At 71.8% G+C, this 113845-nt stretch carries 97 protein-coding genes and 1 pseudogene (1 of these 98 only partly in view); 58 read left to right on the top strand and 40 right to left on the bottom strand.

Going from position 1 to position 113845, the window contains the following annotated elements; genetic code table 11:
• Both paaB and paaA read right to left on the bottom strand, forming a co-directional pair.
• On the bottom strand, positions 1-242 hold the 5' portion of the coding sequence (gene paaB, locus AQJ84_RS16645) for a 1,2-phenylacetyl-CoA epoxidase subunit PaaB (RefSeq protein ID WP_030042179.1). Its footprint begins 46 nt before the window's first position; the window shows 242 of its 288 coding nt (coding positions 1-242); the start codon lies at positions 240-242; its stop codon lies off the left edge, out of view.
• Positions 239-1258, bottom strand: coding sequence for a 1,2-phenylacetyl-CoA epoxidase subunit PaaA (gene paaA, locus AQJ84_RS16640; RefSeq protein ID WP_030042178.1), 1020 nt, complete (start codon positions 1256-1258; stop codon positions 239-241). Before paaA ends, paaB begins: the two co-directional genes overlap by 4 nt.
• 300 nt (positions 1259-1558) lie before the next feature.
• Here paaA and AQJ84_RS16635 point away from each other — a divergent pair, with 300 nt between their 5' ends.
• From AQJ84_RS16635 to AQJ84_RS16625, 3 genes are read left to right on the top strand one after another with little or no spacing between them, the layout of a single operon-like run.
• Positions 1559-2524, top strand: a complete 966-nt coding sequence (locus AQJ84_RS16635; RefSeq protein ID WP_053191464.1) for a DUF5819 family protein — start codon at positions 1559-1561, stop codon at positions 2522-2524.
• Entirely contained in the window at positions 2521-3867 is a 1347-nt protein-coding gene (locus AQJ84_RS16630; RefSeq protein WP_225877319.1) for an HTTM domain-containing protein, read from the top strand. Before AQJ84_RS16635 ends, AQJ84_RS16630 begins: the two co-directional genes overlap by 4 nt.
• The gene (locus AQJ84_RS16625; RefSeq protein WP_030042175.1) at positions 3864-4622 is read left to right on the top strand and encodes a TrmH family RNA methyltransferase; all 759 of its coding nucleotides are present in this window, start codon (positions 3864-3866) and stop codon (positions 4620-4622) included. The genes AQJ84_RS16630 and AQJ84_RS16625 overlap by 4 nt, the downstream gene beginning before the upstream one ends.
• 10 nt (positions 4623-4632) lie before the next feature.
• On the opposite strand, the gene paaN is transcribed toward AQJ84_RS16625, so the two are convergent.
• The gene (paaN, locus tag AQJ84_RS16620) at positions 4633-6324 is read right to left on the bottom strand and encodes a phenylacetic acid degradation protein PaaN (RefSeq protein ID WP_030042174.1); all 1692 of its coding nucleotides are present in this window, start codon (positions 6322-6324) and stop codon (positions 4633-4635) included.
• 213 nt (positions 6325-6537) lie between these two features.
• Here paaN and AQJ84_RS16615 point away from each other — a divergent pair, with 213 nt between their 5' ends.
• Positions 6538-8055, top strand: coding sequence for a 3-hydroxyacyl-CoA dehydrogenase (locus AQJ84_RS16615; RefSeq protein WP_030042173.1), 1518 nt, complete (start codon positions 6538-6540; stop codon positions 8053-8055).
• On the top strand, positions 8052-8642 hold the full coding sequence (locus AQJ84_RS16610; RefSeq protein WP_030042172.1) for a TetR/AcrR family transcriptional regulator: 591 nt from the start codon (positions 8052-8054) through the stop codon (positions 8640-8642). Before AQJ84_RS16615 ends, AQJ84_RS16610 begins: the two co-directional genes overlap by 4 nt.
• A gap of 1 nt (position 8643) precedes the next feature.
• Here AQJ84_RS16610 and AQJ84_RS16605 read toward each other — a convergent pair whose 3' ends face one another.
• Complete coding sequence (locus AQJ84_RS16605; protein WP_053191462.1) at positions 8644-9129, bottom strand: Lrp/AsnC family transcriptional regulator; 486 nt, start codon at positions 9127-9129, stop codon at positions 8644-8646.
• A 189-nt stretch (positions 9130-9318) separates the two neighbouring features.
• Between AQJ84_RS16605 and pdhA (AQJ84_RS16600) the strand changes: the two genes are divergently transcribed.
• From pdhA (AQJ84_RS16600) to AQJ84_RS16575, 6 genes are all read left to right on the top strand, one after another.
• Positions 9319-10452 (top strand): pyruvate dehydrogenase (acetyl-transferring) E1 component subunit alpha, encoded by a 1134-nt coding sequence (gene pdhA, locus AQJ84_RS16600; RefSeq protein ID WP_030042170.1) that lies wholly within the window; start codon positions 9319-9321, stop codon positions 10450-10452.
• Positions 10452-11456, top strand: a complete 1005-nt coding sequence (locus AQJ84_RS16595; RefSeq protein WP_030042169.1) for an alpha-ketoacid dehydrogenase subunit beta — start codon at positions 10452-10454, stop codon at positions 11454-11456. Before pdhA (AQJ84_RS16600) ends, AQJ84_RS16595 begins: the two co-directional genes overlap by 1 nt.
• Entirely contained in the window at positions 11456-12856 is a 1401-nt protein-coding gene (locus tag AQJ84_RS16590) for a dihydrolipoamide acetyltransferase family protein (RefSeq protein WP_030042168.1), read from the top strand. The genes AQJ84_RS16595 and AQJ84_RS16590 overlap by 1 nt, the downstream gene beginning before the upstream one ends.
• Before the next feature lie 65 nt (positions 12857-12921).
• Complete coding sequence (locus tag AQJ84_RS16585; RefSeq protein WP_030042167.1) at positions 12922-13836, top strand: NTP transferase domain-containing protein; 915 nt, start codon at positions 12922-12924, stop codon at positions 13834-13836.
• Entirely contained in the window at positions 13833-15209 is a 1377-nt protein-coding gene (locus AQJ84_RS16580; RefSeq protein WP_030042166.1) for a molybdopterin molybdotransferase MoeA, read from the top strand. The genes AQJ84_RS16585 and AQJ84_RS16580 overlap by 4 nt, the downstream gene beginning before the upstream one ends.
• Positions 15206-16303, top strand: coding sequence for a potassium channel family protein (locus AQJ84_RS16575; protein WP_030042165.1), 1098 nt, complete (start codon positions 15206-15208; stop codon positions 16301-16303). The genes AQJ84_RS16580 and AQJ84_RS16575 overlap by 4 nt, the downstream gene beginning before the upstream one ends.
• Positions 16304-16331: 28 nt before the next feature.
• On the opposite strand, the gene AQJ84_RS16570 is transcribed toward AQJ84_RS16575, so the two are convergent.
• Together AQJ84_RS16570 and AQJ84_RS16565 are read right to left on the bottom strand one after the other, a co-directional pair.
• Positions 16332-17180, bottom strand: coding sequence for an ABC transporter permease (locus AQJ84_RS16570; RefSeq protein ID WP_030042164.1), 849 nt, complete (start codon positions 17178-17180; stop codon positions 16332-16334).
• Positions 17177-18205, bottom strand: a complete 1029-nt coding sequence (locus AQJ84_RS16565; RefSeq protein ID WP_030042163.1) for an ATP-binding cassette domain-containing protein — start codon at positions 18203-18205, stop codon at positions 17177-17179. The genes AQJ84_RS16570 and AQJ84_RS16565 overlap by 4 nt, the downstream gene beginning before the upstream one ends.
• Before the next feature lie 146 nt (positions 18206-18351).
• Here AQJ84_RS16565 and AQJ84_RS16560 point away from each other — a divergent pair, with 146 nt between their 5' ends.
• Positions 18352-19332, top strand: a complete 981-nt coding sequence (locus tag AQJ84_RS16560) for an NAD(P)H-quinone oxidoreductase (protein ID WP_030042162.1) — start codon at positions 18352-18354, stop codon at positions 19330-19332.
• 36 nt (positions 19333-19368) lie between these two features.
• Here AQJ84_RS16560 and AQJ84_RS16555 read toward each other — a convergent pair whose 3' ends face one another.
• Positions 19369-20028 (bottom strand): hypothetical protein, encoded by a 660-nt coding sequence (locus AQJ84_RS16555; protein WP_157874957.1) that lies wholly within the window; start codon positions 20026-20028, stop codon positions 19369-19371.
• 168 nt (positions 20029-20196) lie between these two features.
• On the opposite strand from AQJ84_RS16555, the gene AQJ84_RS16550 reads away from it, so the two are divergent.
• Complete coding sequence (locus AQJ84_RS16550; protein ID WP_030042160.1) at positions 20197-20739, top strand: bacterial proteasome activator family protein; 543 nt, start codon at positions 20197-20199, stop codon at positions 20737-20739.
• 81 nt (positions 20740-20820) lie between these two features.
• On the opposite strand, the gene AQJ84_RS16545 is transcribed toward AQJ84_RS16550, so the two are convergent.
• Positions 20821-22461, bottom strand: a complete 1641-nt coding sequence (locus AQJ84_RS16545) for a protein kinase domain-containing protein (RefSeq protein ID WP_030042159.1) — start codon at positions 22459-22461, stop codon at positions 20821-20823.
• 334 nt (positions 22462-22795) lie between these two features.
• On the opposite strand from AQJ84_RS16545, the gene AQJ84_RS16540 reads away from it, so the two are divergent.
• Positions 22796-24364 carry a protein kinase domain-containing protein gene (locus tag AQJ84_RS16540; RefSeq protein ID WP_053191458.1) on the top strand — a complete coding sequence of 523 codons (1569 nt, stop codon included), beginning with the start codon at positions 22796-22798 and terminating at the stop codon, positions 24362-24364.
• Positions 24365-24464: 100 nt separating this feature from the next.
• Here the strand turns inward: AQJ84_RS16540 and AQJ84_RS16535 are convergent, their stop codons facing one another.
• Positions 24465-25496, bottom strand: a complete 1032-nt coding sequence (locus tag AQJ84_RS16535) for a phosphotransferase (RefSeq protein WP_079022668.1) — start codon at positions 25494-25496, stop codon at positions 24465-24467.
• A 463-nt stretch (positions 25497-25959) separates the two neighbouring features.
• On the opposite strand from AQJ84_RS16535, the gene pdhA (AQJ84_RS16530) reads away from it, so the two are divergent.
• The 3 genes from pdhA (AQJ84_RS16530) to AQJ84_RS16520 are packed head-to-tail and all read left to right on the top strand — an operon-like array spanning position 25960 to position 29576.
• Complete coding sequence (gene pdhA, locus AQJ84_RS16530; protein ID WP_030042155.1) at positions 25960-27159, top strand: pyruvate dehydrogenase (acetyl-transferring) E1 component subunit alpha; 1200 nt, start codon at positions 25960-25962, stop codon at positions 27157-27159.
• A gap of 1 nt (position 27160) precedes the next feature.
• Positions 27161-28153: an alpha-ketoacid dehydrogenase subunit beta gene (locus AQJ84_RS16525; protein WP_030042154.1), complete on the top strand. Its 993-nt coding sequence runs from the start codon at positions 27161-27163 to the stop codon at positions 28151-28153.
• Positions 28154-28163: 10 nt separating this feature from the next.
• Positions 28164-29576: a dihydrolipoamide acetyltransferase family protein gene (locus AQJ84_RS16520; RefSeq protein ID WP_053191454.1), complete on the top strand. Its 1413-nt coding sequence runs from the start codon at positions 28164-28166 to the stop codon at positions 29574-29576.
• Between the two features lie 65 nt (positions 29577-29641).
• On the opposite strand, the gene AQJ84_RS16515 is transcribed toward AQJ84_RS16520, so the two are convergent.
• Both AQJ84_RS16515 and AQJ84_RS16510 read right to left on the bottom strand, forming a co-directional pair.
• Positions 29642-30175 (bottom strand): GNAT family N-acetyltransferase, encoded by a 534-nt coding sequence (locus AQJ84_RS16515; protein WP_225877318.1) that lies wholly within the window; start codon positions 30173-30175, stop codon positions 29642-29644.
• 74 nt (positions 30176-30249) lie between these two features.
• Positions 30250-31152, bottom strand: a complete 903-nt coding sequence (locus AQJ84_RS16510) for a D-alanyl-D-alanine carboxypeptidase family protein (protein WP_037803523.1) — start codon at positions 31150-31152, stop codon at positions 30250-30252.
• 222 nt (positions 31153-31374) lie between these two features.
• Here AQJ84_RS16510 and AQJ84_RS16505 point away from each other — a divergent pair, with 222 nt between their 5' ends.
• Together AQJ84_RS16505 and AQJ84_RS16500 are read left to right on the top strand one after the other, a co-directional pair.
• On the top strand, positions 31375-32025 hold the full coding sequence (locus AQJ84_RS16505) for a GntR family transcriptional regulator (protein ID WP_030042149.1): 651 nt from the start codon (positions 31375-31377) through the stop codon (positions 32023-32025).
• Positions 32022-33317, top strand: coding sequence for an MFS transporter (locus AQJ84_RS16500; protein ID WP_053191452.1), 1296 nt, complete (start codon positions 32022-32024; stop codon positions 33315-33317). Before AQJ84_RS16505 ends, AQJ84_RS16500 begins: the two co-directional genes overlap by 4 nt.
• An 89-nt stretch (positions 33318-33406) precedes the next feature.
• On the opposite strand, the gene AQJ84_RS16495 is transcribed toward AQJ84_RS16500, so the two are convergent.
• Positions 33407-34231 (bottom strand): maleylpyruvate isomerase family mycothiol-dependent enzyme, encoded by an 825-nt coding sequence (locus tag AQJ84_RS16495; protein ID WP_030042146.1) that lies wholly within the window; start codon positions 34229-34231, stop codon positions 33407-33409.
• A 181-nt stretch (positions 34232-34412) separates the two neighbouring features.
• Between AQJ84_RS16495 and AQJ84_RS16490 the strand changes: the two genes are divergently transcribed.
• Entirely contained in the window at positions 34413-35207 is a 795-nt protein-coding gene (locus AQJ84_RS16490; protein ID WP_030042145.1) for a carbon-nitrogen family hydrolase, read from the top strand.
• A 6-nt stretch (positions 35208-35213) separates the two neighbouring features.
• Here the strand turns inward: AQJ84_RS16490 and AQJ84_RS16485 are convergent, their stop codons facing one another.
• On the bottom strand, positions 35214-35708 hold the full coding sequence (locus AQJ84_RS16485) for an LURP-one-related/scramblase family protein (protein ID WP_030042144.1): 495 nt from the start codon (positions 35706-35708) through the stop codon (positions 35214-35216).
• Positions 35705-36706 carry a GlxA family transcriptional regulator gene (locus tag AQJ84_RS16480; protein ID WP_053191450.1) on the bottom strand — a complete coding sequence of 334 codons (1002 nt, stop codon included), beginning with the start codon at positions 36704-36706 and terminating at the stop codon, positions 35705-35707. Before AQJ84_RS16480 ends, AQJ84_RS16485 begins: the two co-directional genes overlap by 4 nt.
• A 51-nt stretch (positions 36707-36757) precedes the next feature.
• Between AQJ84_RS16480 and AQJ84_RS16475 the strand changes: the two genes are divergently transcribed.
• Positions 36758-37144, top strand: coding sequence for a cupin domain-containing protein (locus tag AQJ84_RS16475; protein WP_030042143.1), 387 nt, complete (start codon positions 36758-36760; stop codon positions 37142-37144).
• Positions 37145-37314: 170 nt separating this feature from the next.
• Here the strand turns inward: AQJ84_RS16475 and AQJ84_RS43485 are convergent, their stop codons facing one another.
• The 6 genes from AQJ84_RS43485 to AQJ84_RS16450 form a co-directional block, all read right to left on the bottom strand.
• Entirely contained in the window at positions 37315-37479 is a 165-nt protein-coding gene (locus AQJ84_RS43485; RefSeq protein ID WP_164873116.1) for a hypothetical protein, read from the bottom strand.
• Between the two features lie 46 nt (positions 37480-37525).
• Positions 37526-38635: a glycosyltransferase gene (locus AQJ84_RS16470; RefSeq protein WP_225889105.1), complete on the bottom strand. Its 1110-nt coding sequence runs from the start codon at positions 38633-38635 to the stop codon at positions 37526-37528.
• A 275-nt stretch (positions 38636-38910) separates the two neighbouring features.
• On the bottom strand, positions 38911-39150 hold the full coding sequence (locus AQJ84_RS16465) for a DUF6458 family protein (protein ID WP_030042142.1): 240 nt from the start codon (positions 39148-39150) through the stop codon (positions 38911-38913).
• A gap of 99 nt (positions 39151-39249) precedes the next feature.
• Positions 39250-40566, bottom strand: a complete 1317-nt coding sequence (locus AQJ84_RS16460) for a M18 family aminopeptidase (protein ID WP_030042141.1) — start codon at positions 40564-40566, stop codon at positions 39250-39252.
• A gap of 111 nt (positions 40567-40677) precedes the next feature.
• Entirely contained in the window at positions 40678-42504 is a 1827-nt protein-coding gene (locus tag AQJ84_RS16455) for an acyl-CoA dehydrogenase (RefSeq protein WP_030042140.1), read from the bottom strand.
• A gap of 155 nt (positions 42505-42659) precedes the next feature.
• On the bottom strand, positions 42660-43514 hold the full coding sequence (locus AQJ84_RS16450) for an intradiol ring-cleavage dioxygenase (RefSeq protein ID WP_053191449.1): 855 nt from the start codon (positions 43512-43514) through the stop codon (positions 42660-42662).
• 179 nt (positions 43515-43693) lie between these two features.
• Between AQJ84_RS16450 and AQJ84_RS16445 the strand changes: the two genes are divergently transcribed.
• Positions 43694-44167 (top strand): SseB family protein, encoded by a 474-nt coding sequence (locus AQJ84_RS16445; protein WP_053191447.1) that lies wholly within the window; start codon positions 43694-43696, stop codon positions 44165-44167.
• 41 nt (positions 44168-44208) lie between these two features.
• Here the strand turns inward: AQJ84_RS16445 and AQJ84_RS16440 are convergent, their stop codons facing one another.
• Positions 44209-44943: a TetR/AcrR family transcriptional regulator C-terminal domain-containing protein gene (locus AQJ84_RS16440; protein WP_053191445.1), complete on the bottom strand. Its 735-nt coding sequence runs from the start codon at positions 44941-44943 to the stop codon at positions 44209-44211.
• A 160-nt stretch (positions 44944-45103) separates the two neighbouring features.
• On the opposite strand from AQJ84_RS16440, the gene AQJ84_RS16435 reads away from it, so the two are divergent.
• Complete coding sequence (locus AQJ84_RS16435; protein ID WP_053191443.1) at positions 45104-46636, top strand: MFS transporter; 1533 nt, start codon at positions 45104-45106, stop codon at positions 46634-46636.
• Positions 46637-46785: 149 nt separating this feature from the next.
• Complete coding sequence (locus AQJ84_RS16430) at positions 46786-47757, top strand: pirin family protein (protein WP_030042134.1); 972 nt, start codon at positions 46786-46788, stop codon at positions 47755-47757.
• A gap of 83 nt (positions 47758-47840) precedes the next feature.
• Here AQJ84_RS16430 and AQJ84_RS16425 read toward each other — a convergent pair.
• Both AQJ84_RS16425 and AQJ84_RS16420 read right to left on the bottom strand, forming a co-directional pair.
• A pseudogene (locus AQJ84_RS16425) lies at positions 47841-48795 on the bottom strand (BRO-N domain-containing protein).
• 66 nt (positions 48796-48861) lie between these two features.
• Positions 48862-51000, bottom strand: coding sequence for an ATP-binding SpoIIE family protein phosphatase (locus AQJ84_RS16420; protein WP_030042133.1), 2139 nt, complete (start codon positions 50998-51000; stop codon positions 48862-48864).
• A 150-nt stretch (positions 51001-51150) separates the two neighbouring features.
• On the opposite strand from AQJ84_RS16420, the gene aspS reads away from it, so the two are divergent.
• From aspS to AQJ84_RS16405, 3 genes are all read left to right on the top strand, one after another.
• Positions 51151-52914, top strand: coding sequence for an aspartate--tRNA ligase (gene aspS / locus AQJ84_RS16415; protein ID WP_030042132.1), 1764 nt, complete (start codon positions 51151-51153; stop codon positions 52912-52914).
• Positions 52915-53348: 434 nt separating this feature from the next.
• Positions 53349-54692: an MFS transporter gene (locus tag AQJ84_RS16410; protein ID WP_030042131.1), complete on the top strand. Its 1344-nt coding sequence runs from the start codon at positions 53349-53351 to the stop codon at positions 54690-54692.
• 174 nt (positions 54693-54866) lie between these two features.
• Positions 54867-55274: a hypothetical protein gene (locus AQJ84_RS16405; protein ID WP_225889100.1), complete on the top strand. Its 408-nt coding sequence runs from the start codon at positions 54867-54869 to the stop codon at positions 55272-55274.
• A 35-nt stretch (positions 55275-55309) separates the two neighbouring features.
• On the opposite strand, the gene AQJ84_RS16400 is transcribed toward AQJ84_RS16405, so the two are convergent.
• Positions 55310-58519: an FG-GAP-like repeat-containing protein gene (locus AQJ84_RS16400; protein WP_053191441.1), complete on the bottom strand. Its 3210-nt coding sequence runs from the start codon at positions 58517-58519 to the stop codon at positions 55310-55312.
• 124 nt (positions 58520-58643) lie between these two features.
• Here AQJ84_RS16400 and AQJ84_RS16395 point away from each other — a divergent pair, with 124 nt between their 5' ends.
• From AQJ84_RS16395 to AQJ84_RS16375, 5 genes are all read left to right on the top strand, one after another.
• Positions 58644-59270 carry a DUF4956 domain-containing protein gene (locus AQJ84_RS16395; RefSeq protein ID WP_030042128.1) on the top strand — a complete coding sequence of 209 codons (627 nt, stop codon included), beginning with the start codon at positions 58644-58646 and terminating at the stop codon, positions 59268-59270.
• Entirely contained in the window at positions 59267-60058 is a 792-nt protein-coding gene (locus AQJ84_RS16390; RefSeq protein WP_030042127.1) for a polyphosphate polymerase domain-containing protein, read from the top strand. Before AQJ84_RS16395 ends, AQJ84_RS16390 begins: the two co-directional genes overlap by 4 nt.
• Complete coding sequence (locus AQJ84_RS16385) at positions 60055-61869, top strand: carbohydrate-binding domain-containing protein (protein WP_053191439.1); 1815 nt, start codon at positions 60055-60057, stop codon at positions 61867-61869. The genes AQJ84_RS16390 and AQJ84_RS16385 overlap by 4 nt, the downstream gene beginning before the upstream one ends.
• A gap of 120 nt (positions 61870-61989) precedes the next feature.
• Entirely contained in the window at positions 61990-62355 is a 366-nt protein-coding gene (locus AQJ84_RS16380) for a cupin domain-containing protein (RefSeq protein ID WP_030042125.1), read from the top strand.
• Between the two features lie 168 nt (positions 62356-62523).
• Positions 62524-63867, top strand: coding sequence for a pectate lyase family protein (locus tag AQJ84_RS16375; protein ID WP_030042124.1), 1344 nt, complete (start codon positions 62524-62526; stop codon positions 63865-63867).
• Between the two features lie 63 nt (positions 63868-63930).
• On the opposite strand, the gene AQJ84_RS16370 is transcribed toward AQJ84_RS16375, so the two are convergent.
• The 3 genes from AQJ84_RS16370 to AQJ84_RS16360 form a co-directional block, all read right to left on the bottom strand.
• The gene (locus tag AQJ84_RS16370; RefSeq protein ID WP_030042123.1) at positions 63931-64296 is read right to left on the bottom strand and encodes a PH domain-containing protein; all 366 of its coding nucleotides are present in this window, start codon (positions 64294-64296) and stop codon (positions 63931-63933) included.
• Between the two features lie 48 nt (positions 64297-64344).
• On the bottom strand, positions 64345-65961 hold the full coding sequence (gene metG, locus AQJ84_RS16365) for a methionine--tRNA ligase (RefSeq protein WP_030042122.1): 1617 nt from the start codon (positions 65959-65961) through the stop codon (positions 64345-64347).
• A 185-nt stretch (positions 65962-66146) separates the two neighbouring features.
• Positions 66147-67763 (bottom strand): VWA domain-containing protein, encoded by a 1617-nt coding sequence (locus tag AQJ84_RS16360; protein ID WP_030042121.1) that lies wholly within the window; start codon positions 67761-67763, stop codon positions 66147-66149.
• A 282-nt stretch (positions 67764-68045) separates the two neighbouring features.
• Between AQJ84_RS16360 and AQJ84_RS16355 the strand changes: the two genes are divergently transcribed.
• Positions 68046-70118 (top strand): PhoX family protein, encoded by a 2073-nt coding sequence (locus AQJ84_RS16355; RefSeq protein WP_030042120.1) that lies wholly within the window; start codon positions 68046-68048, stop codon positions 70116-70118.
• A 40-nt stretch (positions 70119-70158) separates the two neighbouring features.
• Here AQJ84_RS16355 and AQJ84_RS16350 read toward each other — a convergent pair whose 3' ends face one another.
• On the bottom strand, positions 70159-71124 hold the full coding sequence (locus AQJ84_RS16350; protein WP_030042119.1) for an endonuclease/exonuclease/phosphatase family protein: 966 nt from the start codon (positions 71122-71124) through the stop codon (positions 70159-70161).
• Between the two features lie 10 nt (positions 71125-71134).
• Positions 71135-71920, bottom strand: a complete 786-nt coding sequence (locus AQJ84_RS16345; RefSeq protein WP_030042118.1) for an alpha/beta fold hydrolase — start codon at positions 71918-71920, stop codon at positions 71135-71137.
• 75 nt (positions 71921-71995) lie between these two features.
• Between AQJ84_RS16345 and AQJ84_RS16340 the strand changes: the two genes are divergently transcribed.
• On the top strand, positions 71996-73333 hold the full coding sequence (locus tag AQJ84_RS16340) for an aminotransferase-like domain-containing protein (protein ID WP_053191438.1): 1338 nt from the start codon (positions 71996-71998) through the stop codon (positions 73331-73333).
• Here the strand turns inward: AQJ84_RS16340 and AQJ84_RS16335 are convergent.
• Positions 73233-74135, bottom strand: a complete 903-nt coding sequence (locus AQJ84_RS16335) for a hypothetical protein (RefSeq protein WP_037803494.1) — start codon at positions 74133-74135, stop codon at positions 73233-73235. The genes AQJ84_RS16340 and AQJ84_RS16335 overlap by 101 nt on opposite strands.
• A gap of 190 nt (positions 74136-74325) precedes the next feature.
• Between AQJ84_RS16335 and AQJ84_RS16330 the strand changes: the two genes are divergently transcribed.
• Complete coding sequence (locus AQJ84_RS16330; RefSeq protein ID WP_053191436.1) at positions 74326-74895, top strand: SH3 domain-containing protein; 570 nt, start codon at positions 74326-74328, stop codon at positions 74893-74895.
• 73 nt (positions 74896-74968) lie between these two features.
• Here the strand turns inward: AQJ84_RS16330 and AQJ84_RS16325 are convergent, their stop codons facing one another.
• Entirely contained in the window at positions 74969-75436 is a 468-nt protein-coding gene (locus AQJ84_RS16325) for a hypothetical protein (protein WP_030042114.1), read from the bottom strand.
• Positions 75437-76174: 738 nt separating this feature from the next.
• On the opposite strand from AQJ84_RS16325, the gene AQJ84_RS16320 reads away from it, so the two are divergent.
• The 5 genes from AQJ84_RS16320 to AQJ84_RS16300 all read left to right on the top strand — a co-directional run bounded on the left by AQJ84_RS16320 (position 76175) and on the right by AQJ84_RS16300 (position 83424).
• Positions 76175-77494, top strand: coding sequence for a hypothetical protein (locus tag AQJ84_RS16320; RefSeq protein WP_030042113.1), 1320 nt, complete (start codon positions 76175-76177; stop codon positions 77492-77494).
• Positions 77495-77570: 76 nt separating this feature from the next.
• Complete coding sequence (locus AQJ84_RS16315) at positions 77571-77915, top strand: effector-associated constant component EACC1 (protein WP_225889099.1); 345 nt, start codon at positions 77571-77573, stop codon at positions 77913-77915.
• Between the two features lie 4 nt (positions 77916-77919).
• Entirely contained in the window at positions 77920-80673 is a 2754-nt protein-coding gene (locus tag AQJ84_RS16310) for a substrate-binding domain-containing protein (protein ID WP_059198831.1), read from the top strand.
• Complete coding sequence (locus AQJ84_RS16305) at positions 80673-82049, top strand: extracellular solute-binding protein (RefSeq protein ID WP_053190234.1); 1377 nt, start codon at positions 80673-80675, stop codon at positions 82047-82049. Before AQJ84_RS16310 ends, AQJ84_RS16305 begins: the two co-directional genes overlap by 1 nt.
• Before the next feature lie 298 nt (positions 82050-82347).
• Entirely contained in the window at positions 82348-83424 is a 1077-nt protein-coding gene (locus AQJ84_RS16300) for a hypothetical protein (protein ID WP_030042110.1), read from the top strand.
• A gap of 85 nt (positions 83425-83509) precedes the next feature.
• Here the strand turns inward: AQJ84_RS16300 and AQJ84_RS16295 are convergent, their stop codons facing one another.
• A complete protein-coding gene (locus AQJ84_RS16295) occupies positions 83510-83998 on the bottom strand; it encodes a MarR family winged helix-turn-helix transcriptional regulator (protein WP_030042109.1) in 489 nt (162 codons plus the stop codon).
• A 136-nt stretch (positions 83999-84134) separates the two neighbouring features.
• Here AQJ84_RS16295 and AQJ84_RS16290 point away from each other — a divergent pair, with 136 nt between their 5' ends.
• The 9 genes from AQJ84_RS16290 (at position 84135) to AQJ84_RS16250 (ending at position 94808) form a co-directional block, all read left to right on the top strand.
• Positions 84135-84761: a nitroreductase family protein gene (locus AQJ84_RS16290; protein ID WP_225877317.1), complete on the top strand. Its 627-nt coding sequence runs from the start codon at positions 84135-84137 to the stop codon at positions 84759-84761.
• Between the two features lie 67 nt (positions 84762-84828).
• Positions 84829-85512 (top strand): phosphoribosylanthranilate isomerase, encoded by a 684-nt coding sequence (locus AQJ84_RS16285; RefSeq protein WP_030042107.1) that lies wholly within the window; start codon positions 84829-84831, stop codon positions 85510-85512.
• A 143-nt stretch (positions 85513-85655) separates the two neighbouring features.
• Positions 85656-86321: a uracil phosphoribosyltransferase gene (gene upp / locus AQJ84_RS16280; RefSeq protein WP_030042106.1), complete on the top strand. Its 666-nt coding sequence runs from the start codon at positions 85656-85658 to the stop codon at positions 86319-86321.
• Positions 86318-87265, top strand: coding sequence for an EamA family transporter (locus tag AQJ84_RS16275; RefSeq protein ID WP_053190233.1), 948 nt, complete (start codon positions 86318-86320; stop codon positions 87263-87265). Before upp ends, AQJ84_RS16275 begins: the two co-directional genes overlap by 4 nt.
• A 341-nt stretch (positions 87266-87606) precedes the next feature.
• Positions 87607-91470: a non-ribosomal peptide synthetase family protein gene (locus AQJ84_RS16270; protein WP_053190232.1), complete on the top strand. Its 3864-nt coding sequence runs from the start codon at positions 87607-87609 to the stop codon at positions 91468-91470.
• Positions 91471-91550: 80 nt separating this feature from the next.
• On the top strand, positions 91551-91805 hold the full coding sequence (locus tag AQJ84_RS16265) for a tautomerase family protein (protein WP_030042102.1): 255 nt from the start codon (positions 91551-91553) through the stop codon (positions 91803-91805).
• Positions 91802-92740 (top strand): pseudouridine-5'-phosphate glycosidase, encoded by a 939-nt coding sequence (locus AQJ84_RS16260; RefSeq protein WP_030042101.1) that lies wholly within the window; start codon positions 91802-91804, stop codon positions 92738-92740. The genes AQJ84_RS16265 and AQJ84_RS16260 overlap by 4 nt, the downstream gene beginning before the upstream one ends.
• A 29-nt stretch (positions 92741-92769) precedes the next feature.
• Positions 92770-93840: an alkene reductase gene (locus tag AQJ84_RS16255; RefSeq protein ID WP_053190231.1), complete on the top strand. Its 1071-nt coding sequence runs from the start codon at positions 92770-92772 to the stop codon at positions 93838-93840.
• A complete protein-coding gene (locus AQJ84_RS16250) occupies positions 93837-94808 on the top strand; it encodes a ribose-phosphate diphosphokinase (RefSeq protein WP_030042098.1) in 972 nt (323 codons plus the stop codon). The genes AQJ84_RS16255 and AQJ84_RS16250 overlap by 4 nt, the downstream gene beginning before the upstream one ends.
• A 43-nt stretch (positions 94809-94851) precedes the next feature.
• Here the strand turns inward: AQJ84_RS16250 and AQJ84_RS43480 are convergent, their stop codons facing one another.
• Positions 94852-95025 carry a hypothetical protein gene (locus tag AQJ84_RS43480; RefSeq protein ID WP_164873115.1) on the bottom strand — a complete coding sequence of 58 codons (174 nt, stop codon included), beginning with the start codon at positions 95023-95025 and terminating at the stop codon, positions 94852-94854.
• A gap of 136 nt (positions 95026-95161) precedes the next feature.
• Between AQJ84_RS43480 and AQJ84_RS16245 the strand changes: the two genes are divergently transcribed.
• The 3 genes from AQJ84_RS16245 (at position 95162) to AQJ84_RS44975 (ending at position 98974) form a co-directional block, all read left to right on the top strand.
• Positions 95162-96511, top strand: a complete 1350-nt coding sequence (locus AQJ84_RS16245) for a helix-turn-helix domain-containing protein (protein ID WP_030042097.1) — start codon at positions 95162-95164, stop codon at positions 96509-96511.
• 67 nt (positions 96512-96578) lie between these two features.
• Entirely contained in the window at positions 96579-96893 is a 315-nt protein-coding gene (locus AQJ84_RS16240; protein WP_030042096.1) for a hypothetical protein, read from the top strand.
• Between the two features lie 662 nt (positions 96894-97555).
• Complete coding sequence (locus tag AQJ84_RS44975) at positions 97556-98974, top strand: GAF domain-containing protein (protein WP_310591797.1); 1419 nt, start codon at positions 97556-97558, stop codon at positions 98972-98974.
• Positions 98975-98998: 24 nt separating this feature from the next.
• On the opposite strand, the gene AQJ84_RS16230 is transcribed toward AQJ84_RS44975, so the two are convergent.
• Positions 98999-99784, bottom strand: a complete 786-nt coding sequence (locus AQJ84_RS16230; protein WP_030045908.1) for a hypothetical protein — start codon at positions 99782-99784, stop codon at positions 98999-99001.
• Positions 99785-100108: 324 nt separating this feature from the next.
• On the opposite strand from AQJ84_RS16230, the gene thrS reads away from it, so the two are divergent.
• Together thrS and AQJ84_RS16220 are read left to right on the top strand one after the other, a co-directional pair.
• Complete coding sequence (thrS, locus tag AQJ84_RS16225) at positions 100109-101329, top strand: threonine--tRNA ligase (protein WP_053192899.1); 1221 nt, start codon at positions 100109-100111, stop codon at positions 101327-101329.
• A 34-nt stretch (positions 101330-101363) separates the two neighbouring features.
• The gene (locus AQJ84_RS16220) at positions 101364-102326 is read left to right on the top strand and encodes a nucleoside hydrolase (protein WP_030045905.1); all 963 of its coding nucleotides are present in this window, start codon (positions 101364-101366) and stop codon (positions 102324-102326) included.
• A gap of 153 nt (positions 102327-102479) precedes the next feature.
• On the opposite strand, the gene AQJ84_RS16215 is transcribed toward AQJ84_RS16220, so the two are convergent.
• Complete coding sequence (locus AQJ84_RS16215; protein WP_030045904.1) at positions 102480-103409, bottom strand: LAETG motif-containing sortase-dependent surface protein; 930 nt, start codon at positions 103407-103409, stop codon at positions 102480-102482.
• A gap of 274 nt (positions 103410-103683) precedes the next feature.
• Between AQJ84_RS16215 and AQJ84_RS16210 the strand changes: the two genes are divergently transcribed.
• Positions 103684-105360, top strand: a complete 1677-nt coding sequence (locus AQJ84_RS16210) for a glycoside hydrolase family 13 protein (protein ID WP_053192897.1) — start codon at positions 103684-103686, stop codon at positions 105358-105360.
• Between the two features lie 20 nt (positions 105361-105380).
• On the opposite strand, the gene AQJ84_RS16205 is transcribed toward AQJ84_RS16210, so the two are convergent.
• Complete coding sequence (locus AQJ84_RS16205; protein ID WP_198536394.1) at positions 105381-106082, bottom strand: DUF4142 domain-containing protein; 702 nt, start codon at positions 106080-106082, stop codon at positions 105381-105383.
• A 227-nt stretch (positions 106083-106309) separates the two neighbouring features.
• Between AQJ84_RS16205 and AQJ84_RS16200 the strand changes: the two genes are divergently transcribed.
• Positions 106310-107053, top strand: coding sequence for an Ig-like domain-containing protein (locus AQJ84_RS16200; RefSeq protein ID WP_053192889.1), 744 nt, complete (start codon positions 106310-106312; stop codon positions 107051-107053).
• Positions 107054-107075: 22 nt separating this feature from the next.
• On the opposite strand, the gene AQJ84_RS16195 is transcribed toward AQJ84_RS16200, so the two are convergent.
• Positions 107076-108200 carry an aminopeptidase P family protein gene (locus tag AQJ84_RS16195; RefSeq protein WP_030045898.1) on the bottom strand — a complete coding sequence of 375 codons (1125 nt, stop codon included), beginning with the start codon at positions 108198-108200 and terminating at the stop codon, positions 107076-107078.
• 65 nt (positions 108201-108265) lie between these two features.
• On the bottom strand, positions 108266-108808 hold the full coding sequence (locus AQJ84_RS16190; RefSeq protein WP_053192887.1) for a hypothetical protein: 543 nt from the start codon (positions 108806-108808) through the stop codon (positions 108266-108268).
• A gap of 196 nt (positions 108809-109004) precedes the next feature.
• On the opposite strand from AQJ84_RS16190, the gene AQJ84_RS16185 reads away from it, so the two are divergent.
• Entirely contained in the window at positions 109005-109532 is a 528-nt protein-coding gene (locus AQJ84_RS16185; RefSeq protein WP_053192885.1) for a DUF7144 family membrane protein, read from the top strand.
• A gap of 77 nt (positions 109533-109609) precedes the next feature.
• On the opposite strand, the gene AQJ84_RS16180 is transcribed toward AQJ84_RS16185, so the two are convergent.
• Positions 109610-109978: a DUF6479 family protein gene (locus AQJ84_RS16180; RefSeq protein ID WP_030045896.1), complete on the bottom strand. Its 369-nt coding sequence runs from the start codon at positions 109976-109978 to the stop codon at positions 109610-109612.
• A gap of 231 nt (positions 109979-110209) precedes the next feature.
• Between AQJ84_RS16180 and AQJ84_RS16175 the strand changes: the two genes are divergently transcribed.
• The gene (locus AQJ84_RS16175) at positions 110210-111916 is read left to right on the top strand and encodes a lysyl oxidase family protein (protein ID WP_053192883.1); all 1707 of its coding nucleotides are present in this window, start codon (positions 110210-110212) and stop codon (positions 111914-111916) included.
• 35 nt (positions 111917-111951) lie between these two features.
• On the opposite strand, the gene AQJ84_RS16170 is transcribed toward AQJ84_RS16175, so the two are convergent.
• Positions 111952-113400, bottom strand: coding sequence for a DUF2079 domain-containing protein (locus AQJ84_RS16170; protein WP_374935436.1), 1449 nt, complete (start codon positions 113398-113400; stop codon positions 111952-111954).
• Between the last annotated feature and the right edge of the window lie 445 nt (positions 113401-113845).

Raw genomic sequence — 113845 nt, 5'->3', positions numbered from 1 at the left:
CGATAGGGCTTGTCGGCGGACGGTTCGAAGAACGGGTCCTTCTCGTCGGGTGAGGACGCGGTGATCACGGACGACGGGACGACCCAGATCGAGACGCCCTCGCCGCGCCGGGTGTACAGATCACGGGCGTTGCGCAGCGCGAGCTCCGCGTCCGGTGCGTGCAGGCTGCCCGCGTGGGTGTGCGAGAGGCCGCGGCGGGAGCGCACGAAGACCTCCCACAGAGGCCAGTCGGTGTTCGTCATGCCTGCTCCACTCCCCTTCCCGCGCTGTGCTTGTCCGCGTACGCCACGGCCGCCTCCCGCACCCAGGCGCCCTCCTCGTGGGCCCGCCTGCGCTGCGTGATCCGCTGTTCGTTGCAAGGTCCGTTGCCCTTGAGGACGTCCCAGAACTCCGTCCAGTCGATCGGGCCGAAGTCGTGGTGCCCCCGCTCCTCGTTCCACGTCAGGTCCGGGTCGGGGAGGGTGAGGCCGAGGGACTCGGCCTGGGGGACACAGATGTCCACGAAGCGCTGGCGCAGCTCGTCGTTGGAATGCCGCTTGATCTTCCACGCCATCGACTGGGCCGAGTGCGAGGACTCGTCGTCGGGCGGGCCGAACATCATCAGCGAGGGCCACCACCAGCGGTCCACCGCGTCCTGCGCCATCGCGTGCTGCTCGGGGGTGCCGCGGCTGAGGGCCAGCAGCAGCTCGTACCCCTGGCGCTGGTGGAAGGACTCCTCCTTGCAGATGCGGACCATCGCGCGCGCGTAGGGCCCGTAGGAGCAGCGGCACAGGGGAACCTGGTTGGTGATCGCGGCGCCGTCCACCAGCCAGCCGATCGCGCCGACGTCCGCCCAGGTCAGCGTCGGGTAGTTGAAGATCGAGGAGTACTTCTGGCGGCCGGTGTGGAGCTTGTCGAGCAGTTCGTCCCGGCCGGTGCCGAGGGTCTCGGCCGCGCTGTAGAGGTAGAGCCCGTGCCCGGCCTCGTCCTGGACCTTGGCCATCAGGATGGCCTTGCGGCGCAGAGAGGGCGCGCGCGTGATCCAGTTCGCCTCCGGCTGCATGCCGATGATCTCGGAGTGGGCGTGCTGGGCGATCTGCCGGACGAGGGTCGCGCGGTAGGCGTCGGGCATCCAGTCGCGTGGCTCCACGCGCTCGTCGGCGGCCACGGCGGCGTCGAAGGCCGTCTCGTACCCGGCGGTGTCGCCGGCGTCGGCCGGTGTGCCGCCATGAGCGTCGTACGCCGATGTGCGCGCCGTCTGGTGCGCTGCTGTCGCCATGAGGCCCCCTCGATCTGGACTCTGCCGGCACCTGCTCCCGACCGATCGTTCGGTTCGTGCGATTCCATGGTGAGACGGGCGCCGTAAGGTGTCAACCGCTGTGGATAACCTGCGGGCTGCCCCGAGCGGCGTCTGTGGACAACCGTGGTGGCCGCGCGAAGGGTCCGTTGGGGGCTGTGCCGGGCGCGCGGGCCTGAGTACCGTTCCGTGCGAGCGTCGCGGGAGTGGTGGCGCGTGGGCGGCCCGACCGCCTCACGGCAGGGCGACCGGAAGACGGACCGGGATCGGAATCGGGGCGGAATGGACGTGCACGACGGAGGCCCGAACGCCCCGCGAGGGCCGGGCGAGCCGGGCACCGCGCCCGCGGAGTCGGTCATCGAGCCGGAGCGGGCCATCGAGCCGGAGCGGGCCACCGAGCCGGAACAGGTCATCGAGCCGGAGCGGGCCATCGAGCCGGAGCGGGCCACCGAGCCGGAACAGGTCATCGAGCCGGAGCAGGTCATCGAGCCGGTGCTCGACACCCGGCCGGCTTCCGATCCGTCCGCGTACGCCCCCACGGCCCCCCGGATCCCGCGGACCCCCCGGGTCCCCCGGGGCCCCTTGGACCCCGCCACCCCCCGAACCGGTGTCACCGCCCTCGGCTTTCGCTACCAGATAGTCGTCGCCGTGGCCCTCGCGGTCGTCGCGGTCGCCGTATGTGTCCACATCGGCATGGTGTTCCTGCACGTCGCGCCGTCGAACACGCTGTCAAAGCAGCACGGCAAGGCGATCGAGGAATGGATCTACCCGGAGTTCGAGCAGAACTGGAAGCTGTTCGCGCCGAACCCCTTGCAGCAGAACATCGCGGTGCAGGTCAGGGCCCAGATAGACACCGCGGAGGGCGGGGTGCGGACGACCGGCTGGTACGACCTCTCCGCCGAGGACGGCCGGGCCATCGACGGCAACCTGCTGCCGAGCCACACCCAGCAGAACGAGCTGCGCAGGGCCTGGGACTTCTTCGTCGCCACGCACGACAGCGACAACCGCCCGGTGGGCCTGCGCGGCTCCCTCTCCGAGACCTACCTGCGCCGCATCGTGCTGCTGCGGCTGGAGCGCGAGGACGCGGTCGGGAAGGGTGGGGTGGTCGATCTCGTCCAGATACGCTCCCGCACCACCAACGTGCGTCCGCCGGAGTGGAGCGAGGAGAAGGTGTCGGACCAGCCGTCGTACCGGGTGCTGCCCTGGTGGTCGGTTCTGCGGGACGGCGTCGAGGAGGACGTGAAGTGAACCGTTTCGCGCTCTGCCTCTCCTCCGCCATCGCCCGGGTCACCGAGTCCGCCCTCGGCCCGTACCAGTCCGCCGTGATCCGCATGGGCTTCAGCGCGACCTGGCTGCTGTTCCTGCTGCGTGAGTTCCCCCACCGCCAGGAGATGTACGGCCCCGACGGCCCCTGGAGCTGGGATCTCGCCCAGCAGCTGACCTCGACCAACGGTGCCTTCACCGCCCTGATGTGGTCCGACGGACGGCTGTGGTTCGAGATCGTCTACGCGCTCGCCGTGCTGACCGGCGCCCTGCTGCTGCTGGGCTGGCGCACCCGCACGATGTCCGTGCTGTTCATGGTGGGCGTGCTCTCGCTGCAGAACCGCAGCATCTTCATGGGGGACGGCGGCGACAACGTCCTGCACCTGATGTGCATATACCTGGTCTTCACACGCTGCGGACAGGTGTGGTCGCTGGACGCGCGCCGGGCTCGGCTCGCAGACGAGGCACGCGCGCGTGGGGAGGACGTTCCCGACCGGACCGGCCCTGCGCTGTGGGGCGTGCTCGGGCTGACGCTGACGGCGGTGTCCCTGTCGGGCCGGCTCTTCGAGGGCGAACCCTTCGTGCCGCTGCTGCTGTGGACCGTCTGGCTCGCGCAGGCCCTGTGGTGGTTCACAGGACGCCGAGCGGCGAACGGCGAGCCGCGCATCCTGCTCGACGTCGTCGCCAACATCGTCCACAACGGCGCCCTGTTCGTGATCATGGCCGAGGCCTGTCTGATCTACGCGACGGCGGGCTGGTACAAGATCCAGGGCTCGCGCTGGCAGGACGGCACCGCCGTCTACTACCCCCTGCACCTCGACTACTTCTCCCCCTGGCCCGCCCTCGCCGACGTGCTGGCGTCCAGCGGCACGATGGTCATGCTGGTGACGTACGGCACCGTCGTCGCGCAGGTCGCCTTCCCCTTCACGCTGTTCAACCGGCGGGTCAAGAACGTCCTGCTGGCGGCGATGATGATCGAGCACGCCGCGATCGCCGTCCTCCTCGGGCTGCCGTTCTTCTCCCTGGCCATGATCGCCGCCGACGCGGTCTTCCTGCCCACGTCGTTCCTGCGCAGGCTCGGCGGCTGGGCAACGCGCGCGCGTGGACGCCTGACCCCGGGAACAGGCACGAGAACGGGCACGGGCACGGGCCGTACGACACTGCCGAAGCCGCGCGCGCCCGAGCCCTCCGAGCCCGCCGGGACCGGGAAGGACGCGGGGGACGCTGAGGACGCGAACGAAGCGAACGAAGCGAACGAAGCGAACGAAGCGAACGAAGCGAACGACGCGGGGGAGGCCGGGGAGGCGCCCGTAGGCTTCAGGGCATGAGCGCCCCCGACCCCCTCGACGTCTGGCACCGGCTCGCCGGGACCTCCGTGCTGCTCGACGGCTTCCACGCCCTCAAGCACGCGCTGCGCTTCGGCGCCGAGGTCCCGGTGGCGGTCACCGCCGACCGGACCGCCGCGCTCGCCCTCGCCGACGAGCTGGCGGCGGACGTACGGGACACGCTGGAGGAGCTCCTGACAGAGGTCCCGGAGCCGGCGTACCGGAGTCTGGTCCCGCGCCCGCACCCCACCGCCGTCGCGGCGCTGGCGGTACGACCGTCCCGTGCGGCCGGCCTGGAGAGGCTGGCGCGCCTGCCCCGCAGCGCGCCCGTGGTGGTCCTCGACCACCCGCGCAACCTGGGCAACGCGGGGGCCGTGATCCGGCTGGCCGCCGGTTTCGGGGCGACCGGGGTGGTCACCACCGGAACCCTCGACCCCTGGCATCCCACGGTGGTCCGCGGCGGCGCCGGGCTGCACTTCGCGACCACCGTGGAACGGCTGACCGTCGACGAGCTGCCGCCCGGGCCCGTGTTCGCGCTCGACCCCGAGGGCGAGGACATCCGCGCCACCAAGCTCCCGGACGACGCCGTGCTCGCCTTCGGCTCGGAACGCAGCGGGCTGTCGGCCGGGCTACGCGCGCGTGCCGACCATCTGGTGGCGCTGCCGATGCGCCCCCAGGTCTCCAGCTACAACCTCGCCACCAGTGTGGCCATGACGCTGTACCACTGGAGCGCCACCGGGGGCGCGCAGGCCGTCTGAGCCGCGGGCTCTAGGCCTCCCGGCGGACCTCCACCACCCGGAAGCGGTTCGCCACGAACGCCCCGTCGGTGAGCGCCGAGTTGGCGGCCGGGTTGCCGCCCGAGCCGTGGAAGTCGGAGAAGGCGGCGGTCTGGTTGACGTACACCCCGCCCGTGAGGTTCAGCGAGAGCTGGGCGGCCTCCTCCAGACAGACCTCCTGGACGGCCTGCTCGACCTCCTCGTCCGTGGTGTACGCGCCGACCGTCATCGCGCCCTTCTCGCGGATCGTGCGGCTCAGCAGTTCCACCGCGTCGGCGGCCGAGTCGACCGCGACGGCGAAGGACACGGGACCGAAGCACTCGCTCATGTAGGCGGCCTCGTCGTCCGGCTTGGCGCCGTCCAGCTTGACGATCACGGGCGTGCGGACGACCGCCTCCGGGAACTCCGGGTTGGCGACCTCCCTGGAGGCGAGGGCGACCTCACCGAGGCCCGACGCGGCCTCCAGGCGGGCCTTGACGTCCGGGTTGACGATCGCGCCGAGCAGCGCGTTGGCGCGGGCGTCGTCGCCGAGCAGGCCGTCGACCGCGCGGGCGAGGTCGGCCACCACCTCGTCGTAGGACCTCGGGCCCTCCTCCGTGCGGATGCCGTCGCGGGGGACGAGCAGGTTCTGCGGAGTGGTGCACATCTGGCCGCTGTACAGGGACAGCGAGAACGCCAGGTTGGACAGCATGCCCTTGTAGTCGTCCGTCGAGTGGACCAGCACCGAGTTGACGCCGGCCTTCTCCGTGTAGACCTGCGCCTGGCGGGCGTTGGTCTCCAGCCAGTCGCCGAACGTCGTCGAGCCGGTGTAGTCGATGATCCGGATCTCGGGCCGGGTGGCCAGGGTCTTGGCGATGCCCTCGCCGGGCCGCTCGGCGGCCAGCGTGACCAGGTTCGGGTCGAAGCCGGACTCGGTGAGGACCTGGCGCGCCACCTGGACGGTCAGCGCGAGCGGCAGCACCGCGCGCGGGTGGGGCTTGACCAGGACCGCGTTGCCGGTGGCCAGGGAGGCGAACAGGCCCGGATAGCCGTTCCACGTCGGGAAGGTGTTGCAGCCGACGACCATGGCGATCCCGCGTGGGACCGGCGTGAACCGCTTGGTGAGCGCCAGCGGGTCGCGCTTGCCCTGGGGCTTGGTCCACTCGGCCGTGTCGGGGGTGCGGACCTGCTCCACGTACGCGTAGGCCACCGCCTCCAGGCCGCGGTCCTGCGCGTGCGGGCCGCCCGCCTGGAACGCCATCATGAAGGCCTGGCCGGAGGTGTGCATGACCGCGTGCGCGAACTCGTGCGTCCGGTCGCTGATCCGCTTGAGGATCTCCAGGCACACCAGCGCGCGTGTCTCCGCGCCCGCGTCCCGCCACGCCCGCTGCCCGGCCTTCATGGCGGGCAGCAGCTCGTCGAGGTCCGCGTGCGGATAGCTCACGCCCAGCTCGACGCCGTACGGCGAGACCTCGCCGCCCACCCAGTCGTCGGTGCCGGGCTGGCCGAGGTCGAGGCGGGAGCCCAGCAGGGCGTCGAAGGCGGCCTTGCCCGCCGCCATGTCCAGGCTGCCGTTCTCCCCGTAGGCCTTGGGGTGTTCGGGGTGCGGGGACCAGTACGCGCGTGTGCGGATCGCTTCCAGCGCCTGGTCGAGGGTGGGCCGGTGCTTGGCGATCAGATCGTGCGCGGTGAGTTCGGCGGCCATGCGGGACCAACTCCTCGTCTCAAGAACTCTTCGTCGAGCTCATGACCTGGGCAGAAACAGGGGCGGGAAATCAGGAGGCGCGGCGCGAGGCGCCGCGGTCGGGGTCGTGGCGGGTGACGGGCAGGCCAGTCAGAGTTAGAGTAACCGAACGATCGGTCGGGACAAGGGGGTCCGCCGCATCCGTGGCAGACCCCGTGCGGGAGGATCGCGCACATGACAGCACTCGACCTCAGCAGCCCCGTGGCCGTCGTCGGCACCGGCACCATGGGCCAGGGCATCGCCCAGGTCGCGTTGGTCGCCGGCCATTGCGTACGGCTGTACGACGCCGCTCCCGGGCGTGCCCAGGAGGCGGCCGACGCGATCGGCGCGCGCCTCGACCGGCTCGTCGAGAAGGACCGGCTCGGCACCGCCGACCGGGACGCCGCACGCGCCCGTCTGCTGCCCGCCGAGGACCTCGCCGACCTCGGTGACTCCGCCCTGGTCGTCGAAGCCGTCCTGGAGCGCCTGGACGTCAAGCAGGAGCTGTTCCGGGCGCTGGAGGAGGTCGTCGGCGAGGACTGTCTGCTCGCCACCAACACCTCGTCCCTGTCCGTCACGGCCATCGGCGCTGCCCTGCGCAATCCCGGCCGCTTCGTGGGCCTGCACTTCTTCAACCCCGCGCCTCTGCTGCCGCTCGTGGAGGTCGTCTCGGGGTTCGCCACCGACGTCACGTCGGCCACGCGCGCGTACGAGATGGCCCGCTCCTGGGGCAAGACCCCGGTCGCCTGCGCCGACACCCCCGGCTTCATCGTCAACCGGATCGCGCGGCCCTTCTACGCCGAGGCCTTCGCGGTGTACGAGGCCCAGGGCGCCGAGCCCGCCACCATCGACGCCGTGCTGCGCGAGTGCGGCGGGTTCAAGATGGGCGCCTTCGAACTCACCGACCTCATCGGCCAGGACGTCAACGAGTCGGTCACCCACTCCGTGTGGCAGGCCTTCTTCCAGGACGTGCGCTTCACCCCGTCGCTCGCCCAGCGGCGCCTGGTGGAGTCGGGCCGGCTCGGCCGCAAGACCGGCCACGGCTGGTACGACCACTCCGCGGACGCCGACCGTCCCGAGCCACACACCGCGGAACCGGCCCAGCCGCCCGCGTACGTCGTCGTGGAGGGCGACCTGGGCCCCGCGTCCGAACTGCTCGCCCTGATCCGCGAGGCGGGCATCCCCGTCCGCGAGGACGACGAGGACCACGGCACCCGCCTGGTGCTGCCGAGCGGCGGCCAGCTCGCCCTCGCCGACGGACAGACCTCGGTCGAGTTCCGGGACGTCGTCTACTTCGACCTCGCGCTCGACTACCGCCGGGCCACCCGCATCGCCCTGTCCGCCTCCCAGGACACCTCCCAGCAGACCCTCGCCGAGGCGACCGGCCTCTTCCAGGCGCTCGGCAAGCAGGTCAGCGTCATCGGCGACGTACCCGGCATGATCGTCGCCCGCACGGTCGCCAGGATCGTCGACCTCGCGCACGACGCCGTCGCCAAGGGTGTGGCCACCCGGGAGGACATCGACACCGCGATGCGGCTCGGGGTCAACTACCCGCTGGGCCCCTTCGAGTGGAGCCGCAGGCTCGGCCGCAACTGGGCCTACTCCCTCCTCGACGACCTGCACCTGCGCGACCCCTCCGGGCGGTACGCGCCGTCCCTCGCGCTGTACCGCCACGCGTACGCCACCGACAAGCGGGAGGGCAGCACCTCATGACGACCGCCAAGCGCGACACGTACACCCCGGAGACGCTGCTGTCCGTCGCCGTCCAGGTCTTCAACGAGCGCGGCTACGACGGCACCTCCATGGAGCACCTCTCCAGGGCGGCCGGCATCTCCAAGTCGTCGATCTACCACCATGTCTCCGGCAAGGAGGAACTGCTGCGCCGCGCCGTGAGCCGGGCGCTGGACGGACTCTTCGGGATCCTCGACGAGGAGCACGCGCGCGTGGGGCGGGCCGAGGGGCGCCTGGAGCATGTCGTGCGGCGCATGGTCGAGGTGCTCATCGCCGAACTGCCCTACGTGACCCTGCTGCTGCGCGTGCGCGGCAACACCGACACGGAGCGGTGGGCGCTGGAGCGGCGCCGCGACTTCGACCACCGGGTCGCCGAGCTGCTGAAGGCGGCCGCCGCCGACGGGGACGTGCGGGCGGACGTGGAGGTACGGCTGGCGACCCGCCTGGTCTTCGGGATGATCAACTCCATCGTGGAGTGGTACCGGCCGGACGGGCGGGGCATGAACGAGCGGGACGTGGCCGACGCGGTGGTGCAGCTGGTCTTCGGGGGACTGCGCGAGGCCGGGTGACTCAGCCCTGCGGCTCCAGGTCCTCCTCCTCGAAGACCAGCAGCGTGCGGGTGCTGAGCACCTCCGGGATCGCCTGGAGCCGGGTCAGCACCAGCTCGCGCAGCGCCCGGTTGTCGGACGTGTGCACCAGGAGCAGCACGTCGAAGTCACCGCCCACCAGGGCGATGTGCGAGGCGCCGGGCAGCTGTCTGAGCTGCTCGCTCACCGTGCGCCAGGAGTTCTGGACGATCTTCAGGGTGATGTAGGCGGAGGTGCCCTGACCCGCCCGTTCATGGTTGACGCGGGCCCCGAAGCCGCGGATCACGCCGTCCTCGATGAGGCGGTTGATACGGGCGTAGGCGTTGGCGCGCGAGACATGCACCCGTTCGGCGACCGACCTTATGGACGCGCGGCCGTCCGCCTGGAGCATCTGCAGGATGTCCAGATCGATGGCGTCGAGCGGACGGGCGGGCGGCGGCGGGCCGCTGCCGCCCGGGCTCTCGGCCATTTGTTCAGATGCCATGTGCCCCCGCCTCTCCACCATGGACGTACTGCGTTCATTCCAGGCTGTGCAGAACCGTTTGTCCACAGCCTGAGGGTGCGTGTAGCCAAAATGTGCCGACGACCGAACAATCGGTAGGTGAGGCGCATCACACCCGTGGCGCGCCTGAAGCCGCTTCCACGAGGAGGTGCCGTCATGACGGTCATGGAGCAGCGGGGCGCGTACCGGCCATCGCCGCCGCCCGCCTGGCAACCCCGCACCGACCCCGCGCCGCTGCTGCCCGACGCCGCGCCCCACCGCGTCCTCGGCACCGAGGCCGCCGCCGAGACCGACCCCGCCCTGCTGCGCCGGCTGTACGCCGAGCTGGTGCGGGGCCGCCGGTACAACGCGCAGGCCACCGCGCTCACCAAGCAGGGCCGGCTCGCCGTCTACCCCTCCAGCACCGGCCAGGAGGCCTGCGAGGTGGCCGCCGCGCTGGTCCTCGAGGACCGCGACTGGCTCTTCCCGAGCTACCGCGACACGCTCGCCGTCGTCGCCCGTGGCGTGGACCCCGTGCAGGCCCTCACCCTGCTGCGCGGCGACTGGCACACCGGCTACGACCCGCGCGAGCACCGCGTGGCCCCGCTGTGCACCCCGCTCGCCACCCAGCTCCCGCACGCCGTCGGTCTCGCCCACGCCGCCCGCCTCAAGGGCGACGACGTGGTCGCGCTGGCGATGGTCGGGGACGGCGGCACCAGCGAGGGCGACTTCCACGAGGCGCTGAACTTCGCCGCGGTCTGGCAGGCACCGGTCGTCTTCCTCGTACAGAACAACGGCTTCGCGATCTCCGTCCCGCTCGCCAAGCAGACCGCGGCCCCGTCGCTGGCCCACAAGGCCGTCGGCTACGGCATGCCCGGCCGCCTGGTCGACGGCAACGACGCCGCCGCCGTGCACGAGGTCCTCGCCGACGCCGTGCGCCACGCGCGCGCGGGCGGCGGTCCCACGCTGGTGGAGGCCATCACCTATCGGGTCGAGGCCCACACCAACGCCGACGACGCGACCCGCTACCGCGGCGACGCCGAGGTCGAGACCTGGCGCGGACACGACCCGATCGCCCTCCTGGAGCACGAGCTGACCGAGCGCGGCCTGCTCGACGAGGCCGGTGTCCAGGCCGCGCGCGACGCCGCCGAGACCATGGCCGCCGACCTGCGCGAGCGCATGAACCAGGACCCGCTGCTCGACCCCATGGACCTGTTCGCCCACGTGTACGTCGAGCCCACCCCGCAACTGCGGGAACAGCAGGCCCAGCTGCGTGCGGAGATCCAGGCCGAACGGGAGGGGACACACTGATGACCACCGTCGCCCTCAAACCGGCCACCATGGCGCAGGCCCTCACGCGCGCGATGCGCGACGCGATGGCCGTCGACCCCACCGTGCACGTCATGGGCGAGGACGTCGGCACCCTCGGCGGTGTCTTCCGGGTCACCGACGGACTCGCCAAGGAGTTCGGCGAGGACCGCTGCACGGACACCCCCCTGGCCGAGGCGGGCATCCTCGGCACGGCCGTCGGCATGGCGATGTACGGACTGCGTCCCGTCGTGGAGATGCAGTTCGACGCCTTCGCGTACCCCGCCTTCGAGCAGCTGATCTCGCACGTCTCCCGGATGCGCAACCGCACCCGCGGCTCGATGCCCCTCCCGCTCACCATCCGCGTCCCCTACGGCGGCGGCATCGGCGGAGTCGAGCACCACAGCGACTCGTCCGAGGCGTACTACATGGCGACTCCGGGCCTGCACGTCGTCACGCCCGCCACCGTCGCGGACGCCTACGGGCTGCTGCGCGCCGCCATCGCCTCCGACGACCCGGTCGTCTTCCTCGAGCCCAAGCGCCTGTACTGGTCCAAGGACACCTGGAACCCGGACGACCCGCAGACCGTTGAACCGATAGGCCGCGCGGTGGTGCGGCGCTCGGGCCGGAGCGCCACACTCGTCACGTACGGGCCGTCCGTGCCCGTCTGCCTCGAAGCCGCCGAGGCGGCCCGGGACGAGGGGTGGGACCTCGAAGTCGTCGACCTGCGCTCCCTGGTGCCGTTCGACGACGAGACGGTCTGCGCCTCGGTACGGCGGACCGGGCGAGCGGTCGTCGTACACGAGTCGGGCGGGTTCGGCGGACCGGGCGGGGAGATCGCGGCACGGGTCACGGAGCGCTGCTTCCATCATCTGGAGGCACCGGTGCTGCGCGTGGCCGGGTTCGACATCCCCTATCCGCCGCCGATGCTGGAGCGTCACCACCTGCCCGGCGTGGACCGGATCCTGGACGCCGTGGGGCGCCTGCAGTGGGAGGCGGAAGGCTGATGGCACAGGTGCTGGAGTTCAAGCTCCCCGACCTCGGTGAGGGGCTGACCGAGGCGGGCATCGTCCGCTGGCTGGTCCAGGTCGGCGACGTCGTCGCCGTCGACCAGCCGGTCGTCGAGGTCGAGACGGCCAAGGCGATGGTGGAGGTGCCCTGCCCCTACGGCGGCGTGGTCACCGCCCGCTTCGGCGAGGAGGGCACGGAACTGCCCGTCGGCGCCCCGCTGCTGACGGTCGCGGTGGGCCCTGCCGCCGCCGACGGCCGGACCGAGGGCTCGGGAAACGTGCTGGTGGGATACGGCACCTCGGAAGCACCGGCGCGCAGGCGCCGGGTACGGCCGGGGCAGCCCGTGCCGACGGCCGCGTCGGCCAACGGGCACCTCGACGCCCCCGCGGCGCCCGAGGAGGGCGTCACCACCGCAGTCGCCCCCGACGGGCGCGTCCCCGGCCTCGAGCCGGCGGACGGCCCGGTCCCGGTGATCTCACCGCTGGTGCGCAGGCTCGCCCGGGAGAACGGCCTCGACCTCAGGGAGCTGACCGGCTCAGGCCCCGACGGGCTGATCCTGCGGGCGGACGTCGAGTACGCACTGCGGGCCGCCGCCGCGCAGGGCCGGGCCGCGGTGCCGACCGCCGGGACGCACGCCCCCGCGACCCCGGCCCCCACCACCGAGGCGCCCGCGCCCGCGCCGCCTCTCCCCTCCGCGACAGCCGCCGGCAGCACCCGCATCCCCCTCAAGGGCATGCTTGGCGCCGCCGCCGACAAGCTCTCCCGCAGCCGTCGTGAGATCCCGGACGCCACCTGCTGGGTGGACGCCGACGCCACGGAACTCATGCGGGCCCGCACCACGATGAACGCCGGCGGCGGGCCGAAGATCTCCCTCCTCGCCCTGCTGGCCCGCATCTGCACCGCGGCGCTGGCCCGGCACCCCGAGCTCAACTCCACCGTGGACATGGAGGCCAGGGAGATCGTCCGGCTGGACGCCGTGCACCTCGGGTTCGCCGCGCAGACCGAGCGGGGGCTCGTCGTACCCGTCGTCAGGGACGCGCACACCCGGGACGCGGAGTCGCTGACCGCGGAGTTCGCCCGGCTGACCGAGGCCGCCCGGGCCGGCACCCTCACCCCCCGGGAACTCACCGGCGGCACCTTCACGCTGAACAACTACGGCGTGTTCGGGGTCGACGGCTCCACACCGATCATCAACCACCCCGAGGCCGCCATGCTCGGCGTCGGCCGCATCATCCCCAAGCCCTGGGTGCACGAGGGCGAGCTGGCGGTGCGCCAGGTCGTCCAGCTCTCGCTCACCTTCGACCACCGGGTGTGCGACGGCGGCACGGCGGGCGGCTTCCTGCGGTACGTGGCGGACTGCGTGGAACAGCCGGCGGTCCTGCTGCGCACACTCTGATCACGCTGTGATTGCGTCGCCGCTCTCACATTCCCTGTGATCGCGGCGGCACGCATACTCGGGGGGTGACCGCCCACCAGCCGCCGCCCGCTGTCGCCGAGTACGACGCCGTCGTGCTCGCCGGCGGTGCCGCCCGGCGGCTCGGCGGGGCGGACAAGCCCGGTGTGCGGGTGGGCGGACGGGCACTGCTCGACCGGGTGCTGGCCGCCTGCGCCGACGCGCGTGCCACCGTCGTCGTCGCCGACCCCAGGCCGACCGCGCGCCCCGTGACGTGGGCGCGCGAGGAGCCGCCCGGCGGCGGGCCGGTGGCCGCACTCGACGCGGGTCTGCGGCACACCACCGCCGAGGACGTCGTCGTACTCTCCGCGGACCTGCCGTTCCTCGGCGAGATGACGGTACGGCGGCTGCTGGGCGCCCTGCGGACTTCCGGCGCCGACGGTGTGCTGCTCACCGACGCCGACCACCGCGACCAGCCGCTCGTGGCCGCCTACCGCGCGTCCGCCCTGCGCCGCGAGCTCGCCGCATGCGCCGCGGAGTCCGGCGGCGCCACCGGGCTGCCCCTGCGCCGGCTCACCGCCGGTCTCGAACTCACCCGCGTCCCCGACGCCGTCGCGTCCTTCGACTGCGACACCTGGGACGACATCGCCACCGCCAGGGCACGCATCAGGGAGCATGGGCACGTGTTGGATGAATGGATTTCCGCAGTCAAGGACGAGCTGGGCATCGACCTCGACGTCGACACCGGTCTGCTGCTGGACCTCGCCCGTGACGCCGCCCACGGCGTGGCCAGGCCGGCGGCACCCCTGACCACCTTCCTCGTCGGCTACGCGGCCGCACGGGCCGGCGGAGGACCCGAGGCGGTGGCCGAGGCGTCCCGCAAGGCCGCGGCCCTCGCCGTCCGCTGGGCCGAGGAGTCCGCCGCCGCCGAGCCGGACGCGGCTGAGGACGCCGCCCCCGACACCCGCCCGGACGCCGGATGACCGCCCGCGCCGCCCGGACCGGCGAGGACGCCGAGGACTCCGAGGACCTCGACGTGGAGGAGGTACTCGCCCTCGTGAACGAAGCCCACGGCCACCCTGTCGGCGGCCACGTGCCCGCCCCCGCCCCGCGGGCCGGCCGCCAGGAGGCCGCTCGCCGACCGGCGCCCCGCCACCGGGCCACCCCCTGGCCCGAGGCCCGCGCGACCGCCGCCCGCGCCGCCGCCCGCACAGCCCACCGCGCCCCGGTCTCCGTCACCCTCGACGACGCCCTGGGCCTCACCCTGGCCGCACCCCTCAGCGCCCTCACCGACCTGCCCTCCTTCGACACCTCCGCCATGGACGGCTGGGCGGTCGCCGGCCCGGGCCCCTGGGCCGTCCGGGACGAGGGGGTGCTGGCCGGGCACGCGGAGCCCGATCCACTCACCGACGGCGAGGCCGTCCGGATCGCCACCGGCGCCCGCATCCCCCTCGACACCACCGCCGTCCTGCGCAGCGAGCACGGCCGGACCGACGACAAGGGCCACCTCCACACCACCCGCGAGATGGCGCACGGCCAGGACATCCGCCCGCGCGGCCAGGAGTGCCGCAGCGGTGACCAACTGCTGCCGGCCGGCACCCTCGTCACCCCGGCGGTGCTGGGTCTCGCCGCCGCCGCCGGATACGACACCGTGACCGCGGTGCCGCGCCCCCGGGTCGAAGTCCTCGTCCTGGGTGACGAGTTGCTCACCGAGGGCAGACCGCACGACGGTCTGATCCGGGACGCGCTGGGCCCGATGCTCCCGCCCTGGCTGCGCGCACTCGGCGCCGAGATCGTCGCCGTACGGCGGCTCGGCGACGACGCCAAGGCACTCCACAAGGCCCTCACCGCCTCGGCTGCCGACCTGATCGTCACCACCGGGGGTACCGCCTCCGGCCCGGTCGACCACGTCCACCCCACCCTGCGGCGCATCGGCGCCGAACTCCTGGTCGACGGCGTCGATGTGCGCCCCGGCCACCCCATGCTGCTGGCGCGTACCAAGGAGGGCCAGCACCTCGTCGGCCTGCCCGGCAACCCGCTCGCGGCCGTTTCCGGCCTGCTCACCCTCGCCGAGCCGCTGCTGCGCGCCCTGGCGGCCCGTCCCGCCCCGGAGCCGTACACACTGCCGCTACGGGACGAGGTGCACGGGCATCCGGACGACACCCGGCTCATCCCCGTGGTCCTGCGCGGTGACAGTGCCGTGCCCCTGCACTACAACGGCCCGGCGATGCTCAGGGGCATCGCGGCGGCCGACGCCCTGGCCGTCGTACCGCCGGGCGGGGCTCGGCCCGGTCAGGAGACGGAACTGCTCGACCTGCCCTGGGCCACAGCCGGAATCGGGGTGTGTTTCACGTGAAACTTCCGGGTCAAGACGCGATCGCCCGTCAGGCGGACGAGCATCTTGTGACGCATCGGGTGATGCTCCCCCGCAAGGTGGTGGAACACCCGTTCCGGCAGGTGGCCAGGCGGGTCATCATGGCGCTGTTGCTGCTCGTGACCACGGCCCTGATCGTCTACGCCGACCACGACGGCTACAACGACAGCTCCGACGGCTCCGTCGACTTCCTGGACGCCTTCTACTACGCGACCGTCACCCTCTCGACCACGGGTTACGGTGACATCACGCCGGTCAGTGACGCCGCCCGCTTCACCAACATCTTCGTCATCACACCGATGCGCGTGCTGTTCCTGATCATCCTGGTCGGTACCACGCTGGAGGTCCTCACCGAGCGCACGCGTGAGGAGTGGCGACTCAACCGCTGGAGGTCCACCTTGCGTGACCACACCGTCGTCGTCGGCTTCGGCACGAAGGGACGCTCGGCGATCCAGACCGTGTGCGCGACGGGGCTGAAGAAGGAGCAGGTCGTCGTGGTGGACCCGAGCTCCAAGGTGATCGACGCGGCGACCGCGGAGGGATACGCCGGGGTCGTCGGGGACGCCACCCGCAGCGAGGTCCTCAAGCGGGCCGAGGTGCACAAGGCCCGGAAGATCATCATCGCGACCCAGCGCGACGACACGGCCGTCCTCGTCACGCTCACGGCCCGGCAGCTCAACAAGGCCGCGAAGATCGTCGCCGCGGTGCGGGAGGAGGAGAACGCCCCGCTCCTGAAGCAGTCCGGCGCCGACGCGGTGATCACCAGTGCCAGCGCCGCCGGCCGGCTCCTCGGCCTGTCCGTGCTGAGCCCCGCGGCCGGCATGGTGATGGAGGACCTCATCCAGCAGGGCAGCGGGCTCGACATCGTGGAGCGGCCGGTCATAAAGGCCGAGGTGGGCAAGAAACCGAGGGAGACGGACGACCTGGTGGTGAGCGTCATCCGCGGACACCGGGTGCTGGGCTACGACGACGCGGCCGTCGGCACGCTGGAGCTGACGGACCGGCTGATCACGATCGCGCGGGCGACGCCGGGCTCGCAGATCGCGCCCGACGTCCGCCCGCTGCCGCGCGGCTGATCAGTCGAGGCTGATCGGCCGCGGCTGATCACTTGCGGTTGTACAGCCGCATCGTGATCGGCCCGAAGACCGCGATGAACAGGCCGGCCCAGCCGAGCGACCAGGCGACCTCGGCGGCCGGCCAGTCACCCGCCATCAGGCCGCGCACCGCCGACGCCACATGGGTCACCGGGCTGTTGTTGACGAACGCCTGCAGCCAGCCCGGCATGGTCTTCGGATCGACGAAGACGTTGGACAGGAAGGTCAGCGGGAAGATCACCATCATGCTGACGCCCATCACCGACTTCTCGGTGCGCAGCATCAGCCCGAACATCGTCCAGATCCACGAGAACGCGAACGAGAACACGACCAGCAGCGCGATCCCGGCGAGCACTCCGCCGACCCCGCCGTCCGGCCGGTAGCCGAGGAGCATGCCGACCGTGAGCATCACCACGGACGCGATCGTGTAGCGCAGGGCGTCGCCGAGCAGATAGCCGACCATGACCGACGGCCGCCAGATCGGCAGGCTGCGGAACCGGTCGAAGACACCCTTCTCGATGTCGGTGTTCACCGAGACGCCGGTGTACATCGTGATCATCACGACCGACATCACCAGGATGCCCGGCAGCAGGAACTGGATGTACTCCTTCGGGGACCCGGCCAGGGCGCCCCCGAACAGGTACGTGTACATCAGCACCATCATGATCGGGAACGCCGTCACGTCGAAGAGCTGTTCCGGCACATGCTTGATCTTGAGGATGGCCCGCCAGCCGAAGGTCAGCGAGGCAGACAGGGCGCTGGGCCGGGGCGGCCGCTCTCCCGCGACGAGCAGCGCGGCGAGGGAATCGGCACGGACCGGGGCGAGGTCCTTGGTCTCCGTGGTCGTCGCGGTGCTCATGCCGCCACCTCGTCCTTCGAGTCGTTCGCGTCGTCGGCGTCGTGCGCGTCACGGGTGTCGTGACCGGTCAGGGCTAGGAAGACCTCGTCCAGGCTGGGCTGGCCCAGGGAGAAGTTGTCGACTACGACACCGGTGCGGGCCAGCTCGGCGAGTGCCCGGGCCGCCTGCTCGGCCGCCCCCTGCCCGTTCGCCGCCCCGCCGCCGACGCGGGCCGTCAGGGCGACCGGGTCGGGTTCCAGCTGCACGTCGGCCTCCAGGGCCAGCCGCAGCACCTCCTCCGCCTGTGGCCGTTGCGCGGGATCGCGTAGGCGCAGATGGACGGAACCGGCGCCGACGGACGCCTTCAGCTCTCCCTTGGTGCCCTCGGCGATGACCTTGCCCTGGTCGATGACGGCGATCCGGGACGCCAGCTGGTCGGCCTCGTCCAGGTACTGCGTGGTCAGCAGCACGGTGGTGCCCTGGGCGACCACCGCTCGCACGATGTCCCACACCTGGTTGCGGCTGCGCGGGTCCAGGCCGGTCGTCGGCTCGTCGAGGAAGAGCAGGTCGGGGGTATTGAGGATGGAGGCGGCGATGTCGATCCGGCGCCGCATGCCGCCGGAGTAGTGCTTGACCTGCTTCGCGGCCGCGTCCGTGAGGCCGAAGGCCTCCAGAAGCTGCCCGGCACGCTCGCGTGCGGCCTTCTTGTGGTGTCCGAGGAGCCGGCCCAGCAGGACCAGGTTCTCGGCGCCGGTGAGGTCCTCGTCCACCGAGGCGTACTGACCGGTCAGGCTGACCCGGCTGCGGACCTCGTCGGCCTCGCGGACGACGTCGTGCCCGAAGACGTGGGCCTCGCCGCCGTCCGGTCGGAGCAGGGTGGCGAGCATTTTGACGGTGGTGGTCTTTCCGGCGCCGTTCGGGCCGAGAACGCCGTAGACCGTGCCGGCCGGCACCGCGAGGTCGACTCCGTCGACGGCCCGTGTCTCGCCGAACGTCTTCACCAGGCCTGAGGTCTCGATGGCCAGGCCGGACGTGTGCTGGCTCATGGTGGTTGTCCTTCCGCGCACTTGGGTTACGCATGGGGAGACCTTTACGGTCGCGCAAACTCATCGGTCGCGCACAGGAATTTCTCAGGGATCGGCCGAAGGACCGACACGGGTCCGACCGTGGACCGAGGGGTAGCGTCCCCCTCATGCATGCGATCACGATTCCCGAACCTGGTGGACCCGAGGCGCTGGTGTGGGGCGAGGCCCCTGATCCCGTGGCCGGCGAGGGCGAGGTCCTGGTCGAGGTGGCGGCCAGTGCCGTCAACCGCGCCGACATCCTGCAGCGGCAGGGCTTCTACGACCCGCCGCCCGGGGCCTCCCCCCACCCCGGTCTGGAGTGCTCCGGACGCATCGCCGGGATCGGCCCCGGCGTCTCCGGCTGGAACGTCGGCGACGAGGTGTGCGCGCTGCTCGCGGGCGGCGGCTACGCCGAGAAGGTCGCCGTCCCGGCCGGCCAGCTGCTTCCCGTGCCCAAGGGCGTCGGCCTGCACCAGGCCGCCGCGCTGCCCGAGGTGGTGGCCACCGTCTGGTCGAACGTGTTCATGATCGCCCACCTGCGTCCCGGCGAGACCCTGCTCGTGCACGGCGGCTCCAGCGGCATCGGCACCATGGCGATCCAGCTCGCCAAGGCGGTCGGCGCCAAGGTCGTGGTCACGGCGGGCACGAAGGAGAAGCTGGAGCGCTGCGCCGAGCTGGGCGCGGACGTCCTGGTCAACTACCGGGAGCAGGACTTCGTCGAGGAGGTCGCACGGGCCACCGACGGGGCGGGCGCCGACGTGATCCTCGACAACATGGGCGCCAAGTACCTCGACCGCAACGTCAAGGCCCTCGCCGTCAACGGCCGGCTCGCGATCATCGGCATGCAGGGCGGCGTCAAGGCCGAGCTGAACATCGGCGCACTCCTGCGCAAGCGCGCCGCGATCAGCGCGACCTCCCTGCGTGCCCGCCCGCTCGAGGAGAAGGCGGCGATCGTGGCGGCCGTACGCGAGCACGTGTGGCCGCTGATCGACGCCGGTCACGTACGCCCGATCGTCGACCGCGAACTCCCGATGAGTGACGCGGGCGCCGCGCACCGGGTCGTGGAGGAGAGCGGCCACATCGGGAAGGTCCTCCTCGTCACGCCGTAGCACCAGTGATGCGGGACCTGCCGCAGGGCCTGAGGATCAGGAGGCCGCCCGCCGCACCCGCAGTGCGACGAAGGCGAGACCCATGCCGAGTCCCACCAGGATCAGCCCGCTGCCGAGAGGCAGGATCCGCAGTGCGGGCTCGGCGGGCCCTTCGGCTCGGTCCACGGTCTGCTCGGCGGGCGGCCGCGGCTGACCGGGAGGCACGGCGGCGGTCTCGAACGGCGGCCGCGGTACGGCGGTGTCGTCGCCGTCCGCCCGGCTGTCGAGGCCACTGTCCGCGCCCTCGTCGGCGCCTTCGTCCGCGCGCTGCCCCGCGCCCTCGTCGGTGTCCTGCTCGCCCTCGCCCTCTTCCTCCGGTACGGCGGCGTCCGTGTCCACCGGCTCCGCCCGCGCCGGCTCGTCCCGGCGCCCCGGTCGCTCGCGCCCCTCGCCCGGCCGGCTCCCGGCCCGGGACGGCTCGGCGTCGGGGGAGACCCGGGGAGAGGTCGAGGCCCGCCAGGGCCCGGGCGCCGGTTCGGAGCCGGAGTCCGGACGGTGGTCGGCGGCCGGACGGTGGTCGGAGGCGGACGGGGGCGCGGAGGCCGAAGCGGCGGCGGTGGGCGACCACCGGGCGGCGTACGACGACCCGCCTCCGTACGGCAGGACGACCGCCGCCACGATCAGCACCCCTGTCACGCGCATCGATGTCAAGCGCATCGATCGCAGCCTTGAAGTCACGGAACAATCCTGGCACCAGCCCATGTTTCCGGCATTTCATGCTGCTCCAGAGGATCGATGCGAAGGCCGAGACCCCTGGAAACGGTGGATCAGCCCTTAACGGGGGCACCACGGTGATGAGGTGTACACGTGCGAGAGAATGGCGGCATGGAGATGCCGAGGAACGAACGGTCGCCGGAGAACCCCCAGATCCTGGTCGTGGGCCAGGACGGAATGGCTCTCGGCGGTGGAGGCGACGAGGACTCCCGCGAGGTTCCGGTGACGGAGATGGTCGAGCAGCCGGCGAAGGTCATGCGGATCGGAAGCATGATCAAGCAGCTGCTCGAAGAGGTCCGCGCGGCTCCCCTGGACGAGGCGAGCCGGGTCCGGCTCAAGGAGATCCACGCCAGCTCGGTGAAGGAGCTGGAGGACGGGCTTGCTCCCAATCTCGTCGAGGAGCTGGAGCGGCTCTCCCTGCCCTTCACGGACGAGGGTGTTCCCAGCGACGCGGAACTGCGGATCGCCCAGGCCCAGCTGGTCGGCTGGCTGGAGGGTCTCTTCCACGGGATCCAGACCACCCTGTTCGCCCAGCAGATGGCGGCGCGTGCCCAGCTGGAGCAGATGCGCCGGGCCCTCCCGCCGGGCGTCGGCGGCCTCGAGGGCGGCGACGACCCGCGCGCGGGCGGCCGTTCGGGCGGCCCCTACCTGTAGGCCAGGCAACCCGACCACGGACGCGAAGGGCCCGGCAGCCATCGGCTGCCGGGCCCTTTCACCGCTCTCACCTCACCGGCGTCACGCCGGGTTGCCCGTGGAGATCTCGAACTGCATCTCCGGCGGCTTCTTCGGGTCGAAGTCCGTCCCCGCGGCGGGGTACTGCTTCATGACGGTGCCGTCGCCGTAGGTGTTCTCGTCCACGGATGTCTTGTCGTACTGCCACCCGGCCGCCTTGAGGCAGTCCAGGACCGAGTCCCAGTTCTTGAACGAGAAGTCCGGCATCCGCACCTGCTCGGGGTCGTTGTACGACTCCTCCGGTTCCGTGCACTCGGTCTTCTCGACCGTCTTCGCCGTGTCCGGTCCGCGGTAGCCCTCCGCCTTGGTCGCGGAGGCCGACGCGCTGGTGGTGCCGCCGGCGCTCGGGTCGTCGCTTCCGCCGCTGTTCATCAGCAGCGCCGCGACCAGCCCGCCGACCGCGATCAGCGACACCACGACCGACCCGATGATCACGGGCCGGTTGCCCTTGTTGCCGCCGCCGGAGGCGGTCGAGGCCGTCTGGGGCGTCATGTTGTACGGCGGCGGGGTCGAGTGGTGCTGCTGCGCGTACGGGGCCGGACCGGGCGTCTGGTAGCCGGCCTGCTGCGGGTAGCCGTACGCCGGAGCGGGCGCCGACGGCTGCGGGGTGCCGTACGAGTGGGGCGCCGGTGTCGGCTGGTACGGCGTCTGGACGCTGCCCATCTGTCCCGGCGTCGCCTGGTCGACCGGCGGGAACACGGCGGAGCCGACACCCGAGCCGCTCTGCGCGGGCGCGCCCGGGACGATGCTCGGCGCGGCGGCCTGGAAGGACGCGGCCACCCGCAGGCACTCGTCGCGCATGGCCTCGGCGCTCGGGAAGCGCTCGTTCGGGTTCTTCTTCAGGGCGCGGGCGATCAGTGCGTCCACGGCCGGCGGCAGGGCACGGTTGATCGAGGAAGGGGCCACCGGCTCCTCCTGCACGTGCGCGTACGCGATCGCCAGCGGCGAGTCGGCGTCGAACGGCAGCCGACCGGTGACCAGTTGGAACAGCATGATGCCGACCGAGTACAGGTCGGAGCGGGCGTCGACGCCCCGGCCCAGGGCCTGCTCCGGCGACAGGTACTGCGGGGTGCCGACGACCATGCCGGTCTGGGTCATCGAGGTGACGCCGGACTGCATGGCACGGGCGATGCCGAAGTCCATCACCTTGACGACGCCGCGCTTGGTCATCATCACGTTGCCCGGCTTGATGTCGCGGTGGACCAGGCCCATCTCGTGGCTGATCTCCAGCGCGGCGAGCACGTCCGCGGTGATCTTCAGGGCCTTGTCGGCGGGCATCGCGCCGAACTGCCGCACGTCCGCGTTCAGGACCGAGCCGAGCGGCTTGCCCTCGACGTACTCCATGACGATGTACGGCATCGTGGAGCCGTCCAGATCGTCCTCGCCGGTGTCGAAGACCGAGACGATGTTGGTGTGCGTGAGCTTGGCCACGGCCTGGGCCTCGCGGCGGAAGCGCTCGCGGAAGGCCTGTTCCCGGCCCAGCTCGGTGTGGAGGGTCTTGATGGCGACCTGGCGGTCGAGCACGGAGTCGTACGCGAGGTGCACCGAGGCCATGCCGCCTTCGCCGAGCAAGTCGCGCAGCTGATAGCGGCCGCCGGCGATCGCCCGCCCCGCGTACCTGCCCTGTGCGCCGTCCTGGCTCATGTCTCTGCGTCCCCCGTAGGCCTTCAGGCGCCGTGCGTGCCATTGATCCAAAGTGCTATTCCCGGCCAAGTCTGCCGGAGGGTACGGACACGTCAAGCGCGGTGCCCGTTCCGTGACCGTACGCGAAAGAAAGGTCGCGCAAGCGTTACAGCGGGCGTACGCCCGGTACACAGAATTTGCACGCCGGCACTTACTACGGGTTTGATGGCCGGTCCGTCACGGGCCGGTCCCCGGGGTCTTCCCGGACCGGAGGCTTGCGCGGAGGCTGTAGCGTGGCCGACGGAGACCGTAACAACACCGCGCGCACCGCGGGCAGAAACGACGGCGAGGACTGATGGCACAGCAGCAGCGCGCTCAGGGCCCGTCCGACCCCGAGGCGACTGGCGGCGGGATGTCAGATGCGCCGGAACTGTGGGGTAACGGCGGACTGGTCGGCGACGGCCGATATCGGATGACCCGCAGACTCGGCCGGGGCGGCATGGCCGAGGTCTTCGCCGCCGAGGACGTCCGCCTCGGACGCACCGTGGCGGTCAAGCTGCTGCGCGCCGACCTCGCCGAGGACCCCGTCTCCAAGGCCCGCTTCACGCGCGAGGCACAGTCGGTCGCCGGGCTCAACCACCACTCGATCGTCGCCGTGTACGACTCCGGCGAGGACTTCGTGGGCGGCCAGTCCGTCCCCTACATCGTGATGGAGATCGTCGAGGGGCGGACCATCCGCGACCTCCTCCTCAACGCCGAGGCGCCGGGCCCCGAGCAGGCCCTCATCATCGTCTCGGGCGTCCTCGAGGCGCTCGCCTATTCGCACCAGCACGGCATCGTGCACCGCGACATCAAGCCGGCCAACGTCATCATCACGCACAACGGCGCGGTGAAGGTGATGGACTTCGGCATCGCCCGTGCCCTGCACGGCGCGTCCACGACGATGACCCAGACCGGCATGGTCATGGGCACCCCTCAGTACCTCTCCCCGGAGCAGGCCCTCGGCAAGGCCGTCGACCACCGCTCCGACCTGTACGCCACGGGCTGCCTGCTCTACGAACTGCTCGCGCTGCGCCCGCCGTTCACCGGCGAGACCCCGCTGTCGGTCGTCTACCAGCACGTCCAGGACATCCCGACGCCTCCGTCGGAGGTCTCCGACGCCGTCCCGCCGGAGCTCGACGGGCTCGTCATGCGCTCGCTGGCGAAGGAGCCGGACGACCGTTTCCAGACAGCCGAGGAGATGCGCGGCCTGGTCCAGTACGGCCTGCAGATGCTGTACGAGCAGGGCGGCCACACCGGCACCTGGAACACCGGCCCCGTCGACATGCACGACGGCCGGCAGACCCCGGCGGCGGGCTTCGCGGGCACCGCCGTGCTGCCGCACCCCGACGCCTCCGGCACCACGCAGATCCCGCAGCCGATCCTGCCCGCCGGCTACGGCGGCGGGGACGACGGCGGCTTCGAGGGGGGCGGCAACCGGGGCAGCGGCCGCGGCAAGCTGTGGATCCTCGCCGTGCTCGCGGTGATCGCCATCGCGGCGGGCGTCGCACTCGCGCTCAACAACGGTGGCGGCAACGGGGGCGGCACGGACACCACCAAGTCGCCGACCACCTCGCAGACCACCGACGACCAGACGGCCAGCGAGACGCCGAGCGACGACACGAGCGACCAGCCCACGGACACCTCCACGGACGACGGCACGGGCACGGGCGGTCCCGGCTACACACCGTCGGACACGCCCTCGTACTTGCCGTCGCAGCCCGTCACCGAGGAGCCGACGACCGAACCGACGGAGGAGCCGACCACCGAGGAGCCCACGGAGGAGCCGACCACCGAGGAGCCCACGGAGGAGCCGACCACCGAGGAGCCCACGGGCGACTCGCTCGTGGGCGGTGCGGGAAGCGGCGGCAGCACCGGAGGCTGATCGTCAGGCTGACCCCAGCGGCATACGCGCGCGTGCGGCCCGGAAACGGGCCCCACGCGCGCGTGCTGCTTCTGCGGCCCCCTCGCAGAAGGGGACGCGCTCAGTCCGAGAAGGCGTCGCACACCGCGTCGTAGTGCCGTGTCCACCACACCGCGAGTGCCGAGGCCGCCGGGAACTGGGGATCCGCGCGGGTGTCACCGCGTTCGTAGTGCCAGCGCAGCATCCAGAAGTCGTTCAGGCGCTCCCACCACACGCGGTGCACGGCCGCCGCGAGCGTGGAGGGGGCGGCGCGGGCCGCGCGCCGGTACGCGCGCGCGTACGCCCGCACCTTCGGCAGGTCGAGCGTCCCGGCGGGCCGTACGAAGAAGATCGCGGCGGCGCGGACGGCCTCCTCCGCGCGGGGCTTCACGCCGAGCCGGTCCCAGTCGACGATCGCGGCGGGGGCGTCCCCCTTGTAGAGCAGGTTGAACGGGTGGAAGTCCCCGTGCACCCAGCCCACCGAACCGCCGTGCGCGGGCCGTCGGCCGGCGTGCTGTTCCAGGAGCGCGCGTCGCTCCAGGAGCCGGTGGCGGGCCAGCGCGTCGAAGCTGTCGGCGGGGCGGTGACGGCGGACCCGGCCGAGGAGGTCCTCGATGAGGGCGAAGGTGTCGGCGGGGTCGGAGCTCGCGGCCGGGCCGGTGCGCGCCCGCGCGTGGGTCGGCATGACGCGCTCCAGGCTCGCGTGCACCACTCCCAGCAGTGCCCCGAGCCGTCCGCACTGCGCGGTGGTGAGCTGGCCGCCGTGACGGTGCCGGCCCTCGATCCAGGGGTGCAGGGCGTAGGCGTGGCCGCCCACCACGGCGACCGTACGGCCGTCGCGGCCGGTCAGCGGGGGCGCCACGGGAACGCCGAGGTCGGCCAGTCGCCGGGTGGCCCGGTGCTGGCGGACGATCGCGGCGGGATCCGCGGTCTCGGGGTCGAAGTGGTGCTTGAGGAAGTAGCGGCCGCGGGTCGTACAGAGCCGGTAGCCGCGGTTGAGCAGCCCCTGGTCTACGGGTTCACAGGCGAGGGCGGTCCCGGCGGAGTACTGGCGGAGGAGGGCGCCCAACGGGGGCGTGTGGGGAAGGAGGGGTGGTACACAAGAGCGCGGCACGCTGCCCGATGCTAGGGCACATTTCAGGCCTCTGAGCTGGGCGTTGTCACAGGCAGTCGCTTTCGATCACGGGATGTGCCCGAAGTGGCTTTACCTGATTTTTCCGTCTTCGCGCCCACGGGTGGTGTCATACCCGTCTCCGACACCTGCTTCAGGGAGACTCTTCCCGTGACCTGGGTCACCGAGATAACGTGCCGTTGTTCCGGCCCCCTGCAAGGCTGTGACCAGGAACTGTTTCCCGATTTCTCGATTTACTTGGAAATCCAAGCAAAATCGCAGGTCAGGAGGGGTTTCACAGAAATGTGGAGCACTGGGTAACGTGCCTGATGCAGGGCGCTCGCCGGGGCACCTTGTCACGCCTGTCCCCGAACGAGCCGCACCCACCCCGTGCGTCCGGAGGGCCGCAGGTGAGCCGCACTGGCACCCGGCGAACCCGGGTAGCCGGACCGACGGAGGAGCACACGTGACCGTGGAGAGCACTGCCCCGCGCAAACCGCGACGCAGCGCAGGTACGACCGGTACGAAGAGCACGGCCGGCAAGCGCGCGACCGCGAGGAAGTCGCCGGGCACCGAGCCTGAACTCGTCCAGTTGCTGACGCCCGAGGGCGAGCGCGTCCAGAACGCGGGGACCGCCGCGTACGACAAGTACGTCGCCGACATCACCCCCGACGAGCTCCGCGGCCTGTACCGCGACATGGTGCTCACCCGCCGCTTCGACGCCGAGGCCACCTCCCTGCAGCGCCAGGGCGAGCTGGGCCTGTGGGCGTCGCTGCTCGGCCAGGAGGCCGCCCAGATCGGCTCCGGCCGGGCCCTGCGCGACGACGACTACGTCTTCCCCACCTACCGCGAGCACGGGGTCGCCTGGTGCCGCGGGGTGGACCCGACCAACCTGCTCGGCATGTTCCGCGGCGTGAACAACGGCGGCTGGGACCCGAACGGCAACAACTTCCACCTCTACACGATCGTCATCGGCTCGCAGACGCTGCACGCCACCGGCTACGCGATGGGCGTGGCCAAGGACGGCGCGGACTCGGCGGTCATCGCCTACTTCGGCGACGGCGCCTCCAGCCAGGGCGACGTCGCGGAGGCCTTCACGTTCTCCGCGGTCTACAACGCCCCCGTGGTGTTCTTCTGCCAGAACAACCAGTGGGCCATCTCCGAGCCCACCGAGAGGCAGACCCGCGTCCCGCTCTACCAGCGCGCCCAGGGCTTCGGCTTCCCGGGCGTCCGTGTCGACGGCAACGACGTGCTGGCCAGCCTGGCCGTCACCCGGTGGGCCCTGGAGCGCGCCCGCAACGGTGAGGGGCCGACGCTGGTCGAGGCGTACACGTACCGCATGGGAGCCCACACCACCTCCGACGACCCGACGAAGTACCGGGCCGACGAGGAGCGCGAGGCCTGGGAGGCGAAGGACCCGATCCTGCGCCTTCGCCGGTTCCTTGAGGCCTCAAACCACGCGGACGAGGGATTCTTCGCGGAACTCGAGGCCGAGAGCGAGGCGTTGGGCAGGCGAGTGCGCGAAGCGGTTCGTGCCATGCCGGACCCGGACCACTTCGCCATCTTCGAGCACGCGTACGCGGACGGGCATGCGCTGGTGGACGAGGAGCGGGCGCAGTTCGCCGCCTACCAGGCGTCGTTCGCCGACGCAGAGGGGGGTAACTGAGATGACGCAGACAGAGTCGGTCAAGAACCTGGCGCTGGCGAAGGCGATCAACGAGTCGCTGCGCACGGCCCTGGAAGCGGACCCCAAGGTCCTCGTCATGGGCGAGGACGTCGGCAAGCTCGGCGGCGTCTTCCGCGTGACGGACGGCCTGCAGAAGGACTTCGGCGAGAGCCGGATCATCGACACCCCGCTCGCCGAGTCCGGCATCGTCGGCACGGCCATCGGCCTCGCGCTGCGCGGCTACCGCCCGGTGGTGGAGATCCAGTTCGACGGCTTCGTCTTCCCGGCGTACGACCAGATCGTCACGCAGCTCGCGAAGATGCACGCGCGCGCTCTCGGCAAGGTCAAGATGCCGGTCGTCGTCCGCATTCCGTACGGCGGTGGCATCGGAGCCGTCGAACACCACTCGGAGTCCCCCGAGGCGCTGTTCGCCCACGTGGCCGGCCTGAAGGTGGTCTCCCCGTCCAACTCGTCGGACGCCTACTGGATGATGCAGCAGGCCATCCAGAGCGACGACCCGGTGATCTTCTTCGAGCCCAAGCGCCGCTACTGGGACAAGGGCGAGGTGAACACCGAGGCGATCCCGGGCCCGCTGCACAAGGCGCAGGTCGTCCGCGAGGGCACCGATCTGACCCTCGCCGCCTACGGCCCGATGGTGAAGCTCTGCCGTGAGGTCGCCGACGCGGCCGCCGAGGAGGGCAGGTCCCTGGAGGTCCTGGACCTGCGTTCGGTGTCGCCCCTGGACTTCGACTCGATCCAGGCCTCGGTGGAGAAGACCCGCCGCCTGGTCGTGGTCCACGAGGCCCCGGTGTTCTTCGGCTCGGGCGCGGAGATCGCCGCCCGGATCACCGAGCGCTGCTTCTACCACCTGGAGGCCCCGGTGCTGCGGGTCGGCGGTTATCACGCCCCGTATCCGCCGGCCCGTCTCGAGGAGGAGTACCTGCCGGGCCTGGACCGGGTGCTCGACGCCGTCGACCGTGCCCTGGCGTACTGAGGAGAGGGTCGTGACGACGATGACGGAAGCTTCCGTACGCGAGTTCAAGATGCCGGACGTGGGCGAGGGGCTCACCGAGGCCGAGATCCTCAAGTGGTACGTCCAGCCCGGTGACACGGTCACCGACGGCCAGGTGGTGTGCGAGGTCGAGACGGCGAAGGCGGCCGTCGAACTGCCCATCCCCTACGACGGGGTCGTCCGGGAACTGCACTTCGCCGAGGGCACCACGGTCGACGTGGGCACGTCGATCATCGCGGTGGACGTGGCGGGTGGCGGCGCGGCCGCGGAGGCGACGCCGGCACCCGCCGTCGCGGAGCCGAAGCCTCAGGAGCCGAAGCCTCAGGAGCCGAAGCCGGCCGGCTCCGGCCGCCAGCCGGTCCTGGTGGGCTACGGCGTGGCTGCCTCCTCCACCAAGCGCCGCCCCCGCAAGGGCCCGGAGATCCCGGCCCAGGAGGCGTCGACGGTGATCCAGGCGGAGCTGAACGGCCACGGTGGCGCCGCCGTGCCCGTGAAGGAGCGCCCCCTGGCCAAGCCGCCGGTGCGCAAGCTGGCGAAGGACCTGGGCGTGGACCTGACGACGGTGGTCCCGTCCGGCCCGGACGGCGTCATCACCCGGGAGGACGTGCACGCGGCGGCGGCTCCCGCGGCACCGGCGCAGGCTCCGGTGCCCGAGCCTGTGGAGCAGCGGGCTGTCGCCGCGCCGACGGCGACGTACGACACCTCCCGTGAGACCCGTGTCCCGGTGAAGGGCGTCCGCAAGGCGACGGCCGCGGCGATGGTCGGCTCGGCCTTCACGGCCCCGCACGTCACGGAGTTCGTAACCGTCGACGTGACCCGCACCATGAAGTTGGTCGAGGAGCTCAAGCGGGACAAGGAGATGGAGGGCCTGCGGGTCAACCCGCTGCTGCTGGTCGCCAAGGCCCTGCTGGTCGCGATCAAGCGGAACCCGGACGTCAACGCGTCCTGGGACGAGGCCAACCAGGAGATCGTGCGCAAGCACTACGTCAACCTGGGCATCGCGGCCGCCACCCCGCGCGGCCTGATCGTCCCGAACATCAAGGACGCCCACGAGCGGACCCTGCCCCAGCTGGCGGAGGCCCTGGGCGACCTGGTGTCGACGGCGAGGGAGGGCAAGACGTCCCCCGCCGCCATGCAGGGCGGCACGGTGACCATCACCAACGTCGGCGTCTTCGGCGTCGACACCGGCACGCCGATCCTCAACCCGGGCGAGTCCGCGATCCTCGCGGTCGGCGCGATCAGGCTCCAGCCGTGGGTCCACAAGGGCAAGGTGAAGCCACGCCAGGTGACGACACTGGCGCTCTCCTTCGACCACCGTCTGGTGGACGGCGAGTTGGGCTCCAAGGTCCTTGCGGACGTCGCGGCGATCCTGGAGCAGCCGAAGCGGCTGATCACCTGGGCGTAGCGGCACTCGGCCGCGTGTCCCACGCACCGCGCGTGGGACACACGACTCGTGCCCTGCCCGGAGGTTCAGCCCTCGCCGCCCGGGGTCCGCAGCCGCAGGCGCACGTAGTCCGCGCCGCCAGGGCCGGGCCTGCGGTGTCCGTCCTGGTGCCAGCCGTGGCGGGCGTAGAAGGCGTGGGCGCGGGTGTTGCGTTCCCAGGCCTCGAGCACTCCCGTGTGCAGGGAGGACTCGTGCAGGAAGCGCACGTAGGCGGCGTGGAGCCGGCTGCCGACGCCCTGGCCCCAGCAGTCGGGGCGCACGTGGATCTGGTACAGCTGTCCTGCCGTCGTGGCATCCAGGTCGGTGTCCGCGGGCGGGCCCATCGACACGACGCCCGTCAGGTCGCCGTCGCGCAGGGCGCACAGGATGTGCCGGTGGCCGCCCGTGAGGGCGCGCTGCCAGGCGGCCCGGCGGTCACACCACGTCTCGGCCGTGGTGAGTTCCGGCTCCGACCAGCCGCCCGCGCGGTAGTACGCGGTACGGGCCTCGGAGTGCAGGTCGGTGATGGCGTCCAGGTCGTCGGGGCCGGCGGGGCGCAGGCCGGTCGTGGGAGGGGTCACGACCGACATGGTGAGGGCCCCCCGCCGCCGGCGGGGGGCCCTTTACCCGGATGTGGTGACCGCTTGGCGCAGGGTCAGCCGAGCCGGGCGAAGCCGTAGTTGAGCAGCTTCGTCGCGTCCGTCGCACGCTGGCTGGCGCTCGTGGAGGCGAGGACCGTGCCGATGACCGTCTTGCCGTTGCGGGTGGCCGCGAAGACGAGGCAGTACTTGGCCTCGGTGCCGGAGCCGGTCTTGACGCCGATCGTGCCGCTGTAGCTGTTGAGGAGAGTGTTCGTGTTCTCCCACGTCGGCATGGTGCGGGTGGAGCCGGTCTTGGTGATCGTCTTGGCGGTGTACTTCTTCGTCTTGACGATCGTGCGGAACGTCGAGCTCTTCAGCGCGCTGCTGGCGAGCTTCGTCAGGTCCTTCGGCGTCGAGTAGTTCGCGCCGTTGCCGATGCCGTCGAAGGAATCGAAGTGCGTGTTGGTCAGCCCGAGGTTCTTCGCCTGGGTGTTCATCTTGCCGATGAACGACTTCACACGCGCCGCCCGCGTCGAGCCCGAGCCGAACTTGTCGGCGAGCGCGTACGCGGCGTCACACCCGGACGGCAGCATCAGCCCGTACAGCAGCTGACGGACGGTGACCTTGTCGCCGACGATCAGGCGGGCCGAGGAGGCGCCCTTCGACACGATGTAGTCGCTGTACGCCTTCTGGATCGTGACCTTGCTGTCGAGGTTGAGGTTCGACTGCGCGAGCACGACCTTGGCGGTCATGATCTTCGTGGTGGAGCCGGTGGAGCGCTTGGTGTTCGCGGCCTTGCTGTACAGCCCAGAGCCGTTCGCGTTGTTCATCACGTAGCCGCCCTTGGCGACGATCGTGGGCGCGGTGGCGGCCTGCGCGGGTGCCACGGTGAGGGCTCCGGTCGCGAGCATGGCGCCTGCGGTCACGGAGACAGCGGCGGCTCGGCGGATGCGGACGACCTGGAGGCCGTCCTTGATGCCGGTTATCAACTGAGATACCCCGATTGTGTCGAATGCCCCTGAAGTGCGGCCGAGTTGACGTGTTCAAAGAATATGGGGCCGCAGGTGTGTGACACGTAACTAGCACAGAAGGTTGTGCGGCTGCTGAGGCGGATTCCCGTTTTTTACCGGCGGATGAGGTTCCGGTCCGCATCCTGGACGGTCACCGTCATGCGTACGTGTTGTATCTAAGCTGTGGGCATGAGCCTGGCCGTCAAGTCCCCACCCGCAGCCGATCGCGTGTACACCCACGTCAAGCAGGGGGTTCTCGACCGCCGCTACGAGGGCGGCACCCTCCTCACCGAGGGCGAGTTGGCCGAGGCCGTCGGAGTCTCCCGCACGCCGGTGCGCGAGGCGCTGCTGCGGCTGGAGGCGGAAGGGCTCATCAAGCTCTACCCGAAAAAGGGAGCCCTCGTCCTGCCCGTCTCCGCCCAGGAGATCAAGGACGTGGTCGAGACCCGGCTGCTGGTGGAGGAGCACGCGGCGCGCAAGGCCGTACCCGCACCGGCCGGGCTCGTCGAACGACTGACGGAACTGCTCGACCGGCAGAAGGCCCAGGCCGCCGCGGGAGATCTCGCAGGCGCCGCCGTCACCGACCGCTGCTTCCACGCCGAGATCGTCCGCAGCGGCGGCAACGAGATCCTCTCCCGGCTCTACGACCAGCTGCGCGACCGCCAGTTGCGCATGGGCGTCGCCGTCCTGCACTCGCACCCCGACCGCATCGCCAAGACCCTCGCCGAGCACGAGGAGATCCTCGAGGCCCTGCGCTCCGGGGACGCGGAGGCCGCCGTCGCCGTCGTCCACCGGCACGTCGGCTGGTTCTCCCATCTGGCCCGGGGGGAGGTCCGATGAGCTCCGCCACCCTTCCGGGTGACCCGCCGGGCGGCCGCCGCGCCATGGCCGTCTGGGGCATCGGCGTCTCCGTCTACTTCGTCGCCGTCATCTTCCGTACGTCCCTGGGAGTCGCCGGCCTGGACGCCGCCGACCGGTTCCACGTGGGCGCCTCCGCCCTGTCGACCTTCTCGATCCTCCAGCTCCTCGTCTACGCGGGCATGCAGATCCCCGTCGGTCTGCTGGTGGACCGGCTCGGCACGAAGAAGGTGCTGGGCCTGGGCGTGGTCCTGTTCACCGCCGGACAGCTCGGCTTCGCCTTCTCCCCCTCGTACGGCATGGCCCTTGCCTCACGCGCGCTGCTCGGCTGCGGCGACGCGATGACCTTCATCAGCGTGCTGCGGCTCGGCACCCGCTGGTTCCCGGCCCGTCGCGGGCCGATGGTCGCGCAGTTCGCGGGACTGGCCGGCATGGCGGGCAACCTCGTCTCCACCCTCGTACTGGCCCGCCTGCTGCACGGCATCGGCTGGACGGCGGCGTTCGCCGGCAGCGCGCTCGCCGGTGTCGTCGTCCTCGTCCTGCTCCTGCTCTTCCTGAAGGACCACCCCGCGGGGCACGAGCCGGAGCCGTTCCCGCACCAGGGCGCGGCCTACGTACGGCGGCAGATCGCCGCGTCCTGGCGGGAGCCGGGGACCCGGCTAGGGCTGTGGGTGCACTTCACGACCCAGTTCCCCGCGATGGTGTTCCTGCTGCTGTGGGGGATGCCGTTCCTGGTCGAGGCGCAGGGGCTGTCGCGGGCGACGGCCGGCGAACTGCTGACGCTCGTCGTGCTGTCCAACATGGTCGTCGGGCTGGTCTACGGGCAGGTCGTCGCCCGGCACCACGGGGCGCGGCTGCCGCTGGCCCTGGCAACCGTGGGTGCCACGGCGCTGATGTGGGCCGTGACGCTGGCGTATCCGGGCGAGCGGGCGCCGATGTGGCTGCTGGTCGTGCTGTGCACGGTGCTGGGGGCGTGCGGGCCGGCGTCGATGCTCGGCTTCGACTTCGCGCGGCCGGCGAACCCGCCGGAGCGGCAGGGGACGGCGTCCGGGATCACGAACATGGGGGGTTTCGTCGCCTCGATGACGACGCTGTTCGCGATCGGGGTGCTGCTGGACGCGACCGGGGACGACTATCGCGTCGCGTTCTCCTCGGTGTTCGTGCTCCAGGCGGTGGGCGTCAGTCAGATCCTGCGGCTGCGCGGGCGGGCGGCACGCAGGGAACGGGAGCGGTTGGTGGCGAGCCGGGTGGAGACGGTGCACGTGCCTGTGTAGGCACCCGGTGCCTGAGCGGTCCGGCACCGCTGCCCGTTGCCCGTTGCCAGGTGCCTGGCGCCCGGGCGCACACCGCCCGCCTCCCGACGCTACGGCGTGACCGTGAAGTTCCGCAGGATCGCCCCCGTGAGCTGCGGGTCCCCCTCTGCCTTCACCCGGTCCGCGACCGCCTCCGGGGTGACGCGGCCGCAGGCGAGGCGGACGTAGGTCTCCCAGTCGAGGGTGAGGGTGGCGGCCGGGCCGAGCGCGGGGGCCGTCTCGAGGGTGCCGCGGCCCTGGATGTCGACGCGGATGGTGCGCAGGAACTCGACGGGGCCGTGCACGTCGATGACGATCGCCGAGCTGCGGGGCGCACCCGCGTCCTCCGCCACCAGCCGCGGGAGGGCGGCGAGAAGCACGTCACGCGCGATGTGCGCGCCGGGGGAGTCGAGGTTGCCGGGGCGGCCGAGGGCGGCGCGCAGGTCCTGTTCGTGCACCCACACGTTGAACGCGTGGTTGCGCATGGCCTCTTCGAGGGTGAGCTCGGTGCCGACGTGGCCGCGCACCTTGTGGCCGGGGTCGCGCGACTCGTTGCGCAGCTGGCGGTTGCGGCGGATGATCACGTACTCCAGCTCGGACGTCATCTCCGGTGCCGTGTGGTGACGGCGGACGTCGACCTGCATCTCCATGTAGCGCTGGTACTCGTTGGTGACGTGGAACAGGTCGCGCGGCAGCGTGTGGATGGGGCGCGGGTCGCCGAGCATCTCGCAGTCCAGGCCGATGACATGGGAGACCACGTCACGGACCGACCAGCCGGGGCAGGGGGTGCGCCGGTTCCACTCGCCCTCCACAAGCGGCTGCACCAGCTCGGATATCGCGTCGATGGAGTGGGTCCAGGCGTCGGCGTAGGGCTGGAGGGTGGGATGCAGACTCACGGAACGGGACCCCTCGGCGGTCGGTACTCGGGCGGTGGTGGCGGCGGCGTTGCCTGCGGGAGGTGGCTGTCGGCGGGTGTCTCGAAACGCTAAGTTACGCTGCTGTGAGGCACCCCGGCAGTGCTTTCGTGTGACGATCGTAGGCCCGTGTGGACGGCTCGAATGCCAGGACGGTGGTAGTGTGCGCGCCTCTTTGATCCAGATCGCTGTGGACGAGGGCGAATCGGTCGACTCCCGGCGGCGGCGCACGGCCTCGCTGGTACGGGACCAGGCGGGCGCCGACCTCGTCGTACTGCCCGAGCTGTGGACCACCGGGGCGTTCGCCTTCGAGGAGTTCGGGAGCGCGGCCGAGCCCCTCCAGGGACCGACGTACGAGGCCATGGCGAAGGCGGCGAGCGACGCGGGCGTCTGGCTTCACGCCGGTTCGATTCCGGAGCGCGCCTCGGACGGGACGCTGTACAACACCTCCCTCTTCTTCGCGCCGTCCGGCGATCTGGCCGCCTCCTACCGCAAGATCCACCGCTTCGGCTTCGACAAGGGCGAGGCCGTGCTGATGGGCGCGGGCGAGGACCTGGTGACGGTGCGTCTGCCCGACACGACCGTCGGCGTGGCGACCTGCTACGACCTCCGTTTCCCCGAACTCTTCCGCGGTCTCGTCGACGCGGGCGCCGAGACCCTGGTGGTCCCGGCGGGCTGGCCGGAGCGCCGCCGGGCGCACTGGACGCTGCTGGCCCAGGCTCGGGCGGTGGAGAACCAGGCGTTCGTGCTCGCGTGTGGAACGGCCGGGACGCACGCCGGAGTTCCGCAGGCGGGTCACTCGATCGTGGTCGATCCGTGGGGCGCGGTGCTGGCGGAGGCGGGGTCCGACGAGGAGATCCTCACGGTGGAGTTCGACCCCGGGAAGGTCGCGACGACGCGGGAGCAGTTCCCGGCGCTGAAGGACCGGGTGCTGGGACTGCCCGCCCCGCGCCGCTGAGCCGGCTCAGTCCTCCCGTTCCTTCTCCGCCAGATGGATCACACACACCGCCACCGCGATCAGCAGCGCCGGGTCGGCGTCCTCTCGTACGACGTCCACGCCGTACGTCTCGCGGACGTGCAGCCGGCGTCGGGAGATGACGGCGAGGAGTTCGTCGTCGTACTCGACGGCGAACTCCCGGTCGAGGATCTTGCCGCTGACGTCCAGTTCGGTGCTGCCGTCGGCCAGGGACACGCGGTAGTGGTTGCGCAGCAGGGACAGGCGTTTGCGTGTGATCCGGGCCAGGGGTTCGCCGTCCCGTTCGATCACCATGGTGTCGCGCAGGGCGAGCATCTTCTGGTGGATGTCGACGAGGACGCGCCCCTGGGTGTCCTTCAGCTCGAAGGTGTCCCGCAGCCGCATGGCCTTGCCGTCGACGAGGAACACCTTGTTGCCACGGTCGTCCTCGATCCAGTAGTCGTCACCGATGCCGAGGAGCCGGTCGCGTACGAGGAATCTCATGCCATGAGCGCTTCCCCGGCAGGCGATCCGAAACGCCGCCGGTAGGCCGACGGGCTGAGTCCGGTCTCGCGCCGCACGCGTGCGCGCAGGTTCGCGGCCGTCCCGAGGCCGCTCCTGTGAGCGACGATGTCCAGCCGTTCCTCGCCGCGCTCGATCAGCCGGCAGGCGAGCGCCACCCGCTCCCCCGTCAGCCAGGCCAGCGGGGTCGTCCCGAGCTGGGCGCGGAAGCGCCGGTGCAGGGTGGCCGGCGACACCGCCGCCCGGGCCGCCAGGTCCGCCACCGTCAGCGGCTGCCCCAGCCGTTCCTGCGCCCACGCGATCAGCGGACCGAGCGACTCGTCGGGCACGTCAGGCACCGGCCGCTCGACGAACTGCCGCTGGCCGCCGTCCCGGTGGGCGGCGAACACCAGCCGCCGGGAGACGTGGTTGGCGATCTCGGCGCCGTGGTCGCGGCGCCACAGGTGCAGCCCGAGGTCGAGTGCGGCGGCACTGCCGGCGGCGGTGAGGACGTCGCCCTCGTCGACGAACAGCACGTCGGGCTCCAGCAGGACCTTCGGATGCAGTTCGCGGAACGAATCGGCCCACAGCCAGTGGGTCGTGGCCCGCCGCCCGTCCAGCAGCCCGGCCTCGGCGAGCGCGAAGCTGCCGGTGCAGAAGCTCAGGACGCGGGCTCCACGCGCGTGCGTGCGGCGGATCGCGTCGAGTACGGCGGCCCCGCGCGGGACGACGTTGTCCGGACGGCCGGGTACGACGAGGGTGTCGGCGTCGTCCACCGCGTCGAGGCCGGCCGCCCCGGTCAGGGTGAAGAAGCCGTGGTTCATCCGCACGTCGGGTGCCGGTGTGCACAACGTGACGTCGTACAGCGGCCGCTCCAGCCCGAGTTCGGGGCGCGGCAGTCCGAACAGCTCGGTGGCGACACCGACCTCGAAGGGGTTGGTGCCCTCGTCGACGATCACGGCGACCCGGTGCGGGCGGCGCTGAGAGGATCCTTGCGGCATATGCGATTTCTAGCACTCGCAGGGTGCCCCGGCACACCCCACGATGAGCCCATGGAACCCATCTCCCTGCCCCGGGCCCTCGCGTCCTTCACCGACGTGTGGAGCCCTCGCATCGTCACCACCGTCAACGACTACGACGTACGCGTCGCGAAGGTCGACGGCGAGCACCTCTGGCACGTCCACGACGACACCGACGAGTTCTTCCTCGTCCTCGACGGCGAACTCCACATCGCCCTGCGCGAGAAGGACGGCGAACGCACGGTCGTCCTCCCCAAGGGCTCGGTCTTCACGGTCCCCCGCGGCACCGAACACAAGCCGTACGCCCCGGCCCCGACCGAGATCCTCGTCCTCGAACCCACCGGCACCTCCACCGTCGGCGACCGCCACGACGAGGTACCGGACCACGTGGACGCGACGACGGGGCACGCGTTGTCGTGACGGTCGGTGGCTCGACGACGCCCCTGCCGCCGAGTACCCGGCCCGCCGCGTACACCAGCAGGAGTGGAGCGTCCCGGTCCGTGTCACCGAGGGCGGCACGGACCGGCTGCCGCTGGTGCCGGCGGGCCTGGACGCCTCCTAGGGCCTGTCGCCTGGACCAGGCGTCGCGGTCAGCGGCGGCGCGGGCGCGGCGCCAGCTTGTAGAGGGCCAGGCCCGCGGCCACCAGCGTGGTGGCCGTGACCATCAGCGCCATGCTGTTGATCCACAGGCCGGTGGCGGCCAGGGTGGCACCGCCCGCACCGGTGGAACCGGCGCCGATCACTCTTCCGTACATGGTCGTTCTCCTAGAGGGTGTGGTGCGTTGGTGCGTGGGGGGCGGTTCAGGTGGCCACCCACTTCTCCTCGCTGCGGCGCACCAGGCCCCACAGCGAGGAGAAGTAGACGGCGTGCTGGAACAGGTCGTAGAGCATCTCCGGGATCATCAGCGCCGCGACCAGGACGGCCCGGGGTCCGGCGCGGCGCACGGAGACGGTCTTCTCGACCATGAAGAGCAGACCGATCGCGGTCCAGAACGGGGAGAAGCCGGGCCAGCCGTACAGCGTCGTGAACGTGATCATGAAGGTCAGGTACACGAGGAAGGACAGCGCGCCGAAGCCCATCAGGAACTGCTGGGCGAAGTAGCGGGCGGTGACCCGCGTCCAGCCGTAGTCGCGGAGGTTCTCCAGCGCGCCGCGCTGCCAGCGCAGGCGCTGGTGCCACAGCTTGCCCAGGGTCGGCATGACCTCGGTGGTGACCGCGCAGCCGGCCGGGGACATGGCGCGGTAGCCGAGGGTCTTGACCGCCTTGGTCATCTCGTCGTCCTCGGTGAGCGAGGCGAGGCTGTAGTAGCTCGTGCCGCCGCCGATCACGCCGGCGCGGCGGGCGGAGCGCACCTCGCGCAGCACCCGGGCGCGGAACATGGTGCCGGTGCCGGTGAGGACCTGCGCCTTGCCGCCGGTGCGTTCCAGCTCCCACGCGTAGCGGTGGAACTCCATGCGCTGGAGCAGACCGAGGAAGCCGCCGCCCTCCTCCCCGTAGAAGACGCCGCCGACGGCGCCGACCCTGCGGTTGAAGGTGGCGCGGGCGGTCTCGGCGAACCACGGGTTGAGGACGGTGTCCGCGTCCTGCACCAGCAGCAGGTCACGGTCGTCCAGGTGCGGCAGCATCCAGGCGATGGCCTGGTTGAGGGCGCCGGCCTTCTTGTGGGTGTTGCCCTGGGTGTGGAAGACCTGGGCGCCGTGGGCTTCGGCGACGAGGGCGGTGTCGTCGGTGCAGTTGTCCGCGACGACCACGACGAGGTCAGGGGGCCGGGTCTGGTTCCACAGGCCCTGGATGGCGGCCGCGATGCGGTCCTGCTCGTTGTGGGCCGGTATCAGCGCCGCGAGGCGCGGCTCGGGCCCGGGTTGCTCGGGGGCGGCGTGGGCGCGGCGAGCGGCGTGGCGGCCGGAGATCCGCCGGCGCCGGTCGTGGGCCCGGGCGGACGCCGGCGCTGCGAGGTCGAGCACGTGGAGCCCCCCGAGGCGCAGGTGGTACGGCCCGGCACTGCTCCCCCCCGGGCCTCAGGCCTCCAATTCTTCACGCCATTCACACAAACACACAAGATGCCCCCGGTTACGGAATGCTCAAGGTTGTCGGTGCTTGCCCTGTGCATGCCGTGCCGGGGGTCCTGTACCGCTCCGGTGCTTGTGTCCGGTATCCGGGGTTCGGCCCTTGACCCGCCGAGGTGTCAGATGCCGTACCCGTCCCTGCGGGTGGTGCGCCGTTCCTCTTCGACGACCGGTGTCGAGGGCGGCACCACGACCCGCCTGCGCCGGGCGATGCTGCTGAACGTGCTGACGCCGATCAGCCCGACGACCATCAGGATGATGCCGACGAGGTCGAGGTTGACCCCCTGCATGTCCCAGTCGGTCGCGAACGTGAGGATGGCTCCCACGGCGATAAGGATGATGCATCCGCCGAGGCCCATGGCTGTTGCCTCCCTGTCCGGTCCGGTCGTTCCGGTCCGGAAATGCGGGTACCCCGGTTGTCAACCCCCATGCCGTGCCGAGCCGTTCCGGAACCGGCGCTACCCCTCCAGGAACGCCACCAGCGCGTTCGCCAGCAGGTGCGGGTCGTCGGCGCCGCACAACTCCCGTGCGCTGTGCATCGACAGGATCGCCACACCGATGTCGACGGTCATGATGCCGTGGCGGGCCGCGGTGATCGGGCCGATCGTGGTGCCGCAGGGCATGGAGTTGTTGGAGACGAAGGACTGGAAGGGCACGTCCGCCTTCTCGCAGGCGGCGGCGAACACCGCGCGTCCCGAACCGTCCGTGGCATAGCGGTTGTTCACGTTGACCTTGAGGATCGGCCCGCCGTTGACGCGGGGGTGGTGCGTCGGGTCGTGCCGCTCCGCGTAGTTGGGGTGGACCCCGTGGCCGGTGTCGGAGGACAGACAGACGGTCCCCGCGAAGGCCCTCGCCCGGTCCTCGTACGACCCTCCGCGCGCGAACACCGAACGCTCCAGCACGCTGCCGAGCAGCGGCCCGTCCGCGCCGGTGTCCGACTGCGAGCCGTTCTCCTCGTGGTCGAAGGCGGCCAGCACCGGGATGTAGGGCAGGTCGTCGTTCCCGGCGAGCGCGGCCAGCGCGGCCACTCCGGAGTGCACCGACAGCAGGTTGTCCATGCGCGGCCCGGCGACCAGGTCGTTGTCCCGGCCCAGGTAGGAGGGGCGCTCCACGGGGTGCGTCATCAGGTCCCAGCCGGTGACCTCGCCGGCGCCGATCCCGCTCTCCTCCTCAAGGAAGGCGATGAGGTCGCCGTCGCGCACGTCGCTGCCCAGCCCCCAGATGGGCTGCAGATGCCGCTGCTTGTCGAGCTTGAGACCCTCCGCCGACACCGAGCGGTCCAGGTGGATGGCGAGCTGGGGCACCCGCAGCAGCGGCCGGTCGATGTTCACCAGCCGACTCGAGCCGTCCCGCAGCGACAGCCGGCCCGCCAGGCCCAGGTCGCGGTCCAGCCAGGAGTTCATCAACGGCCCGCCGTAGATCTCCACGGCCACCTGCCGCCACCCGTGGCCGCCCGTGTCGGGCCGCGGCTTGACCCGCAGGTTGGGCGAGTCGGTGTGCGCGCCGACGATCCGGAAGGGGGTGTGCGGCCCGGCGCTCTCGGGCACGTACCACGCCACGATCGCCCCGCCGCGCAGCACGTACCTGCCCCCGCTGACCGCTGCGGAGGCCGAGGTCTCCGCGTCCCAGGCGTCCGTCTCCGAGACCTGACGGAAGCCCGCCTTCTCCAGCCGCTCGGCGGCGTTCGCCACGGCGTGGTACGGCGACGGGCTCGCCGCGAGGAAGGACATGAGGTCGTCGGTGTGGCCGCGGTCGAAGCGGGCGGGTGCGCTCATGGGGTTCACCTTAACGACGTACGAGAGCCCGCTCCCGGCGACGGGGAGCGGGCTCTCGTAAGGACGGTGTGGAGTTTCGCGAAGCTGTACGGATGTGTCCCGGAACGCGTCCTAGAACGCGGCCTCGTCCAGCTCCATCAGGTCCAGGTCGACGCCCTCGGCGACCTTGCGGGCCAGGGTGACACCCGGCAGGACGTCGGCCGCGAAGAACTTCGCCGCCGCGATCTTGCCGGTGTAGAACGCCTTGTCCTTGGCCGACGCCGTCTCCAGCTTCTCGGCGGCGATCGCGGCGCCCTTCAGGAGCAGGTAGCCGACGACCACGTCACCGGAGGCCATGAGCAGGCGGGTGGTGTTCAGGCCCACCTTGTAGATGTTCTTGACGTCCTGCTCGGTGGCCGCGAGGTCGGTCAGCATCAGACCGACGATCGCCTCCAGCTCGACGGCCGCCTTGGCGAGGTGCTCGCGGGCGCCCGCCAGGCTCTCGCCGCCGGTGCCCAGGGCGAGGAACTTCTTGATGTCCTCGGCGAGGGAGTTCAGGGCCGCACCCTGGTTGCGGACGATCTTCCGGAAGAAGAAGTCCTGGCCCTGGATCGCCGTGGTGCCCTCGTACAGGGTGTCGATCTTGGCGTCGCGGATGTACTGCTCGATCGGGTACTCCTGCAGGAAGCCGGAGCCGCCGAAGGTTTGCAGGGACTGGGCGAGCTGCTCGTAGCCCTTCTCGGAGCCGTAGCCCTTGACGATCGGCAGCAGCAGGTCGTTGAGGGCCTCCAGCGCCGAGACGTCCTCGCCAGCCGCCTCCTTGACCTGGATCTCGTCCTGGACCGACGCGGTGTAGAGGACGAGGGCGCGCATGCCCTCCGCGTACGCCTTCTGCGTGATCAGCGAGCGGCGCACGTCCGGGTGGTGCGTGATGGTGACCTTGGGCGCGGTCTTGTCCATGAAGTTCGCCAGGTCCGGACCCTGGACGCGCTCCTTGGCGTACTCCAGCGCGTTCAGGTAGCCCGTCGACAGCGTGGAGATCGCCTTCGTGCCGACCATCATCCGCGCGAACTCGATGATGCGGAACATCTGGCGGATGCCGTCGTGCTTGTCACCGATCAGCCAGCCCTTGGCGGGGTGCCGGTCACCGAAGGTCATCTCGCAGGTGTTGGAGGCCTTCAGGCCCATCTTGTGCTCGACGTTCGTCGCGTAGACGCCGTTGCGCTCGCCCAGCTCGCCGGTCTCGAAGTCGAAGAGGTACTTCGGTACGAGGAAGAGGGACAGGCCCTTGGTGCCGGGACCGGCACCCTCGGGACGCGCCAGCACGTAGTGGAGGATGTTCTCCTCCATGTCGTGCTCACCCGACGTGATGAAGCGCTTGACGCCCTCGATGTGCCAGGAGCCGTCCTCCTGCTGGACCGCCTTGGTGCGGCCGGCACCGACGTCCGAACCCGCGTCCGGCTCGGTGAGCACCATCGTGGAGCCCCAGGTCTTCTCGACCGCGATCCGGGCGATCTTCTTCTGGACCTCGTTGCCCTCCTCGTAGAGGATGCCGGCGAACGCCGGGCCGGAGGAGTACATCCACACGGCCGGGTTGGAACCGAGCAGCAGCTCCGCGTATCCCCAGATCAGGGAGCGCGGGGCGGTGGTGCCGCCGATCTCCTCGGGCAGGCCCAGGCGCCAGTACTCCGAGTCCATGAAGGCCTTGTAGCTCTTCTTGAAGGACGCGGGTACCGGAGCGGTGTTGGTCTCCGGGTCGAAGACCGGCGGGTTGCGGTCGGCGTCCGCGAAGGACTCCGCCAGCTCGTTCTCCGCGAGCCGGGTGAGCTCCTCGAGGATGCTCTTGGCGGTCTCGGTGTCCATCTCCTCGAACGGGCCTGTGCCGTACAGCTTGTCGCGCCCGAGCACCTCGAAGAGGTTGAACTCGATGTCGCGGAGATTCGACTTGTAGTGCCCCATGGCGACGGCTCCGTAAGAAAGAGATCGGCGAGGCACTGAGCCCCGCGCCAATTCACGTACCAACAAGTAGCAAGTACCTAGGATGATGCTACCCGCCGGTAATAAGTCGCAACCCCGAACCGCCCATCTGTGACGCGTCACGCGTTCCGCGCACCTCAGACGGGCACCGTGAGTGTCGCCGTGTAGCCCTTGTCGACACTCCCCGTCACCGTCGCCAGCTGCTGCTCGTAGCCGTCGCTGAAGATGTTGTCCGTCTCCAGGGACAACTGGCTCAGGTTGCTCACGCTCCGGCTGTAGCCGTCCGTCGCGTACACCGCCTCGCAGACGTCCTGGGCGAAGGCGAGCTGGGAGGTGTTCGTGATGGCCGTGGCCGCCGTCGCGTCGTCCAGGCTGCCGTAGACCTCGAAGTGGATGTGCGGCCAGCGACCCGTGTAGCAGCCCGGGAAGATGCTCTTGAAGGTGACCTGGCCCTTGTCGTCCGTCTCCTGGACGCCCCGCAGGTAGTTCTCCTCCGTGACGCCCTCGGAGTACAGGGAGTAGTTGCCCTCCCGGTCGCAGTGCCAGAGGTAGACGGCGGCACCCTCCTTCGGGGTGCCGCAGCCGGAGGCCGCGTCCACCACGGTGAGCGTGATGGTCAGGGGCACGCCCTCGGCGGTGCCGCCCGCGGAGTCGCCGAAGCTCCTGGTGAGGTCGCTGCGCACGACACCGCTCTCCTTCAGCACGTTCACGCCGTTGGAGCCGTCGCCGGGGTAGGGGCCGGCCGTCTCGTTCGGGATCGTCGCGCACTCGGCCGACGAGGAGGACGACGACCCCGCCGAGGCCGAGGAGGACGCCGACGAGCCGTCACCGGCGGCGGACGTCGTGTCCCCGTCGCCGGAACAGCCGACCAGCGGCACCAGGCTCGCCCCGGCCAGCAGCCGGATCATCCGGCGGCGGGCGAGGACGGGAAGGTCGTAGGACAGCCCCCGGTCGTGCTCGTGGTCGTCGTGGTCGTGCTGGTGTCCGCTCATGGCCCTGTCTCCCTGTCGCCGATTGCCCGCGCTTTGCCGTCTCGTGGCGCGTTCTTTGATGCGCCGGACGCTATGGGCGCCCGCTGTGCGAAACCAGGGGTCCGTCTGTGAACTCCCCATGGAACTCCTACACCCGGTACCGGCCCGCCGCCCCCTTCCCTCTCGGTACGCTTGCGCCCATGTACGGCTACGACCAGAACGTCGGTGCTCAACAGGGCTACGTCCCGCCGCAGCAGCCCATGTCCGGCGGCGTCGGCGGATACGGCCAGCAGCCGCCGCTGTACCCGGAGCCGTCCCCGCCCTCGCTGGCGGACGCGGTGCGGGCCTTCACCACCGGGCAGATGTCCGCGGAGGACTTCCAGCAGGTCTTCGCGACCTCGAAGGTCTACTGCCCGCGCGGCGACAACCCCGGTTTCCTCGCCCTGCACAACACCCAGCAGCCGGTGATCCCCATGTTCACCTCGCTCAAGGAGCTGCGCCGGTACGCGGGCAAGGAGTCCAAGTACTTCGTCATCACCGGCGCCGAGGTCATCGACCTGCTCCCGACCGGCTACGGCTGCGTCCTCGACATGGAGGGCGAGCACCGCATGGTCTTCGACGCGAAGGCCGTGGAGCAGATGGTCGAGTTCGCGATGCGCCGGATGTACGGCTAGAGGTCACTGCCCCGCGAACGGCCGACGGTATCGGCGGGGGTTCACTTCGGCAGCCGCAGCGCCAGCCCGTCGAGGACCACCTCCAGGCCGTAGGCGAACTTCGCGTCCCGCAGCGCCACCGGGTCCTGGGCCGCGGCGGTCGCCTCGGCGTAGCCGCCTTCGAGGTGGGCGTGGCCGGCCGCGGCCCGCTGGACGGCGGGCAGGAGGCGGGCGATGAGATCCGCCTCGGTCTCGCCGGAGCGGGCGACCGTGGTGAGCCAGGCCGCCTCGGTGGTGCTCATGCCGATGACGTACGACAACACGGTGTCGATCGCGCCCGTCGGCTCGGTGAATCCGGCCGCCGTGAACAGCGCGGCCAGCCGCTCGGAGAAGGACATCAGGTTCGGGCCGAGGTAGGCGAGCCCGGCCTGCCCGAGGACCGCGGACAGCCAGGGGTGCCGTAGCGCCGCGGTGCGGAACGACCCCGCGGCCTCGCCGACGGCGGCCCGCCAGTCGGGGTTGTCCGCGGGCGGTACGTGGATCTCGGCGGCGACCTCGTCCACGGCGAGCTCCATCAGCTCGTCCTTGGTGGCCACGTGCCGGTAGAGGGAGGTCGCGCCGGCGTTCAGGCGGGCGCCGAGCTTGCGCATGCTCAGGGCCTCGATGCCCTCGGCGTCCAGCATCGCGACCGCCTCGCGGACGATGGTGTTCCGGCTGAGGGCGGGCTGGTCGGCCCTGGGCCGGGGGCGGGCCCACACGGACGGGATGGGGTTCGGCTTCGACGTCCTGGCTGCCATGTCGGTCTCCTCGGTGCGTACGTCGTTCGCGTCGAGCGTACAGCGATTGCCCGTTGCGCACACCGTTCCGTCATGCGTACAGTGTGCGCATCGCAAGGAACGGTGTTCGCGGCACGGGAACAGTGTGCGCACGCCTTCCCAGGGAGCGAAGGGACGCCCCATGGAAACCACTCAAGCCCGCAACCCACGCCGTTGGTGGATCCTCGTCGTGCTCTGTCTGAGCACGCTGGTCCTGGTGGTCGACAACATGGCGCTGACCGTCGCGGTGCCCGCGATGACCGAGGACCTCGGCGCGAGCGCCCAGGACACCCAGTGGATCCTCGACTCCTACATCCTGGTCTTCGCCGGCCTCCTGCTCACCTCCGGCAGCCTCGGCGACCGCTTCGGACGCCGGAAGGTGATGCTGATCGGGCTGCTGCTCTTCGGGGCCGCCTCCCTGGCCGCGTCCTTCTGCGCCACCCCCGGCGAGGTGATCGCCGTACGCGTCGCGATGGGCGTCGGAGGGGCGCTGATCATGCCGTCCACCCTCTCGATCCTCATCACCGTCTTCGACGAGGAGGAGCGCGGCAAGGCGATGGCCGCCTGGGGCTCGGTGTCGATGCTGGGGCTGGTGGGCAGCCCGGTCCTGGGCGGCGTACTGATCGACCACTTCTCCTGGCAGGCGATCTTCTTCATCAACGTGCCCGTCGTCGTGCTCGCCCTCGTCGCCGGTGTCACGCTCATGCCCGAGTCGAAGGCGCCCTGGCAGAAGGCCGACCCGCTCGGTGCGGTGCTGTCCGCCACCGGCATGACGGCCCTGGTCTGGTGGATCATCGAGATCCCGGCGCACGGTGCGCTCGGCGGCCGCTCCACGGTCACGCTGGCGGTGGCCCTGCTGTCCCTGGCCGGCTTCGTGGTCTGGGAGAACACCACCAAGTCCCCCATGGTCCCGCTGGTCCTCTTCAGGCACCGCAACTTCAGCGGCGGCTCGCTCTCCCTCGCCCTGGTCCAGATCGGCAACGGAGGTCTGCTGCTGGTCCTCACCCAGTACCTGCAGTTCGTGCTCGGCTACTCGGCGGTCGAGGCGGGCCTGGCCTTCCTGCCGCTGGCGGTCGCGGCGCTGATCGGCAACGGGGTGGGCGTCAAGCTCGCCGCCTCGATCGGCAACCGGTTCGTCATCCTCGGCGGAATGCTCGTGATGGTCGTCTGCTTCGCCCTGCTGACCACGGTGGACGCCGACTCCGGCTTCACGGTCCCGGCGGTGGCCCTGGGGCTGCTCGGCCTCGGCGCGGGCCTCGCGATGCCGGCCGCGGTGGCCGCGCTGATGGGCACCATCCCCGCGGACAAGGCGGGCGTCGGCTCGGCCCTGAACGACACCATCCAGCAGGCCGGCACGGCGCTGGGCATCGCGATCCTCGGTTCGCTGCTGTCGAGCGGCTTCCGGGCCCAGATGCCCGCGGACGCTCCGGAGGCCGCGAAGAACTCCATCCCCGAGGCGCTGGCGGTCGCCGGCGGCGACGCCGGGCTGGCGCGGGCGGCACGGGAGGCCTTCACCGCCTCGATGTCCACGACCTTCACGGTGAGCGCGATCGGCGTGCTGGTGGCGGCGGTGCTGGCGGCCGTGGTGATGCGGGACGGGAAGGGGGAGCCGGCGGGGGCCGGGGAGCAGGCCACGGCCTCGGATTCGGCGAAGGAGTCCGAGTTGGTCATCTGACCTGATTGAGTGGTCCGAGAGGCCGGTGCCCTGAGAGGGGCACCGGCCTCGGCGTTGGGTGCGGACGGGAATGCTCACCCGTCCATTGCCGTTGGGGGTGGCAGAAAGTTCAACGCTCAACTAAACTCGGAGCACAAGGAGGTACCGACATGCCTGCAGTGACCGTCGAGAACCCGCTGACGCTGCCCCGCGTCGCCGCACCCGCCGACGCCGTGGCCCGTCCCGTGGTCGCCGTCACGACCGCGCCCAGCGGTTTCGAGGGTGAGGGCTTCCCGGTGCGCCGAGCGTTCGCCGGGATCAACTACCGCCACCTGGACCCGTTCATCATGATGGACCAGATGGGCGAGGTGGAATACGCGCCGGGGGAGCCCAAGGGCACGCCCTGGCACCCGCACCGTGGCTTCGAGACCGTCACCTACATCATCGACGGGATCTTCGACCACCAGGACAGCCAGGGTGGCGGCGGAACCATCACCAACGGCGACACCCAGTGGATGACCGCGGGTTCGGGGCTCCTGCACATCGAGGCCCCGCCGGAGTCGCTGGTCATGTCCGGCGGACTCTTCCACGGCCTCCAGCTGTGGGTGAACCTCCCGGCCAGGGACAAGATGATGGCCCCCCGCTACCAGGACATCCGCGGCGGCAGCGTCCAGCTGCTCGCGTCCCCCGACGGCGGCACCCTGATGCGCGTGATCGCCGGCGAGCTGGACGGCCACGCCGGTCCCGGCATCACCCACACGCCGATCACGATGGTCCACGCGACGCTGGCACCGGGTGCGGAGCTCACTCTTCCGTGGCGGGAGGACTTCAACGGTCTGGCGTACGTGCTGGCGGGCCGGGGTGCGGTGGGCGCGGAGCGGCGTCCCGTGCACATGGGGCAGACGGCCGTCTTCGGCGCGGGCTCCTCGCTGACCGTCCGTGCGGACGAGAAGCAGGACTCCCACACGCCGGACCTGGAAGTCGTCCTCCTCGGCGGACAGCCGATCCGTGAGCCCATGGCCCACTACGGCCCCTTCGTGATGAACACCCGCGAGGAACTCCAGCAGGCGTTCGAGGACTTCCAGAAGGGCCGACTGGGGACGATCCCGGCGGTGCACGGGATGTCCGAGGGTGGTCTGTAGGGCCCGGCAGTTCAGTACGCTCGGAACAGGCCCGAAGTCGCAACGTCGTTTTGCGACTTCGGGCCTGCCTTGTCACGGGGTCGCTACGGCAGTACGTAGATGGGGGCCCCGTCCGCGGCGCAGCCTGTCTGCCGCATGCAGCCGCGCTTGAGCAGCGTGCGCAGACAGTCGTGGACGCGAGCGAAAGAGAGCCCCGTACGTGTGGCGATCTCTTCGGTACCTGGCCTCGCCTCGAACGAGTGCGGGCGCCAGGCACGCCGCCACCGCATGGACGTCCTCGGTGAAGACCAGGTTCTTCGTCGTCCAGGTGGTCAGGAGCTGCTGAGGCGTCAACTCCGGTTCGGGGCGGTGGCGCCTGAGAGTCCGGGCGATGTCCTGCAGTGCCTCGGCGATCAGGCGTTGGCTGCGGGCGATCGTGCTCTGGTCGCGGGCGATGGTGCCCTGGCTGCGGCTGATCTCTCGTAGGAGATCGGTCTGTTCCCTCTGGAAGGCCGCCATCATCTCGTCGGCCTGGATGTTCCTCACTTCGAGCCGCACGATCGCGTCGGCGACCTGTTGGGGCATGGCGTAGGCGGTGCCGCCGATGCCCCCAGTGGCGGCAGGGTGTGCGGGAGCCGGTTCCAGGGAGTAGGAGCCGTCGCGCTGGATGGTGGCGATGACTTCGCAGACCCAGGCCTTGAAGGGCTGGGATTCCGGCTTGGTGCAGCCGTTCACCAGCCGGATCAGGCCTTGGAGATTCACGAGGCTCATGTCTCGTCGCCACTCTCGACCTGCGGGGATGCTGAGACAGTGACTTCCAGTCACTGTCTCCAAACTGTCTCGGTGGTCTTCGGGGACATGGTCCAGCAGTGCCTTGCGAGGGGTGGTGTACCCCAACTGCTTGCAGACATCCACCGCAGGAAACCAGTGCGTCCCGTCCGGCATGGTCAGCCTCCGCACCCGCGCCCCCGTGGCCGCGAACACGAAGTCGTTGATGTCGATCGCGTCCTGCTTCTGCGCCGCCGGTTGTTCCAGCGGGGTGTTCCTCTGCTCGTACATCGAGCATCACCTCCGCCTCGGAAGCTAGGCACGCATCGGGGCAACAGGCGTTCGCAGCAAAGATGTTCACTCGTTGGTGGACGGGCGTATCGATTCAGCCGTCGACTCGTGCAGCTCGAACCAGATGCTCTTGCCCTCGCCTCTCGGGTCGACGCCCCACACGTCGGCGAGCAGTTCGATCAGGACCAGGCCGCGGCCGGACGACGCCAGTTCGCCGGGGCTGCGCTTGTGCGGGAGGTCGTCGCTGGTGTCCGTGACCTCGATGCGCATCCGGCGGGTGCCGGGCTCGCCCCGTACCTCGGCCAGCAGCAGCGCGTCCGCGTCGGTGTGGACGAGGACGTTGGTCAGCATCTCGGAGAGGAGGAGGACCGCCGAGTCGGTCTGGTCCTGGGAGGCCCAGTCGTGGAGGAGCTCGCGCAGCTGCTGGCGGGCCACGGCCACGCGTTCGGGTTCCGCCTGGGCCACCGAGAGCATCGTGCGGCGGACCTTGGGGCGGGCCACGACGGTGTCGCCGCATCCGCAGCCCTCGCCCTGCCGGCACAGCAGCAGGACGGCGATGTCGTCCTCGCGCCGGTCGGCCAGGGGGCCGGTGGTGTGGTGGGAGGAGGGGCCGTGCACGGCCTGGACCAGGGCGTCGGCGAGGGCCTCCAGGTCGCCGTCGTGCTCCTCCAGGATCGCCCGGATGCGCTTCCAGCCGGTCTCGCTGTCGTGGCCGCCGGTCTCGATCAGGCCGTCGGTGCAGATCAGCAGGGTCTCGCCGGGTTCGAGGACGATCCGGGTGGTGGGGTAGTCGGCGTCGGGGTCGATGCCGAGGGGGAGACCGCCGGCCGTGGGGCGGGTGAGGACCGTGCCGTCCGCCATGCGGATCGCGGGGTCGGGGTGGCCGGCGCGGGCGACGTCCAGGATGCCGGTCGCGGGGTCGGCCTCCACGTACAGGCAGGTCGCGAAGCGGTGGTCCGAGAGGTTCTCGTCGCCGTAGGTCATGCCGTGCAGGAAGCGGGACGCGCGGGAGAGGACCGCGTCGGGGCGGTGGCCCTCCGAGGCGTAGGCCCGCAGGGCGATGCGGAGCTGGCCCATCAGGCCCGCCGCGCGGACGTCGTGGCCCTGGACGTCACCGATCACCAGGGCGAAGCGGCCGTTGGGCAGGGGGATCATGTCGTACCAGTCGCCGCCGACCTGGAGGCCGCCGCCGGTCGGGACGTACCGTGCGGCGACGCTCATGCCCGGTATGTGGTGGCCCAGGGTGGGCAGCATCGAGCGTTGCAGCCCGTCGGTCAGTTCGCGTTCGGACTCCGCCACGCCGGCCCGGGACAGGGCCTGGGCGAGCATCCGCGCCACCGTCGTCAGGACGGAGCGCTCGTCGGGGGTGAACGCCACCGGGTAGGCGAAGGCCGCCATCCAGGCGCCCAGGGTGCGGCCGGCGACCGTCAGCGGCAGGAACGCCCAGGAGTGGCGGCCGAAGGGCTGGGCGAGCGGCCAGGTGACCGGGTAGCGGGCTTTGTAGTCCTCGGGGGTGGCGAGGTAGACGGCGCGGCCGGTGCGGACGACCTCGGCGGCGGGGTAGTCGGTGGCGAGGGCCATGTGGGAGAAGGGGCTCTCGTCGTCCGGCTGCTGGCCGTGCTGCCCGATGAGGGTGAGGCGGTCGCCCTGGACGCCGAAGACGGCCAGGCCGTCCGGCGAGAAGCCGGGCATGGAGAGGCCGGCGGCGACCCGCAGCACCTCGGCGGTGGAGCGGGCCTCGGCCAGGGCGCGGCCGGCGTCCAGCAGGAAGGCCTCCCGGGAGCGGCGCCAGTCGCCGGTGACCGGGGTGCGTGCGGCGGCACCCGGCGGGGGTTCGGTGACCTCCTGGAGGGTGCCGACGAGCTCGTAGTGCCCGGTGGCCGGGTCGACGATCGGTTTGGAGCGGCTGCGGACGGTACGGATCACGCGACCGTGTTCGTCCATGACCCGCAGCCGGGCCTCGGCGAGGGTGCCCTCGGCGACGGCGAGCTGGACGACGCCGTCGATCTCGTTCCAGTCGACCGGGTGGAAGCGGGAGCGGATCCCGCCCTCGGTGACGGTGGTCGGTTCGGCGGCCAGCCCGACCAGACGCGCGGCCTCGGCGTCCAGTGTGACCAGCCCGGCTGTGTTGTCCCAACGCCACAGGCCGGTCGCGAGGGAGGCGAGGACCTGCCCCACGGCGGGCAGGGGCTCACCAGTGCGCATTGCCCCACTTTAGGAAAATCCCCTCGCTCAGTGCCACCCACCAGGTGCGGATTAATGGTGGGGAGGCGATCTCGGGGTGGCCGGTACCCTTGGGAGGTCCGGGCACCGGGCCCCGGAGATCCCCGATCAGCGAAGGCTGGATGAACGACGATGCATCGGTACAGGTCCCACACCTGCGGCGAGCTCCGCGCCTCTGACGTCGGCTCCGACGTCCGGCTGAGCGGCTGGCTGCACAATCGGCGCGACCTGGGCGGCATCCTCTTCATCGATCTGCGCGACCACTACGGCATCACGCAGCTGGTCGCCCGTCCCGGCACCCCGGCCTACGAGGCTCTCGACAAGGTCTCCAAGGAGTCCACGGTCCGTGTCGACGGCCAGGTTGTTTCACGTGGAACCGAGAACGTGAACCCGGACCTCCCGACCGGCGAGATCGAGGTCGAGGTCGGTGACGTCGAGCTGCTCGGCGCGGCCGCCCCGCTGCCCTTCACGATCAACGCGGAGGACGGTGTCAACGAGGAGCGGCGCCTGGAGTACCGCTTCCTGGACCTGCGCCGCGAGCGCATGCACCGCAACATCATGCTGCGTACGGCGGTGATCAGCGCCATTCGTCACAAGATGACGGCCCTCGGGTTCAACGAGATGGCTACGCCGATCCTGTCCGCGACCTCGCCCGAGGGCGCCCGCGACTTCGTGGTCCCTTCCCGGCTGCACGCGGGCAGGTTCTACGCCCTGCCGCAGGCCCCGCAGCAGTTCAAGCAGCTGCTGATGATCTCGGGCTTCGACCGCTACTTCCAGATCGCGCCCTGTTTCCGTGACGAGGACGCCCGCGCGGACCGTTCGCCGGGCGAGTTTTACCAGCTCGACGTGGAGATGAGCTTCGTCGAGCAGGAGGACGTCTTCCAGCCGATCGAGAAGCTCATGACCGAGCTGTTCGAGGAGTTCGGCGGCGGTCGCCACGTCACCTCGCCCTTCCCGCGGATCCCGTTCCGGGAGTCGATGCTGAAGTACGGCTCCGACAAGCCGGACCTGCGGGCCCAGCTGGAGCTGGTGGACATCACCGACGTCTTCGAGGGCTCGGAGTTCAAGGCCTTCGCGGGCAAGCACGTGCGTGCCCTGGCCGTGCCGGACGTCTCCGCGCAGCCCCGGAAGTTCTTCGACCAGCTCGGTGACTTCGCGGTCTCGCAGGGCGCGAAGGGCCTGGCCTGGGTGCGGGTCGCGGAGGACGGTTCGCTGTCCGGCCCGATCGCGAAGTTCCTCACCGAGGAGAACGTGGCCGAGCTGACCAAGCGTCTGTCGCTGGCCGCCGGTCACGCCGTGTTCTTCGGCGCGGGCGAGTTCGACGAGGTCTCGAAGATCATGGGCGCGGTGCGGGTCGAGGCCGCCAAGCGTGCCGGGCACTTCGAGGAGAACGTCTTCCGGTTCTGCTGGATCGTCGACTTCCCGATGTACGAGAAGGACGAGGAGACCGGCGCGATCGACTTCTCGCACAACCCGTTCTCCATGCCGCAGGGCGGTCTGGAGGCCCTGGAGAACCAGGACCCGCTGGACATCCTGGGCTGGCAGTACGACATCGTCTGCAACGGCGTCGAGCTGTCCTCGGGCGCGATCCGGAACCACGAGCCGGAGATCATGCTCAAGGCGTTCGAGATCGCGGGCTACGACCGCGAGACCGTCGAGGACAAGTTCGCCGGCATGCTGCGCGCGTTCCGCTTCGGCGCCCCGCCGCACGGCGGGATCGCGCCCGGCGTCGACCGCATCGTGATGCTGCTGGCGGACGAGCCGAACATCCGCGAGACGATCTCCTTCCCGCTCAACGGCAACGCCCAGGACCTGATGATGGGCGCGCCGACGGAGCTGGAGGAGGCCCGCCTGCGGGAGCTGCACCTGTCGGTTCGCAAGCCCCAGCCGAAGTAAGGCAAGCGTTTCGACAAGGCTGATCCGAAAGGGACCTGAAATCGCCCGTCGATTTCAGGTCCCTTTCGTGTGTGCGGGGAAAGGGGCCGTTTTCTCAGCTCGTGACCGCCCCACGAGGCAACGGGCGTAGGGGATGTCACGCGCCGAAAGGTCGTCGTGGTGGGTGCCGGTGGCGCGGTCGCCGTGGCGGGTCTGGGCGGCACCGCGCTCGCGGCGAACGCCTTCGCCGGGGAGGAGGGTCCCACGGAGGCCATAGGCGTCGCGCGGACGAGGCGAACGACGGCACCTGATCGGCGGCCGGCCCCACGGGTTGTCGTGTTCACATACATGTAGATCCGCTCAACCCATTGACCCGGAAGATCGACCTCCGTAACGTCCCCCAGTGCCCGCGTACGTGATTGCAGTTCACGTATGTGCACGTAAGGGAGACAACGATGTCAGAAGCTGCCGTGATGCCCGAAGCCGAACAGCGGGCGGTGGGCAAGTTCCTGCGCCGGATGCTGCCGATCCTGGTCCTGATGCTGCTGGTCAACCAGATGGACCGGACGAACGTCGGCTTCGTGCAGGACGAACTGCGGGCCGACGTGGGGGTCAGCGCCACCGCGTACGGACTCGGTGCCGGCCTGTTCTTCATCGGGTACGCGCTGTTCGAGGTGCCGAGCAACATGCTCCTGGAGCGGTTCGGCGCCCGGGTCTGGCTCACCCGCATCATGATCACCTGGGGTCTGGTCATCGTGGCGATGTGCTTCATCCACAACGTCACGATGTTCTACGCCCTGCGCTTCCTCCTCGGCGTCGCGGAGGCCGGCTTCTTCCCCGGTGTGCTCCTCTACTTCACCCAGTGGCTGCCCGACTCCAGCCGGGGCCGGGCGAGCGCGATCTTCCTCGGCGGTTCGGCGACGGCGTACATCGTGACCGGTCCCATCACGGGCGCGCTCCTGGAGATGCACGGGGTGGGCGGATTCGCCGGCTGGCGCTGGATGTTCGCGCTGGAGGGCGTCTTCTCGATCGTCGTCGGGTTCGTCGCAGGGTTCTTCCTGGTCTCCCGCATCGAGGACGCCCGCTGGCTCTCCGCCGAGGAGAAGGAGGCGCTGAGCGCGGCGGTCGCCCGGGACGAGGAGGCCCGCAGCCGCGCCCCCAAGGTGTCCCGCCTCAAGCTCATCCTCCATCCGCAGGTCGCCCTGCTGACCGGCGTCTTCTTCGCCATGGCCCTCACCGGGTACGCGATCACCTTCTGGCTGCCGAGTCTGGTCGACGACATCGGCGGACTCTCCCCCTTCCAGGTCGGACTGCTGACGGCCGTCCCGTGGATCTGTGCCGTGATCGCGATGTACACGGTGAGCCACTTCACCGACAAGGCCCCGGACCGTCGCCCCTACCTGGCGATCGCCCTGGTCCTGTCGGCCGTGGGCACCTTCCTCGCCACCCTGGGCTCCCCCTGGTTCGGGCTCGCCGCCCTCACGCTGGCCGCGGTCGGCGGCAAGTGCGCGGCCACCCTGTACTGGCCCATGGCCCAGTCCGGACTCGACCTCAAGATCGCCGCGCCGGGACTGGCCGTGGTCAACTCCATCGGGAACCTGGGTGGATTCGTCTCCCCGACCCTCTTCGGCTATCTCAAGGACACGACCGGCAGCACCAACGGAGGCCTGTACACGCTCTCCGCCGCGTCGCTGCTCGCCGTGATCGGCGTGGTCTACGTCAGGAACACCCGCGGTGGGACCGACGCCCTGCCGCGGACCGCGCCTCAGGCGGCCGCCGAACGGCCCGTCGCGTCCTGAGGCACCGAGGAAGCCCGGGGTGACCACGCCCCGGGCGCCACTCCGGCCGCTCTCGGGAACCTCATGGGCGCCGCACAGACTTCTTGTGGGGCACGCACAGAGGCAGACGGTCTTATGGGGGAACCCGAGAGTCGTACGACCCGCGTACGCCCTGAGTCGCCGGAGGTGGAGACCGTGGCATTCGCCGCCCTGCTTTCCCTGCTGCTGATCGCCGGTGCGGTGGGCGCGATCGTCGCTCAGCGTTGCCTCGGCCGCTCGGACGCCCTGTCCGGCCTCGACGAGGAGGCCGAGGCCAACCGGTGGGTGGTACGGCTCGGCGGCAGCCTGTCCCTCCTCGACGCGCGGACCCTGGCACGCGCCGACGCAAACGCCGTCCAGGCCCTGGCGGACGCCACCGAACGGCTCCGCACCGCCCGCGCCCTCCTCGCCACCGCCCACACCGGAGCGGAGTACGCGCAGGTGAAGCACACGGCCACGGAGGGGCTCGGGCACGTCCGTGAGGCCCGGACCGCCCTCGGGCTCGACAGTGACCAGCCGTCACCCGGGCCGGGGCGACGGCGGGGTCTCGTCGGGTCGGGCTGAGCGCCTCCCGCCGTCCGGCGGTTGTGGTTCCTGCCTCAGGACAGGGACTTGTAACCGCTCCAGCCCGACGCGATCTTCACGCGCCCGCCGAACGACCCCTTGCCGTCACCGCTGTTGCGCCACAGGTTTCCGGACGTGTCCCTGGACACCAGGTCGGCCCTGCCGTCGTCCGTGATGTCGCCCAGGCCGACGACGACGTCGTACGAGCCTCCCCAGTCGGCGAAGACCTTCACACGGGCGGAGAAGGTGCCGTTGCCCTTGCCGAGGTAGCGGTACAGGGTGTTCGCCTTGTCCTGGGCGAGGAGGTCGCCGATGCCGTCGCCGTCGAGGTCACCGGCGCCGACGACCTTCTTGTACGTCTTCCAGTTGTCGTAGAGCTTCACGCGCGCGGACAGCTTGCCCGTGCTCGTGCCCTGGTAGAGGTACACCGCCCCGGTGGAGGTGTTGCGGGCGATCAGGTCCGCGCGGCCGTCGCCGCTCACGTCACCCGGGGACGTCAGCACGTCGTACTGGGTCCACCCGCTGGTGGCGAGGGTCGTGTACGACGTCGTCGGCTTGACCGCGGCGCCGCAGCCCGGCTTGTACAGCCGCAGCGCCCCGCTGCTCAGGCGTACCAGCACGTCGTTGCAACGGTCGCCGCTCAGGTCCCCGAACGGCACGAACCGCGCGGTCGTCGGCCAGCCCGTGCCGGTGTACTTGGAGCCGACCTTGCCCGTGCCGGTGCCGCTGTGGAAGGTCAGGCCTCCGGAGGAGTTGAGGGTGAGCAGGTCACCCCGGCCGTCCGGGCCGTCGGGGCTGGTGAAGTCGTGGCGTACGGCCGCGCCCCGCAACAGGTAGCCCTGGCCGGTCGCCACGGTGGACGCCGTCGACGTGCCCTGGCCGGTCGCCTCGAGGGCCCAGGTGAACTCGCCGTTCGGGAAGTGGCCGCCGTTCGCCGTCTTGCCGCTCCAGTTCGCCGACACCCAGGCGGCGGCCGCTCCGCCGGTGATCGTGCGGGTGGCCCTGCCGGTCGCGCCGCTCTGGACGGAGGTGAAGGTGAGGGACCAGGAGGTGGCCGGGCGGGACAGCAGCCACCGGCCGGCCCAGGCCGTCGACGAGCCCGGCTCGACGTAGCTTCCGGCCTCCGACTCGAAGGCCGTCGGTGCCGACGGCGGCACGCCGGTCGTCGCGACGTGCGTCTGCTCGAACGTGTCGAACCACGCGACCAGGCCCGTGTACTCGTCGACCGTCCACCGGTAGCGGCGGTCCATGGGGAGCCCCTTGTCGGGCAGACCGGAGGCGATCACCCGGGTCGTGCCCGTGGCCGCGTCGGTCAGGACCAGCCGGTGGGTGCCGTGGTCGTGGCGGACGGTGAAGCCGTCCCCTAGCAGCACGTCACCGGGCTGTACGGCGACCGACGTGCCGGCCTTCGTGTCGTACACGCCCGCCGAGTCCGTCCCGCAGGACCAGTACACCCAGCGGCCCGCCGCCTGGAGCTCGCTCGGCACACAGCCGAGAGAGGGGACCGTCACGGTGGCGAGCGTCTTGTTCTGCGTGAGGCTGTACGAGGTGAGCTGCCCGGCCGTGGTGGTGGCGCTCCACAGGGTGGAGCCGTTCAGGGCGGCGGCGCGTACGGACCGCTTCAGCTTCTGCCCCCGGCCGAACTCGCCGACGTACTGCATCGGGGCCGAGCCGCCGGAGTCGTAGACGGCGTAGTCGTCGGAGACGTCGACGATGGCGCCGCCCTGGGTGCCGTGGAAGGACATCGGGTTGTAGCCGATGGAGACCAGCTGGTCCGCGTTCTCCAGGCCGCTGCCGCCCTCGTCGCTGTCGTAGAACGTGTTGAGGTAGACGTCCTGGGCGTCGGTCCCGTCGAAGTTGCCCCACATCGCCGAGCAGGTGGTGTCCGCGTACGGGCAGGTCGGCCTGACCGAGGAGCTCTCCGTGGCGGCGGACGCGGTCAGCTGGGTGCTGCCGTTCGTGGTGAGCGTGCGGACGGACGTGGTGTCCGAGGCGCTGCTTTGTCTGTCCTCCGCGACGCGCAGGCTGCCGCGGCTGAGCGCGAGCCCGGTCTTGGCGTTCTCGTACGGTGGGACCTTGGTCAGCTTCCGCAGCTGCGGGGTGCCGTCGGAGCCGAGGCTCACGCGGTACACCCACCAGTCGGCAGCGGTGGTGCCGCCCGTGACGACGGCGCCGCCGTCGGGAGTGGCCAGCGGGGTGCCGTACGAACCGGCCAGCAGGGTCTTCCTGGTGCCGTCGGTCAGGGACACGGCTGTGACGCCGGGGACACCGGTCAGGACCAGCCAGTCACCGACGAGCACCGGATAGGGGGCGAGGGTGGGCTCCTCGCCGGGCACCGGGACCGTCTCCTGGGCCGACAGGTCGGCACGCGGCTTGAGGTGCAGTCCGGCGGCCTGCGTGTACCAGCCGACGCGGTCGTCGGTCAGCACGAGCTCCGGCAGCCTCTCCTCGGACAGGCCGGTGAAGACGGGGGTGAGCCGCGCGGTGGCGAAGTCGAGGTAGCCGACGGTGTACTGCGTGAGGTCGCCGTTCTCGTCGCGCTCCGGGTAGGTCAGCAGGGCGCCGTTCTCGTCGCCGGTGCGCGCGTTGTTCCACTCCCACCAGACGTCGGCCGGGTAGCCGGTGACCACGCGGTCGCGCTGCCTGCCGTCGACGAGGTCGACCAGGTGCAGCACATGTCCGTCCAGCTGGGTCCCGTCGACGACGCCGTTCCACTCGACGGTGACGGTCGTGTCGCCGTAGGTGCCCACCCGGTCGGCCGACTGGCTCAGGTCGACGGTCCGCAGGGCGCCACCGCCCGGGCTCCACAGCGACACCGGGTCGCCGTAGGTCCGGTGCGGCAGCGCGACCGTGTCGGCGGCCTGCCCGAAGACGCCCGAGGCGCAGCGCGTCTCCACGTTGTAGCAGCTGGTGGTGGTCGGGGTGTACACCCCGGACGGTGTCTCGACGGTGACGGTGCCGCCGTCCTCGTAGTCCGTCCACAGCAGGCCCGCGACCCCCGACTGCCGGTGCAGGAAGCCGGTCTCGCCCGCCGCCAGCAGCCGCTCGGCGCGCCGCAGATCGGTGCGCGGGTCGTCCAGGACGATCTCGGTGGTGCCGGCCGCGGCGGCCGCCGTCGCGGCCTGAGCGGCGCCGCCGCCGTCCTTCGTACCGGAGAACAAGGTGATGGATCCGGCCGCCACGGCGACCGCGAGCGCGGAGACGAGCGCGGCACGACCGCCCCGTCTCAGGGCGTGTCTGCCCACGTGAGTTGTCCCTCCCCCACGAGGGCCCGGCCCTCGCACAAGTGGCCGGATATTATCAAGCTTTCTCAAAGTTGCTTAAGAGTTCTCAAAGTCGGTTCACAGGACGTTCCCCGACTGTTTTCCCATGTCTTCAACGGCAGTTCACCAACTGGCACTTGTCGCCTCCGACCTGGTAGCGGTCGGCGTCCTCGTCTTCGGGGTCTACTTCCCGCGCCATCACCGCCGGGACCTGGTCACCGCGTTCCTCGGCGTCAACGTGGGCGTGCTCGCCGTGGCGATGACGCTCAGCTCCGCGTCCGTGGGGATCGGGCTGGGGATGGGGCTGTTCGGGGTGCTGTCGATCATCCGGCTGCGGTCGTACGAGATCGCCCAGCACGAGATCGCGTACTACTTCTCCGCGCTCGCCATCGGCCTGCTCGCCGGGCTTCCCGAACGCGCGAACTGGCTGACCGCGTCGATGACCGTGCTGATCGTCGCCGTGCTGTACGTCGGTGACCATCCGCGCCTCTTCCCCCGCCACCGCCAACGCAGCCTGCGCCTGGACTCCGCGCACACCGACGAGGACGCCCTGCGCGCGCACCTCGAAGTGCTGCTGGGCGGGCGGGTGGTGAACCTGTCGGTCAAGAGCGTCGACCTCGTCAACGACACGACCCAGGTGGAGGTCCGGTACGTCGTCGGGGACCGCCCGCGGGTCCCCGAGGACACGGACGCGGACGCGTACGTTCCCGTCGAGCAGGGTGTGCGAGCGTGACCGCCCTCGACGGTCCGGGGACCGCGGTCGGCGCGCTGCGGCCGATCGGGCTGGTCGAGCTCGTCGCCCGGGCCGAGCTGCTGACCCGGCTGGACCGCAAGTACATGCTGCCCGTCGTGGACCTGCCCTTCGTGCTCGGCGGCCTCGACGAGGACGTGCGGGTCCTGGAGATCGACGGGCGACGGGACTTCGGGTACCGGTCCGTGTACTTCGACACCCCCGCGCTCGACGGCTACCTGCGCACCGCACGACAGCGCCGACGCCGCTTCAAGCTCCGGGTGCGCAGCTATCTCGACGCCGACCGGCACTTCCTCGAGGTCAAGACCCGCGGCCCGCGCGGCACCACGGTCAAGCACCGCGTCCCCTACGACGGCGATCCGCATCGCCTCGACCAGGACGCTCGGGCGTACGCCGACGGTGTGCTCCGCGAGGCCCGCATCGACACCGCGGGCCTGCGCCTCGATCCGGTGCTGACCACCTCCTACCGGCGCACGACCCTCTTCCTCCCGGCCACCGCGAGCCGCGTCACCGTCGACACGGGGCTGACCTGGTCCCTCCCCGATGGCACCGCCACCCTGCGGACCCCCGAGCGCGCGATCGTCGAGACCAAGGCCGGCCGGGCCGGATCCGGTGCCGACCGGCTGCTGTGGTCGCTGAAGCACCGCCCGTGTCCCGTGTCCAAGTACGGCACCGGCCTGGCCGCCCTGCGCCCCGACCTTCCATCCCACCGCTGGCTGCCCGTACTGCGGCGCCACTTTCCCACCGCCTTCGACGGGAGTCCGGCATGAGCAGCAGACCATTTCGTACGAGGGCCGCGGGCGCCCTCGCCTCCACCGTGCTCGGCGCCGCGGCCCTGGTCGGGTGCTCGGCGGACGGCGAGTTGGGCAGTGAGGCCGAGTCCGGTTCCGCCACGGCGAGTTCGGTCGCCGCCGACGGCACCCAGGACGCCGCCGCCGTCCTCGCGGACAACGAGGAGGCCAAGGCGGGCGCGGTGGACGTGGACGCCTCCGACGCCGTGGATGTCACGCTCGACGGTGACTCGGCCGACGTGGAGGGTGCGGGGGCGAAGGCCGACGGGAGCACGGTCACGATCGGTTCGGGCGGGACGTACCGGATCAGCGGGAAACTCACCGACGGGCAGATCGTCGTCAACGCGCCCGGCCGGACGGTCACGTTGATCCTCGACGGCGTCGACATCGCCAGCTCCACCGGCGCGGCGATCGCGGCGACCGAGGCGGAGGAGGTGGTCGTCGTCCTGGCCGACGGCAGCGAGAACACCCTCTCCGACACCGACTCCTACGCCGAGGACGAGGACGCCGACGCGGCCCTCTTCAGTGCCGGGAACCTGACCGTCGGGGGCGGCGGCTCGCTCCTGGTGCGCGGCAACGGCAACGACGGCATCGCGAGCAAGGACGGCCTGGTGATCGTCTCCGGCACGGTCACCGTGCAGGCCGCCGACGATGGTATCCGGGGCAAGGACCACCTCGTGGTGGAGGGCGGCACGGTCACCGTCACCGCCGGCGGCGACGGGCTCAAGGCCGACAACACCGAGGACGCGGACGCCGGTTACCTCGCCGTCGAGGGCGGCACGGTGAAGGTGACCAGCGCGGGCGACGGTGTCGACGCGGCCACCGACCTGGTGGTCACCGGCGGCAGGGTGACCGTCGCGAGCAAGGCCTCCGACGACTCCTCGGCGCACGGTCTGAAGGCGGGCGTGATCGCCGTCCTGGAGGGCGGCACGGTCACCGTCGACTCCTCCGCCGACGCCGTGCACGGTGAATCGGCCGTCCACCTCAACGGCGCCGCCGTCACCCTCACGGCCGGCGACGACGGAATGCACGCCGAGGGCGACCTGGTCATCAGCAAGGGCACGCTGGAGATCACCGGCTCCAACGAGGGGCTGGAAGGCAAGGACATCCTCGTCCGCGGCGGTTCGACGAAGGTCACCTCCCGCGACGACGGCGTCAACGCGTCCGGCAGCGAGGCGACCTCGGACGACCAGGGCGGCGGCTTCGGCGGGGGTCCCGGCGGGGGCGGCGGCGAGAGCGCCGGCGACTACACGGCCGAGGTGACCGGCGGGACCCTCGTCCTCGACTCCGAGGGCGACGGCTTCGACTCCAACGGCACCGCCGAGATCACCGGCGGCACGGTCGTCGTGGGCGGCCCCCAGCAGGGCGGCAACGGCGCACTCGACGTCAACGGCAGCTTCACCGTCGACGGTGGCACGCTCCTCGCCGCGGGCAGCGCCGGCATGGTCGTCGCCCCGGACACCGAGTCCGGGCAGGGCTGGCTCTCGGCCACCCTCGACTCGTCCGTCGAGGCCGGCACGACCCTGCACCTCGTCGACCCGGAGGGCGAGGTCGTCGCGTCGTACGTCACCTCGAAGACGATCCAGAACGTCGTGTACTCGGGCGCGGGCGTCGAGAACGGCGAGGAGTACACCGTGTACTCCGGCGGCAGCACCTCCGGCTCCGACACCGGCGGCCTGGCCGGCTCCGGAGCACTCGGCTCGGCGAAGAAGATCGCCACGGTCACGGCCGGCGAGGCCCCGGAGGGCGGCTTCGGGGGCGGCGGCCCGGGCGGTGGTGGCGGGCGGTAGCGGCCGGTAGCCGTACGGGCGGGTACCGGCACGGCTGTCGCGGGCCGTGCCGGGCGGGGCCAGACTGGAAGGAGAGGCGGAGCTTGTCGAGACCCCGCTGCCGACGCCCATGGAGGAGCCATGAAGGCAGTCATGCGGAAGGACGTACCCGTCGAGATCGAGGGTGACGGCGTCGAACTGCGGATGCAGGACATCGGCGGAGACCTGGAGGTCGCCTTCGTGCGGCTGCCCCAGGGGGCGGACATGCAGCCGGCCCTCAAGGACGAGCCCGACGGCCTGTGCCAGGTCCCCCACTGGGGCTACATGTTCAAGGGCCGGCTGAAGATGCGGACCAAGGAGGGAGACAAGGTCTACGAGGCGGGAGAGGCCTTCTACTGGGCGCCCGGCCACGCTCCCGAGGCCCTCGAGGACTGCGAGTACGTCGACTTCTCGCCCGCCAGGGAGTTCGAAGAGGTCATCGACCACATCAAGTCGAACATGGGCTGAAATCCCCTGCCCCACAGTCAGGTTGGACGAAGGAGACAACCTTTCCGGCAACCACCCCGGCAACCTTTCCGGAACCGGCGACCACAGACGAGTCGGAAGCTCCCTTCACCGGAGCTCCACACGAACCACGTGTTTCCCGAACCACGTACGTTACGTAAGGACTCATCCGTGGCATCTGCCTCCCACCGCCGGTCCCTCCGCACGCGGCGCACCCTCGTCGTCTCCGCCGCCGTCCTGGCCGCCGGAGCCGGTGCCGGCGTCTTCGTGATGAACGCGAACGCCGATGCCGTCGACCTCTACCACCAGACGCTGGGCGCCAAGGACGGCTGGGCCTCCTCCGGCACCGGGACGACCGGTGGCGCCAAGGCCGACTCCGCGCACACCTTCACCGTCTCCACCCGGGCGCAGCTCGTGAAGGCGCTGGGCTCCGCCTCCGACACCACCCCGCGGATCATCAAGGTCAAGGGCACGATCGACGCCAACACCGACGACGCGGGCAAGAAGCTGACCTGCGCCGACTACGCGTCGGGCACGGGCTACTCGCTCGCCGCCTACCTCAAGGCGTACGACCCGGCGACGTACGGCAGGTCGAAGCTGCCCTCCGGCACCCAGGAGACGGCCCGCGCCGCCGCGCAGACCAAGCAGGCGAAGAACATCGTCTTCAGGGTCCCGGCCAACACCACCCTCGTGGGCGTCCCCGGCACCAAGGCCGGCATCACGGGCGGCATGCTCCAGATCCAGAACGTGGACAACGTCGTCGTCCGCAACCTCACCTTCGCCGCCACCGAGGACTGCTTCCCGCAGTGGGACCCGACCGACGGCGACGACGGCAACTGGAACTCCAACTACGACTCCGTCACCCTGCGCGGGGCGACGCACGTCTGGGCGGACCACAACACCTTCACCGACGCGCCGCACCTCGACAGCGCCAACCCGAAGTACTTCGGCCGCGAGTACCAGATCCACGACGGCTCTCTCGACATCACCAAGGGCTCCGACCTGGTGACCGTCTCCCGCAACCAGTTCACCAACCACGACAAGACCATGCTGATCGGCAGCAGCGACACCGACAGCACGGGCAAGCTGCGCGTCTCCATCCACCACAACGTGTGGAAGGGCATCGTCCAGCGCGCCCCGCTGGCCCGCATCGGCCAGATCCACATCTACAACAACTACTACGACGTGACGACCCTCAACGGCTACGCGCCGCAGTACAGCATCAACTCCCGCGCCAAGGCCCAGGTCGTCGCGCAGAACAACTACTGGAACGTCCCCTCGACCGTGAAGGTCGCGAAGCTCCTCAGCGGCGACGGCACCGGCTCGATCGCGGGCACCGGCAACCTCGTCAACGGCACGACGACCGACCTCGTGGCCGCGTACAACGCCGCGTCGTCGAAGGACCTGAAGACGACGGTGAACTGGACCCCGACGCTGACGGCGGGCCTGGAGTCCTCGGCGAAGAGCCTGCCGACGTCGCTGGCGACGACGACGGGGGCGGGGGTCCTGAAGTAGCGGAGGCGTGAGGGCCCGGGAAACCGGGGGGAATCGGCGGGTTTCCCGGGCGCGCTGTGGTGGTCAGCCGGCCACGAACTGGGTGAGGATCGCCTGGACCTCGTAGATGTCGACGCCCTTGGTGAAGGTCTTCTGGATCGGCTCGTGGGTGCCGGAGATCCAGATCTTCAGCTCGGCGTCGAGGTCGAAGTGGCCGGCCGTCTCGACCGAGAAGTGCGTGATGCTGCGGTACGGGACGGAGTGGTACTCCACCTTCTTGCCGGTGAGCCCCTGCTTGTCGACCAGGATCAGGCGGCGGTCGGTGAACAGGATGGTGTCGCGGATGAGCAGGTAGGCGGCGTGGACCTGCTCCCCGTGGCCCAGCAGGCGCTCGTACTCCTGCTGGGCCTTGCCGGGGCTGACGGTGTGCGCGTTTCCGAACAGTGCCATGTACCCAGGGACGCGCACACGGGTGTCAGGGGTTGCCTGCGGAGCGGGCTACGCGGCCGGCTTCTCCTCCAGGCGCGGGAAGAGCACCGCGCCCTTGGTGACCGTCGAACCGACCGGGAGCACGCCCCACTCGCCCGCGTCCTGGACCCTCTGGTCCGCGAGGGCACCGAGGGTCGCCTCCGCGCCCAGCGAGTCCCACAGCTTCTGGGAGGTGTCCGGCATGACCGGGTTCAGGAGCACGGCGACGGCCCGGAGGGACTCCGCGGCCGTGTAGAGGATGGTGGCCAGGCGGGCCCGGCCCTCGGCCGAGTCGTCCTTGGCGACCTTCCAGGGCTCCTGCTCCGTGATGTAGCCGTTGACCTGCTTGACGAAGTCGAAGACGGAGAGGATGCCGCCCTGGAAGTCCAGCTCCTCGCCGATCTTGCGGTCCGCCTCCGCGACGGCCTTCGCGAGGCCCTCGTGGATCGCCTTCTCCGCCTCGCCGGACGCCGTCGCCTCCGGCAGCGTGCCGCCGAAGTACTTGCCGACCATCGCCGCGACGCGGGACGCCAGGTTGCCGTAGTCGTTCGCGAGCTCGCTGGTGTAGCGGGCCGAGAAGTCCTCCCACGAGAACGAGCCGTCCTGGCCGAAGGCGATCGCGCGCAGGAAGTACCAGCGGTACGCGTCCACGCCGAAGTGCGAGGTCAGGTCCTGCGGCTTGATGCCGGTCAGGTTCGACTTCGACATCTTCTCGCCGCCGACCATCAGCCAGCCGTTGGCCGCGATCCTGCCGGGCAGGGGCAGCCCCTGCGCCATCAGCATCGCCGGCCAGATCACCGCGTGGAAGCGGAGGATGTCCTTGCCGACCAGGTGGACGTCGGCCGGGAAGGTCTCCTCGAACTTCTGCTGGTTCTCGTTGTAGCCGACCGCGGTGGCGTAGTTCAGCAGCGCGTCGACCCACACGTAGATCACGTGCTTCTGGTCCCAGGGGATCGGGATGCCCCAGTCGAAGGTCGAGCGGGAGATGGAGAGGTCCTGCAGGCCCTGGCGTACGAAGTTCACGACCTCGTTGCGCGCGGACTCGGGCTGGATGAAGCCGGGGTTGGCCTCGTAGTGGGCGAGCAGCTTGTCGCCGTACTCGCTCAGCTTGAAGAAGTAGTTCTCCTCGCTGAGGATCTCCACGGGCTTCTTGTGGATCGGGCAGAGCTTCTGACCTGCGAAGTCGCCCTCGCCGTCGAGGAGCTCGCCGGGGAGCTTGTACTCCTCGCAGCCGACGCAGTACGGGCCCTCGTAGCCGCCCTTGTAGATCTCGTCCTTGTCGTACAGGTCCTGCACGAACTCCTGGACGCGGTCGGTGTGCCGCTTCTGCGTGGTGCGGATGAAGTCGTCGTTCGCGATCTCCAGGTGCTCCCAGAGGGGGCGCCAGGCCTCGTCGACCAACTTGTCGGCCCACTGCTGGGGGCTGACGTCGTTCGCCTCCGCGGTGCGCATGATCTTCTGACCGTGCTCGTCCGTGCCGGTGAGGTACCACACCTTCTCGCCGCGCTGACGGTGCCAGCGGGTGAGCACGTCGCCTGCGACGGTCGTATAGGCGTGGCCCAGGTGAGGAGCGTCGTTGACGTAGTAAATGGGGGTGGAGACGTAGTACGCCTTGCCACCCTGCTTCTCTGATCCAGTGGCCGCCATGCCCGAAATCCTACTGGGCCCGTGGAGATCGGCTCACCCGCGTTTCGGGGGGTGGACGCGGTGTGGCAGAGGGTGCGGCAGAGGGGTGGACGGGAAGTCGTCCACCCCTCTGGGATGCCGGCCCGGCTTCGGGCCTCGGGCCCCCAGGGCCTTGGGTCCGGGCCTCGGGCTCTGGGTGCCTGGGGCTACGGGCGCCAGGTCGCGAGTACGCCCTCGTAGAGCTCCGCGTCCGTGAGCTCGCGGGGGGTGGGGCCCGCGTGGAAGAACGACGTGTTGTCGGTCTTCAGCTTGCGGAGGTAGTCGAACGCCTTGTTGTCGTGCTCACCGAACGCGACGAAGGAGAAGAACACGGTGGGGTGGTTCTTCGCGGCGTCCGTGAGGGACTGGGTGGCGGGGGTCTTCGCGTCGGGGGCGCCGTCGGTCTGGAAGACGACGAGGGCGGGGGTCTTCGCGTCGGCCTCCTTCTCGTGGTGGCTCACGACCGCTTCCACGGCCGCGTGGTAGCTGGTACGGCCCATGCGGCCGAGGCCGGCGTGCAGCTCGTCGATCTTGTTGTCGTGGTCGGTGAGGGTCAGCTCGCCGGTGCCGTCCAGTTCCGTGGAGAAGAAGACGACGTGGACCTTGGACTCGGGGTCCAGGTGGGCGGCGAGGGCGAGGGTCTGCTCGCCGAGGGCCTGGGCGGAGCCGTCCTTGTAGTACGGGCGCATGCTCGCGGAGCGGTCCAGGACGAGGTAGATCTTGGCGGTGGTGTTGGTGAGGTTCTTGGTGGTGAGGGTGGCTGCGGCTGCGTTGTAGGCGGTGCGGAGGGTGGCCGGAACGGCCTCCTCGTCGGCCTCGGCGCCGGCCTCCTCGTCGGCCTCGTCATCGGCCTCGGCGCCGGCCGGGGCTTCGCCTTCGGCGTCGGTGTTCCCGCGGGGTGCCTGCGGCTGCGGGGTGTCGGCCTCGGCCTCGGCTTCGCCTTCGGCCTCGGTGTTCCCACCCGCACCACCCGTGCCGGCTTCGTCGTCGGCTGCGGGTGGCCCCTGTGGGGTGTCCTCGCCGTCGGCGGCCTGCGGTTCGGGGGTCGGCTCGGGCTCGGGGGTGACCTCCGCCTCGGGCTCCGGGTCGGGGGTGGCCTCGGCGGCGGGCTCCGGGTCGGGTGTGGCCTCTGCGGTCGGCTCCGGCTCTGCTTCGACGACCGGCTCGGGGTCGGGGGTGACCTCGGCTTCGGGCTCCGGGGCGGGCTCGGGGGTGGCCTCTCCCTCGGGGGTGGCCTCTCCCTCGGGCTCCGGGGTGCGCTCGGCCTCGGGCTCCGGGGTGGCTTCCGCCTCGGGCTCCGGGGTGGGCTCCGGCTCGGGGGTGGCCTCTGCCTCGGGCTCCGGGGTGGCTTCCGCCTCGGGCTCCGGGGTCGGCTCGGGGTCGGGGGTGGCCTCTGCCTCCGGCTCCGGGGTGGCCTCTGCCTGGGGCTTCGGAGCCGGGGTCGCCTCCGCGGTGGGATCCGGGGTCGGCTCGGGCTCCGGGGTGGCTTCTGGCGTCGGAGTCTCAGCCGCCGGCTTCTCCGGCTTTGTCTCGTCTGTCGAGTCTGTCGGCTTCGGGACCGACACGTTGTTGAAGGCCGCCGAGACGAGGTCGTGCTCGTCGGTGGAGGTGCGGGGTTCCGGGACCGTCGCCGTCGCCGTCGGGGACGGGGTCGGCTCTGTCGTCGGGGCGGGGACCTTCGGCGTAGGTTCCGGGGAGGCAACCTCGGTTTCCTGCGAAGGGGACGTGGTGTTCCCCTTGCGTGACCGGCCGAACGCGTTCCGCAGGAGAGTGAGAATGCCCATGTGCGCAACCCTTCGCATGAGTTGATGCCCGTCAATCCCTGGCCAGGACGGACACGTAAGGTTAGCGGCCCCTGGTGGTGATCTTGGGCAGGGGCGGGTCGCACGGCGCAGCGGACGTCAAGAGTGACATCACGCCTTCCGCGGTACGCCCGTCGCCGGACTTCAACTGACCTACGTCCACCCCGGGTTCACTCTCGGTTCACCGTCGCGCCCCGCTCCCGCACACATTCCCGCCTACCGTCCGTAACGCCGGATCCAAGGGGAAGCAAGGGGAGAGCAAAAGTGCGTATGCAGTTGCCGTTGATCAGGACCTCGAACGAGACGCATCCCGGTGGGCGGTCCGCCCTCACCTGTCGCTTCCGGTGTGGTGACGCCTGCTTCCATCCGGCGCCCAACACCTCGGACAACCCTTATGTCGGTGATGTCATAGCCGGTGCGCTCAGCCGCCGGTCGGTCATGCGGGCCGCGGCCGTCGTCACCGTGGCCGGTGCCGCGGGAGCGGGCGTGGGGCTCGCCTCGCCCGCCGCCGCGGCGGAGAAGGGCACGGGCGGAGCCGGCCGGCACAGGCCCGCCAAGGGCGCCCGCGGCCTCCGGTTCGACGCCGTCGCGCCGAACACCGCCGACGCGGTGACCGTCCCGGACGGGTACCGGCAGAACATCGTCATCCGCTGGGGCGAGCCCATCCTGCGCGGCGCCCCCGCCTTCGACCCGGAGAAGCAGACCGCCGCCGCCCAGGCCGGCCAGTTCGGGTACAACAACGACTTCCTCTCCCTCCTCCCGCTGCCGGGCGAGCGGAACCGGCAGCTCCTCGTCGCCAACCACGAGTACACCGACGAGGTGCTCATGTTCCGCGGGTACGACGCCGCCGCCCCGACGCGGGAGCAGGTCGAGATCGCGTGGGCCGCCCACGGGCTGTCCGCCGTCGTGGTGGAGGGGGACCGCCGCAGCGGGAAGCTCACCGCCGTCCCCCGGCACCCGCTCAACCGGCGCGTCACCGCCACCACCGAGTTCCGGCTCACCGGGCCCGCCGCCGGGTCCGACCTGCTGAAGACGTCCGCCGACCCGACCGGCACCAAGGTCCTCGGCACCCTCAACAACTGCTCGGGCGGCACGACCCCCTGGGGCACCACGCTGCACGGCGAGGAGAACTTCAACCAGTACTTCGCCAACGCGAGCCGCGCCACCGACAAGCGGTACGGCATCGGCACGGCGGCCAGCGAGCGCAAGTGGGAGCGGTTCGACAAGCGGTTCGACGTGGCCCAGGAGCCCAACGAGGCGCACCGCTTCGGGTACGTCGTCGAGCTCGACCCGTACGACCCCACCTCCACGCCGCGCAAGCACACCCCGCTCGGCCGCTTCAAGCACGAGGGGGCGACCGTGCGGCTCACGCACGACGGCCGGCCGGTCGTGTACTCCGGCGACGACGAGCGCTTCGACTACTTCTACAAGTTCGTCGGCACCAAGCGCATGAAGAAGGGGTCGAGCCGGGCCGCTCGGGAGCACAACCTGGGCCTGCTCGACGAGGGCACGCTCTACGTCGCCAGGCTCACCGGAGACTCCCCCGCCATCGAGATCGACGGCACCGGCAAGCTGCCCGCCGACGGCGAGTTCGACGGCAGCGGCGAGTGGATCCCGCTGGCCACGGCGAACGCCGACGGTGCCGTCTCGCACGTGGACGGGATGACCGCCGAGGAGGTCTTCGTCTTCACGCGTCTCGCCGGTGACAAGGTCGGCGCGACCAAGATGGACCGGCCCGAGGACATCGAGCCGAACCCGCACACCGGCAAGGTGTACGTCGCCCTCACCAACAACACCAACCGCGGTGTCGGTACGAACGCCCCGGCCGACGAGGCCAACCCGCGAAACGCCAACAAGCACGGGCAGGTCCTGGAGCTCACCGAGCGCTGGAACCGGGCCGACAGCACGAGGTTCGCCTGGACGCTGTTCCTGGTCGCCGGTGACCCGGAGGACCCGGCCACCTACTTCGCCGGGTTCCCGAAGGACGACGTCAGCCCGATCTCGTGCCCGGACAACGTGGCCTTCGACCCGCACGGCAACCTGTGGATCTCCACCGACGGCGCCCAGCTCGGATTCCACGACGGCCTCTTCGGTGTCGCCACCAAGGGCGAGCGACGCGGTGAGCTCAAGCAGTTCCTCACCATGCCGATCGGTGCCGAGACCTGCGGCCCGGTGATCCAGGACCGCCGGGTGCTCGTCTCCGTACAGCACCCCGGCGAGATCAGCGGTGCCACCGTGGAGAAGCCGGCCAGCACCTGGCCGGACGGCGCCGGCAGGATCGTCCGGCCGTCGGTGGTGGCCGTGTGGCGCGCCGACGGCGACGACATCGGCGTCTGAGCCCTCCGAGGAGTCCGGCTCGCCGTCCGTCGGGCGTTGCTCAGTCGCGCTCGTGGAGCGTGAGGTCGACGAGCAGCGCCCGGTGGTCGGTGTCGGCGAGGTCGAGGAAGCGGGCGTCGCGGGCGGCGAAGTCGCGGGAGACCAGGACGTGGTCGATCTGGGTGCCCAGTGCCGGAGTGCTCCCGGCCGTCCGGGCGGGCCAGGTGGGGGTCCGGTCGGAACCGGCGAGGCGGGCCGCGTCGCGCAGGCCGGTGTCGAGGACGCGGCGGAAGGCGGCGTGGTCCTGGGAGGCGTTGAAGTCGCCGGCCAGGACGGTCGGGGTGCCCGCGTGGGCGGCGGCGAAGTCGCGCAGGGTGCCCAGCTCGCGCCGCCAGACGTCGACCTGCCCGGGCAGCGGCGGCATCGGGTGGGCGAGCTGGAGCCGTACCGCCCGCCCGGCCACGTCGGCGACCGCCCCCGGCATGCCCATCGTGCCGGGGACGCCCTCGGCGGCCTTCAGCGGGAAGCGGCTGAGGAGGACCGAGCCCGCCGACCCGCCGCCCGCGACGGCCTGGCGGTGCGGGTAGTCGGCGCCGAGATCCCGCTTCAGCCGGGCGTCGCAGCGGTAGTCGCACTCCTGTACGAAGACGAGGTCCGGCCGCTCCTCGCGGACGGTGGCGACCAGGGCGTCGGTGGCCTGCCCGAACTCGATGTTCGAGGTCAGCACCCGTAGGGCGGCGACCGGTGGCCCGCCGGGCGCGCCGGCCCTCCCGTACGGCTCCATGAACCAGGCCAGCAGCCCCAGGACCGCGACCGCCCACGCCACCCCGGTCCACCAGCGGGCCAGCAGCGCGAGCGCCAGCCCCAGCGCGGCCGGCGCCAGCAGCCAGGGCAGGAAGGCGAGCAGCTGCGGTACGGGGGTGATCCCGTCGGTGTCGGCGACCCGGCACCCCACGACGACACTCACGCCGGCGAACAGCGGCGTGGCGCACCAGATGCCGAGTCGTCGGCCGGGGCGGTCGGTCACCGTCGTGACCCTACGAGGAGGCGTCCACCCGCGCCAGGAACTCCGCGAACGCCCTGTTGAACTCCTCCGGCCGCTCCAGGTTCGGCAGGTGCGCCGCCCCCTCGATCACCCGCAGCGTCGAGTCGGGCAGGGCCGCGTGCATGTCCCGCGCGTCGGAGACCGGGGTGTACTCGTCGTCGTCGCCCACGACGACCAGGGCGGGGACGGTGACGCGGGTCAGCAGCTCGCGGTAGTCGGGGCGCCCGGCGCGGGCCCGCAGGGCCGCGGCGGCACCCTCCGGGGGTGCGGCCGTCATCATGCGGTGGACGTGGGCCTTCACCTCGGGTGCGGCGTAGGGCGCCACCATCTTCTCCAGCACCTCGTCGGCGTACCCCCGCATGCCCTCCCGCAGGAGTCGGTCCGCCATCGCGTTGCGGGTGCGTACGCCCTCGGGGGTCTCCGCCGCCGGGAAGGTGTCGGCGAGGACCAGGCCGCGGACGCGTTCCCCGAACCGCCGGTAGCCGTCCATCGCGATCTGGCCGCCCATGGAGAGACCGGCGAGGACGAAGCCCTCCACCTTCAGGTCGTCCAGGAGCGCTTCGAGGTCCTCGGCGAACTGCGCGAACCGTGTCACGGCCGGAGTCCGCGCGGACGCTCCGTAGCCGCGCAGGTCGGGGACGACCACCCGGCGGGTGGCGGAGAACTCCGCGGTCTGCGGGGCCCACATCGAGCGGTCGAAGGGGTGGCCGTGAACCAGGACAAGGGGAACCCGTGAGGTATCGACGCCTTTGTCCTCGTACGCGAGGAAGGAGGTCATGTGGGCGACCCTAGATCGCCCCAACTCCTCGGTGCAATAAGATCTTTGCCCTCGGTGCAATCTGATGGGGGACCCGTGGACGACTACCGCAGCCTCGCCGACCGCCTGGCCGACGACATCGCCGCCGGACGGCTCAGGCCCGGCCAACGGCTGCCCCCGCAGCGGGTGTTCGCCCGCCGCCGGGGGATCGCCGGGTCGACGGCGGGGCGGGTCTACGGCGAACTCGTACGGCGGGGACTGGTCGTCGGTGAGGTGGGGCGCGGGACGTTCGTGCGGGCCGCTCCGGTGGCCGGCGCCGGGCGGGCGCTCGTCGAGCCGGCGACCACCGCACCGGTCAACCTGGAGCTCAACTACCCCTCCGCGCCGGGCCAGTCCGAGCTCCTCGCCCCCGCCCTCGCCCCCCTCCTGCGGCCCGACGTCCTGACGCAGGCCCTGCTGCCCGCCCCGGCCGACGGCACCGCACCGGCCCGGGAAGCGGTGGCCGCCCTCCTCGCCACCCGCGGCTGGCAGCCCGGCCCCGGCCAGGTGCTCTTCACCGGCAACGCCCGCCAGGCCGTCGCCGCCACCCTCGCCTCACTGGTCCGGCCCGGCGGCCGGGTCGGCGTCGAGCCGCTGACGTATCCCGTGGTCAAGGAGGTCGCCGCCCGGCTCGGCATCACGCCGGTCCCGCTGACCGCCGACGAGGACGGCCTGGTGCCCGAGTCCCTGGCCGCCGCCCACCGCTCCGCGCCCCTGTCCGCCCTGTACGTGCAGCCGACGCTGCACAACCCGACGTCCGTCACGATGAACGAGGAGCGCAGGGGCCGACTGGCGCGCGTCGCGACCGGCCTGGGCGTCCCGATCGTCGAGGACCGCGTCTGGTCCTTCCTGGCCGACGGCGACCCCCTCGCCGCCCACGCGCCCGGCATCACCCATGTCGTCGACGGCCTGTCGAAACGGGTCGCCCCCGGGCTCACCGTCGGCTTCGCCGTCGTCCCGCCCCCTCGCGTCGAGGCGGTGGCCGCCGCCGTGCGCTCCGGCGGCTGGAGCGCCGGGCGGTTCGCGCTGGAGGTGAACACGCGGTGGATCGGGGACGGGACCGTGGCGCGGCTGGTCGCCGGGAAGCGGGCGGAGGCGGAACGCAGACAGCACATCCTCGCCCAGGAGCTGCGCGGGTTCGCCGTACGCTCCGATCCGCGCGCCTACTACGCCTGGTGGCAGCTGCCCGCCCCGTGGCGTGCGGACACCTTCACGGCGGCGGCCGCCGCGCGCGGTGTCGCCGTCACGCCCGGGCCCGCCTTCGCCGTCGACCCGAACCGGACCCCTGACGCGGTCAGGCTCGGGCTCGCGTCGGCTCCTGAGCCGGATCTGCGGAGGGCGCTGCGGACCCTCGCCGAGGTCGCCACCTCAGGAGACGCCCGTAGCGCCCGGTGAACAGGCAGACCAGAGCCACCGTCAGGCCGACGGCGACCAGCGACCAGGACACCGTGCGCAGGGTGGCGGTCAGGGCGTCGTAGATCGCGCCGGCGGCGGGCCGGTGGGCCGGGTCGGGCAGGTCGGCGAGGGTGAGGCGGCGGCCGACGGCGACCGCGAGGGCGAGCAGCGCGCCGCCCAGGGCGGTGCCGAGGGCGGTCGCGGTGACCGCGCGGCGGCGGCAGGCCGCGACGGCGATCCCGATGACGGCGAGGACCGCGGCCGTGACGGGCAGCCAGAAACCCGCGACGTCGAGCACGTGGAACCCCTTCCGCAGCCGGGCCAGATCCTCGGCCGCGAGGACCGCGACCTCGGTGTGCCGAACCGGGATCCGGTGCGCCAACGGCACCCGGTCCTCGGTGAGTCGGTGCTTCACCTCGGCGGCGACCGGTGCGAGGTCCACCGTCACCTCGCGGTCGTCGCCGTCCCTGAGCGCCCGCAACACCGCGTCGTGGACAGCCCGGTTGCCCGCGTCCCAGGCGGTGCGGAACGCCTCGGTCCGGGTGAACGAGCGCACCGCGTCCCGCACGAAGGGGCGCATGGGCCCGCCGACGTCGACCTCCCGCACGATGCCGGCCCCGACGGTGTCCGCGATCACCTCCCGCACGTCCGGATCGGCGGCGAGCGGCGCCATCGTGGTGACGTACCGGCCCGTGTCGGCGAGCCCGTACGCCACCCAGGCCGCCAGCGCGCCGAACGGCACGAGCAGACAGGCCACGGCGATCAGTACGGCCGACAGGGCGTTCCGGAGTCGTGAGGGCACCCTTCCAGGCAAGTCGCGGTGGGCCCGGGCTGCGAGCGGCGTGACGCCAGATGGGGCAACGCGCAAGCCGAACGGGCGCCGAGAGGACCCGGAACGCTCGCGGGCCTTGGCGGAAGCGGAGAGTCCGCTCTCCGGTGGAGGGTTCACCCGAACGGGTGTTTCCTGGAGTTGGGGAGAAGGAGGCCGATCCATGCGCACCACTCCCGCACTGCGGACCCTGACCGCGGTCCTGCTCACCGGCGGCACCTTCGCCGCCGCGGCGGCGGGAACCACGGCGGCCGCGACCCCGCCGTCCCACGCCGACGGACACGGCAGCGGTGGATCCGGCGGTCCGGTCCGGGGCACCGTCGTCTCCGGTACCCCTCTTCACGTGCGAGCGGAGCCCACCACCCACGCGGCCGTCGTCGACCGGCTCTCGCCGGGCAGCCAGGTTCGGGTCGAGTGCGAGGTCCGCGGCCAGAGCGTCAACAAGAACCCGTACTGGTACTGGCTCGTCGGCGCCCAGGGCTGGGTGAGCGCCGACTTCGTGGACACCGGCGGGCGCGGGGTGCCGACCTGCGCGGACCCGTGCCCGGAATGGAAGAACGGCACCTGGAACAACGTCGACCGCGGCGACCCGACCTGGAACGAGACCTGGGCCGTGTCGAGTTCAGGCTCCTGGACGGTGTCGGGTTCCGGCTCCTGGAGCGCCTCGGGCTCCTGGAGCTGGAGCGCGACCGGATCCTCGTCGGGAGGCTGGGAGTGGATCCCGGCCGGCTGACGGGTGGAGGGATGAGGGAGACGCAGGGGCTCCGGTGACAGGCCGGGGCCCCTGCGGCGTTCGCCGGTGGGGGTCAGCGCACGCGGTTGCCCGCCGCGTCCTCCTGCGTGTAGTAGCGGTAGAAGAACACCCCGAAGACGCCTGCCCCGACCGCCGCGCCCAGCGCCACGGACCTCAGGATGCTGTCGCCGGTCTGGCTGTACAGAAAGCCGATCGCCGCGCCCGCGAAGGCCGACTTCGTCAGCGAGTGCAGTTCCCGCTTCAGCATCGGGGCGAAGGTCGCCACCGCCAGACACAGCACGATGAACACGATCGCCGTGACGAACCCGAACAGCAGGTTCCAGCCGGTGATGGGCCCGCCGTGGCGCTGGTTGGCCGCGGCCCAGTAGCCGTAGACGAGACCGAGCACGACGGGGATCGCGTACCGCGCCACCGTGTGGACCCGCTCGCTGAACAGGTCGGGTGTGCGAATCGGCCGGATCCGGGCGCGCCGGGCCATCATCCCGCGCGTCCCGCCGGTCCTGGGTGCCGCATGAGCCATGAGAGCGCTCCTCTCTCTCCTCGCCCCCGCCTTCCAGAGCACACCTGGGGGAAGTCCCTGGCAAGTCGGCGGAACACGGGCTCCCGTACGCCGGTGCCGCGGGTGGCGGGTGTTCGGATGCGCGTGCCGGGGTGCCGTGCCGCGCTGAGCCGCATGAGGGCTGTGAGGGCCGTGAGGGCCGTGAGGGACAGTGGCACGGGCCGTGGCCCGTGGGTCGTGGGCTCAGACCCCTCGGCGGCGGAGGGACGCGGCGGGGCCCGGCGGCGCCTGGTCGGGTGGCTGGTCCACCAGTAGGCGGTCCGGTGGCCCGGTCGGGCGGCTGGTCCACCGCCAGGCGGTCCGGTTGGTCCACGGGCGGTCCGACCTGCTGCGTCCGGTGTCGGCGCGGGCCCGCCGCTCGGCCTCGGGAGCGAGCTGGGTGACGGATCGCCGCCCGTCCGGCGGGTGCCGCCGGATCCGGCGGGACCCTGCCGCCGACCACCGGCGGCGTGACCGATGCCCGCGACGGCACCGGCATGTTCTCCCGCTCGCCGACGAGGTGGCCCGGGCCGTCGCCGCCGACCCGGGCGCCGAACACCGGCGCCTCGGCGCCTTCGTCCGGCACGGCACTCCGCGGCACTGCGGCGGGCCGTCCGCGGGTCCGGCGGAAGCGGGCGTTTGCAGTCCTGAGACCCACCTTTGCAGCCGCAGCGGTTACGGTGCTGCCGTACGTGATCGACGGGGGACGGGGAGGGACCGATGCCGGGAACCGTGCTGCTGCTGGCCGCATCGCCGGTGGGCAAGGGCTGTCTGGTGGACGCGGCGTCCGTGCTTCCGGTCCTCGCGGCGGTGCCGCCCGCCGTGCTGTCCGGCACCGAGACCGCCAACGTCGTCGAGCTCGCCGACCCCCTGGAACCCCAGGCCGTCCTCACCCGGCTCCGCGCCGCCGCGACCGCGCCGGGACCGCTCACCGTCTTCGTCACCGGCCAGCTCCTGCTCGACCGCCGCCAGCACCTGCCGCACCTCGCGCTGGCCCGCACCACCGCGTCCACCGTGCGCTACACCGGCTTCCCCTGGCACTGGATCCGCGAGGAACTGCGCCTGCGCACCCCGGGGACGACGAGCCTGCTGCTCGATCTGCACGCCGACGCGGAGACCTGGCAGTGGCTGCGCACGCACCTGCTGGACTGCGGGCGCGGCACGGCGGTGTTCGGCCGGGTCGCGCCGCCGCCGTCGTCCCGGCGGGCGGTGGCCGCACCGGCGTACATGAAGGCGATCGCCACGATCCTGCGCAGCGGCCGGCGTCCCGAGCTACCGGAGTTGCATCAGCAGGCGCTGGGGCGGCTGGGGAGTGAGGGGTACGGGGACCTGGTGCTCGGTGTGTCCGGGGCGGTCGCCGGGTCGGGCCCGGTCGCGCCTGCCGCGGTCGTGGTGCCCGGGGCCGTCGCGATGCCCGGCACGGTCGCCGTGCCCGGGACCGTCGCCGTGCCCGGGACCGTCGCCGTGCCCGGGACCCTCGCCGTGCCCGGCGGGCTGCCCGGCGTCAGGGTGCCCGCTCCCGGGGGCGCCGCCCCCAGGTCCCCGTACCGGCCCGAACGGCCTCGTCCGCAGACGCCCGCCCCCGGGCTGAGGGAAACGGCTGAACCGCCCGCCGACGACCCGCACGCCGCCATCACCGCCGCCGTCCAGGACGGCCGGCACGCCGACGCCGACGCGCTCGCCGCCGAGCACGAACAGGCTGCCGTACGGGCCCACGGGCGGGCCTCCGAACAGTCGCTGCACTGGGCGGAGGTGCGGGCGGACCTGGCCATGTTCGCCGGGGACCCGGTGCGCAGCTGCGGTACCTGGCTGGCGGTGGCGTCGGCCCGGCTGGGTGCCGGGCAGGCGGTGGACGCGCCCGCCGTGGAGGCCGCCGTCGACCGGGCCCACCACCAGTGGAGCCAGATCCGTGACACCGACCCGGCCCGTGAACTCGGTTTCCTGCTCGCGGAGTTGCGCGGACGGGTGCCCGGGCGGCGGGAGGGGGCCCTGGAGAACATCCGGCAGCAGCTGCGGCAGTTGCAGACACTCGGATCGTGAACGCGCAACCCTGCCGACCCCTCCCGTGTCACCAACCTCGGTGTCATGATGGTGAGTTATGGCTGAGGGGGATGGAGTGGCCAACCGAGGCATACGCGTTCGGCTGGACGGGACCGCGACCGAGAGTGACATCGGCGCCCTGCGCAAGTGGCTGGAGCGGGAGAAACCGCTCGACGAGCTGGTGCGCGCCGGCCGGCTGCAGATTCACGAACAGCGCCGCACGGACGAGCCGGGGGCCCCGATGGGCGTCGGCATGGACATCGTCGTCGCCGTCGTCGGGGCGGGCGCGGCCACCGTCTTCAAGGAGCTGCTGACGCAGGTCAAGCAGGCCGTGGAGGCATGGCGGGCCAATCGCAGAGAGGTCGAGGACGGCGATCCGCCCGAGGGACGTGTCGACACCATGGGCCTCGACGACAGGTAGGCCGGTGACCCGCTTCGACCCGCGGGGTCGGGTGAACCGGGTGCTGCTGGTGGGGGTCTCCGAATACGACCTCACACAGCCGCCGCACGGAGTGCCCGGCGACCTGCCCGCCGTCAAGCACAACCTGAACCGGCTCCGGGACGCGCTGCTGCGGGGCCGGGTGTTCGGCGAGCACGAGATCACGGTGGCCCGTTCGCCGTCCCGGGACGACTTCGACCACGCCCTGCGCAGGACCGCCGCGGAGGCGGAGGGGCTGCTGTTCCTGTACTTCTCGGGGCACGGCGCCATTCCCAGCGCGGGCGACGAGCTGTTCCTGCAGATGCGCAACGCGAGCGTGGTCGCGGGCGGGCACGCGGTCTTCCCCGGGGCGGAGATGTTCAGCACCGCCCTGACCGTGCTGGCCGCCGGCCCGGCCGAACGGATCGTCGTGGTCCTCGACTGCTGCTTCGCCGGCAACGCCGCGTGGATCTGGGAGACCTTCCGCGACAAGCGGCGGGTGCTGCTGCTGATGAGCGTGCAGGCCAACCACCGCATCGACGCGGGGGACGCCACGACACCGACGCCGTTCACCGGGGAACTCGTCCAACTCCTCGAACAGGACGAGGAGTCGACCCTCCAGGATCTCGCGGACCGGCTGCGGGAGCGGATGACGGCGGCGGGGCACAAGACGGTGCGCGGTGAACCGTGGGAGCCGCAGAGCAGGGCGGAGCCGGGTGAGGACGTCCTGCTGTCCGGACGGTCGGCTGCGTCGGTCCGGCTGCCGATGAGCGACTCGGGACCGTGGCCCTCCGGGGAGCGGCCGGCTTCGGGCGAGCGGCAGGGCGGGGGCGATCGGCAGGGCGGGGGCGATCGGCGGGACGGGGGCGAGCGGCGAGGTTCGGGTGGGCGGCATGGTTGGGGCCGGCAGGCCGGGGACGACCGGCGTCCCTCCGTCGTCCGGACGGCCGCCGCCGCCCTCCTCGCCCTCCTCCGCTCCGGCGCCACCGCCCTCACCGGCGCCGGTCGCCGTCCGCGCCCCCCGGGCGGCCCCGCTGCCCGCCCCGCCGACCGCCCCACCGCACGCTCCGCCACCCGCGTCACCCTCGTTCTCGCTCTTGTCCTCGCCGCCCTGGGCTTCGGCTCCTACGGCATCGTCAGCGTCACCGACGAACCCTCCTCCTGCGCGCCGCCGCTGGAACTGCGCGTCCTGACGGACCCGGACCTCGAACCGACGGTGAGCGCGGCGGCGGAGGACTATCTGACGTCGGACGCGAACACCACCGGCGACGGCTGCCGGCGCAGTGGCATCACCGTCTACAGCGCGGGCTCCGCCGACGCGGTCACCGCGCTCGCCGGGCAGTCGGACGCCTGGCAGGAGCCCCGGGACGAGGGCACCAACCCGCAGCGGGACGTCGGCCCGCAGCCGGACGTCTGGATCCCCGCCACCGGTGCCGACGCCGCCCGGGTCGAGGACGCCCAGGACACGGACGCCGTGGCCCGCCTGGACGCCGACGACGAGCCGCTGGCGTACTCCCCGGTGGTGCTCGCCGTCCCGCGGCGCCTCGCCGCCGACCCGGACGACCGTGTCGAACCCTCACTGTCCCTGCTGATCACCGCCCTGCGGGAACGCGGCGCGGACGCCGAAGTGCGCCGCTCCGACCCGGAGTTCGCGGCCTCGGCGCTGCTCGCCACCGTCGGCCTGTACGCCGGCGGGGCGGACCCGGGCTGGGCGGAGCAGAAGGTCACGCAGCCGGGGCCGCCCTCTCCCACGGCCGCCGACCTGCTGTGCACGCTGCCCGACGACGACGCCGTGGACAAGCGCGCCGCCGCCCTCGTCCCCGAGTTCCTGCTGCGCAGCGGCGTCGGCTGCGACCGGGCGACCCGGGAGCCCCGGATCGCCCACTACCCCGGTGACGTACCGGGGCTGGAGCCCACGTTCGTGCGGGTGCGCTGGCAGGACGCCGACCGGGACGAGACGGCGCGGGACACGGCCGCCGAGGACTTCCGCACCTGGCTGGGCAGCGCGGACGGGCGGGCCGCGTTCGCCCGGGACGGCTTCCGTTCCGCGGCCGGCGAGCACACCCCGCTGGACACCGAGGGCCCGCTCCCCACCGGGGTGTTGTGGGCACCGGCGCCGCTCACCGAGACCGCCGGACGGGACGAGATGGACACGACACTCGCCGCCTACCGGGACGCGCACGGCCCCGGCCGGGTCCTGTTCCTGCTGGACAGCTCCGGTTCGATGGCGTCCCTGTGGGAGGGGCCCAGCGGCGGGCCCGGCCTGCTCGAGCAGTCGCTGGGCGGGCTCGGAGGCCGGGACGAGTACGGCGTGTGGGCGGTGTTCGGGACGTCCGGCGACAAGAGCCCGTACGAGACCCTCCTCCACTTCGGCCGTCACACCCGCAAGGAGGCCGTCCGCGCCGTCGACGCGGCCCGCGTGCGGGACGCCGAGGCCGATCCGCGCGCCGCCCTGCTCGCCGCGCTCGACGACCTGACCGCCCGCGGCCCGGACGCCCGCCCCCGTCTGGTCGTCCACATCAGCGACGGTGAGGACGACAGCCGGCTCACCGGCGCGAACCTCGACGAGGTCCTGGCCCGGGCGCGGGCGGCGAACGTGCCGGTGGCCATGGTGTCCCTGGAGACGGGCGCCTGCGACCCGGGCAGACCGGCCCTCCGTATCTCCACCGCGAGCGGCGGCCGCTGCCTGGACGCCGACGAGAACCTCGGCGCGGGCCTGACCGACGAGGTCGCGCGCACCGGAACGGGGGAGGAGGACTGATGACCCTCCCAAGCACCGTACGCCGCCTCGCGGCCCTGCTGACCGTGCTCCTCGTCACCGCTTGCACCGGCAGCGGCCCCGGCGGCCCCGAGACGCCCGCCGCCGACCGGCCCGGTGACATCGTCGTCGCCAGCGGGCGGGACGTCACCGGCAAGAACGGCATCCGGCAGCAGCTGATCGACGACTGGAACCGGCAGCAGGAGAAGGCGGGCACCGGCTACCGCGCCCGCCTGGTCGAACTGCCGGGCAGCGCCGACGAACAGCGCAGCCAGCTCCTCGGCGCCCTCCAGTCGGGCAGCGCCGCCTACGACGTCGTCAACCTCGACGTCACGTGGGTACCGGAGTTCGCCGCCGCCGGCCTCGTGCGCCGGCTGCCCGACGGGGTGCTCGACGGTGATGTCATCAAGTCGGTGGCGGACACGGCCCGCTGGGACGACAAGGTGTACGCGGTGCCGTTCAACAGCGACGTCGGCCTCCTCTACTACCGGCGCGACCATCTGCGCGCGGTGGGCGTCCCGCAGACCGACCTGAGCACGGGTGTCGACCGGGCACGCCTCCAGGAGCTCATCCAGTCGCTGGAGAACGATCCGCCCAAGGGCTACGAACAGGGCTGGACCACCCAGCTCGCCCCCTACGAGGGCCGCACGGTCAACGCCGTGGAGGCGTTCGCGTCCGCGACGCCGGAGCTCGCCCTCACCGACGCCGAGGGCCGCTACGTCGCCACCGTCGAGCAGTTGGCCGAGGGCATCGCCGAACTCCGGCGGCGCACTGATCCGCCGTACACCCTCCAGGACGCCGTCCACTCCGACGAGGGCGCCACCCTCGCCGACTTCGCCGCCGGGCGCACCGCCTTCCTGCGCCACTGGCCCTACGCCTACCGCACCCTGCACCAGACCTTCACCGACGAACAGCTCGGTGTGGCCCCGCTGCCCGGCCGGGCGGTGCTCGGCGGCCAGAACCTCGCGGTGGCCGCGGCGTCCCGGCGGGCGGACAAGGCGACCGAGCTGATCCGCTTCCTCACCGGAAAGGAGAGCGAACGCTGTCTGCTGGACGCGGGGTTCGCGGCGACGCGGACGTCGGCGTACGACAGCGCGGCGGTGAAGTGCCACCTGACCGCCGCCGCCCCCTCCGCCTCCCCCACCGGCGAGAGCGCCGACCGCATGCCACGCGACGACGCCGGCCGTCCCGCCTACGCCGGCCGCATCCTCCTCCCGGCCCTCCGCAGCGCCGTCCAGCGCCCGCGCACCCCGCTGTACGGCGCGTTCACGCAGACGTTCACCGCACAGCTGGGAGCCCTGTTCGGCGACCGCCCGCCGAGCGACGCGGAGCTGGCCCGACGCCTGGACAAGGCCCTGCGCAAGGCACTGCCGGACTAGACAGGGAAGCGGCCGCCCACGCCACGGGGGAGGGGCGCCGGCGGCCGCGGTCTGTGGAGTGCCGTGGGCCAGGGCCCGTCGGACGTCGGAAGGCCGGGGCCGCGGAGGACCGGTGCGGCGCCCGCTCCCTCGCCTGAGGAATCGCGGTCGCCGGCAGGCGGGCGGCTCCCCGGCCACTGGGCCGCGTTCCCGACGGCGTCACCTCCAAATAGGCGTCCGCCCCCGGCCCGTAAGCTGATCCCCGTTGCGAACGGAACAGCGAGAACCACGGGGGGTCCGCATGCGGGCGGGTAGGGGAATGATCGGAGTCGCGGGGGCCGGAGTGCTCGCGTTGGTCGTGACGGCCTGTGGGACGGGCGGCTCGGACTCGGGGACGGATTCCGGCAAGGGAACGAGTGAACCCGCCGCGCCGACCGCGCTGTCGGTGGAGACGACCGCACGGAACGCGACATGGACCTTCCGGAGCGCGACGCATCAGCTGAAGGTCGCGCCCAAGCGGCTCGCGCGCGGCAGCGCGGCGGACCTCGCGGACGCACACCTGGACGAGGATCTGAAGGGCAAGATCCCGTACTACCTGACCGTCACCTACACCAACACCGGCTCGGCGGCGCTGAGCCAACCCGCCCCGCAGGCGAACTTCACGGTCGCCCTCGCGGACGGCACGCCCGGCGACGCGGTCTCCCTGTGGAGCTCGAACCCCCTTGCCACCGAGTCGGGTTCGTCCCTGCCGGACAACTGCGACAAGACCGGTCCCGGTTCCGTCGCCGCGGGCGCCACGGCCACGGTGTGCCAGATCGTCATGCTGCCCGAGGGGCATGAGCCCGCCACCGTCGCCTACGCCGACGACGCGAGCGACACCCACCTGTGGAAGGTCGGCGACGGCAAGGGCGACGACGACGGGGGCCGGCTGCTGGCCGCGGGCACGACCGGCTCCTCGTCGTACGAGGACGTCACCACCAAGGGCGTCGCCGTGCCGATCAAGGTCACCCCGAAGAGCGCGCGGGCCGGGAGCATCGCGGACCTCGGCGACTACGACCTGAGCGACGAGCAGAAGAAGCTGGTGCCCTGGTACGTGACGCTGGCGTACCGCAACGCCGGCAAGGTGAAACTCCTGCCGGCCATGGACACCGGCGTGGGCCTGCGCACCGCCGGAGGCCGCGAAATCCAGCCGGTACCTCTGCTCGACTTCTCCGGCTCGGCGGAGGGCGAGGGCATCGACCAGTGCCGGGGCAGCGTCCCCAACACCCGCCTGGAGCCGAACTCCGCCCTGACCCTCTGCACCATCCACCTGCTCCCGAAGGGCGATCGTCCGGCGATGATCTCGTTCACGGGCGAGGGCAAGGGCGCGACGACGCTGATGTGGCGCGCGGGTTAGAGGCCGCAGCGCGCGGGAACGGGCCCGGACGTCCACGAGGCGTCCGGGCCCCCCGTTTTTCGGCGGCCGTGCGGCCCGTTCCCGATCAGCGTGTGTCCCCCAGTGACACGAGCAACGCGCGCAGCAGGGTGTTGAGTTGTTCGGAGTCCTCGAGGCCGAGGCCCGACAGGAGCTTGCGCTGGTTGGCCACGTGGCCCTCCACCACGTCGTCGACCCGCGCGCGGCCCTCCTCGGTGAGGGCGATGTGCAGGCTGCGGCGGTCGCCGGGTACGGCCTCGCGGGTGACGAGGCCCTGGGCGACCAGGCGGTCCACGCGGTTGGTCAGGGCGGCGGAGCCGATCATGACGCCGGCGGCCAGCTCCTTCGCGGTGAGCGCTCTGTTGCTCCGCCGCAGGGTGGCGAGGACGTCGAACTCCCAGGTCTCCATGCCGTGCTGGGCGAAGTAGTCCTTGAGCCCGGCGCCGACGAGCCGGGAGAGTCGCATGACGCGCCCGACGGTCCCCATGGCGTCGAGGTCCAAGTCGGTGCGCAGGGCGGCCCATTGGTCGAGGAAATCGTCGACGGAGTCGCGCATGACGGTCACCTCCCCTTCATTATTTCGATGTCAAACCGTTTGACTAAGTTCTAGCGTACTGCTTAGCTTCTCGATGTCAGATAGTTCGACGTCGAAAGGCCGGATCGTGACGACCGCAGAGGCAGATCATTCCACCGTGGCGCGGCTCATCCGCACGCGCCGCAGTGTCCGCCACTACCGGCCGGATCCCGTCCCCGCCCCGCTGCTGCGCGAGCTCACCGACCTGGCGCTGGAAGCACCGTCCAGCTTCAACCTCCAGGCCCGCTCGATCGTGGTGGTGACCGGCGAGGAGGGGCGCCAGGCGCTCACCCGGGCCACCGGAGGCCAGCCGCATCCCCAGGAAGCGCCGGTCATGCTGGTGTTCGTCGCCGAGTCCGCCGCCTGGCGCGAGGACCGCGGCGACATCTGGGAGACCGCCCGCGACAGCGGCGCCTGGTCCGGCAGGTTCGCCGCCGCCTCGCCCGACGACGCCCGCGCCTTCTACGAGGACCCCAGCAGGCGCGGCCTGGAGCGCGAGTACGCGGTCAAGGACGCCATGATCGCCGCGTCGTTCCTGATGGTCGCCGCCGAGGCGGCCGGTCTCGCCACCAGCCCGATGAACGGCTGGGACGAGGAGCAGGTCAAGAAGGCCGTCGGGGTGGACGGCCGGGACGACCTGCACATCGCCCTGCTCATGCCGCTGGGCTACCCGTCCGAGACCCGGCTCCACCCGGGCCGCCGGGACCGCGCGCTGACCTGCTTCAACGAGTCGTACGGCCGCTGAGGCGCTCCGCGAGAACACGTCCGACATTCAATCACCAGCAGTTTCGCCATCAGGGGGGATGGTCTTCATGACCACTGTGAACAAGCTCGTCCAGGTCGCCGGCATCATCGACGCCGCCGAGGCCGACATGTGCATCGCGCAGGGCGCCGACTGGCTCGGCTTCGCGCTGCGGCTGCCGTCCGGCAAGGACGACATCGCCGAGCAGGACGCCGCCGTCATCATCAAGGGCCTCGACGCCCCGCACGCCGGTGTCCTGATCAGCTACCTCACCGACGCCGAGGAGGTCAGCGAGTTCTGCCGCGAGCTCGGTGTGGTGGCCGTCCAGCTGCACGGTGACGTGGCGACGGAGGAACTGCGCCGGCTCAAGGAGATCCGCCCGGAGCTGTTCGTGCTGAAGTCCCTCGTGGTCAAGGAGGACAACGTCGACGAACTGCTGAAGCTCGTCGACGAGACCCACCCGTACGTCGACATGTACATCACCGACACCTTCGACCCGAAGACCGGCGCCAAGGGCGCCACCGGCCTCACCCACGACTGGAGCGTCTCGGCCGAGCTGGTCCGCCGCTCCCCGAAGCCGCTGATGATGGCGGGCGGGCTGAACCCGGAGAACGTCGGCGACGCGATCCGCACGGTCCGCCCCGCCGCCGTGGACGCCCACACCGGCCTCGAGGGCCCCGACGGACGCAAGGACAGCGCCAAGGTCGCGAAGTTCGTCACCGAGGCGCGCCGCGCCTTCGACGACATCGCCTGACCACCCGGGCAGGGGCGGCCGGTCCGGGGACAGCCCGGCCGCCCCGCTGTCCCGCCTGCTCCGTCGTGTCGCGTCCGACCGGGAGCACGCGGCACACCCCGGCGCACCGACGCACACCCGAGGACCACCGAGGAGATCCCGTCGTGACCACCGGCCACAACGTCCACCCCCTGCCGCAGACCGACCAGCTCCGCGCGATGCACACGATCATCCGCGACCGGGACTGCGCCCGCGAGGACTTCGTCTTCTACTCCCGCCGCATCATCCGCCTCCTGCTGGAACACGGCATGGACCTGCTCCCCTTCGAGAAGAAGGAGGTCACCACTCCGGTCGGCACCACCTACCACGGCCTGGAGTTCGCCGCCGAGCTGTGCGGCGTGTCCGTGATCCGGGCCGGCGAGGCCATGGAGGGCGAGCTGCGGGACCTGCTGCCAGGCGTCCGGATCGGCAAGATCCTCATCCAGCGCGACAAGCAGACCAAGCAGCCGCACCTCTACTACAAGCACCTGCCCGCAGACATCGCCGACCGGCACGTACTGCTCCTCGAGCCGATGCTGGCCACCGCGGGATCCGCGCTCGCCGCCGTCGACGTCCTGCTGGAGGCGGGTGTGCGCGAGGACCGCGTCATCATGGTCAACTTCCTGTCCTCGCCCGAGGGGCTGCGCCGTGTCGCCACCGAGCGCCCGCGCGTGCGGATCGTCACCAGTGCCATCGAGGACCGGATGAACGAGCACGCGTTCATGATCCCGGGCATCGGCGACTTCGGGGACCGGTTCTTCGGCACCACCGACTCGGGAGCCCGGACATGAGCGGTCAACGTCTCGCGACCACCTCGGCGATCACCGCCCTCGCGCCCGCCGTGTGGGGCTCCACCTACCTGGTGACCACCGAGTTCCTGCCGCCGGACCGGCCCCTGCTGGCCTCGACCCTGCGGGCGCTGCCCGCCGGTCTGATCCTGCTGGCCGCCACCCGGGTCCTGCCCAAGGGCGTGTGGTGGTGGCGGGCGATCGTGCTCGGCGTCCTGAACATCGGCGCCTTCTTCTACTTCCTGTTCCTGGCCGCCTACCACCTGCCCGGCGGGGTGGCCGCCCTGGTCATGTCGGTGCAGCCGATGATCGTGCTGCTGCTCGGGGCGGTGCTGCTGGGGGACCGCGTCAGGCCCGTGCACGTGGCCTCCTGTGTGATCGCCGCGGGCGGCGTCGCCCTGCTCGTCCTCCAGCCGCAGGCGGGCCTGGACGGCATCGGCGTGACGGCCGGACTGCTCGGCGCGCTGTCCATGGCGGCGGGCATCGTGCTGACCAAGCGGTGGGGCCGGCCCGAGGGCGTCACCCTGCTGACGTTCACCGGCTGGCAGCTCGCCGTCGGAGGCCTCGCCCTGCTGCCCGTCACACTGGCCAGCGAACCGCTGCCGGACCGGCTGACCTGGGAGAACATCGGCGGCTTCGCCTACCTCTGCATCATCGGCGCCCTCATCGCCTACGTCCTGTGGTTCCGCGGTCTGTCCCGGCTGCCGGCGCTCGCGGCCTCGTTCCTGTCGTTCGCCTCGCCGCTGTGTGCCACGGTCCTCGGCTACCTCTTCCTCGACCAGTCACTGCGTCCGCTGCAGCTTGTCGGCGCCGCCGCCGTCGTGGGAGCCGTCGTGCTCGCCCAGCCGCGCGGCAGGAAGCCCGCGCCGCCTCCGGCGACGGAGCCGGCCGTGAGCCGGGTGGCGGACGACGCCCGCGTCCGAGACGCCGTGCCCGGCCGGCCGTAAGCGCGGCGGCGGCGTGCACGAGAAGCGGCGCCGCCCGCACGAGAAGCGGCGCCGCCCACACGAGCGTCGGCCGCGCGCTCACGAGCAGCGACAGCACCTGCACGAGAAGCGACATCGCGCGTACGAGTGGCGTCGCGATGAGTACCGTTAGCGACAACACGTGCACGAAGCGCCACTGTGTGCCTCGGCGGCAACGTCATGCCCACAGAGCACTACCTTGCGTCACCGTGTCACCACGCACACGAGCGGCGCGCGCCAGGGAAGCGCGCGCCGCCGGGTGCGAGCGAGCATCCACACCACCGCCCTGAACGGGCGGATGTCTTCCGGGGGGAAAACACCGTATGAGCACCCGTGCGCCGATATCCGGCGTGTCCCACATGGGCGTCTCGCTGCCCGCTCTCCTTGCCCACCAGGCGCGCCTGCGGGCCGACGACATCGCCGTCACCCTGCCGCAGACCTCCGGGGAGCGGCGGCACCTCACCTTCGGCGGCCTCGACGCCGCCGCCCGCCGGCTCGGCGGCCACCTGGCCCGGCTCGGCGTGGGGCCCGACAGCTGCGTCGGCCTGTTCACCGAGCCGTCCGCCGAGCTGATGACCGGCGTGTGGGGCATCCTCACCGCCGGCGCCGCCTATCTGCCGCTGTCCCCGGACTACCCGGAGGACCGGCTGAGATTCATGGTCGAGGACTCCGGAGCCCGGGTCGTCGTCACCCAGGACCACCTGCGCGAGCGCGCCCTCGCCCTGGTCCCGGCCGGCACCACCGTCGTCACCGCCTCCGACATCCCCGACCTGCCGGCGGCCGAGCTGCCGCAGTCCCGCGGCCACCACCTCGCGTACGTCATCTACACCTCGGGCAGCACCGGCCGCCCCAAGGGCGTGATGATCGAGCAGCGCAGCATCGTCTCCCAGCTGCAGTGGCTCGCCAACTTCGGCCATCTGGGCCCCGACGTGGCGATCCTGCAGAAGACGCCGATGAGCTTCGACGCGGCCCAGTGGGAGATCCTGGCGCCCGTCACCGGCGCCCGGGTCGTGATGGGCACGCCCGGCATCTTCCGCGACCCGGAGGCGATCGTCACGGCGATCTGCGAGCACCGGGTGACCGCCCTGCAGGCGGTGCCGACCCTGCTCCAGGCCCTCGTCGACACCGAGCAGCTCGGCGCCTGCGCCTCGCTCACCCGGGTCTTCTCCGGCGGCGAGGCCCTGACCCGCACCCTCGCCAGGGACCTGTTCGCGGCCCTGCCCGGAGTGTCCGTGGTCAACCTCTACGGGCCCACCGAGACGACGATCAACGCCACCTCGCACTGGATCGACCCCGACACCCTCGACCCCGACGCGGCGGGGGAGGCGCCCAGCGGGATCGTGCCGATCGGCACCCCGGCGGACAACGTCACCTGCTACATCCTCGACGGGAACCGGCAGCCGGTGGACATCGGCGAGAGCGGCGAGCTGTTCCTCGGCGGCGCCCAGGTCGCCCGCGGCTACATCGGCCTGCCCGAGCAGACCGAGGCCCGGTTCGTCACCTCGCCGTTCAACCCGACCGAGCGGCTGTACCGCACCGGCGACCTGTGCCAGTGGAACCCCGACGGCACGATCCAGTTCATGGGCCGCACCGACAACCAGGTCAAACTGCGCGGTTACCGGGTCGAGTTGGAGGAGGTCGCCTCGCGCATCGAGGAGCACTCCTGGGTACGGCGGGCCGCCTCCGTCGTCACCGACGACCCGCGCACCGGCAGCAAGGCCCTCGTCGCCGCCGTGGAACTGAACGAGCGGACCGCGGCCGTCATGGACCAGGGCCGCGGCGACGCCGCCCACCACCAGTCCAAGGCGTCCAAGCTCCAGGTCAGGGCCCAGCTGTCCAACCCGGGCCTGCGCGAGCCGGCCGAGCTGGCGGGCCGCGAGGCCGTCCGGCTGCCCGGCCGCGAAGCGACCGCCGCCCAGCGCCGGGAGGCGTTCGCCCGCAAGACCTACCGTTTCTACGACGGCCCCGCGGTGACCGCCGCCGACGTCCTGGACCTGCTCGCGCCGCGCCCCGCCTCGTCGTACAGCCGACCGCTCACCGAGCTGACGATGACCGAACTCGGGGAGATCCTGCGCTGGTTCGGCCCGTTCCGCAGCGCGGAGCGGCTGCTGCCGAAGTACGCCTACGCCTCGCCGGGCGCCCTGTACGCCACGCAGCTGTACCTGGAGGTCTGCGGGCTGCCCGGCCTGGCGGCCGGCCTGTACTACCACCACCCGGTCGACCACACCCTGGTCCGGATCGGCGACGTGGACGAGGACCTCGCCGCGCCCGGTCTGCGCGTGCACTTCCTCGGCAAGGTGCGGGCGATCGAGCCCGTGTACAAGAACAACATCGCCGAGGTGCTGGAGTTCGAGGCCGGCCACATGGTCGGCGTGTTCGAGGAGGTCCTGCCCGGACACGGCCTGACCATCGGTCCGTACGGCTTCGAACCGGGCGTCAAGGACCGGCTCGACGTGGCCGACGAGGACCTCTACCTGGGCACCTTCGAGATCACCGCCCAGCACGGCCGAACCCGCCCGGACCAGGTGGACCTGTACGTGCAGGCGCACGACGAGCGCGTCCAGGGCCTGGCCGCGGGCCTGTACCGGCACCGGAACGGGGAGTTGGAGCCGCTCGGCTCCGACGTCGTCGAGAAGCGGCACGTCATCGCCATCAACCAGGGGGTGTACGAGCGGGCCGCGTTCGGTGTCAGCGCGGTGGCCCGCACCGACGCCGACTGGCTGCGCTACGTCGTCCTCGGCACCGCGCTGCACCACCTCCAGCGCCGGCCCGGCTTCGGCCTCATGTCCTCCGGCTACTCCTCCAAGTCGGGCCACCCGCTGCCCGCCTCGCGCCGCCTCGACGACCTGCTGGCCGCCGCCGGCGAACCGGCCGCGCCCGCCTCGTACTTCTTCGTCGGCGGCCGGATCAGCGGCGAACAGGCCGGGCACGAGGGCATGAACGAGGACGCCGTGCACACCAAGGGCCCGGCCGAGATGATCCGCGACGACCTCGCCCGGTTCCTGCCCGACTACATGATCCCGGCCCGGGTGCTGGTGGTGAACGAGCTGCCGCTGACCGCCAACGGCAAGATCGACGCCAAGGCCACCGCCCGGCTCCCGGAGATCGCCCAGGCCCGCACCTCCGCCGCGTACGTGGCGCCCGCGACCGCGACCGAGCACTGGCTGGCCGGCGAGTGGGGCCGCGCGCTGAAGTACGAGGACGTCTCCACCCAGGACGAGTTCTTCGCCTCCGGAGGCAACTCCCTGCACGCGGTGGCGCTGGTCAACCGGATCAACCGGGAGTTCGGCATCACCCTGCCGCTCCAGGTGGTCTTCGAGTCCCCGAAGCTCGCGGACCTCGCCGCCCGTGTCGACGAGGGCGCCCCGAGCCGGGTCTCCCGTCTCGTGCCGCTGCACCCCGGCGACGCCCCCGACCGTCCGGTGTTCTGCTGGCCGGGCCTGGGTGGCTACCCGATGAACCTGCGCCTGCTCGGCCGCGAGGCCGCAGCCGACCGCCCCTTCTACGGCGTCCAGGCGCACGGCATCAACCCGGGCGAGATGCCGTACGGCACGATCCGCGAGATGGCGATGGCCGACGTGGCCGAGATCCGCCGGACCCAGCCTTCGGGGCCGTACACGCTGTGGGGCTACTCGTTCGGCGCGCGGGTGGCGTTCGAGGCGGCCTGGCAGCTGGAGCAGTTCGGCGAGAAGGTCGACCGGCTGCTGCTGATCTGCCCCGGCAACCCGCGGGTGCGCACCGAGGACGGCCGGCAGTGGGGCCGTGAGGCCTCGTACGCCAACCCCGCCTATGTGACCATCCTGTTCTCCGTCTTCACGGGCACGATCCACGGACCGGAGCTGCGGGAGTGCCTGACCCGCGCGGTCGACGAGGACTCCTTCGTCGGGTACGTGGCCGGTCTGCTGCCCGAACTCGGCGCGGAAACGATCCGCCGGATCACCCGGATCGTCACGGAGACCTACGAGTTCGAGTACAGCTTCCGCGAGCTGCGCGAGCGCCGCATCGAGGCGCCCGTCACGATCTTCAAGGCGCGCGGCGACGACTACTCCTTCGTGGAGGACAGCTCCGGCTACTCCGCCGCACCGCCGCGGATCGTCGAGCTCGACGGCGACCACTACGCCGTACTGAAGCCGCACGGCGTGTCGGAACTCGTCGCCGCCATCCATGACGTGACCGGCCCCCGGTAGCCGTCCGTCCCCACCCACTCCTCGCCCCCGTGTGACATCCCCCGCCACGGGGGCGAGGCCCCACCGAAAGGAACCGTGCGATGCCGCACGTCAGCATCAGGCACTGGCCGCGCACCTTCACCGACGCCGAGAAGTCCGACCTGGTCGCGGAGCTGACCGAGACGATCACCAGGGGTTTCGGCTGCGAGCCCGGCGCGGTGTCGATCGCGGTGGAGGCGGTCGAGCCCTCCCGCTGGACCGACCGGGTGCAGGTGCCCGAACTCGAGGAACGCGCCCACCTGTTGTGGAAGCAGCCGAACTACTCCCAGCCGATTCCCAGTGAAGGAACCCGATGAGCACGAGTCCGACCATCCCCCTCGTCTTCACCGAAGAGGTCCGCGAGGCCCTGCACGAGGGCCGGCCGGTCGTCGCGCTGGAGTCCAACGTCATCACGCACGGCCTGAAGTACCCGCACAACGCCGAGACCGCCCACCTGGTCGAGGCCGCCGTCCGCAAGGGCGGCTCGGTGCCGGCGACGATCTGCGTCGAGGACGGGGCGATCCGGGTCGGCATGACCGAGCGGGACATCGAGCGGTTCGCGTCGGAGTCCGGCATCCCGAAGGTGTCCAGCCGCGACCTGCCGATCGTGCTGGCCGGCGGCGGCCGGGGCGCGACCACCGTCGCCTCCTCGCTGGTGGCCGCCGAACTCGCCGGCATCCCGTTCTTCTCCTCCGCGGGGCTCGGCGGGGTGCACCGGGGCGCCGAGACCACCATGGACGTCTCCTCCGACCTGATCCAGCTCACCCGCTCCAGGGTGGCCGTGGTGTGCGCCGGCGCGAAGATGATCCTCGACCTGAAGCTGACCATGGAGTACCTGGAGACGCAGTGCGTCCCGGTCGTCTCCCACGGCTCCGACGACTTCCCCGCGTTCTACTGCGCCTCCAGCGGCGTGCGGTCCCCGCACCGCGTCGACGACGAGGACCTGATCGCCCGGGCGGTCGCCCTGCACTGGGCGGCCGGCCACCCCGGCGGCTTCGTCGTCACCACCCCGCCCCGCGCCGAGGACGCCGTCGACGCCGCCGAGGCGGAGGCCGCGATCACCGACGCGCTCGCCCAGGCCGAGCGCGACGGTGTCACCGGCCAGGGCCTCACCAAGTACCTGATGCACGCGGTCGACCGGGCCACCGGCGGCCGTACCGCCCAGGCCAACATGGCCGTCCTGATCTCCACCGCCGAGGTCGGGGGCCGGATGGCCGCCGCGTACGCCCGCTTCCGTGCCGACCACTCCTGACCACCCGAATTCCCAGGGAGACCATCCACATGACCTCGCTGTTCGACTCCGTGACCTTCGGCAAGATCCCGCTGGCCAACCGCCTGGTGATGGCGCCGATGACCCGCAACCGCGCCAAGGCCTGCGGCGGCGCGACCGAGCTGATGGCCCGGTACTACGCCCAGCGCGCCTCCGCCGGGCTGATCATCACCGAGGGCGTGCAGCCCTCCCAGGTCGGCCAGGGCTTCCTGAACACGCCCGGCCTGCACCACCCCGAGCAGGTCGCGTCCTGGCGCGCGGTCACCGACGCCGTGCACGCCGAGGGCGGCCGGATCGTGGCCCAGCTGATGCACGCCGGCCGGATCGGCCACCCCTCGCTGTACGACAGCGCCCACACCTCCGTCGCCCCCTCGCCGGTGGCCGCGACCGGCCAGTGCTTCACCCCCGGGGGCATGCAGGACTACCCCGTCCCGCACGAGCTGACGGCCGACGAGATCGCCGCCACCGTGGCGGACTTCGCCGCCGCCGCCCGCAACGCCGTCGAGGCCGGCTTCGACGGTGTGCAGATCCACGCGGGCAACGGCTTCCTGCTGCACCAGTTCCTCGCCGAGAACACCAACCACCGCACCGACGCCTACGGCGGCTCGCTCGCGAACCGGATCCGCTTCACCGTCGAGGTCACCGAGGCCGTCGTCGCCGCGATCGGCAACGAGCGCACCAGCGTGCGGATCTCGCCCGGCAACACCTACAACGACATCGCCGAGGGTGACACCGAGGCCCTGTACGCGGCCCTGGTCCCGGCGCTGCCGGAGCTGGCGTTCCTGGAGGTGTGCGAGATCGTCGCCCGCCCGGTGACGCGGGCGGTCCGTGACCTGTGGCGGGGCAGCCTGGTGGTGAACCCGCACGCCACCCCCGACTCCTTCCCGGCCACCGCGAAGACCGCGCAGGAGGTGCTGGACGAGGGCCTGGCGGACGCCGTGTCGCTCGGTGCGCTGTTCCTCGCCAACCCCGACCTGCCCGCCCGGATCGCGGCCGACGGGCCCCTCAACGCGGCCGACGAGTCCACGTTCTACGGCGGCGACCACCGCGGCTACACCGACTACCCCGCCCTCGACCGGTGAGGGCCGACCGCAACAGCGAGCGCACCCTGCTCCTCTTCGCCGGCCGGGCCCACCCGGACCTGGCCGGCAAGGTCGCCGCCGAACTGGGCGCGCGCCTGGTGCCCACCCAGGCCCGGGACTTCGCCAACGGCGAGATCTACGTCCGCTACGAGGAGTCGGTGCGGGGCGCGGACTGCTTCGTCATCCAGTCCCACACCGCGCCCATCAACACGTGGATCATGGAACAGCTCATCATGATCGACGCGTTGAAGCGGGCCTCCGCGCGCAGCATCACCGTCGTCGCCCCGTTCTACGGCTACTCGCGGCAGGACAAGAAGCACAAGGGCCGTGAGCCGATCTCGGCCCGGCTGCTCGCGGACCTGGTGGCGACGGCGGGCGCCGACCGGATCATCACCGTCGACCTGCACACCGACCAGATCGCGGGCTTCTTCGACGGCCCGATGGACCACCTGTTCGCCCTGCCGACGCTGGCCGACCACATCGCGGCCGGGACGGACCACTCCCGGCTCACCGTGGTCTCGCCGGACGCCGGCCGGGTGCGGGTCGCCGACCGGTGGTGCGACCGGCTCGGCACCCCGCTGGCGATCGTCCACAAGAAGCGGGACAAGGACGTGGCCCACCAGGTCAGCGTGCACGAGGTGGTGGGCGAGGTCGAGGGCCGGGTGTGCGTGCTGGTCGACGACATGGTCGACACCGCGGGCACCATCTGCGCGGCGGCCGACGCGCTGTACGACGGCGGTGCCGAGGACGTGATCGTGGCGGCCACGCACGGCATCCTGTCCGGCCCGGCTGTGGACCGGCTGAAGAACTCGCGGGTCAGCCGCTTCGTGTTCACCGACACCCTGCCGACGGCCGCCGCGACCGGCCTGGACAAGGTGCAGGTGCTGTCGATCGCCCCCGTGATCGCCCACGCGATCCGGGAGATCTTCGAGAACGGCTCGGTGACGAGCCTCCTCGACGACCTGTGACCGGACCGGTCGCCTGACCCGCCCTGGGTCCGCCGGCCGGAGGCTAGCGGCCGGTGGGGGTCGCGGAGTGCGTGAACTGCGTGGTGTGCTGCGCCGTTCTGGGCTCCGTGGCCCTCGCCGGACCGGCGTTGGCCGCCAGCACCAGCGCGACGACCGCGACGACGGCGGCGACGATGCCCCTGGCGTAACGCTCGGTGGTACTGGTGCGGTCAAGCACGACGACCTCGCAGCGGCGACAACGACAACAACGGCTCCGAAAACAAACACAGGCGGCGTATTAAGCGCGCTTAATACGCCGTTTAACCTAGGGGCTTGCGTAGTCGAACGGCAAGAGGCACCAGGGGAGTTGGCCAGTGTCGGAGCGCGACGACCCGGTGACGATCGGGCGCAGGGTGCAGCAGCTGCGGGTGGACCGCGGCCTGACCCAGAAACAGGTGGCCGAACCGGCCTACACACCCGCCTACATCTCCACCCTGGAGGCCGGCCGCGTCCGCCCCTCCGACGAGGCGCTCAGGCACCTCGCCGACCGGCTCGGCGTCGGCTTCGAGGAGCTCGCGACCGGCCGCCCGGCCCATCTGGTCACCGAACTGCGGCTGCGGCTGACCGGAGCCCAGCGCACCCTGGCGACCGGCGCCACCGAGGCCGCGGCCGAGGGGTTCGCCGCGGTCCTCACCGAGGCCACGGCCCACGGTGTGGCCGGCGAGCGGGCGGACGCCCTCCTCGGACTCGGCGAGTGCGCCGTCGACACCGGCGAACTGGCCACGGCCCGGTTCCACTTCGAGCAGGCCGAGGAGGTTCTCGCCTCCGCCGGCGCGCCCCTGCCCGCCCGCGTCCCGGCGATCCGGGGCCGAGCCGTCTCCCACTACCTCGGCGGCGAACTCCGGTACGCCGTCTACCTGCTGGAGTCCACCCTCGACGAGCTCAACCGCGGCGGCCTGCACGACCCCGACGCGCTGCTCCTCCTCTACGCCAGCGTCATCGGCCCCTACATGGACATGGGCGCCCACGCCCGCGCGGCCCAGGCCGCCGAACTCGCCCTCGCCCTCGCACCCCGGGCCGGCGACCCCGCCCTGGTGGCCCGGATGCACCGCTCGGTCGCCCGCACCCTGCTCGCCGAGGGCCGTACCGCCGAGGCCGACGCCTCGCTCGCCAAGGCGGCCGAGCTGTACCGGCAGCTGCAGATCCGCACCGAGCTCGCCCACTGCCACTGGATGCGCGGGTACGTCTGTGCGCAGAACGGCGAACTGGAGCGCGCCGAGGCCGAGTTGCGGCAGGCTCTCGAGATGCTGTCCGCCAAGCGGGCGGCCCTCTACTCCAGCCAGGTCGCGGTCGAGCTGGCCGACGTGCTGCACCGGCGCGGCAGGTCCGAGGACGCCGCCGCCCTCCTGCACGACGTGCTCAGCGAGTTCACCGCCGAACGCGGCGCCCTGCACTCCGCGGCCGCCCATCGCCTGCTCGGCATCATCGCCGAGGACGCCCGCGACACCGAGGCCGCCGAGGAGCACTACGTGCGCGCCCTGAGCCTGCTGGAGCGGGCGGGCGCCGCCGGTGACCTGGCCGACCTGTGCCGGCTGCTGGGGGACCTGCTGCGCCGCACCGGCCGGGTGGAGGCCGCGCTGGACGCCTACCGGACGGGCCTCGGGCACCGTACGGCTCCCGGGACGACCACCCTCGGGCCCGCGCCCGCACAGCCTCCTCTGTGACGGCACCGGGGCGGCGCACAGCCGCCCCGCATAACGTGCCCGCGACACCGACGGCAGGGCGGGGCACGTGCATGACCAACGGACGGCGGGCGACGGCCTGCGGCTCGCCGTGCGCGTGCTCCTTCACACCGTGTTCGGCGGCGCCGCGCTGCTCGCCGTCGTCACGGTCGCCTCCGTGCTCGGGCCGACGCTCGCGCTCGACCTGTTCACCGAAATCGAGGTGCGCGGCGACGACCCGCCGCCGGTCGGCACCTGGGTCACCGTCACCGGGACGTGGCACCCCGAGGGGAAGCTCGGCACGGACGCGGCCTGGCCCGCGGTCCTCGACGTGGCGTCCGTGCGACGGGTGAGGCAGCCGGCGGATCCCTACGAGCAGCGGTGACCGCGGCCTGGGGGGCGGGGCGTGTGGACCGGGTACTCGACGGGCGATCGCCCCGGCACTGTCAGGTCCCCCCGCAGGGAGGCCCGCCGTGACGGACTCACCTTCCACGCCTTCTCCCCGCGGGCCCTGAGCCGGAGAGAAGAGCCGCGGTCTCCCCTGCCTGCCCCCTGCGCTGCTCGGTCACGCTGCGCGCCCGGGCCCCGTCCCGCCCCCGTCCCGCCCCCGTCCCGCCCCCGTCCCGCCCCCGTCCCGTCCCCCGCACCGCCGCCGACGAGCTCGTCGACCGGTTCGTCCCGCGGCCGTACGAGGGGGGCGAGGGCCCCTGCCTGAAGACGCTGCGCACCGGCGTGCCCACCACGCCGACGACGTCTCCGGCGTTCTGAGCATCATCCGTGCCTCGCGGCACCGGAACGTGAAACCGCGCGCACTCGCCGCGGACCCCGTCACGAAGGTCGGCGGGCAGCCGCCCGCGGTCCGCCCGCCGGTGCCCCGGATCCCGCCGCCGGGGGAGGCGGTTCCGGTGCGTTTCGCCCGTCGGACCAGGGGTAGTCGGGCGAGGCCCGAGTGCGGGCCGCCGAGCGTCGTGTGCCCTGCTCAGACCGAGCCCGCCCCGGAGACCGACGGACGTTGATGGCCGCGCTGAGGTGAAGGAGGCGGTGGCCGTGGGGCCCAGGGACGACCGCGACGGCGTTCCCGGCGACAACCGCGATCGTGACGATGCGCCGAACAACGACGAGGCCCCCACCCCACCCGGCACCCACCACCCCCGACGCTCCCCTGCCGACCGCTCCCCCGACCAGGAGGCGGAGCGGATCCCCCGCCGGGAGGCGAAGCCCCGGCGGCGCGACGGGGCCGGCGAACCCCGGGTCCCCGACCGGCAGGCCGAGTCCCGGTTCCCCGGCCGAAAGGCGGAGCCCGGGCGGCGCGACGGAGCCGGCGCCCTCGGGGTCCCCGACCAGGTGACCGAGCCCCGGCGGCGCGACCGGGACGGCGGGGCCCGGCCCCCCGGCCGAAAGGCCGAGCCTGCGCGGCGCGACGGAGCCGGCGCCCTCGGGGTCCCCGACCAGGTGACCGAGCCCCGGCGGCGCGACCGGGACGGCGGGGCCCGGCCCCCCGGCCGGGAGGACGAACCCCGGTCCCCTGACCGGGACGGCGGGGCCCGGCGCCCCGGCCGGGAGGAGGAACCTCGATCCCCTGACCGGGACGGCGCCCCCCAGCTCGCCGGAGGTGACGGCGAACCCCGGTCCCCTGACCGGCACGGCGGGGCTCGGCCCCCCGGCCGGGACGGCGCACCCCAGCTCGCCGGAGGAGATGGTGAACGCCGGTGGTCCGGCCCCGGCGACGCCCCCCGCCTGTCGGCACCTCGCGGTGAGCGGGATCGGCCGCGGGCTGCCGATGTGATCGCGGACGGTGTGCGGGGGGCCGGGCCCGCCGAGATCCCGGGGCGGCTGTGCGGGGTGGCCGTCACGCTGCTGCCCGTGGTCGGCGCGAGCGTGTCGTTGCGCAGTGACGGGATGCCGGTCCAGCTGAGCGCGAGCAGCGAGAAGGCCGCCCACCTGTCGGAGGTCCAGGCCACCCTGGGCGACGGGCCCTGCATGTACGCCGCGGAGATCGGCGCGCCCGTGCTCGCCTCCGACCTGGTGGCCGGCCGGGACGCCCGTCGCTGGCCGGTCTTCGCCCGGGAGGCCACGGCCGCCGGGGTGCGGGCGGTGTACTCGCTGCCGTTGGGGAACGAGGCCGTGTGCGTGGGCACGCTCGACCTCTACCGTGACACCCCCGGCGAGCTCTCCCTCCGCGACCTGCGCACCGCGCAGCTCGTGGCGAGTGTCATGACGACGGCCCTCATGGCCCTGCCCCGGGGCGAGGAGAACGGACCGGGAGGAGAGGAGTCGTGGTTGAGCGGTCTGGCCACCGACCACGACGAGATCTACCAGGCCGTCGGCATGATGATGGTGCAGCTCGGCGTCGGCTCGGACGAGGCGCTGGCCAGGCTGCGCGCCCACGCCTTCGTGCACGACCGCACCGCCCTCGAGGTGGCGCACGACGTGGTCTCGCACAGGTGGAGGTTCATCCCTGACTGAGCACCCCGGCTAGACCTCGACCGGCTAGACCTCGACCCGCCCCTGCTTGCGCACCTCCGTCAGGCGCTGTGCCGCGAGCTGTACGACCGCCTGCGTGACCTCCGGGTACACCTCGCCGAAGCCGCCGTAGGTGAGGGCCATCGCGTCGTCGCCGACCCGGACCGCGGCGACGTCCAGGGTGAACGAGGCGGGCTCGCCGTCGGCCGTCTCGCCGGACACGACGAGCCGCAGCCCCTGCCGGTTGTCACCGACCCGCGGCAGCGTGGCCTCGGTGACCTCGACCTCGTGCGCACCGCTCCCGGTCTTCGCCGTGAACCGCGCACACCGCTTCGGCAGCGTCCTCAGCCAGGCCAGCGTGCGGTCCACGTCCGCGGCGGGCCGGGCGACGACCTGCTGGCGCAGCTGGGTCTGGTTCCACTCCTCGTCGAGCACCAGCACCGCCCGGGGCCGGGCGTCCGCGCCGAACGGCTCCTCGGCGTAGAGGGTGTCCAGCAGGCGGCGGCAGTCCGGACGGTCCGTGGTCGCCTTGAGCACGACGTCGTGCCAGGTGGCGGCGCCCTGCGTCGGCGTCCACGCCTCGCCGAGATCGGTGTCCGTGATCAGCGCGGCCTGTGCCTGCGCCGGGGTGAGCGCGGGGGAGGCGCCCGGTGACCGGCCCTTCTCGGGCGGTGCGGCCGACGTGGTCGTGGCCGTGAGGTCGGGCCGCTCGGCGGTCGGCGGGCTGGTGAGGGCGGAGCAGGCGGCCGAGGCCAGGAGGACACCGACCGTCAGCGCGGAAGCGGTGAGGACACGGGCCGGGGGTGGGGTCATCGAGGTCCCTCCTGGGGGCTGCCAAGATCGAGTGCGCCCTCTTACGGCACCACCACGTCCGACGGTCCACCAGCGAGCCGGGCCGTCCGGGTGAGCGGCGCGGCGCCCGGACGGCCCGGCGGCGCGAAAACCCGTCGCCCCGCTCCCCCGCCCGCTGTTAAGGTCCCGCCATGCAGCGCGCCCACGCAGGACCCGTGTCCTCCACGACGACGCCGGAGAGTGTCCCGGCGCGCTGACAGCTGACCCAGTCGAAGCCCCGGGGCGAGTGCCCCGGGGCTTCGTCGTGCGGGTGCTCGTCCCCGGTCACCGTGAGGAGAGCCCGCCATGCACGACCACCGCCGACTCGGCCGTGAACTCGACCTGTTCGACACCGACCCGCTGATGGGCGCGGGCCTGCCCTACTGGCTCCCCGACGGGGCCGTCGTACGGCACACCCTGGAGGAGTACGTCCGGGAGGTGGAACGCGCCGCCGGCTACCGGCACGTGTACTCACCCGTGCTCGGCAAGCGGGAGCTGTACGAGATCTCGGGGCACTGGACCCACTACGGCGACGACATGTTCCCGCCGATGCGGCTGGGCGCGGAGGAGGTCGTCCTGCGCCCCAGTCTCTGCCCCCACCACGCCCTCGTCTACCGCTCCCGCTCCCACAGCTACCGCGAACTCCCTCTGCGGATCGCCGAGTCGGGCGGCATGTACCGCTCCGAGCTGTCGGGCGTGCTCGGCGGTCTGACCCGGGTGCGGGCCATCCAGCTCAACGACGCGCACATCTTCTGCACCCTGGACCAGGTTGTGGACGAGGCCGCCGCCGCCCTGGAACTCATCGGCCGCGCCTACGCCGATCTCGGCATCCGCGCCACCCGTCACCGGCTCTCCCTCCCCGGCGAGGGCGGCAAGTACGTCGCCGACCCGGACCTGTGGCGGCGGGCCACCGGACTGCTCGAGCAGGTGCTCGACGCCGCCGGCGTGGACTACGAGGCCGCCGAGGGCGAGGCGGCCTTCTACGGCCCCAAGATCGACGTCCAGATCACCGACCCCGCCGGCCGCGAATCCACCCTCTCCACCATCCAGATCGACTTCCACCAGCCCGAACGCTTCGACCTGCACTACATCGGCGCCGACGGGGCGAAACACCGGCCGGTCATGGTGCACCGCAGCATCATCGGCAGTGTGGAACGGGCGGTCGCGCACCTTCTGGAACAGCACGGCGGCGCGTTCCCGGCCTGGCTGGCCCCCGTGCAGTTGGTGGTGCTGCCGGTGGCCGACGCGCAGGTCGAGCAGGCGGGGGAGATCGTACGGCGGGCTCTGGCACGGGGTCTGCGGGCCGAACTCGCCGGACCCGGCCAGGGCACCCTGGGCGCCCGGATCAGGGAGGCGCGGCTGGTGCCGTACCAGGCGGTGGTCGGGGAGCGGGAGGCCGAGGACGGTCTGGCGGCCGTACGGCTGCGGGACGGGAGCCGGCCGGGGGCCCTGCCGGTCGGGGAGCTGCTGGACCGGATCGGCGCCCGTGTCGGTGATCGCGGGGTCGGACTGTGGGCGGCTGCGTAAGGTCGGGGCGTAGCCCTGAGAGAGGATTCCCGCCGTGACCGGTCAGCCCATCCCGGTGATCATCGACTGCGACACGGGTGTCGACGACGCCCTGGCCCTGCTGTTCGCCGTACGCCATCCGGCGCTCGACGTACGGGCGGTGACCTGTGTGGCCGGCAACACCGACGTGGACGGGGTGGTGCGCAACACCCTGACCGTGCTGGAGCGGGCCGGGGCCGGTGACATCCCGGTCGCGCGCGGTGCCGAGTGCCCGCTCATCGAGCCGGTGCGCACGGCACAGCACGTGCACGGGCGGGACGGGATGGGCGACCTCGGCCTGCCCGCGCCGACCCGGGTGGCGGTCGACGTGGACGCGGTGACCCTGCTGCGGCGGGAGATCCTCGCCTCCCCGCGGCCCGTCACCCTCATCCCCATGGCACCCCTGACGAACATCGCCCTGCTCCTGCGCACGCACCCGGAGGTGGTGCGCAACATCGAGCGGATCGTGTTCATGGGCGGTGCGGTGGCGACCGGGAACGCCACGGCGGTCGCGGAGTTCAACGTGTGGCACGACCCGGAGGCGGCCGCGATCCTGCTCACCGCCGGGGTGCCGATCACGATGTACGGACTGGACGTGTTCGAGCGGGTCGTGGTCCCGGCGGCGGACGTGCAGCGGCTGCGGGCGAGTGCGGAACCCAGCCTGCGCATGGCGGGCGAACTCCTCGCCCACCGTGACCCCGCGACCTCGGGCGATCCCACTCCCACCGGCGGTCTGGGCGACGCGGGCGCGGTCTGCGCGGTCGTCGACCCGGCGGGCATCACCACCGAAAGCCTTCCGGTGGAGGTGAGCCTCGCTCCGGGTCCGACGCGGGGGCAGACGGTCGCCGACCGTCGGGCCCGCCCCGGCGAGTCCGAGATCCACGAGGGCGGCCGCGAACAGCGCCTGGTGGACGTCGCCCTGGGTGTGGACGTGGAGCGGTACGTGAAGCTGTGGCTGACCACGGTGGAGGGCGTCTGAGCCGGACGCCGCCGCTCCTCCGGGTTCTTCGAGTCCTCCGGGATCTCGGGGCCTCCGGGACTCCCGGGTCCTCCGGATCCTCCGGGACCTCCGGTTCCGTCGGATGTTCGGCCGGTCGGGGGCTCGGGGGCGTACCCCCGACCGGCCTGCCCGTTACGAGCGGGCGGCCTTGCGGCGACGCGTCATCAGCACGAGGCCCGCACCACCCGCGAGGAGCACGGCCGCGCCGATGGCGATCGGACCGGTGTTGCTGTCGGCACCGGTCTCGGCGAGGTCACCCTTGCCGCCCTTGGGCGTGGTGGCCGGCGCGGTGGTGGACTCGGAGGCCGACGGGGTCGGGGCCTCGGTCGACGTGGAGGCGGACGGCGTCGGCGTCGGGGACTCGGAGGCGGGCTCCGTGGCCGGCGGCGTGGTCTCCTCGGCCGGGGACGACGGCGGCGCCGTCGGCGTGGCCGGCGGCTCGGACGGAGCCGTCGTGCAGTCCTTGGTGCCGCCGTTCCAGGCCGCGATCAGCTTGTCCTTGATGACCGGACGGTCCGGGCCCTTGGGCAGCTCACCGTGTTCGAAGCCGTCCTTGGCGTCCAGCTGGCCGTCGAACTTGACCGCGCCGCGGTAGAGGTCGACCTGGGCGAAGCAGCCCGCGTCCGGCACCGCGATGTCGAGGGAGTCGGTCTGGCCCGGCTTGACGGTCACCGAGTCGAAGTCGACGAAGACCTGCTCGCCGGAGGTCGCGAAGGTCGCGCCGTGGGCGAGGTAGGAGGCCAGGGAGGCCGTGCAGGTGGCGGCGTCGCCGGCCGCACGGACCTTGATGTGGACCTTGCCGTCGTCGGTGGGCTTGAGGTTCTGGTCGTCGACCTTGACCGAGTCGTAGAAGTTCACGCCGTCCAGCGAGAACTGGCAGCGGTCCGTCCCGGTCTCCGTACCCGCGCCGGTGCCGGGCTTGTACGTGCCGCCGGAGTTCCAGCCGTCGCCGCCGGGTGTGCCGTGGGCCCAGGAGGTCGGGGCGGAGACGGCACAGAGGACGAGCGCCGCGGCGCCCGTCCCCAGCAGGCGGCGCGCGGTGACACGTCTAGCTATGGACATGCGGATCCCATCGGATGTGTGAGGGGTGATGCAGAGCTCTGAGAAACACTGGGCACATTGGTCACATGCGCCACGGTGTCCGCACATCGTGGATCTCTCCCCGGAACGCTGTCAACCTGCACTGATGCAGAGTGAGTTCAAGACGCCATCACAATTTCATCACACGGGGAATGAAGTGCTCCGGACGGCGTTCGAGTTCGCTTTCCCGACAATGGGGACAGATACCTGATTGCCGTTAGCCCCACGTCACGATCGCCATGAGGGAGACCGCCGCGTGACCGACCCGAATCCCGATCGCCCCGACCTTCCCGACCTCTCCTCCAGGGACCCGAACTGGTGGCGCCAGGCCGTCGTCTACCAGGTCTACCCCCGCAGCTTCGCCGACGCCGACGGTGACGGGCTCGGTGACCTGCGAGGCGTCACCCGGCGGCTGAACCACCTCGCCGCACTGGGTGTGGACGCCCTGTGGCTCAGCCCGTTCTACCCCTCCGAACTCGCCGACGGCGGCTACGACGTCGCCGACTACCGGGACGTCGACCCGCGCCTCGGCACCCTCGACGACTTCGACGCGCTGGCCGCCGAGGCCCACCGCCTGGGGCTGAAGGTGATCGTCGACCTCGTCCCCAACCACACCTCCCACCAGCACCCCTGGTTCCGGGAGGCCCTCGCCGCCCCGCCCGGCTCCCCGGCCCGCGACCGTTACGTCTTCCGCGACGGCGGTGGCACCCACGGCGAACTCCCGCCCACCGACTGGCAGTCCGTGTTCGGCGGCAGTGCCTGGAAGCGGGTGCCGGACGGACAGTGGTACCTGCACCTGTTCGCCCCCGAGCAGCCCGACCTGAACTGGGCGAACGAGGAGGTCCGCGCCGACTTCCGCACCACCCTGCGCTTCTGGTCCGACCGCGGGGTCGACGGCTTCCGTGTCGACGTCGCCCACGCCCTCGCCAAGGACCTGGACGAACCGCTGCGCGACCTCGGCGCCCCCGAACTCAGCAGCGAGGACTCGCTGCCGGAGTTCCCGCCCGGCGCCCACCCGTTCTTCGACCGCGACGAGGTCCACGAGATCTACCGCGACTGGCGCAAGATCCTCGACGCCTACCGCCCGCCCCGCATGGCGGTCGCCGAGGCCTGGGTCCCCGGCGCCCGGCGCGCCCGCTACGCCCGCCCGGACGAGCTCGGCCAGGCCTTCAACTTCGAGTACCTCCAGGCCGGCTGGGACGCCGACGAACTGCGCCGGGTCATCGTCGACTCGCTGGCGACCGCGAAGGAGGCCGGCGCCTCCGCCACCTGGGTGCTGTCCAACCACGACGTCGTGCGGCACACCTCCCGGCTGCTGCTCCCGCCCGGCACCGACACCAACGCCTGGCTGCTGTCGGGCGGCCACGCCCCCGCGATCGACGCCGCCCGGGGCCTGCGGCGAGCCCGGGCGGCCACCCTGCTGATGCTGGCGCTGCCCGGCTCCTCGTACCTCTACCAGGGCGAGGAACTCGGTCTGCCCGAGGTCGCCGACCTGCCCTTCGAGGTGCTCCAGGACCCGATCTGGGACCAGACCGGCCACGTCCGCAAGGGGCGCGACGGGTGCCGGGTGCCGCTGCCGTGGACGAGCACGGGAGAGTCCTACGGCTTCGGCGCGGGCGGGGCCTGGCTGCCGCAGCCGGAGAGCTTCGCCGGGTACGCCGTCGACGCCCAGGACGGGGTCGAAGGCTCGACCCTGGAGCTGTACCGCACGGCCCTGCGGCTGCGCCGCAAGCTGCTGGAGGGGGAGACGCTGACCTGGGCGGCCGACAGCCCGCCCGGCGTGCTGGACTTCACCCGGCACGACGGCTGGCGGTGCGTCGCCAACCTCTCGGAGCGGGCCGTACCGCTGCCACCGGGTGAGGTGCTGCTGACCAGCCGCCCGTCGCGGGACGGGCGGCTCGGTCCGGACACCACGGTGTGGCTGATCCCCTGACGGTCACCCCGCCGTCGGGCTCACGGCGTGATCGTCGGGGTCGCCGTCGCGGTCGCCGGCGGGCTGAGGACGACCATCGGCTCGCCGGGCTGCGGCGCCGGCGGGGTGAGGTCGTCCTGGGGCAGCTTCGGCGGGGTGGTCTGCTGGAAGAGGGCCGAGTCGAAGTTGACCAGGCCGGTCTTCTCCATGACCGTGATGTGGTCGAGGACCGTGTTGTTGGCCTGGTCGGCGAGCTGCCGGATCAGCGTGTTCTTGGTGGTGGAGCGGATCTTCGCGATCGCGTTGAAGATCGAACCGTGTGTGGTGCGCAGGATGTTGGCGAAGTTGGAGTTGAACTCGTTGCCGCTCGCCGAGTCGATCTGGTTCACGAAGGCGACCTGCTGCGGGCTGGCCACGTTCGGCAGCGTGATGTTCAGCAGCGGGGCGATCTTGCGGCAACTGGCGTCCAGTGCCGCGTGGCCGTCGATGAGGTGCTCACCCGCGGTCCTGACCTCCTTGGTCGTCCCCTTCTTCAGGGCGATCTGCCCCAGGGGGTACTCCCACAGGCCGGCCGCGCGCACCTTCACCACGAAGTCCCGCTCCTGCTCCGTCAGTGGTCCCCACTGCGTCTGCGCGATGATCCGGTCCTGCGCACTGGAAACGGTGTCGAGGCCGAGCATCGAGGGATAGGCGAGCGCGCCCATAGTCAGCGTGAGGGCACCGCCCACGAAGAGGGTTCCCATCGCGTTCCTTGAAAGCGGCACCGTGCCTCCTGCCCGATCGGGGGCCCGCCGAACGGCGGGTTGGACGCACGGAAGTACGGATGCGAGGGCGCCTGCGTTCATCCGGTCCTCGCCGCCGCTGGCGCCGCCCTCGCCCATACGGCCGCACAGCACACGCCACCTGCGGAAACGGCCGCGAGAATCGCACGCAGCGGGTCCACGACGTCCGGTGAGGAACGGTGGCGAAGATGAGCAGGCCGAGGAAGGCGACGGGGGTAGTGCTGGCGGCTATCGCGGTGGCGGGCACGGTGGCCGTGTCCAGGCCGCCGTCCGCTTCCGCCGCCCGCGACGGGGAGTTGTGGGGGGCCGCGACCATCGCCCCGGGGCGCGCGGGCATCGTCGAGGTCTCCGGGTACGGGGGCGCGGCGCCGGGGCCCGGGTCGGCACTGACCCTGACGGCTCCCGACGACAGCGAGGTCACGGGCGTGCCGCTCGCGGCGAGCGGCTATCGCGGGGAGGTGGCGGCCGGCGGGGGGACGGGCACGTACACCTTCACCTCGACCTCCGCCGAGGGCACGTTCCCCTTCGTGCTGACGGTGGCCCCGGACGCGGTGCCGGGCACGCGGCTGCCGGGGTGCGTCCTGCGGCTGACGGACGGGCGGGGTGCGGTGACGGAGCAGGGCACCTGCGAGGTGACCGTCGGCCTGCCCGAGCCGACGCTGACGCGCCCCGAGTCGGGAGTGCCGCTGCCGGCCCGGCCGGAGGCGTCCGGTACCGCCTACCCGGGCGCCCAGGTCACCGTGCGGGACGCCCTGGAGAACGAGGTCTGCGCGACGACGACGACGGCCGAGGGCACCTGGTCGTGCGCTCCCGCCGCCGACCTTCCGGCGGGCGTCGGCCTCCTCCAGGCGACGGCGACCCTGAACGGGGTGAGCGCGATGAGCGAGCAGATCACGATCACGGTGGCCGGCCGGGCGCTGCCGCGAGCCTGACCGCTGCGCGTTCCCGGCGGGCTCAGCTCACCACGGCCATCTCGTGCGGGGTGGTGTTCAGCCGCCGCCCGCCCGTCTCCGTGCAGGTCACGACGTCCTCGATCCGGACGCCGAAGCGGCCGGGCAGACAGATGCCCGGTTCGATGGAGAAGCACATCCCGGCCACGAGCGGCCGCTGTTCGCCCCGCACGAGGTACGGCGGCTCGTGCGTGGTGACTCCGACGCCGTGGCCGGTGCGCCGGACGCAGTACGCGCCGTACCCGGCGGCCTCCACGACCGTGCGGGCCACCCGGTCGATCTCCTGACAGGGCACACCGGGCCGTACGGCCTCGAAGGCGGCCTGCTGGGCCTGGCGAACGACGTCGTGCACCGCGCGTTCCTCGTCCGTGGGCTCGCCCACGTGCACGGTCCGGGTGGTGTCGGAGCCGTAGCCGTCCTTCAGGCCGCCGAAGTCCAGGACCACCATGTCGCCGTCCTCGATGACCCGCTCGCCGGCCTCGTGGTGCGGGTCCGCGCCGTTGGGCCCGGAGCCCACCACGGTGAAGTCGACCTGGCCGTGGCCGTGCGCGCGCAGCAGACGGGCCAGGTCGGCCGCCACGTCCCTCTCCCGGCGCCCCGCGAACCGTACGGACAGGATCTCCTCGTACGCCGCGTCCGCCGCCGTCCCCGCCGCCGCGAGCCGCGCCACCTCGTGATCGTCCTTGACCGCCCGCAGCATCGGCAGCACGGTGGTCAGCGCCCGGTAGGTGGTCATGGGCAGCGCCTCCTGAAGGCCCAGCAGGTGCACCGCCCGGGTGGAGTCGGAGACGCCGTAGTGACCGTTGGGGCGCAGCAGGCCGGCCGCCGCCGCGTACGGGTCCTGCCCGTCCCGCCACTCCGACAGACGCAGGGCGCCCGCCCCGGGGGCCGCCTCGGCGTCCGGGCGTTCCAGCGCGGGGACCAGCAGCCGGGGCTCCGACTCGGGCACCAGCACCAGCAGGGTGAGGCGCTCGGTGGGCACGGCGGGCCGGTAGCCGCACAGCCAGGTCAGGTCGGGGCCGGGTGTCACCAGCAGCCCGGCGAGCCCGGCGGACACGGCGTCCCGGGCCGCCCGGACCATCCGGTCCGCGTGGTCCTGCTCGGTGAAGGCCACCGGTGTCTCGCTCATCGCCCTGCCCTGTCGTCGGGGTGTGCGCCTGCGGGCCGGTCCGCGGTCCCGGACCCCGCCGCGGATCAGTACCGCACCGCCCGTGCCACCTTCGCCGTCACCTCGCCGCCCAGGTCGTGCGTGCTGCGGGCCGTGGCCTGACCGGAGTCACCGGCCGCCAGGCCGGAGACGGTGACGAGGACCACGTCGACCCGCTTGCCGCTCCGGTCGGTGAAGTCGACCTGCACGAGGAAGGACTTCGCCGAGCCGGCCGTGTTGTCCACGGTGACGACGACCGTCGTACGGCCGTCGCGTTCGGTGGCCGGGGTGCCCACCCGCACGTCGTCCTTGGCGTCGACACCTCCCTTGACCTCGTCGAACTCCCGGCCCGCCGCAGCGGTCGCCGACGCGTACGCCTCCGAGGCCTGCGCGGCGAGCGAGGACGCGGCCGCGCTCGCCTCCCCGCCCACCGAACGGGCCGCCGAGGCCGCTTTGCTGACCGCGTCCGAGGGGCTGTCGTCGCCGGAGCAGCCGGTGAGCGCGACAAGGGCCGTCACGGCGGCCAGGGCGCCGGCCGAGGCCGTCCGCACCGCCCCGCACGTCGTCCGGCGCGCTCGGTGACCGGTCATGTCGCCTCCAGGACCCGGGAAACCGGGAAAGGTTCCGCTCTTCCAGTGAAGGCCTCTCCGGCCGCCCCCGCACGCCGGGCGTCACCCGGACGGCCCTGCCCCGTGGCGGGGGCCGCGACTCGGCTCGATGGTCGAACCACACGACATCGGCGGACGGCGGACGGCGCCGCCCGCCCCGGAAGAAACGGGGTCAGGCATGACCCAGCAGCCGCACGCGACACAACCGCCGACCGGCGGCGGGCAGCAGCCGGCAGGCGGGCAGACGCCGCCGGTCTGGGACGACACCCAACGCCAGACGGGCCGGGGCGACTACGGCTCCGGGCTCTCGCCGACCGAGTCCTCCTGGGCCGCCGGCGGTGTCGTCTTCGCGGGTGTCCTGATGCTGATGAACGGGGTCCTGGCGATCTTCCAGGGCATCTCCGCGATGGCGAAGGACGACGTGTGGGCCAACCTCGACGACTACGTCTACAAGATCAACCTCACCGGCTGGGGCGTCATCCTCATCTGCCTCGGCGCACTCGCCGTCGCCACCGGCGTGGGCATCCTCAAGGGCGCCACCTGGGCCCGGATGACCGGCATCTTCCTGGCGTCGCTGAGCATGCTCGCCCAGTTCCTCTTCCTGCCCTACTCGCCGGTCTGGTCGATCGTCATGATCGCGATCGACTTCTTCGTGATCTGGGCGCTGGCGGTGTACCGGCCCGGCGCGGAACGCCGCAACGCGTAGCCGCGGCAGCCGCGTAGCCGTGGACCGGCCCGGTCGGTGGGTTCCCCCGAACTCGCCGACCGGGCCGGTGCGCGCCCTCACACGCGGCCGGCGCCGCCGCTGCCGAAGGAGCCGCTGGAGCCGGGCAGCCAGCGCTTGCGCTGCTGGTCCTTTCCCCGTCTTGTCCCCGACTGGTGGATCTCGTAGGGCATGAGCCGTTTGCGCCCCGCCGCGACCGGCACCTCGTCCGGTTCCCGCACCTCCCGGATCTCACGGACCGGGCCGGACTGCGGCAGCTTGGGCTGCTCGTCCGGGCGTGGATGTGGCGATTCCTGGTCCATCACCCTGATGCCCAGCCGCACGGCCCACACCAGTGCACCGGCGATGAGCAGTCCACCTGCGAAGGCGGCGATCACGTTGAGCACGTCGCTCCCCGTGGCCGCCACTACGAACGTCGCGGTACTCATACTTCCGATTATCACCGAAATGGGTGATAAGTGTGCGCCCCAGTCCACACGACTTCGGAACCGGTGGACACGGCCCCGGTCAGCCGGAGAAGTGCGCGGCCTGGGCGCTCGAACGTCGAGTTCGCGTCACTCGGGGTCGTTTTCTGCTCAACGGACAACCCCGGCTCGGTTTTCACGACTCTCACAGGGTGTTCACAGACTCGATCCGGAACCCCTGGGAGACAAGTACCGATGAACAGCCAGGAACAGCACGGCGGTCGCAGAGGCAGTCGTAGTCGTTTACAGCGCTCCGCCCTCGCCGCCGGAGCCGCGCTCGCCGTCGCCTTCACGGGCGTCGGAGCCGTGCCCGGTGAGGATGCGGAGGCGGCGGAGGCGGCCCCCGGGAAGCCGAAGCTGAAGCTGGTCGCCGCGTCGGACGCCGTGACGCTGGACCGCTACGAGTGGGACTCGGGTGTCGTCCTCGACCTCGGTACGTACGTCACGGTCGACGACGCGCCGCTGGAGTTCAAGGTGACCCGGAAGTCGTACAAGGACCCGGTGGTCGCCCGGCAGATACTCCGTGACGGGACCAGTACCCGGACGAAGACCCTGCCCGCCGGGCTGGTGAAGGACTTCGCCGGGCTGACCGGCTTCCTGAACGTGACGCTCACCGACGCCACCGGCAAGGAGGTCTCGAAGACCGAGGGCGCCTTCTGCCCCAACAACGCCTCCGGGCGGCTGCGGCCGGACGCCCCGGCGACCTCGCACTACCCGGAGAGCTGTTCCACCAACCCGTGGACGCTGGGCTCGGTGTGGGGTGTCGAGGAAGGCTGGGCGGCCAACTCCAGCCAGATCGACTACGACCGCCCGGTGGACCTGCCGGCGGGCGAGTACACGGCCAAGGTCTCGGTCGCCGAGCGGTACCGCGACCTCTTCGACATCCCCGACGACCGGCCCACCATCAAGGTGACGGTCCGGGAGAACCACGGCGGGGGCGGGGCAGGCCTCAGGGCCAAGGCGTCCGGCTCCTCCGCCCACCACGGCGGCGGCCACGGCGCGCACACCGACGCCCAGGCCTCCCACCACTACGGCCCCCGCGGCGCCGACGCGCCCACACCCCCCGCCCTCTCGCACGCGCTGGAGGACCGCGGCGCAGCCCACCACCTGGGCGACGGACCCGGCCACACCGACGGCTCACGCATCGCGCCCGCGCTGACGCCCAACACCAAGCGGCCCGCCGGCCGGGCCGGCGCCCCGGCGAACGTGCCCAAGCCAGACCTGCGGTCGCTGCCCGCCTGGGACATCGCCATCACCGACGGCGAGGACGGCGACGCACCGGGCAAGGAGTACCTCGCCTTCAGCGCGAACGTCTGGAACGCGGGCCCAGCGCCCCTCGTCGTGGACGGCTTCCGCAGCCCCGGCAAGGACCTGATGGACGCGTACCAGTACTTCTACGACGCGAACGGCAAGCAGGTCGGGTACACGCCCACCGGCACCATGGAGTGGGACCCGCGCCTCGGCCACGAGCACTGGCACTTCACCGACTTCGCCAGCTACCGGCTGCTGAGCGAGGACCAGACCAAGGAGGTCCGCAGCGGCAAGGAGGCGTTCTGCCTGGCCAACACGGACGCCATCGACTACACGGTGAAGAACGCCAACTGGAAGCCGCGCAACACCGACCTGTCGACCGCCTGCGGTCAGCAGAACTCGATCTCCGTGCGTGAGGTCCTCGACGTCGGCTCCGGCGACACGTACACCCAGTACCGTCCCGGCCAGTCCTTCGACGTCACCGACCTGCCGAACGGCACGTACTACATCCAGGTGATCGCCAACCCGGAGAAGCGCCTCCAGGAGACGAACACCGACAACAACATCGCGCTGCGCAAGGTGATCCTGGGCGGCGAGCCGGGCGCCCGCACGGTGGTCGTCCCGCCGCACGACCTGATCAACGCCCCGTAAAGAGGCCGCGCGGGGCCGTCGTCCTCCGTCGTCCGTCAGTCGCGGTGGCGGAGGACGACGTACCCGTGCGTGGCGCCGACGATCGTGTACGAGGCGTCCGGGTGGAGCCCGTGGACGTACTCCCCGATGTCCCTGATCGAGCGGTCGGAGTTGTCCAGGGCGATGTAGTCGGGGGTCACGTCACCCGTGTTGCCGGTCCAGAAGACCCGGCAGCGGGAGGTCAGACGGCTGAGCGTGCCGAGGTCGGCCTCCACGGTCGCGCCGTCGGGGACACGGTCCAGCATGCGGTCCACGGCGGTGACCCGGGCCGGCGTTCGGTACACCTCGGCCTCGGCCAGCACCGACAGGGGGAGGGTGGTCGTGAGCGCGAGCGCGGCGGCCGCCACGGCGGCGGGCAGCTGGTTCGCGTACGAGCGCAGCCAGGGCCGCGGGCTGTAGCGGGTGGTACCGAGGGCGTCGGCGAGGGCGAGGGTGACGACCGGCATCAGGACCGCGCTGTAGTGCCAGCCGGTGCCCCAGTAGTGGTCGTCGGCGGAGAGGAAGCGCCAGCCGAGAGTGGGCAGGGCCACGGCGATCAGCGGGGACCGCAGGGCCAGCAGACCGCTGGTGGGGATCGCCAGCCAGGCGAGCGTACGGAGTTTGGTGCCGGAGCCGTCGAAGAGGGCCAAGCCGTTGTCGACCTTGGTCCAGTAGTCGTAGTCACCGGCCGTGTTGAAGGCCGGGATGACGACGGTCAGCGTGACCACGGTGGCCGCGACGCCCACGGCGGCCACGGCGAGCGCGCCCAGCGCCGCGCGCGGCGCGACCCGACGGGCACGCAGCGCCACGACCAGGGCGATCGCCGCCAGCGTCAGCCCCAGATCCTCCTTGACCAGGACCAGGGGCAGCGCCCACAGCAACGCCCGCCGCCAGCTGCGGGCCAGCAGCGCCTCCAGACTGAACGCGATCAGCGGTACGGCGAAACAGATCTCGTGGAAGTCGAAGTCGACGGCCCGCTGGATCCCCCAGGACAGGCCGAACGCGACGCCGAGAGCGAGACCCCGGCGGCGGCCGAGCAGGGAGGCGGCCGCGCGGGTCACCGGCACGGCCGCCAGCGCGAGCAGCGCGGCCTGGGCGACGAGGAGGGTGACGGGGGAGGGGAAGATCCGGTACGCGGGGGCGAGGAGCGCGGTGACCGGGCTGAAGTGGTCGCCCAGGATGTTGAACCCCGGGCCCTTCAGGTCGACGACGGGCGCCCGGAGATGGGCGTAGGCGCGGATCGCCTGCTCGAAGATGCCGAGATCCCACGAGCGGGTGGCCAGGTGCCGGTAGCGGGCGACGGAGAGGGTCGCGTAGGCGGCGAGGAGGACGACCGCGAGGAGATACGGGTCGCGCCGGCCGGACGGCTGGAGGCGCCGGTCACGCGGGGGGTGCGTGACCGGCGTCGGTATGGAGCGCGGCGGTGTCTCGGTGTCCTGGGGCGGGACGGGCAGGGCATGGGGCACGGGCGGAATTCTTACGAGTCCGCCGGAACCGTCGACACACGGGGGCACCGACGGCCTCCCATGACGGCGCTGCGCGGGCGCTGCACCGTCGTCAACAGCGCGCCGCACCCCCTCACCCTGCCGGGCTCGGAATGCGGACCCGGCTGTGAGGCGACGTCTTCCCCGTACTGGACCACCCTGACCGCCTGCACCTCCCGCCGCCTCCGCGCCTCCGCGCCTCCGCGCCTCCGGGCCTCCGCGCCTCCGGGCCTCCGCGCCTCCGCGCCTCCGGGCCTCCGGGCCTCCGGGCCTCCGGGCCTCCGGGCCTCCGGGCCTCCGGGCCTCCGGGCCTCCGGGCCTCCGGGCCTCCGGGCCTCCGGGCCTCCGGGCCTCCGGGCCTCCGGGCCTCCGGGCCTCCGGGCCTCCGGGCCTCCGGGCCTCCGGGCCTCCGGGCCTCCGGGCCTCC

The organism is Streptomyces resistomycificus, from assembly GCF_001514265.1.
Lineage (GTDB): Bacteria > Actinomycetota > Actinomycetes > Streptomycetales > Streptomycetaceae > Streptomyces > Streptomyces resistomycificus.
The sequence above is the reverse complement of the archived record's forward strand: the minus strand, read 5'-3'. Positions and strand labels throughout refer to the sequence as shown.

Excerpts from the sequence above, each read along its gene's own strand:
- AQJ84_RS16370 (WP_030042123.1), bottom strand. The coding sequence starts at position 64,296 with ATGGCACTGTTCGGAAACGCGCACACCGTCAGCCCCGGCAAGGCCCAG.
- AQJ84_RS16255 (WP_053190231.1), top strand. The coding sequence starts at position 92,770 with ATGACCTCGCTGTTCGACTCCGTGACCTTCGGCAAGATCCCGCTGGCC.
- AQJ84_RS16540 (WP_053191458.1), top strand. The coding sequence starts at position 22,796 with ATGGCACAGCAGCAGCGCGCTCAGGGCCCGTCCGACCCCGAGGCGACT.
- AQJ84_RS16185 (WP_053192885.1), top strand. The coding sequence starts at position 109,005 with ATGACCCAGCAGCCGCACGCGACACAACCGCCGACCGGCGGCGGGCAG.
- AQJ84_RS16465 (WP_030042142.1), bottom strand. The coding sequence starts at position 39,150 with ATGGGCCTCGGCGGATGCATCATCCTTATCGCCGTGGGAGCCATCCTC.
- AQJ84_RS16260 (WP_030042101.1), top strand. The coding sequence starts at position 91,802 with ATGAGCACGAGTCCGACCATCCCCCTCGTCTTCACCGAAGAGGTCCGC.
- AQJ84_RS16480 (WP_053191450.1), bottom strand. The coding sequence starts at position 36,706 with ATGCCGCAAGGATCCTCTCAGCGCCGCCCGCACCGGGTCGCCGTGATC.
- AQJ84_RS16345 (WP_030042118.1), bottom strand. The coding sequence starts at position 71,920 with ATGACCTCCTTCCTCGCGTACGAGGACAAAGGCGTCGATACCTCACGG.
- AQJ84_RS16325 (WP_030042114.1), bottom strand. The coding sequence starts at position 75,436 with ATGGCTCATGCGGCACCCAGGACCGGCGGGACGCGCGGGATGATGGCC.
- AQJ84_RS16215 (WP_030045904.1), bottom strand. The coding sequence starts at position 103,409 with ATGTCCATAGCTAGACGTGTCACCGCGCGCCGCCTGCTGGGGACGGGC.
- AQJ84_RS16195 (WP_030045898.1), bottom strand. The coding sequence starts at position 108,200 with ATGAGCGAGACACCGGTGGCCTTCACCGAGCAGGACCACGCGGACCGG.
- AQJ84_RS16190 (WP_053192887.1), bottom strand. The coding sequence starts at position 108,808 with ATGACCGGTCACCGAGCGCGCCGGACGACGTGCGGGGCGGTGCGGACG.
- AQJ84_RS16230 (WP_030045908.1), bottom strand. The coding sequence starts at position 99,784 with ATGACCCCACCCCCGGCCCGTGTCCTCACCGCTTCCGCGCTGACGGTC.
- AQJ84_RS16180 (WP_030045896.1), bottom strand. The coding sequence starts at position 109,978 with ATGAGTACCGCGACGTTCGTAGTGGCGGCCACGGGGAGCGACGTGCTC.
- AQJ84_RS16565 (WP_030042163.1), bottom strand. The coding sequence starts at position 18,205 with ATGAGCCAGCACACGTCCGGCCTGGCCATCGAGACCTCAGGCCTGGTG.
- AQJ84_RS16205 (WP_198536394.1), bottom strand. The coding sequence starts at position 106,082 with ATGGGAACCCTCTTCGTGGGCGGTGCCCTCACGCTGACTATGGGCGCG.
- AQJ84_RS16610 (WP_030042172.1), top strand. The coding sequence starts at position 8,052 with ATGACGACCGCCAAGCGCGACACGTACACCCCGGAGACGCTGCTGTCC.
- AQJ84_RS16455 (WP_030042140.1), bottom strand. The coding sequence starts at position 42,504 with ATGGGGCACTACAAGTCGAATCTCCGCGACATCGAGTTCAACCTCTTC.
- AQJ84_RS16265 (WP_030042102.1), top strand. The coding sequence starts at position 91,551 with ATGCCGCACGTCAGCATCAGGCACTGGCCGCGCACCTTCACCGACGCC.
- AQJ84_RS43485 (WP_164873116.1), bottom strand. The coding sequence starts at position 37,479 with ATGTACGGAAGAGTGATCGGCGCCGGTTCCACCGGTGCGGGCGGTGCC.
- AQJ84_RS16175 (WP_053192883.1), top strand. The coding sequence starts at position 110,210 with ATGAACAGCCAGGAACAGCACGGCGGTCGCAGAGGCAGTCGTAGTCGT.
- AQJ84_RS16275 (WP_053190233.1), top strand. The coding sequence starts at position 86,318 with ATGAGCGGTCAACGTCTCGCGACCACCTCGGCGATCACCGCCCTCGCG.
- paaN (WP_030042174.1), bottom strand. The coding sequence starts at position 6,324 with ATGGCCGCCGAACTCACCGCGCACGATCTGATCGCCAAGCACCGGCCC.
- AQJ84_RS16550 (WP_030042160.1), top strand. The coding sequence starts at position 20,197 with ATGGAGATGCCGAGGAACGAACGGTCGCCGGAGAACCCCCAGATCCTG.
- AQJ84_RS16435 (WP_053191443.1), top strand. The coding sequence starts at position 45,104 with ATGGAAACCACTCAAGCCCGCAACCCACGCCGTTGGTGGATCCTCGTC.
- paaA (WP_030042178.1), bottom strand. The coding sequence starts at position 1,258 with ATGGCGACAGCAGCGCACCAGACGGCGCGCACATCGGCGTACGACGCT.
- AQJ84_RS16590 (WP_030042168.1), top strand. The coding sequence starts at position 11,456 with ATGGCACAGGTGCTGGAGTTCAAGCTCCCCGACCTCGGTGAGGGGCTG.
- aspS (WP_030042132.1), top strand. The coding sequence starts at position 51,151 with ATGCATCGGTACAGGTCCCACACCTGCGGCGAGCTCCGCGCCTCTGAC.
- AQJ84_RS16360 (WP_030042121.1), bottom strand. The coding sequence starts at position 67,763 with ATGGGCATTCTCACTCTCCTGCGGAACGCGTTCGGCCGGTCACGCAAG.
- AQJ84_RS16305 (WP_053190234.1), top strand. The coding sequence starts at position 80,673 with ATGACCCTCCCAAGCACCGTACGCCGCCTCGCGGCCCTGCTGACCGTG.
- AQJ84_RS16395 (WP_030042128.1), top strand. The coding sequence starts at position 58,644 with ATGTCTTCAACGGCAGTTCACCAACTGGCACTTGTCGCCTCCGACCTG.
- AQJ84_RS16625 (WP_030042175.1), top strand. The coding sequence starts at position 3,864 with ATGAGCGCCCCCGACCCCCTCGACGTCTGGCACCGGCTCGCCGGGACC.
- AQJ84_RS16385 (WP_053191439.1), top strand. The coding sequence starts at position 60,055 with ATGAGCAGCAGACCATTTCGTACGAGGGCCGCGGGCGCCCTCGCCTCC.
- AQJ84_RS16460 (WP_030042141.1), bottom strand. The coding sequence starts at position 40,566 with ATGAGCGCACCCGCCCGCTTCGACCGCGGCCACACCGACGACCTCATG.
- AQJ84_RS16320 (WP_030042113.1), top strand. The coding sequence starts at position 76,175 with ATGCCGGGAACCGTGCTGCTGCTGGCCGCATCGCCGGTGGGCAAGGGC.
- AQJ84_RS16525 (WP_030042154.1), top strand. The coding sequence starts at position 27,161 with ATGACGCAGACAGAGTCGGTCAAGAACCTGGCGCTGGCGAAGGCGATC.
- AQJ84_RS16450 (WP_053191449.1), bottom strand. The coding sequence starts at position 43,514 with ATGAGCGGACACCAGCACGACCACGACGACCACGAGCACGACCGGGGG.
- metG (WP_030042122.1), bottom strand. The coding sequence starts at position 65,961 with ATGGCGGCCACTGGATCAGAGAAGCAGGGTGGCAAGGCGTACTACGTC.
- AQJ84_RS16420 (WP_030042133.1), bottom strand. The coding sequence starts at position 51,000 with ATGCGCACTGGTGAGCCCCTGCCCGCCGTGGGGCAGGTCCTCGCCTCC.
- AQJ84_RS16270 (WP_053190232.1), top strand. The coding sequence starts at position 87,607 with ATGAGCACCCGTGCGCCGATATCCGGCGTGTCCCACATGGGCGTCTCG.
- AQJ84_RS16285 (WP_030042107.1), top strand. The coding sequence starts at position 84,829 with ATGACCACTGTGAACAAGCTCGTCCAGGTCGCCGGCATCATCGACGCC.
- thrS (WP_053192899.1), top strand. The coding sequence starts at position 100,109 with ATGCACGACCACCGCCGACTCGGCCGTGAACTCGACCTGTTCGACACC.
- AQJ84_RS16380 (WP_030042125.1), top strand. The coding sequence starts at position 61,990 with ATGAAGGCAGTCATGCGGAAGGACGTACCCGTCGAGATCGAGGGTGAC.
- AQJ84_RS16635 (WP_053191464.1), top strand. The coding sequence starts at position 1,559 with ATGGACGTGCACGACGGAGGCCCGAACGCCCCGCGAGGGCCGGGCGAG.
- AQJ84_RS16500 (WP_053191452.1), top strand. The coding sequence starts at position 32,022 with ATGAGCTCCGCCACCCTTCCGGGTGACCCGCCGGGCGGCCGCCGCGCC.
- AQJ84_RS16300 (WP_030042110.1), top strand. The coding sequence starts at position 82,348 with ATGATCGGAGTCGCGGGGGCCGGAGTGCTCGCGTTGGTCGTGACGGCC.
- AQJ84_RS16475 (WP_030042143.1), top strand. The coding sequence starts at position 36,758 with ATGGAACCCATCTCCCTGCCCCGGGCCCTCGCGTCCTTCACCGACGTG.
- AQJ84_RS16595 (WP_030042169.1), top strand. The coding sequence starts at position 10,452 with ATGACCACCGTCGCCCTCAAACCGGCCACCATGGCGCAGGCCCTCACG.
- AQJ84_RS16295 (WP_030042109.1), bottom strand. The coding sequence starts at position 83,998 with ATGCGCGACTCCGTCGACGATTTCCTCGACCAATGGGCCGCCCTGCGC.
- AQJ84_RS16445 (WP_053191447.1), top strand. The coding sequence starts at position 43,694 with ATGTACGGCTACGACCAGAACGTCGGTGCTCAACAGGGCTACGTCCCG.
- AQJ84_RS16410 (WP_030042131.1), top strand. The coding sequence starts at position 53,349 with ATGTCAGAAGCTGCCGTGATGCCCGAAGCCGAACAGCGGGCGGTGGGC.
- AQJ84_RS16440 (WP_053191445.1), bottom strand. The coding sequence starts at position 44,943 with ATGGCAGCCAGGACGTCGAAGCCGAACCCCATCCCGTCCGTGTGGGCC.
- pdhA (WP_030042170.1), top strand. The coding sequence starts at position 9,319 with ATGACGGTCATGGAGCAGCGGGGCGCGTACCGGCCATCGCCGCCGCCC.
- AQJ84_RS16615 (WP_030042173.1), top strand. The coding sequence starts at position 6,538 with ATGACAGCACTCGACCTCAGCAGCCCCGTGGCCGTCGTCGGCACCGGC.
- AQJ84_RS16200 (WP_053192889.1), top strand. The coding sequence starts at position 106,310 with ATGAGCAGGCCGAGGAAGGCGACGGGGGTAGTGCTGGCGGCTATCGCG.
- AQJ84_RS16545 (WP_030042159.1), bottom strand. The coding sequence starts at position 22,461 with ATGAGCCAGGACGGCGCACAGGGCAGGTACGCGGGGCGGGCGATCGCC.
- AQJ84_RS16505 (WP_030042149.1), top strand. The coding sequence starts at position 31,375 with ATGAGCCTGGCCGTCAAGTCCCCACCCGCAGCCGATCGCGTGTACACC.
- AQJ84_RS16605 (WP_053191462.1), bottom strand. The coding sequence starts at position 9,129 with ATGGCCGAGAGCCCGGGCGGCAGCGGCCCGCCGCCGCCCGCCCGTCCG.
- AQJ84_RS16430 (WP_030042134.1), top strand. The coding sequence starts at position 46,786 with ATGCCTGCAGTGACCGTCGAGAACCCGCTGACGCTGCCCCGCGTCGCC.
- AQJ84_RS16555 (WP_157874957.1), bottom strand. The coding sequence starts at position 20,028 with ATGCGCTTGACATCGATGCGCGTGACAGGGGTGCTGATCGTGGCGGCG.
- AQJ84_RS16485 (WP_030042144.1), bottom strand. The coding sequence starts at position 35,708 with ATGAGATTCCTCGTACGCGACCGGCTCCTCGGCATCGGTGACGACTAC.
- AQJ84_RS16570 (WP_030042164.1), bottom strand. The coding sequence starts at position 17,180 with ATGAGCACCGCGACGACCACGGAGACCAAGGACCTCGCCCCGGTCCGT.
- AQJ84_RS16560 (WP_030042162.1), top strand. The coding sequence starts at position 18,352 with ATGCATGCGATCACGATTCCCGAACCTGGTGGACCCGAGGCGCTGGTG.
- AQJ84_RS16330 (WP_053191436.1), top strand. The coding sequence starts at position 74,326 with ATGCGCACCACTCCCGCACTGCGGACCCTGACCGCGGTCCTGCTCACC.
- AQJ84_RS16580 (WP_030042166.1), top strand. The coding sequence starts at position 13,833 with ATGACCGCCCGCGCCGCCCGGACCGGCGAGGACGCCGAGGACTCCGAG.